92 protein-coding genes and 1 pseudogene are annotated in these 86,088 nt (G+C 65.5%); 53 read left to right on the forward strand and 40 right to left on the reverse strand.

Annotation, left to right across the window (positions count from 1 at the left end; all coding sequences use genetic code 11):
- From M4578_RS21955 to M4578_RS21970, 4 genes are all read left to right on the forward strand, one after another.
- The coding region (locus tag M4578_RS21955) for a hypothetical protein (RefSeq protein ID WP_258095276.1) at window positions 1-217 on the forward strand (217 nt) is incomplete at its 5' end.
- Between the two features lie 30 nt (window positions 218-247).
- Window positions 248-1,549 carry a flagellar hook protein FlgE gene (locus M4578_RS21960; protein ID WP_258095277.1) on the forward strand — a complete coding sequence of 434 codons (1,302 nt, stop codon included), beginning with the start codon at window positions 248-250 and terminating at the stop codon, window positions 1,547-1,549.
- A gap of 21 nt (window positions 1,550-1,570) precedes the next feature.
- Complete coding sequence (flgK, locus tag M4578_RS21965) at window positions 1,571-2,986, forward strand: flagellar hook-associated protein FlgK (protein WP_258095278.1); 1,416 nt, start codon at window positions 1,571-1,573, stop codon at window positions 2,984-2,986.
- A 14-nt stretch (window positions 2,987-3,000) separates the two neighbouring features.
- On the forward strand, window positions 3,001-4,065 hold the full coding sequence (locus M4578_RS21970) for a flagellin (RefSeq protein ID WP_258095279.1): 1,065 nt from the start codon (window positions 3,001-3,003) through the stop codon (window positions 4,063-4,065).
- On the opposite strand, the gene M4578_RS21975 is transcribed toward M4578_RS21970, so the two are convergent.
- Complete coding sequence (locus tag M4578_RS21975; protein ID WP_258095280.1) at window positions 4,030-4,785, reverse strand: response regulator transcription factor; 756 nt, start codon at window positions 4,783-4,785, stop codon at window positions 4,030-4,032. The two genes, M4578_RS21970 and M4578_RS21975, sit on opposite strands and share 36 nt — an antisense overlap.
- 189 nt (window positions 4,786-4,974) lie before the next feature.
- Here M4578_RS21975 and M4578_RS21980 point away from each other — a divergent pair, with 189 nt between their 5' ends.
- The 7 genes from M4578_RS21980 to M4578_RS22010 all read left to right on the forward strand — a co-directional run bounded on the left by M4578_RS21980 (window position 4,975) and on the right by M4578_RS22010 (window position 9,589).
- Window positions 4,975-6,087 (forward strand): flagellar basal body P-ring protein FlgI, encoded by a 1,113-nt coding sequence (locus M4578_RS21980; RefSeq protein WP_258095281.1) that lies wholly within the window; start codon window positions 4,975-4,977, stop codon window positions 6,085-6,087.
- 12 nt (window positions 6,088-6,099) lie between these two features.
- Window positions 6,100-6,420 (forward strand): rod-binding protein, encoded by a 321-nt coding sequence (locus M4578_RS21985; RefSeq protein WP_258095282.1) that lies wholly within the window; start codon window positions 6,100-6,102, stop codon window positions 6,418-6,420.
- Complete coding sequence (locus M4578_RS21990; protein ID WP_258095283.1) at window positions 6,417-6,827, forward strand: hypothetical protein; 411 nt, start codon at window positions 6,417-6,419, stop codon at window positions 6,825-6,827. The genes M4578_RS21985 and M4578_RS21990 overlap by 4 nt, the downstream gene beginning before the upstream one ends.
- A 114-nt stretch (window positions 6,828-6,941) precedes the next feature.
- Window positions 6,942-7,778: a flagellin N-terminal helical domain-containing protein gene (locus M4578_RS21995; RefSeq protein ID WP_258095284.1), complete on the forward strand. Its 837-nt coding sequence runs from the start codon at window positions 6,942-6,944 to the stop codon at window positions 7,776-7,778.
- 143 nt (window positions 7,779-7,921) lie between these two features.
- The gene (flaF, locus tag M4578_RS22000; protein ID WP_258095285.1) at window positions 7,922-8,356 is read left to right on the forward strand and encodes a flagellar biosynthesis regulator FlaF; all 435 of its coding nucleotides are present in this window, start codon (window positions 7,922-7,924) and stop codon (window positions 8,354-8,356) included.
- On the forward strand, window positions 8,325-8,771 hold the full coding sequence (locus M4578_RS22005) for a flagellar biosynthesis repressor FlbT (protein ID WP_258095286.1): 447 nt from the start codon (window positions 8,325-8,327) through the stop codon (window positions 8,769-8,771). Before flaF ends, M4578_RS22005 begins: the two co-directional genes overlap by 32 nt.
- Entirely contained in the window at window positions 8,768-9,589 is an 822-nt protein-coding gene (locus M4578_RS22010; RefSeq protein ID WP_258095287.1) for a DUF1217 domain-containing protein, read from the forward strand. Before M4578_RS22005 ends, M4578_RS22010 begins: the two co-directional genes overlap by 4 nt.
- 143 nt (window positions 9,590-9,732) lie before the next feature.
- Here M4578_RS22010 and M4578_RS22015 read toward each other — a convergent pair whose 3' ends face one another.
- Genes M4578_RS22015 through fliF form a run of 5 tightly spaced genes read right to left on the reverse strand, consistent with a single transcriptional unit; the run spans window position 9,733 to window position 14,367 of the window.
- On the reverse strand, window positions 9,733-10,791 hold the full coding sequence (locus M4578_RS22015) for a flagellar motor switch protein FliG (RefSeq protein WP_258095288.1): 1,059 nt from the start codon (window positions 10,789-10,791) through the stop codon (window positions 9,733-9,735).
- 21 nt (window positions 10,792-10,812) lie between these two features.
- Window positions 10,813-11,661, reverse strand: a complete 849-nt coding sequence (fliP, locus tag M4578_RS22020) for a flagellar type III secretion system pore protein FliP (protein WP_258095289.1) — start codon at window positions 11,659-11,661, stop codon at window positions 10,813-10,815.
- Window positions 11,658-11,999 (reverse strand): FliM/FliN family flagellar motor switch protein, encoded by a 342-nt coding sequence (locus M4578_RS22025; RefSeq protein ID WP_258095290.1) that lies wholly within the window; start codon window positions 11,997-11,999, stop codon window positions 11,658-11,660. Before M4578_RS22025 ends, fliP begins: the two co-directional genes overlap by 4 nt.
- On the reverse strand, window positions 11,996-12,670 hold the full coding sequence (locus M4578_RS22030) for a FliH/SctL family protein (RefSeq protein ID WP_258095291.1): 675 nt from the start codon (window positions 12,668-12,670) through the stop codon (window positions 11,996-11,998). Before M4578_RS22030 ends, M4578_RS22025 begins: the two co-directional genes overlap by 4 nt.
- Window positions 12,667-14,367, reverse strand: coding sequence for a flagellar basal-body MS-ring/collar protein FliF (gene fliF / locus M4578_RS22035; RefSeq protein ID WP_258095292.1), 1,701 nt, complete (start codon window positions 14,365-14,367; stop codon window positions 12,667-12,669). The genes M4578_RS22030 and fliF overlap by 4 nt, the downstream gene beginning before the upstream one ends.
- Before the next feature lie 148 nt (window positions 14,368-14,515).
- Between fliF and M4578_RS22040 the strand changes: the two genes are divergently transcribed.
- Genes M4578_RS22040 through M4578_RS22055 form a run of 4 tightly spaced genes read left to right on the forward strand, consistent with a single transcriptional unit; the run spans window position 14,516 to window position 17,002 of the window.
- Complete coding sequence (locus M4578_RS22040; RefSeq protein WP_258095293.1) at window positions 14,516-15,085, forward strand: flagellar basal body-associated FliL family protein; 570 nt, start codon at window positions 14,516-14,518, stop codon at window positions 15,083-15,085.
- Complete coding sequence (locus M4578_RS22045; RefSeq protein ID WP_258095294.1) at window positions 15,082-16,023, forward strand: flagellar motor switch protein FliM; 942 nt, start codon at window positions 15,082-15,084, stop codon at window positions 16,021-16,023. The genes M4578_RS22040 and M4578_RS22045 overlap by 4 nt, the downstream gene beginning before the upstream one ends.
- Window positions 16,007-16,363 (forward strand): flagellar motor switch protein, encoded by a 357-nt coding sequence (locus M4578_RS22050; RefSeq protein WP_258095295.1) that lies wholly within the window; start codon window positions 16,007-16,009, stop codon window positions 16,361-16,363. The genes M4578_RS22045 and M4578_RS22050 overlap by 17 nt, the downstream gene beginning before the upstream one ends.
- Before the next feature lie 6 nt (window positions 16,364-16,369).
- The gene (locus M4578_RS22055; protein WP_258095296.1) at window positions 16,370-17,002 is read left to right on the forward strand and encodes a MotE family protein; all 633 of its coding nucleotides are present in this window, start codon (window positions 16,370-16,372) and stop codon (window positions 17,000-17,002) included.
- Between the two features lie 170 nt (window positions 17,003-17,172).
- On the opposite strand, the gene M4578_RS22060 is transcribed toward M4578_RS22055, so the two are convergent.
- Window positions 17,173-17,916 (reverse strand): amino acid ABC transporter ATP-binding protein, encoded by a 744-nt coding sequence (locus tag M4578_RS22060; protein WP_258095297.1) that lies wholly within the window; start codon window positions 17,914-17,916, stop codon window positions 17,173-17,175.
- 13 nt (window positions 17,917-17,929) lie between these two features.
- The gene (locus M4578_RS22065; RefSeq protein WP_258095298.1) at window positions 17,930-18,577 is read right to left on the reverse strand and encodes an amino acid ABC transporter permease; all 648 of its coding nucleotides are present in this window, start codon (window positions 18,575-18,577) and stop codon (window positions 17,930-17,932) included.
- 299 nt (window positions 18,578-18,876) lie between these two features.
- Here M4578_RS22065 and M4578_RS22070 point away from each other — a divergent pair, with 299 nt between their 5' ends.
- Window positions 18,877-19,713, forward strand: coding sequence for a transporter substrate-binding domain-containing protein (locus M4578_RS22070; RefSeq protein WP_258095299.1), 837 nt, complete (start codon window positions 18,877-18,879; stop codon window positions 19,711-19,713).
- 124 nt (window positions 19,714-19,837) lie between these two features.
- Here the strand turns inward: M4578_RS22070 and M4578_RS22075 are convergent, their stop codons facing one another.
- On the reverse strand, window positions 19,838-20,608 hold the full coding sequence (locus tag M4578_RS22075) for an enoyl-CoA hydratase/isomerase family protein (protein ID WP_258095300.1): 771 nt from the start codon (window positions 20,606-20,608) through the stop codon (window positions 19,838-19,840).
- A 17-nt stretch (window positions 20,609-20,625) separates the two neighbouring features.
- Entirely contained in the window at window positions 20,626-22,146 is a 1,521-nt protein-coding gene (locus M4578_RS22080) for an AMP-binding protein (RefSeq protein ID WP_258095301.1), read from the reverse strand.
- A gap of 129 nt (window positions 22,147-22,275) precedes the next feature.
- On the opposite strand from M4578_RS22080, the gene M4578_RS22085 reads away from it, so the two are divergent.
- Window positions 22,276-23,058 (forward strand): IclR family transcriptional regulator, encoded by a 783-nt coding sequence (locus tag M4578_RS22085; RefSeq protein WP_258095302.1) that lies wholly within the window; start codon window positions 22,276-22,278, stop codon window positions 23,056-23,058.
- 6 nt (window positions 23,059-23,064) lie between these two features.
- On the opposite strand, the gene M4578_RS22090 is transcribed toward M4578_RS22085, so the two are convergent.
- Window positions 23,065-23,415: a hypothetical protein gene (locus tag M4578_RS22090; protein ID WP_258095303.1), complete on the reverse strand. Its 351-nt coding sequence runs from the start codon at window positions 23,413-23,415 to the stop codon at window positions 23,065-23,067.
- A gap of 1,057 nt (window positions 23,416-24,472) precedes the next feature.
- Here M4578_RS22090 and M4578_RS22095 point away from each other — a divergent pair.
- The 8 genes from M4578_RS22095 to M4578_RS22130 all read left to right on the forward strand — a co-directional run bounded on the left by M4578_RS22095 (window position 24,473) and on the right by M4578_RS22130 (window position 31,581).
- On the forward strand, window positions 24,473-24,904 hold the full coding sequence (locus M4578_RS22095) for a cupin domain-containing protein (protein WP_258095304.1): 432 nt from the start codon (window positions 24,473-24,475) through the stop codon (window positions 24,902-24,904).
- Window positions 24,905-25,004: 100 nt separating this feature from the next.
- Window positions 25,005-26,327, forward strand: coding sequence for an ABC transporter substrate-binding protein (locus M4578_RS22100; protein WP_258095305.1), 1,323 nt, complete (start codon window positions 25,005-25,007; stop codon window positions 26,325-26,327).
- A gap of 2 nt (window positions 26,328-26,329) precedes the next feature.
- Window positions 26,330-27,169, forward strand: a complete 840-nt coding sequence (locus tag M4578_RS22105) for an ABC transporter permease (RefSeq protein ID WP_258095306.1) — start codon at window positions 26,330-26,332, stop codon at window positions 27,167-27,169.
- A gap of 107 nt (window positions 27,170-27,276) precedes the next feature.
- Window positions 27,277-28,083, forward strand: coding sequence for an ABC transporter permease (locus M4578_RS22110; RefSeq protein ID WP_258095307.1), 807 nt, complete (start codon window positions 27,277-27,279; stop codon window positions 28,081-28,083).
- A gap of 47 nt (window positions 28,084-28,130) precedes the next feature.
- On the forward strand, window positions 28,131-28,961 hold the full coding sequence (locus M4578_RS22115; RefSeq protein ID WP_258095308.1) for an ABC transporter ATP-binding protein: 831 nt from the start codon (window positions 28,131-28,133) through the stop codon (window positions 28,959-28,961).
- Between the two features lie 99 nt (window positions 28,962-29,060).
- Window positions 29,061-29,483 (forward strand): cupin domain-containing protein, encoded by a 423-nt coding sequence (locus M4578_RS22120; RefSeq protein ID WP_258095309.1) that lies wholly within the window; start codon window positions 29,061-29,063, stop codon window positions 29,481-29,483.
- A 256-nt stretch (window positions 29,484-29,739) separates the two neighbouring features.
- Window positions 29,740-30,735 carry a TIGR03571 family LLM class oxidoreductase gene (locus M4578_RS22125; protein ID WP_258095310.1) on the forward strand — a complete coding sequence of 332 codons (996 nt, stop codon included), beginning with the start codon at window positions 29,740-29,742 and terminating at the stop codon, window positions 30,733-30,735.
- 132 nt (window positions 30,736-30,867) lie between these two features.
- Window positions 30,868-31,581, forward strand: coding sequence for a helix-turn-helix domain-containing protein (locus M4578_RS22130; protein WP_258095311.1), 714 nt, complete (start codon window positions 30,868-30,870; stop codon window positions 31,579-31,581).
- A gap of 10 nt (window positions 31,582-31,591) precedes the next feature.
- On the opposite strand, the gene M4578_RS22135 is transcribed toward M4578_RS22130, so the two are convergent.
- The 4 genes from M4578_RS22135 to M4578_RS22150 all read right to left on the reverse strand — a co-directional run bounded on the left by M4578_RS22135 (window position 31,592) and on the right by M4578_RS22150 (window position 37,166).
- Complete coding sequence (locus M4578_RS22135; protein ID WP_258095312.1) at window positions 31,592-32,818, reverse strand: amidohydrolase family protein; 1,227 nt, start codon at window positions 32,816-32,818, stop codon at window positions 31,592-31,594.
- Window positions 32,819-32,842: 24 nt separating this feature from the next.
- On the reverse strand, window positions 32,843-33,856 hold the full coding sequence (locus tag M4578_RS22140; RefSeq protein WP_258095313.1) for an ABC transporter permease: 1,014 nt from the start codon (window positions 33,854-33,856) through the stop codon (window positions 32,843-32,845).
- Window positions 33,857-33,883: 27 nt separating this feature from the next.
- A complete protein-coding gene (locus M4578_RS22145) occupies window positions 33,884-35,179 on the reverse strand; it encodes an NtaA/DmoA family FMN-dependent monooxygenase (RefSeq protein WP_258095314.1) in 1,296 nt (431 codons plus the stop codon).
- Between the two features lie 340 nt (window positions 35,180-35,519).
- A complete protein-coding gene (locus M4578_RS22150; RefSeq protein ID WP_258095315.1) occupies window positions 35,520-37,166 on the reverse strand; it encodes an ABC transporter substrate-binding protein in 1,647 nt (548 codons plus the stop codon).
- Window positions 37,167-37,614: 448 nt separating this feature from the next.
- On the opposite strand from M4578_RS22150, the gene M4578_RS22155 reads away from it, so the two are divergent.
- Genes M4578_RS22155 through M4578_RS22175 form a run of 5 tightly spaced genes read left to right on the forward strand, consistent with a single transcriptional unit; the run spans window position 37,615 to window position 42,379 of the window.
- On the forward strand, window positions 37,615-38,523 hold the full coding sequence (locus tag M4578_RS22155; RefSeq protein ID WP_258095316.1) for an ABC transporter permease: 909 nt from the start codon (window positions 37,615-37,617) through the stop codon (window positions 38,521-38,523).
- Window positions 38,520-39,326 (forward strand): ABC transporter ATP-binding protein, encoded by an 807-nt coding sequence (locus M4578_RS22160; RefSeq protein ID WP_258095317.1) that lies wholly within the window; start codon window positions 38,520-38,522, stop codon window positions 39,324-39,326. Before M4578_RS22155 ends, M4578_RS22160 begins: the two co-directional genes overlap by 4 nt.
- Complete coding sequence (locus M4578_RS22165) at window positions 39,323-40,315, forward strand: ABC transporter ATP-binding protein (RefSeq protein ID WP_258095318.1); 993 nt, start codon at window positions 39,323-39,325, stop codon at window positions 40,313-40,315. The genes M4578_RS22160 and M4578_RS22165 overlap by 4 nt, the downstream gene beginning before the upstream one ends.
- A gap of 46 nt (window positions 40,316-40,361) precedes the next feature.
- Window positions 40,362-40,913 (forward strand): flavin reductase family protein, encoded by a 552-nt coding sequence (locus M4578_RS22170; protein ID WP_258095319.1) that lies wholly within the window; start codon window positions 40,362-40,364, stop codon window positions 40,911-40,913.
- Window positions 40,910-42,379: an amidase gene (locus tag M4578_RS22175; RefSeq protein ID WP_258095320.1), complete on the forward strand. Its 1,470-nt coding sequence runs from the start codon at window positions 40,910-40,912 to the stop codon at window positions 42,377-42,379. Before M4578_RS22170 ends, M4578_RS22175 begins: the two co-directional genes overlap by 4 nt.
- Here M4578_RS22175 and M4578_RS22180 read toward each other — a convergent pair.
- Window positions 42,376-43,599, reverse strand: a complete 1,224-nt coding sequence (locus tag M4578_RS22180; protein WP_258095321.1) for an MFS transporter — start codon at window positions 43,597-43,599, stop codon at window positions 42,376-42,378. The two genes, M4578_RS22175 and M4578_RS22180, sit on opposite strands and share 4 nt — an antisense overlap.
- Before the next feature lie 737 nt (window positions 43,600-44,336).
- Between M4578_RS22180 and M4578_RS22185 the strand changes: the two genes are divergently transcribed.
- A complete protein-coding gene (locus M4578_RS22185; protein ID WP_258095322.1) occupies window positions 44,337-44,828 on the forward strand; it encodes a flavin reductase family protein in 492 nt (163 codons plus the stop codon).
- Window positions 44,829-45,051: 223 nt separating this feature from the next.
- Here the strand turns inward: M4578_RS22185 and M4578_RS22190 are convergent, their stop codons facing one another.
- The 4 genes and pseudogenes from M4578_RS22190 to M4578_RS25825 form a co-directional block, all read right to left on the reverse strand.
- Window positions 45,052-45,948: an amino acid ABC transporter permease gene (locus M4578_RS22190; RefSeq protein ID WP_258095323.1), complete on the reverse strand. Its 897-nt coding sequence runs from the start codon at window positions 45,946-45,948 to the stop codon at window positions 45,052-45,054.
- Between the two features lie 54 nt (window positions 45,949-46,002).
- Window positions 46,003-46,836, reverse strand: coding sequence for a transporter substrate-binding domain-containing protein (locus M4578_RS22195; protein ID WP_258095324.1), 834 nt, complete (start codon window positions 46,834-46,836; stop codon window positions 46,003-46,005).
- A gap of 52 nt (window positions 46,837-46,888) precedes the next feature.
- The gene (locus M4578_RS22200; RefSeq protein WP_258095325.1) at window positions 46,889-47,734 is read right to left on the reverse strand and encodes an amino acid ABC transporter permease; all 846 of its coding nucleotides are present in this window, start codon (window positions 47,732-47,734) and stop codon (window positions 46,889-46,891) included.
- A 23-nt stretch (window positions 47,735-47,757) separates the two neighbouring features.
- Window positions 47,758-47,826, reverse strand: a pseudogene (locus tag M4578_RS25825) (hypothetical protein); the annotation flags it as partial.
- 178 nt (window positions 47,827-48,004) lie between these two features.
- Between M4578_RS25825 and M4578_RS22205 the strand changes: the two are divergent.
- The 10 genes from M4578_RS22205 to M4578_RS22250 all read left to right on the forward strand — a co-directional run bounded on the left by M4578_RS22205 (window position 48,005) and on the right by M4578_RS22250 (window position 55,905).
- Window positions 48,005-48,613 carry a helix-turn-helix domain-containing protein gene (locus M4578_RS22205; protein WP_258095326.1) on the forward strand — a complete coding sequence of 203 codons (609 nt, stop codon included), beginning with the start codon at window positions 48,005-48,007 and terminating at the stop codon, window positions 48,611-48,613.
- Window positions 48,614-48,668: 55 nt separating this feature from the next.
- Entirely contained in the window at window positions 48,669-49,640 is a 972-nt protein-coding gene (locus tag M4578_RS22210; RefSeq protein ID WP_258095327.1) for a fatty acid desaturase family protein, read from the forward strand.
- A complete protein-coding gene (locus tag M4578_RS22215; RefSeq protein ID WP_258095328.1) occupies window positions 49,637-49,963 on the forward strand; it encodes a non-heme iron oxygenase ferredoxin subunit in 327 nt (108 codons plus the stop codon). The genes M4578_RS22210 and M4578_RS22215 overlap by 4 nt, the downstream gene beginning before the upstream one ends.
- 12 nt (window positions 49,964-49,975) lie before the next feature.
- Window positions 49,976-50,563, forward strand: coding sequence for a carboxymuconolactone decarboxylase family protein (locus tag M4578_RS22220; protein WP_258095329.1), 588 nt, complete (start codon window positions 49,976-49,978; stop codon window positions 50,561-50,563).
- Entirely contained in the window at window positions 50,560-51,612 is a 1,053-nt protein-coding gene (locus tag M4578_RS22225) for a M14 family metallopeptidase (protein WP_258095330.1), read from the forward strand. Before M4578_RS22220 ends, M4578_RS22225 begins: the two co-directional genes overlap by 4 nt.
- On the forward strand, window positions 51,609-52,574 hold the full coding sequence (locus tag M4578_RS22230) for an isopenicillin N synthase family dioxygenase (RefSeq protein WP_258095331.1): 966 nt from the start codon (window positions 51,609-51,611) through the stop codon (window positions 52,572-52,574). The genes M4578_RS22225 and M4578_RS22230 overlap by 4 nt, the downstream gene beginning before the upstream one ends.
- Before the next feature lie 2 nt (window positions 52,575-52,576).
- A complete protein-coding gene (locus tag M4578_RS22235) occupies window positions 52,577-53,641 on the forward strand; it encodes a hypothetical protein (protein WP_258095332.1) in 1,065 nt (354 codons plus the stop codon).
- A gap of 75 nt (window positions 53,642-53,716) precedes the next feature.
- Window positions 53,717-54,913, forward strand: a complete 1,197-nt coding sequence (locus M4578_RS22240) for a winged helix-turn-helix domain-containing protein (RefSeq protein ID WP_258095333.1) — start codon at window positions 53,717-53,719, stop codon at window positions 54,911-54,913.
- Window positions 54,914-55,287: 374 nt separating this feature from the next.
- Entirely contained in the window at window positions 55,288-55,515 is a 228-nt protein-coding gene (locus tag M4578_RS22245) for a type II toxin-antitoxin system Phd/YefM family antitoxin (RefSeq protein ID WP_258095334.1), read from the forward strand.
- Complete coding sequence (locus M4578_RS22250) at window positions 55,516-55,905, forward strand: type II toxin-antitoxin system VapC family toxin (protein WP_258095335.1); 390 nt, start codon at window positions 55,516-55,518, stop codon at window positions 55,903-55,905. It abuts the gene before it with no gap.
- A 6-nt stretch (window positions 55,906-55,911) separates the two neighbouring features.
- Here the strand turns inward: M4578_RS22250 and M4578_RS22255 are convergent, their stop codons facing one another.
- Genes M4578_RS22255 through flgB form a run of 8 tightly spaced genes read right to left on the reverse strand, consistent with a single transcriptional unit; the run spans window position 55,912 to window position 62,162 of the window.
- A complete protein-coding gene (locus M4578_RS22255; protein WP_258095336.1) occupies window positions 55,912-57,039 on the reverse strand; it encodes an EscU/YscU/HrcU family type III secretion system export apparatus switch protein in 1,128 nt (375 codons plus the stop codon).
- 3 nt (window positions 57,040-57,042) lie between these two features.
- On the reverse strand, window positions 57,043-57,798 hold the full coding sequence (locus tag M4578_RS22260) for a flagellar biosynthetic protein FliR (protein WP_258095337.1): 756 nt from the start codon (window positions 57,796-57,798) through the stop codon (window positions 57,043-57,045).
- Window position 57,799: 1 nt separating this feature from the next.
- Window positions 57,800-59,896 carry a flagellar biosynthesis protein FlhA gene (gene flhA, locus M4578_RS22265; RefSeq protein WP_258095338.1) on the reverse strand — a complete coding sequence of 699 codons (2,097 nt, stop codon included), beginning with the start codon at window positions 59,894-59,896 and terminating at the stop codon, window positions 57,800-57,802.
- A complete protein-coding gene (locus M4578_RS22270; RefSeq protein WP_258095339.1) occupies window positions 59,896-60,702 on the reverse strand; it encodes a transglycosylase SLT domain-containing protein in 807 nt (268 codons plus the stop codon). The genes flhA and M4578_RS22270 overlap by 1 nt, the downstream gene beginning before the upstream one ends.
- Window positions 60,702-60,971: a flagellar biosynthetic protein FliQ gene (locus M4578_RS22275; RefSeq protein WP_258095340.1), complete on the reverse strand. Its 270-nt coding sequence runs from the start codon at window positions 60,969-60,971 to the stop codon at window positions 60,702-60,704. Before M4578_RS22275 ends, M4578_RS22270 begins: the two co-directional genes overlap by 1 nt.
- Before the next feature lie 28 nt (window positions 60,972-60,999).
- The gene (gene fliE, locus M4578_RS22280) at window positions 61,000-61,329 is read right to left on the reverse strand and encodes a flagellar hook-basal body complex protein FliE (RefSeq protein WP_258095341.1); all 330 of its coding nucleotides are present in this window, start codon (window positions 61,327-61,329) and stop codon (window positions 61,000-61,002) included.
- A gap of 11 nt (window positions 61,330-61,340) precedes the next feature.
- Window positions 61,341-61,751 (reverse strand): flagellar basal body rod protein FlgC, encoded by a 411-nt coding sequence (gene flgC, locus M4578_RS22285; protein ID WP_258095342.1) that lies wholly within the window; start codon window positions 61,749-61,751, stop codon window positions 61,341-61,343.
- Window positions 61,752-61,760: 9 nt separating this feature from the next.
- A complete protein-coding gene (gene flgB, locus M4578_RS22290) occupies window positions 61,761-62,162 on the reverse strand; it encodes a flagellar basal body rod protein FlgB (protein ID WP_258095343.1) in 402 nt (133 codons plus the stop codon).
- Window positions 62,163-62,229: 67 nt separating this feature from the next.
- On the opposite strand from flgB, the gene fliI reads away from it, so the two are divergent.
- A complete protein-coding gene (gene fliI / locus M4578_RS22295) occupies window positions 62,230-63,576 on the forward strand; it encodes a flagellar protein export ATPase FliI (protein ID WP_258095344.1) in 1,347 nt (448 codons plus the stop codon).
- A 48-nt stretch (window positions 63,577-63,624) separates the two neighbouring features.
- Here the strand turns inward: fliI and repC are convergent, their stop codons facing one another.
- The 6 genes from repC to motA form a co-directional block, all read right to left on the reverse strand.
- On the reverse strand, window positions 63,625-64,746 hold the full coding sequence (gene repC / locus M4578_RS22300) for a plasmid replication protein RepC (protein WP_258095345.1): 1,122 nt from the start codon (window positions 64,744-64,746) through the stop codon (window positions 63,625-63,627).
- A gap of 193 nt (window positions 64,747-64,939) precedes the next feature.
- Window positions 64,940-65,881 carry a plasmid partitioning protein RepB gene (repB, locus tag M4578_RS22305; RefSeq protein WP_258095346.1) on the reverse strand — a complete coding sequence of 314 codons (942 nt, stop codon included), beginning with the start codon at window positions 65,879-65,881 and terminating at the stop codon, window positions 64,940-64,942.
- 1 nt (window position 65,882) lies between these two features.
- Entirely contained in the window at window positions 65,883-67,058 is a 1,176-nt protein-coding gene (repA, locus tag M4578_RS22310; protein WP_258095347.1) for a plasmid partitioning protein RepA, read from the reverse strand.
- 157 nt (window positions 67,059-67,215) lie between these two features.
- On the reverse strand, window positions 67,216-67,644 hold the full coding sequence (locus M4578_RS22315; protein ID WP_258095348.1) for a flagellar export protein FliJ: 429 nt from the start codon (window positions 67,642-67,644) through the stop codon (window positions 67,216-67,218).
- A complete protein-coding gene (locus M4578_RS22320; protein ID WP_258095349.1) occupies window positions 67,634-67,894 on the reverse strand; it encodes a hypothetical protein in 261 nt (86 codons plus the stop codon). The genes M4578_RS22315 and M4578_RS22320 overlap by 11 nt, the downstream gene beginning before the upstream one ends.
- The gene (motA, locus tag M4578_RS22325) at window positions 67,891-68,757 is read right to left on the reverse strand and encodes a flagellar motor stator protein MotA (protein WP_258095350.1); all 867 of its coding nucleotides are present in this window, start codon (window positions 68,755-68,757) and stop codon (window positions 67,891-67,893) included. The genes M4578_RS22320 and motA overlap by 4 nt, the downstream gene beginning before the upstream one ends.
- A gap of 135 nt (window positions 68,758-68,892) precedes the next feature.
- Between motA and M4578_RS22330 the strand changes: the two genes are divergently transcribed.
- Genes M4578_RS22330 through M4578_RS22340 form a run of 3 tightly spaced genes read left to right on the forward strand, consistent with a single transcriptional unit; the run spans window position 68,893 to window position 73,111 of the window.
- The gene (locus M4578_RS22330) at window positions 68,893-69,918 is read left to right on the forward strand and encodes a hypothetical protein (protein ID WP_258095351.1); all 1,026 of its coding nucleotides are present in this window, start codon (window positions 68,893-68,895) and stop codon (window positions 69,916-69,918) included.
- Window positions 69,915-71,264 (forward strand): FkbM family methyltransferase, encoded by a 1,350-nt coding sequence (locus M4578_RS25755; protein WP_258095352.1) that lies wholly within the window; start codon window positions 69,915-69,917, stop codon window positions 71,262-71,264. The genes M4578_RS22330 and M4578_RS25755 overlap by 4 nt, the downstream gene beginning before the upstream one ends.
- Window positions 71,261-73,111 carry a tetratricopeptide repeat protein gene (locus M4578_RS22340; RefSeq protein WP_258095353.1) on the forward strand — a complete coding sequence of 617 codons (1,851 nt, stop codon included), beginning with the start codon at window positions 71,261-71,263 and terminating at the stop codon, window positions 73,109-73,111. The genes M4578_RS25755 and M4578_RS22340 overlap by 4 nt, the downstream gene beginning before the upstream one ends.
- 2 nt (window positions 73,112-73,113) lie before the next feature.
- Here the strand turns inward: M4578_RS22340 and M4578_RS22345 are convergent, their stop codons facing one another.
- The gene (locus M4578_RS22345; protein ID WP_258095354.1) at window positions 73,114-73,785 is read right to left on the reverse strand and encodes a response regulator transcription factor; all 672 of its coding nucleotides are present in this window, start codon (window positions 73,783-73,785) and stop codon (window positions 73,114-73,116) included.
- Window positions 73,786-73,920: 135 nt separating this feature from the next.
- Here M4578_RS22345 and M4578_RS22350 point away from each other — a divergent pair, with 135 nt between their 5' ends.
- The 7 genes from M4578_RS22350 to M4578_RS22380 all read left to right on the forward strand — a co-directional run bounded on the left by M4578_RS22350 (window position 73,921) and on the right by M4578_RS22380 (window position 80,237).
- Window positions 73,921-74,184 carry a MucR family transcriptional regulator gene (locus tag M4578_RS22350; RefSeq protein ID WP_258095355.1) on the forward strand — a complete coding sequence of 88 codons (264 nt, stop codon included), beginning with the start codon at window positions 73,921-73,923 and terminating at the stop codon, window positions 74,182-74,184.
- 145 nt (window positions 74,185-74,329) lie between these two features.
- Window positions 74,330-74,752, forward strand: a complete 423-nt coding sequence (locus M4578_RS22355; protein WP_258095356.1) for a Ros/MucR family transcriptional regulator — start codon at window positions 74,330-74,332, stop codon at window positions 74,750-74,752.
- An 8-nt stretch (window positions 74,753-74,760) separates the two neighbouring features.
- Window positions 74,761-75,744, forward strand: a complete 984-nt coding sequence (locus M4578_RS22360; RefSeq protein WP_258095357.1) for a flagellar motor protein MotB — start codon at window positions 74,761-74,763, stop codon at window positions 75,742-75,744.
- 418 nt (window positions 75,745-76,162) lie between these two features.
- The gene (locus M4578_RS22365) at window positions 76,163-76,930 is read left to right on the forward strand and encodes a hypothetical protein (RefSeq protein WP_258095358.1); all 768 of its coding nucleotides are present in this window, start codon (window positions 76,163-76,165) and stop codon (window positions 76,928-76,930) included.
- Between the two features lie 76 nt (window positions 76,931-77,006).
- The gene (locus M4578_RS22370; protein WP_258095359.1) at window positions 77,007-77,756 is read left to right on the forward strand and encodes a sigma-70 family RNA polymerase sigma factor; all 750 of its coding nucleotides are present in this window, start codon (window positions 77,007-77,009) and stop codon (window positions 77,754-77,756) included.
- Complete coding sequence (locus M4578_RS22375; protein WP_258095360.1) at window positions 77,753-79,552, forward strand: flagellar hook-length control protein FliK; 1,800 nt, start codon at window positions 77,753-77,755, stop codon at window positions 79,550-79,552. The genes M4578_RS22370 and M4578_RS22375 overlap by 4 nt, the downstream gene beginning before the upstream one ends.
- Before the next feature lie 16 nt (window positions 79,553-79,568).
- Window positions 79,569-80,237, forward strand: a complete 669-nt coding sequence (locus M4578_RS22380) for a flagellar hook assembly protein FlgD (protein ID WP_258095361.1) — start codon at window positions 79,569-79,571, stop codon at window positions 80,235-80,237.
- A 144-nt stretch (window positions 80,238-80,381) separates the two neighbouring features.
- On the opposite strand, the gene M4578_RS22385 is transcribed toward M4578_RS22380, so the two are convergent.
- From M4578_RS22385 to M4578_RS22405, 5 genes are all read right to left on the reverse strand, one after another.
- Window positions 80,382-81,005 carry a hypothetical protein gene (locus tag M4578_RS22385; RefSeq protein WP_258095362.1) on the reverse strand — a complete coding sequence of 208 codons (624 nt, stop codon included), beginning with the start codon at window positions 81,003-81,005 and terminating at the stop codon, window positions 80,382-80,384.
- A gap of 86 nt (window positions 81,006-81,091) precedes the next feature.
- On the reverse strand, window positions 81,092-81,853 hold the full coding sequence (locus M4578_RS22390; RefSeq protein ID WP_258095363.1) for a flagellar basal body L-ring protein FlgH: 762 nt from the start codon (window positions 81,851-81,853) through the stop codon (window positions 81,092-81,094).
- Window positions 81,850-82,512 (reverse strand): flagellar basal body P-ring formation chaperone FlgA, encoded by a 663-nt coding sequence (flgA, locus tag M4578_RS22395; protein WP_258095364.1) that lies wholly within the window; start codon window positions 82,510-82,512, stop codon window positions 81,850-81,852. Before flgA ends, M4578_RS22390 begins: the two co-directional genes overlap by 4 nt.
- Window positions 82,513-82,515: 3 nt before the next feature.
- A complete protein-coding gene (gene flgG, locus M4578_RS22400; RefSeq protein WP_258095365.1) occupies window positions 82,516-83,301 on the reverse strand; it encodes a flagellar basal-body rod protein FlgG in 786 nt (261 codons plus the stop codon).
- Window positions 83,302-83,316: 15 nt separating this feature from the next.
- Window positions 83,317-84,066, reverse strand: coding sequence for a flagellar hook basal-body protein (locus M4578_RS22405; protein WP_258095366.1), 750 nt, complete (start codon window positions 84,064-84,066; stop codon window positions 83,317-83,319).
- Window positions 84,067-84,168: 102 nt separating this feature from the next.
- Between M4578_RS22405 and M4578_RS22410 the strand changes: the two genes are divergently transcribed.
- Complete coding sequence (locus M4578_RS22410; protein WP_258095367.1) at window positions 84,169-86,013, forward strand: hypothetical protein; 1,845 nt, start codon at window positions 84,169-84,171, stop codon at window positions 86,011-86,013.
- The last annotated feature ends 75 nt before the right edge of the window (window positions 86,014-86,088 follow it).

Below are 86,088 nucleotides of genomic sequence, written 5' to 3' on the forward strand. Positions count from 1 at the left end.
TGGGCAGATTGCCCACCCTACGGGATCAAGCGGCGAAACCTGCAAGGGTAGGGTGGGCAATCTGCCCACCGCACCTTTGATCCAAAGGCCATGCCGCCGGTACATCCTTTGCACAACGCTTTATCAAAAACAGGCAAGACTTGCAGAAAGACCAACAAGTAAAGAAACCTTTAACCATGGTGTAACCGCAATCTGCTATCTCGTTTACGAACGGTGAACCCATCATCGACCAAACGGCGAGGCGGTTATGAGCATTTCCAACGCGATGGCATCCGGAGTCAGCGGCCTTCTGGCGAACTCCACGGCAGTCGAGCGCATCTCCTACAATATCGCAAACGCGGATACGGTGGGCTACCGCCGCAGCTTTGCGCAGATGGTCACCTCCGGGTCGACCGCGGCGGGCAGCAGCCAGGCCACCGGGGTGCGCACCAGCATCACCCATTCCAATACGGTGGACGGCAGCTATTCCGAGACCTCGGTCGCCTCGAACCTCACCATCAGCGGCAGCGGCTTCTTCGTGGTGAACTCGAACATCGACGCCTCTTATACCTCGGGCAATATGTTCACCCGCGTCGGCAGCTTCGAGCCCGACGAGGACGGCAACCTGGTCAATGCCGCCGGGCTTTACCTGATGGGCTACGCCTATGGCGCGGATGGCACGCTTGGCGCGGTGGACCGCAGCAGCTTTACCGATCTGGTTCCGGTGAACATCGCCAACCAGACCATCAGCGGCGCGATGACCCAGAACGTCTCGGTCAGCGGCAACCTGCCCTCGCAGGAAACCGGGCTCGAAACCCCCGGCGACGCCTTTGTCTCCTCGGTGGAATATTACAACGCCCTCGGCGAAGCCCAGCGGGTCACGCTTTCCTTCCAGCCGACCGACACCGATGACCAATGGGTCGTGACGATCTCGGACGACACCACCGATTACGGCACCGTCACCGTCACCTTCAATGACAGCGGCGCCAATGTCGGCTCGCCGGCGAGCTACACCGACATCGTCTCGACCGCCACCGCACCGGCCGCCTTTGCCTTCGACGCCGCCACCGGCGAGATGACGCTGACCATCGACAATGCGACCATTCCGCAGGAAATCACCCTGTCGCTCGGCGCGCCGGACAGCTTCGACGGGCTGACCCAGTTCTCCGGCGATTACACCCCGATGATCGTCGAGGCGGATGGCAGCGAAAGCGGCACGCTCTCGCGCGTCGAGTTCGACGAATTCGGCGATGTCTGGGGCGTGTTCGACAACGGCGCGCGCAAGGCGCTCTACTCGATCCCGCTGGCCACCTTCGCCAACCCCAACGGGCTGGAGACGACCAACAACTCGACCTTCACCATGTCGATGGATTCCGGCGCCTTCTATCTTGGCCAGGCCGGCAGCGGCGACACCGGATCGCTGACTTCGGGCGGGGTGGAATCGGCCAATGTGGACATTGCGCAAGAGCTGACCGACCTGATCCAGCGCCAGCGCGCCTATTCGTCGAACGCCAAGATCATCACCACGGCCGACGAGATGCTGACCGAAACGGTGAACCTCAAGCGCTGAGGCGCTGGATAGGACAATGTTATGGGTCTGACATCCGCCTTCAACGCGGCGCGCAGCGGGATGAGTGTCACCTCCCGCTGGGCCGAAAGCGTTTCGTCGAATATCGCCAACGCGAACAATGCCAGCTTTGCCCGCCGCGAGACGCAGATCGTCACGGACGGGCAGGGCGCCGCCAAGGTGAGCGAGATCACCCGCGCGGTCGATGCCTCGCTCGATGCGATGTACCGCACCGAGGTGGGCCGCACCGCCCGGCAGGACGCGATTGCCACCGGGCTCGCGGCCTATACCACCCTGCTGGGCGACAGCGAGAGCAGCGACACGATCCTCACCCGGCTTACCGATTTCCGGAACGCGATGGGGTTGCTGACGGTCTCGCCCTCGGACACCGCCTTGCAGCGCAGCACCGTGTCGGACGCGCAGCAACTGGCAGGCGCGCTGAATCGCGCCGGATCGGAGCTGGCCGAGGCCGTGGAGAGTGCCGAAGGCGGCATTGCCTCGGACATCGCCGAGATCAACGCGGCGCTGGCCCGTCTGGAGGGCTATAACGAACAGATCGCCTCGGGCGGGCTCGGGACCAGCGAGGCGCAGCTTGCGCTTCAGGACCGGATCGGCGCGGAACTCGATGCGCTGGCGGAATATATGGATTTCACCCTGCGCACCGACAGCCAGGGCCGGATGGAACTCTTCGCCGCAGGCGGCGCGCCGCTGCTGACCGGCGGCGAGGCAGAGCTTCTGCGCTTTGACGCCGCCACCGGCACGCTGATGGCAGGGGATGCCGAAATCACCCCCGGCGTGGCCGGGGTGCGGGGCATCTCGGAAGGCGCGCTCGCCGGGCAGATCGAGCTTTACAACACGGTCCTGCCGGAAATGCAGGCACAGCTCGACGAGGTGGCGCGCGCGCTGATCGAGGGCTTGCAGAGCGCCGATGCCAGCCTCGCGGACGGCGAGCCGGGGCTGTTCACCGACGCGGGCGCGGCGCTGAGCGATCCTTTTGCGCCGGGGCTGGCCATGCGCATCGCGGTGAACGGTGCGGTTCTGCCCGAAAGCGGTGGCGAATACTGGCGCATCCGCGATGGCGTCGGCGCCGAGATGCCGGGCGCTGCGGGCGACAACACCCAGATCGAGGCGTTCATCGGGGCTCTGGACGGCGATATGCCGTTCGACTCCGGCGTCGGGCTGGGCGACAGCGGGACGCTGTCGAGCTATGTGTCCACGCTGATCGCCAGCCAGAACAGCACCCGCGCCGAAGCCGAAGGCGCCGCGGAAACGCTGGCGGCCGGGGCGGTCACGGTGCAAAGCACACGTCTGTCGTTCATGGGGGTGAACGTGGATGACGAGTTGCAGCAGCTCACCGCCATCCAGCAATCCTACAACGCGAATGCGCAGGTCCTGACGGTTGTCGCCCAGATGATCGACACCCTGATCGACGCCTTCTGAGCCCGGAGACGCATATGATCTACCTGATGAACCGGGGCCCTTCGACGCTTTATAGCAACCTGCTGCGCCGCAACACCAATGCCGAGCTGCAAACCCAGCTTGTCACCGCCGAAAAGGAACTGTCGGACGGGGTGAAGAGCGACATCTACCGGTCGCTCGGCGCCAGCGCCGCCGAGGCGCTGAACCTCAACGCCGCGCTGGAGCGCGACGAGGCGCAGATCGCCGCCAATTCGCTGCTCGGCAGCCGGCTCGACACCATGAGCCAGGCCCTGGGCACGATGCGCGAGGCGGTGCAGTCGACGCTGGAACTGGCGCTGGCCAACGCCGCCTCGGACGGCGGCACGGCCGACGGGTTGCAGACCTCGGCGCGCGCCGCGCTGGATACGGTGATCGCGCAGGCCAATCTGAACTATGGCGGCCTGCCCATGTTCGCGGGGATCGCCGATGGCACCACCGCGCTTCAGGTCTGGGATCGCGCGCGCAGCGACACCGGCCTGTCGCCGCAGGGCGTGATCGAGGATGTGATTGCCCAGGGGCTCGGCAGCGCGGCAGAGGCCGCCGACCGAATCGCCGAGCTGGACGCGATCTTTGGCAACAGCGCCGCCGATCCCGACGAGAATTTCGACAATCTGTTCTTCACCGGCAGCACCGGAAGCGCGCGCATGTCCGCGAGCATCGGCGATGGCGAAACGCTGAGCTATGGTGTGCAGGCCAATGACGCTGCGTTCCGCGAGGTGCTTCAGGGTCTCGCGATGCTGGCCGCCACCGACCCGACCGAGATCGCCGACGCAGAGGCTTATGCCGATTGGGTCGGCACCGCCGCCGAGCGGCTGAACGCCGGGCTGACCGGTCTGCTCGACAGCCAGACCCAGCTCGACACCGCCTCGGGGCGGATCGAGACCGCCAATATGCGGATGGAAGACCGCGCAAAGCTCTATAACAGCCGGATCTTCGATCTGGTGGGGGTCGACAGCTACGAGGCCGCGACCCGGATCACCGCGCTGGAAACCCAGCTTCAGGCCAGCTATGCCGCGACCGCGAGCCTATCCCAGCTGAGCTTTCTGAACTTCATGTTCTGACGCGGCCAGGGCGAGCGGCACGGGCTGCTCGTCGGGGCTTTCGGGTGCGAGCTTGTAGCCCCGGCCGCGGATCGTGCGGATATGCGGATCGCCCAGCGGCGACATTTCCTCGATCTTCTTGCGGATCCGGCAGATATAGACGTCGATCACCTTGTCGAACGGCTGCTCCTCGGCCATGCCGTAGACCGCATCGTAGATCCGCGATTTCGACACCACGCGCGGCGCCGCCAGCGCGATCTGCTGGAAGATCGCCAGTTCGCGCTGCGACAGTTTCATCGGCTGGCCCGCCACATCCGGGTCGCGCCCGTCGAAATAGGCGGTGACGTCGCCGATATGGACCGAGGCCGCCGCGTGACCGTGAAAACGCCGGGTGATGGCGTTGACGCGGCTGCGCAGCTCGAACCCGGTCACCGGTCCCACGATGTCGTCATCGGCGCCCGCATCCAGCGTTTCCATCGCCGCTTCGGGATCGCGCTGGTCGCGCAGCACCAGAATGGGGTTGCGGCAGCCGGATTTCCGCAGCCGCGCGATATGTTCGACGATGCGCGGATGCCCCGACAGCAGCACCGGCCGGTCGGCATAGCCATCGGCGGTCAGCAGATCGAGCTGCCGTTCGAAAAAGTCGTCGTTCACCGCCACGGGCTCCCATTGCGCCTCGTCCAGCTTGGACAGCAAGCCGTGCAGGGCGTTGGATCGCGGCTCGTAAAGGTAGATGTGCACCACGCTCTCCCGATGGGGGCTTTAATTCTTGTTATCCATGAACGGATAGACCGATCATGCGCAGTATTTTGCTTCTGGTCAAGCATTAGACAAGGATAGCATGATTATCTATGATTTAATCATTGCGATTTTTGTGTCCACGATGTTTAATCTTTGCCAAGAGAGCCCCTTCTTTGCCTTCGGAGTCTCATGCGCATCGCAGCTTGCATTGGCGCCCTGATCGCCGCGCTTTGCCTGGCCCTGCCGGCTGTGGCCGATGTCCGCATCAAGGACATCGCCACCTTCGAGGGCGTGCGGGAAAACCAGCTTGTGGGTTACGGGCTTGTGGTTGGCCTGAACGGCACCGGCGACAGCCTGCGCAACAGCCCCTTCACCGAAAAGAGCATCGAGGCGATGCTCGAACGTCTGGGCGTGGGCAATCTTTCGGACGACCGGATCAAAACCGAGAACACCGCCGCAGTGATGGTGACGGCAATGCTGCCGCCCTTCGCGCGGCGCGGCTCGCCGATCGACGTGGTGGTGTCCTCGATGGGGGATGCCAGCTCGCTGCGGGGCGGCACGCTGATCGTCACCCCGCTGACCGGCGCCAATGGCGAGGTCTATGCGGTGGCGCAGGGGCCGATTGCGGTGGCGGGATATGCGGCGCAGGGCATCGCCGCCTCGGTGGTCGAGGGCGTGCCCACGGTCGCCCGGATCGAGAACGGCGCCACGGTGGAGAACGAGATCGACTTCCAGCTTTCCTCGCTGAACTCGATCCGGCTGAACCTGCGCAACCCGGATTTCACCACCGCCACCCGCATGGCCGACGCGATCAACGACCGGCTGGGCTCGAACACCGCGACGGCGCTCGATCCGGCGACGGTCGAGGTGGCGCTTTTCGGCGCGGGGAAGGGCGACGTGGCCGGTGTGCTTTCGGATGTCGAGAACATCCGTGTCGAACCGGACAGCATCGCCAAGGTGGTGATCGACGCGCGGTCCGGCACCATCGTGATCGGCGCGGATGTGCGCATCGACCGGGTGGCGGTGAGCCAGGGCGGGCTGACGGTGATGGTCCGCGAGGACCCGCTGGTCAGCCAGCCCAACCCGGTCACCATCGGCGGCACCACCGTTGTGGTGCCCCGCACCAGCGTCGGCGTGAACGACAAAGAGGCGTATTTCACCATTCTGGAAGGCGCCGATGTCAGCCTGCAACGGCTGGTCGATGCGCTCAACGCCATCGGCCTGACGGCGACGCAGACCATCTCCATTCTCCAGGCGATCAAGGCGGCGGGCGCGCTGCACGCCGATCTCGAAATCATCTGACGGAGGGCCCCTGTGGATATCAAGACGAGTATGGCCGCGCTTCAGGTTACCAGCGCACAGATTGCCGAGCCCGGCGCGGCGGCGCCCGATGCCCCGAACAGCGCGGCGCGGGAGTTCGAGGCGATGTTTCTCACGCAGATGGTCGATGAGATGATGAAGCAGGTCGATATCGGCGATTTCGGCGGCGGCCAGGCGGAAGAGACCTGGCGCTACTTTCTCGCCGAAGCCTTCGGTCGCGAGATCGCCGAACAGGGCGGCGCCGGCATCGCCGCCAGCCTGCGCGGCGCCCTCGAAGCCTATACCGAAAGCCGGACCATGGAGCAGCGCTCATGAGCGAAACGACCCACGCCCGCGCCACGCAATTGATCGACCGGCTTGCGCGCCTGCTGCGCGACGAGATCGCCGCCATCGGTCAGGGCCAGCTTGCCCGCGTCGAAGAGCTGTTTCCCCGCAAGCAAGAGCTTCTGGCCGAGATCGAGACCGCCTTTGCAGATGCCGAACATCTGTTCACCGAAGAGAGCGCCGCGGCGGAAAAACTGCGCCGCAAGCTGAGCGATCTGCGCGATCTGATCCAGACCGACCTGTCGATGCTGCGCCGGATGACCGATGCCACCAGCGCCGTGGCTCGCGAAATCGACCGGATTCGCGACCGTCAGAGCCTGAGCGGGCTTTACGAACGCGACGGCAGTCAGCCGCAGAAATCTGTGTCCTCTCCGCAACGATTTGACCAGTCCGTTTAGGTTTAACCCTGTTTTAACCTTCTGCCCGAAATTGCCGTGTTACGGATCGTCTCACGGCAGGACCGTTTTCGTCAGAAAGACGAAGACCAATAACGATAGAAATCGGAGCAGAAAATGTCTTCTATCCACACCAACGCGAGCGCAATGTCCGCGCTCTCGACGCTGCGCAATATCAACAACAGCCTCGCATCGACCCAGGACCGCATCAGCTCGGGCCTGAAAATCGCGTCGGGCAAAGACAACGCAGCGTATTTCTCGATTTCCGAGACGATGTCGAGCGACTCGCGTATCTACAAGGCCATCGACGAAAGCCTGACCCTGACCCAGAACTCGATTTCGGCCGCTCGTCTGGGCGCTGAAACCGTCAAGGATCTGGCCTCGGAATTCGTCGAGCGCGTCGCCTTCGCACAGGGCGGCACGGCGGAAACCCGCGCCGAAGTGCAGGCCGAACTGGACGAGCTCGCCGCCCGTATCCAGACCACCATCGACCAGTCGACCTTCAACGGCTCCGACCTCGTCAATGGCACCTCGGCCGTGACCGTGGTCACCGGCATCAGCCGTGACGCCTCGGGCTCGATCACCACCACCACGGTGAGCTTCGACCAGCAGGATCTGGGCGCGATCCAGTCCACCCTGGCGAATATCGACCTGACTGCGGCCTCGACCACCGCGCTGATGGAAACCGCCCTGCAAGACGCCGAAGGCGCCCTGTCGGACGCCATCGACTCGGCCACCGCTTTCGGCATCGCCGAAAAATCGGTCGAGATGCAGAAAGAGTTCCTTTCGGAACTGACCGACAAGATCGACGCCGGTGTCGGCGGCATGGTCGATGCCAACATGGAAGAAGAAGCCGCCCGCCTTCAGGCGCTTCAGGTGCAACAGCAGCTGGCCACGCAATCGCTCTCGATCGCCAACCAGTCGCCGCAGAATATTTTGTCGCTGTTCCGGTAATTTCTCTGGAAAATGCACAACTTATGATGGCATAGTGAAAGGGCGCCGAAAGGCGCCCTTTCTTCGTCGCAACCCCGGATCAACCGGGGTCGGCTATCAAATCGCCTCCGGGATCAGCCGGGGGGAGCAGAGGCAGGAACGGAATGAGCATCAACGCATACAAGCGGACGATTCGCGAAAGCGAGTCTCCCCGCCAGATCGAGGCGCGCGTATTCGCCCGCGTCACCGGCGCGCTGCAAACGCATCGCGAGGCTTACGAGGCCGCCGAGAGCAACGAGGCGCGCAACACGGTTCTGGCGGATGGGCTGCGCGACGCGCTGGCCGACAACCGCCGTCTCTGGATCACCCTGCGCGACGATCTCGCCGACAGCGGCAATACCTTTCCGCCCGCGCTGCGCGCCCAGCTGATCTCCATCGCGCTTTGGGTCGACCGCCAAAGCCAGCAGGTGCTGGGCGGCGGGGCCGGCCTGCGCGCGCTGATCGACGTGAATTCCAGCATTCTCGCCGGGCTGTCCTCGCGCCCGGCACTGGCAGCGGTATCGGATCATGGCACTCAATCTCACGCTGAAACCCTTTGAACGGCTGGTCGTCAACGGCTGCATGATGCGCAACGGCGGCCGCAAAAGCACGATCACCGTCGAAAACCGCGCAGACATCATCCGGGAATCCGACCTGCTGAAACCCGAGGCGGCGGCGACGCCGGTCAAGGCGGTCTATTTCCTGATCCAGAGCGCGCTGATCTATCCCGAAAAGCGCGAGGATCTGGCCAAGGCCGCGCAAAAGCGGCTGGCCGAGCTGGCCACCGTGTTTTCCGCCGATCTGCGGTTTCACGTCTTCAGCGCGGCGAACAACGTCAGCCGGATGGAATATTACACCGCGCTGCGCGATCTGCGCCCGCTGATCGCCCGCGAGGCCGAGGTGCTGGGGGCGGTCGGGCTCGATCCGACGCAACTGGCCGCCGAGGCCGCCGATCCCGAAAGGAAACGCGCATGATCTCGATTTCGGGCCTGTCGACCCTGGTCGCCCTGAAACTGGTGGATGCCACCGAGGACAAGGAACAGGCGCTTCTGCGGGAAGAGCCCGAACATGCGCGCGCCATCGACTATTTCCTCGAAAACATCTCGGATGTCGAAAGCGTCGACGATCTGATGGGGGATTACCAGCTCTACAGCTTCGTGATGAAAGCCTACGATCTCGAGGATCAGATCTTCGGCAAGGCGATGATGGAGAAGATCCTCAAGAGCAATATCGAAGAGCCCGATGCGCTGATCAACCGGCTGACCGATCCGCGTTTCAAGGAGCTCTACAACGCCATGGGATTCGGCACCGATGGCGAGGGCAATATCAACACCGCGCTGAATTCCTGGCGTAATCGGGTCGTCGCGAAATATGTCGACACGCAATATGTGAACGACAAGACCGACGAGAACGAGGCGCTTGGCACGGTGCTCGAATTCCGCCGCAAGGCGGCGGAGATCGAGAGCCCCTTCGACATTCTCAAGGACACCGAGATGTCGGAGTTTTTCCGCACCATCCTCGGGCTGCCCGCCGAGATGGCCGCGCTCGACATCGACCGTCAGGCGGCGATGCTGACCGACCGCATCGACCTCGCGACGCTGAAGGACCCCGAAGAGGTCGAGAAGCTGGTGCGGAAATACGTGGCGATTTCCGATGCGAACACGGATTTCTCGAGCACCAACGGCGCGGTTCAGCTTCTTTCCGGCGCGCTGAGCGCCGGATCGGGCAGCTTCGTGCCGGTGACCATCGACATCGAGGCGATCGCAGGCTTCAGCGGCTACAAGCTGCGCTGAGCTGTTTTCCGGGAGCGGTGGGCAGATTGCCCACCCTACGGATCTGATCGCGGGGTCTCGCGGCGGCACCTCAAGATACGGACATCTTGCTGCGGTTTCCGGTGCGCGGCCCTGTAGGGTGGGCAATCTGCCCACCGCACGCCTCAGAACATCTCGTCGTCTTCGTCGTTGATCGGCAGGCGGACCTGGTCTTCCTCGGCCAGCGTGCGAGCGTAATCGAGCATCATCGACTGTGCCGCGCTCACCTCGCGGCGGCGCACCGGGCCCATGCTGTCCATCTCTTCCTGGAGCATGTCGCGCGACCGCGCGGGCAGGGCGTTGAGGAAGGCGTCGCGCGCACCCTGGCTGGCGCCGCGCAGCGCCGTGGGCAGCGTGTTGCCCGGCATGCCGCGCATGATCTTGGCCAGATCCATCGCGTCCATCTTCACCAGATCCTCGAAAGTGAACATCTTGGCCTTGATGGCGTCGAACGTGTCGGGGATCGACTCTTCCAGCGCCGGGGCCATGGCGTCGAACGCATTGCGGTCGAGCTTGTTGAAGAGATCCGCCATGCGCTGGTGCTGTTCCGTGGTGGTCGGCTGCGCACCGGCGTTGATGATGTCGCTTTGCAGCGATTCCTCGATCTGCTTCATCATGTGATGCGGCACCGCCTCCATGCGGATCATCCGCTCGACCACGTTCTGCATCTTCTCGGGCCCGAGGATCGGCAGCACCTTGGCGGCCACGTCGGTTTTCACATTCGACAGGATCGCCGCGATGGTCTGCTCATGCTCGCCCTTGAGGTAATTGGCGATGACATTCTCCGACAGCGCCCCGAACCGCGCCCAGAGATCGCGCTCCTTCAGCGGGCCGCGAATATCCTTGAGGATGCCCTCCACCTGATCGCCCGGCAGCAGCGATCGCAGCAGGTTTTCGGCCACGGCGAAAGAGCCGACCACGCCGCCGCCATTGGTGATGTCCTCGACGAAATCGCTCAGCACCTGCTCGACCGTCTCGGAGGAAATCGAGCCCAGCCCCGACATCGCCCGCGTGACCTGCTGGATCTCCACATCGTCGAGCTGCTGGAGCAGCGCCGAGCCGCGCTTTTCACCGAGGCACAGGAACAGGATCGCGGCCTTTTGCGGGCCGGTCAGCTTGCGCCGCCGGGCGGCGGCCGCGTTCGCCCCGGTTGAGGTGGCGCGTTTGAGATTTGCAACTGCCATGGTCCTGCTCTCCTGCCTGTCTTACCCACCCCCGGAGAGGGGGATGTAACTTTCCATGAGACTGCCCGCCAGCATGTACCAGCCGTCGATCAGAACGAAAAAGATCACCTTGAACGGCAAGGAGATCAGCACCGGCGGCAGCATCATCATGCCCGCGCTCATCAGCACCGATGCGACGATCAGGTCGATGACCAGAAACGGCAGGTAGATGAGAAAGCCAATGGAAAAGGCACGCCGCAGCTCGGAAATCATGAAGGCCGGCACCAGCTCGCGCCAGCCCGCCTCCTGCGCCGTGGCGGGCAGGGGGCCGGGCTCGATCTCGGCCCCGCCCGCGTCGCTGCGCTGAGAGATGTCGTGGAAGAGGGCCAGATCCTTCTCGCGCGTGTTGGCGAACATGAAGCTCTTGAACGGATCGCCGATCCGCCCCAGCGCCTGTTCCTCGGTGATCGCGTTGTCCATGAGCGGCTGCACGCCGCCCTCCCAGGCATCCTCGAAGACCGGCTGCATGACGAAGAAGGTCATGAAGAGCGCCATGGAGGTCAGCACCATATTGGGCGGGGTCTGGTTCAGCCCCAGCGCCGAGCGCAGCATGGAAAACACGATCACGAAGCGGGTGAAGCTGGTCATGATCACCAGCAGGCCGGGCGCCAGAGACAGCACCGTCATCGCGGCGATAAGCTGGATGATCCGGCCCGAGAGCGTGGCCCGCTCGTCCGAGCCCGCCGGCGCGCTGCTCAGCGCGTCGCCGATGGCGCCCAGCAGGTCCGAACCCGCCGATTGCGCCTGTGCCTGAGAGGCGGCCAGCACGCAAAGCCCCGTTGCCAGCAGGCAGAGGGGCAGGGCACGCGAAAGACCGCCGCATCGGGTCATTCTTCGGACACGTAATCCTTGACGATCTCGATCAGCGAGACGCCAAGGCGGTCGTCGGGCAGCTTGACCAGATCGCCGCGCGCGACGAGCCGGTCGTTGATCACCACCTCGACGGGCTGGCCGATGCTCTTGTCGAGCTCGATGATCGAGCCGCGGCTGAGCTTGAGCAGATGCGCGATGGGCATGCGCGTGCGGCCCAGAACGATCTGCACGTTCAGCCCCACGTTCAGCATCGCGTCGATGGTCTTGCCCGCCTCGCCCGGCTTGGCCCCGGCGGCGGCCTCTTCGGCGATTGCCTCTGCGACGGTGCCCTCGGGGGTTTCCACCTCGTCGGTCATGCGTTTTCTCCTGCCTGTGTCTGCCCGAGCTTCAGCGCGATGTCCTGCCGCGCCACTCCGAGCGCGCCCAGAATGCGGGCGCAGATTTCCCGGAAGCTGTATTCCATGACGCCCTGATCCCAGTCGGCGCGCACGTCACCGGGCCCTAGCGCCGGATCGGATTTGACCGTCAGCCGCCCGCCAAAACCTGCCTGACGCGCCGCCAGTTCTAGCTCGGTACTGGCGGTCTGAAGCGCCTCGGGCGCCACCCAGAGGATGAGCTGCGCCGATCCCAGCGCCATGCGCACGGCACCCTTCGCCTCGCGCAGCGCCTGGTCCCCGGCCAGGGCCGCGCTCACATCGGGCGCCACCTGACGAAAGACCGACAACACGAAATCCACCATCTGCGCCTCAAGCGCCGCATGATGCCGGTCGGCATCGGCGAACAACGCCTGCATCGCCGGAAGCACCGCTTCGGCAACGGCCAGACGGCGCGCGCTCTCGGAACTCTGCGCGGTCTCCGATGCCTCGGCCCGCCCCTGCTGAAGCCCGGCCTGAAAGCCCTCGGCACGGGCCAGCGCAACCGCGTCTTCATATTCGGCACGGGTAAAGACCGCGCCGATCACCGGCGCTTCGCCGCGGCGGAGGGCATCCTCCTCGGCGTCGAAATTGCGGTCGAAAACAAAGCTCATGCGCTCGGCCCTTCTGCCAGCCAGGCCCGGACGACCTTGATCGCGTCATCGGGCTCGCGCTCGATCAGCCCGCCTACGGTGTTGATCCAGCCACGCTGCACCCCGCCCTGAACCGAGGCGACCGAGACGGTGTCGTCTTCGCTCCCCGGCGGCAGCGGGTCGAGCACGGTGCCGCTGTGATAGACGGTCTGATCCGTCGCCCCCTGCCGCGCGGTGTGGATATGGGTGACATTCGAGGTGGTGCCGCCCTCGGCGGTCGCGCCGGGAAGGGCCGCGGGCGTCTCGGGGGCGGGCAGATCGCCGCCCGTGCCGGCCGCCTCTGCCTGGCCGAAGGCGCGGTTGAGCATCGGGCGCACGCCCAGCACCAGCACCGCCACCACCAGCGCAAGGGCAAAGAGCCCGCGCAGCACCGTACCGATGTTTTCCGAAAGAATCTGCCCAAAGCTGCGCGACACCGGCTCGCCCACATCCATGGAATAATCCATGAACCGCAGGCTCACCACCTCGACGCTGTCGCCGCGCGCCTCGTCGAACCCGACCGCGCTGCGCACCAGCGCCTCGAGGCTTTGCAGTTCTTCGGCGCTGCGCTCCTGATAATCGACCGCGCCGCCATCCTGCACGTTGTAGATACCGTTCACCAGCACCGCGACCGAGACCTTCTGCACCTCGCCCGGCTCGCGCACGGTTTCCGAGGTGGTGCCGCCGATCTCGTAATTGACGATCTCGTTTGTGCTGTTCGAACTGTTGCGATTGGTGCCCGGGGCGCCGTCGGCCAGCGCAGCGGGAATGTCGTCGGCCACGCCGACCTCGCCGCCGGCGGCCTTCTGATCCTCACGGGTTTCCTCGCGGGTCTCGGTCGAGCGCACGACGCGCTGATCGGGGTCGAAGGTCCGCTCCTGCAACACCTGCCGTTCGGTCGAGAGATCGACACTCACCTGCACCCGCGCGTTGCCCGCGCCCACGCGCGCGGTCAGAATCTGCGTGATCCGCTGGCCCAGCCGGTCCTCGATCTGCGCCCGCGCCGATTGCAGCGAGGCCTCGCTGCCCGCCTCGCCATCGTCGGCCAGGATGGTTTCGCCAGACGCCGACAGTACCGTCACCTGCGCCGGCGCCAGATCGGGCACCGCCGCCGCCACCAGCGAGCGGATCGCATGGGCCTGCTTGAGACTGACCTGCCGCGCGCCGCGCACGATGACCGAGGCGGAGGGGCGGGCACGCTCGCGGCTGAAGGGCTCGCGCTCGGGCAGCACAAGGTGCACCCGCGCCGCCTCGACCCCGTCGATGGTCTGGATCGAGCGGGCCAGCTCCCCCTCCATGGCGCGCAGCCGGTTCACCCGCTGCATGAAGCTGTTCATGCCTAGCCCGCTGGCCTCGTCGAAGATCTCCCAGCCGGGGGTGCCGTCGCTGGGGAGCCCGGCGCCGGCCAGCTCCATCCGCGCCCGCGCCAGATCCTCGGCGGGGACGCTCACCGCGGTGCCCGCCATCTCGGCCCGCGCGGGAATGCCCGCCTGCTCCAGAGATTCGGTGATGCGCCCAGCCTCGGCCGGCGACAAATCACGGTAAAGCGACACGTAGTCCGGGGTGGAAACCACTGAAAGTCCGATGAACATCGCAAGAACCAGCGCGACCCCCGTCCCGCCAAGAACCGAGAGTCGCCGCCATCCGAGCGACTTCAGATTGTCGAGAATCGCCTGCACGTCTGTTTCTGCCTATGTCCAAATGTCCCCCAAGAATAAACACAACTGTTCTTGTCTATCAAGAAGTTCATGGGGATTTATACTTGCTTAAACCCAGTTTTTCCCGCATGGTGATGCAAGATTAGAACGACTGCAAAAGTGACGGTTCATGGCCGATTCGTCTCAGACCTCCCAGAGCGACGCCGCGCCCCGCAAAAAGGGACGGCTGCTGCGTGTCGTCGCGCTGCTGGCGATCTGCCTTCTGGCGCTGGCCGGCGGGCTGGTGGCCGCTGTCGGCCCGCAGCGGGCGCTGGCGCTTTTCGGCGGCGGCGAGGCGGACCCCGCCGCCACGCATGAAACCGAAGCCGCGGCTCATGCGGCGCCGGAAGCGGTCGGTCATGGTGCGACCACTCAGAAGAACATCGTGGTGACGCCCTTCAAGGAGATCATCGTCAACATCACCTCGACCACCGCCACCGGGCGGCAGACGACGCGGTTTCTCAAGCTGAACCTCGCGCTGGCCTATGACACGCGCCTGCCCGGCGCCGAGAACATCGAAGAGCGCAAGCTGTTCCTGCGCGACAGCTTTCAGGATTATCTACGGCAGCTCAACGAAAGCGATCTTCAGGGGACCATCGGGCTGGTGCGGCTGAAAAGCGAGCTGCTCCGCCGCGCCCGCGCCATTTCGGACAGCGACGCGCCTCAGGAATTCCTCATCGCGGATCTGATCGTGCAATGACCATCGAAACCCCCATCCAGCCCGACACCCGCGCCGTTCAGGAGCTGATCGTCGAACGCGCGAAATACTCGTATGCGCGGCTGCCGATGCTGGAAGTGGCCTTTGACCGGTTCTCGCTGTCCATGGCGCAGGTGCTGAAAAGCTATCTCGGCGCCATGGCCGACATCAGCGTCAAGCAGATCGACTATCTGACCTGTCAGGATGCGCTGGACGATTTGCCCGATCCGGCGCTGATCGCGGTCACCGACGCCGAGAACTGGGGCGGCACCATCGCCGCGATCCTGCGGCCCGAACTGCTGTTCAGCATTCTCGAGATCACCTTTGGCGGCCGTGCGGTTCCCGGCAGCGCGCGCAATCCGCGCAGCTTTACCGGGATCGAAAAGCGGGTGGGGCAGGGGTTCTGCGAGGAAGTGCTCAAGGAACTGTCGAACGCTTTCGCCAATGTCTCTCCGGTGACCTTCAAGATCGACCATCTTGAGACCAATCCCAAGGGTCTGCTGCTGGCGCCGCCGGCCAGCGCCTGCGTGCGCGCCGTGCTCAGCATCGACATCGAGGACCGCGTGGGCGAGATGGTCTTTGTCCTGCCCAACACCGCCTTTGAAAAGGTCAGCGACGTGCTGTCCCAGCACTTCACCGGCGGCCAGCTTGGCGGCGATACCGGCTGGCGGATGAAGATGACCGATATGCTGGGCCATACCAGCGTGGCGATGGCGGCGGTGATGGGCCAGGCCGAGCTGCCCATGCGCGACGTGCTGGCCTGGGTGCCGGGCCAGGTGCTCGATCTCGGGATTCAGGTGGACGATCCGGTCACGATCTGCTGCGCCGGCAAGGAAATCGCGCGGGCCGAGGTCGGCCGCCGCAAAAACGGCCGGATCGCGCTGAAACTCTCGGAAAAGCTCTACGAAGAAGAGGAACTCCCCAATGTCCTTCGCGATTGACGTAGCTATTCTTGTGCTGCTTGCCGGAACCATGGCCTATGCTTGGATCGTGGATCGCCGCGTGCGCCTGCTCATGCAGGTGCTGAAGGATATGGAGCCGATGATCGGCACGTTCTCGGCCGCAGTGGACCGCAGCGAAAGCACCGTTTCGGCGCTGCGCTCGATTGGCCAGCCGCCGCTGGGCAGCCCGCGTCAGCCGGCGCCAGAGGCCCCGCGCGAAGAGCCGGCCTTCCGCACCACGCGCGAGCGTCCGTCGCGCCCCATCGGCGCCACCCCGGTGCCGGGGAAATCCGAGCTGGTCCGCGGCTTTTTCGAAACCGTCCGTCAGCGCGAGGCATAAGATCCGATGCGGCCGCTTACGCTTATTCTTGCCGGTCTCGCTGTGGCCGGTGCCGCCAAGATCGGCCTAGCGCTGATGGAAGAGCCCCGGAGCGCCTCGGTGATTCCCGCCGAAACCGAGCAGACGGCCTTTGTCTCGGCCGCTTCCGCTGCCACCAGCACCGAGCCAGCCCCGGCGCCCAAGCCGGTGGCGGCAGAGCCGCTGCAATGCGATGCGCCCGAGGATCTTCTGGCCTCGATCCAGCAGGAGCGCGCGCTTCTGGAGGCGCAGAAGGACCGCAATGCGCAGCACGAGGCCGAGCTGGACCTGGCGAGCGAGACGCTGGCGCTCGAACAGCAGCGGCTGGCGGATCTCAAGACCGAGCTGGAAGGGCTGCTGGCCAAGGTCGAGGCGGCGCATACCTCGGATGTCGACCGTCTGGTGGCGCTTTATCAGAACATGAAGCCCAAGGATGCCGCCGCGATCATGAACGATCTCGACATCGAGGTGTCCGTCATGGTGCTGGGCACGATGAACGAGCGTGACGCGGCCCCGATCCTCGCGGCGCTGAATCCGGTGCGCGCGCGGGCAATTTCGCAGATCATCCTCGAGCGCTCCAAGCTGCCCGGCGATCAGCGTCTGGACGATATTCGGCTCTAACCCGGCCCAAGCTCGGGTTTTGCCCTGGTCCCGCATTGTCGGCGGGGCCAAGGCGATCTGCATTTTACATAAGATGGATTATCGGGGAAACAGGGACCGATCCCGACGCCGTTGCAGCGTGGCCTGCCCCCAGGAAAGCACCGTCGTATTCGGGCCGTGGCGGCGCAAACCTAGTGAACCACTTTCGACAGGAAGGACTGGAGCCGCGGCGACTGCGGCGCGTCCAGCACCTGCGCGGGCGGGCCCATCTCGCCGACCTTGCCGCCATCCATGAAGACGACATTGGTCGCCACGTCGCGGGCAAAGGACATCTCATGCGTGACGACGACCATGGTCGTGCCGTCCTCGGCAAGCCCTTGCATCACTTCCAGCACCTCGCCCACCAGCTCCGGGTCCAGCGCCGAGGTCGGTTCGTCGAACAGCATCACCTCGGGGTCCAGCGCCAGGGCGCGGGCAATCGCCACCCGCTGCGCCTGTCCGCCGGAAATCTGGTTCGGCATGAGATGGGCGCGTTCCGACAGGCCGACGCGGGCCAGCAGCTCATCCGCCTTTTCGCCCGCCGCCTTGCGGCTGAGAATGCGGTTCAGGAACGGCCCCGACATCACGTTCTCGCGCACCGTCATATGCGGGAACAGGTTGAAGCCCTGAAACACCATGCCCGTCGAGGCGCGGAACTTGGCCTTGCGCGGCTCGGAGACCTTGCCGCCCGGCTCGAATTCCAGCCGCTGGGTGGCGATCTCCAGCCGTCCGGCGGTGGGCTCTTCCAGCAGGTTCAGGCAGCGCAGAAAGGTCGACTTGCCGCAGCCCGACGGGCCGATCACCACCGCGACATCGCCGCGTTCGATCTTCAGATCCACCCCTTTCAGCACATGGATGTCGCCAAAGCTCTTCTTCAGGCCCTTTACATGGATCATGTCGCGTCCTCCTTCAGTGCTTCAGTTCGTAACGGCTGGCGATGAGCGTCACCGGCGTCAGGATCGCCAGATACAGCAGCGCCGCAAAGGTGTAGACCTCGAGCGGCCGGTAGGTGGACATGGTCAGGCTGCTGGCGGCGTACATGATGTCGGGGACGGCGACGACCGAGAGCAGCGAAGTGTTCTTGAGCTGCAGGATCGACTGGCTGACGATGGGCGGCACCATCCGGCGGGTGGCCTGAGGCAGAATGATGTGGCGCATCTTGGTGGCGTAGGAAAAGCCCAGGACCGTCGAGGCCTCCCACTGGCCCTTTTCGATGGAGATCACACCGGCGCGGAAAATCTCGGCCGAGAAGGCGCCCATATAAAGCGTGAGCCCGAGCCCGGCGGCGAACCAGTCGGGCAGCGCATAGCCTGTCACCATCGGCAGCGCATAGAAGAACCACACGATCTGCACCAGCAGCGGCGTGCTGCGGAACAGCAGCACATAGGCCGAGGCGACCCAGCGCAGCACCGGCACGCGGGCGACGAGGATCAGGCCGAAGACCACTCCGATCAGAAGCCCGGCGATCGAGGTGACGACGGCATAGGCCAGCGTGATCTTGATGGCGTTCAGCCAGAGTGCCCCGTCGAGGACCACCGACCAGTCGAATTCATACATCAGGTTTCCTTCCATCTCGCGCCGCGCCGACGGACAGGCAGGGTGCTGCGGCAGGACAGTCCTACATCCGCGAGCGGCGGCTGCGCCAGAGCACATTCTGAGACACTAGCAAAATACACCAAAATTTCGATAAAAATATTGCATTGCAATAAAAGTCTATCATTTTTACATCACTCCCCTGGAAAGGGCGTTTTTCCCCTCCCGGCCCCGGCGGTTTGCCTTGCCATCCGCTGATTCGCGTCGCTTGAGTAGCCTCAGAGCCGCGCCAGGTGCCGGCCGACAGAGACAGGGAAACCATAATGAACACCTTCAAACTGACTGTGGCCGCCGCCGCGCTGTGCTTCTCCGCCGTCCCGGCGCTGGCCGATTCCATCTGGGAGAACATCGAAGCCTCGGGCGAAGTCGTCTGCGGCGGCATCCAGAACTACCCGCCGACCTCGTTCCATGTGGGCGGCGACCTGGAATACGCGGGCTACGGCCCGAACATCTGCCGCCAGATCGTTGCCGATCTGGGCGCGGAAATGGGCAAGGAGCTGAAAGTCGTCTGGAAGGAAACCACCTGGCAGAGCGTGGTTCTGGACCTTCAGGCCGGGCGGATCGACCTCTTCCCCGGCATGACCGCCACCGAAGAGCGCAAGAAGGCGCTGGATATGGCCGGTCCGCTCTACCGCATGACCGACTGCGTGATCGCCCGCAAGGGCACCGAGCCGATGGCGACCTGGGAAGAGTACAATACCGCCGACAGCACCTTTGCGATGGTGACGGGCACGGCGCAGGTGGCCTTCCTCGAATCCGACGTGCCGGAAGCGAAGATCATGTCGCTCAAGGAAATGAGCGAGTCGATCATGGCGGTTCAGGCAGGCCGGGCGGAGTATCTTGTGCAGGAACTGCCGATCTGCCTCCAGACCTTCACCACGACGCCGAATATCTTCGAAGCCTACACCGTGCCCAAGCCGGAGCATGGCAGCCCGTCCTCGGCGGGCATCCGCAAGGATGACGATGGCCGTTTCAGCGATTTCGTGCAGGCCTGGGCCGATGGACACCGCGCCGAAGGCACCGTGGCGCCGCTGATCATCGACGGCTTTGCCGCCGCGGGCATGGATGTGTCCAACATCCCCGCCGGCATCGAGTTCTGATCCCTCGCATCCCTTGTGAGACCCGGAAAGGGCGGCCTTCGGGCCGCCCTTTTTCATTGGAATCCTCAGGGCAAAAAAGAAAGGCGGCCCGAAGGCCGCCTGTCCTGACGTTCCGGCGCGGGGCTCAGGCCCGCTTGCGGTCCAGAAACTTCTTCATGTGTTTCTGGGTGTCGCCCTCTTCAAAGGCCCGGTGGTGGATCTGGCGGGCCAGCTCGAAGGTTTCGTCAAAGCTGTGCTGGGTCGCGGCGCAGATGCGCTGCTTGTTCAGCGCATAGGCCCGTTTCGGCAGGGCCGCGAGCTCGCGTGCCAGCTCCAGAGCACGGGGCAGCACCTGCTCGGGGGCGACCAGCTCGTTGATCAGGCCGACGCGATGGCATTCCTCCGGCGAGACGATGCGGCCGGTCTGCACCAGGTCGATGGCGCGCGACAGGCCGAGCATTTCCTTGATGATCCAGAAGCCGGTGACAGAGGCGATGCCCTGCTTGATTTCCGGCTGCCCCATCGGCGAGTTGGCGCTGCCGATCCGCATATCCGCCAGCAGCGTGACCTGAAAGGCCGACCCGGCGGCGATGCCGTTCAGCGCCACGATGAAGGGTTTCTCGAAGCGGCGGATCGCGTTGTAGAGGATGCGCCATTCCTCGATCCAGAGCTCGGCGCGGTCGGCGTCGAAATCCTTGCCTTCGTTCAGGTCCTGGCCCGCACAGAAGGCCCGCGCCCCGGCGCCGGTCAGCACGACCGCCTCGACCTCGGGGTCGCGCCCGGCGCGCTGGATCGCCAGCACCAGATCGTCGCGCATGGGCTTGTCCCAGGCGTTGAGGATCCTGGGCTTGTTCAGAGTGATGACGCGGATGTTGCCATCCATCGTCAGCAGGATCGGATCGGTTTCTTCGGTCATGGTCTTTCCTTTCGGTATCAGTGTCTTGTCCAGTCCCCGCCGCGCATCGGATCAAGCTTGTGCTTCATGATCCGCTGGCTTGGGGTGCGTTCGAAATCGGTGACGAAGCTGATGAACTGCGGCAGCTGGTGCGGGGCCAGACGCCCCTTGAGCCAGTCGAACAGGCTTTCGCCCGTGAGCTGCTGGCCGGCCACCGGCTGCACATAGATCTTGATGTCGGCCTCGCCGATCTCGGCCTTGACCGGGATCGCGGCGCAGGCGGCAACCCCGTCATGCTGCTCGACCACGTTCTCGACCTCCCAGGCCGAGACGTTCTCGCCCCGCACCCGGATCGTGTCCTTCATCCGCCCGTGAAAGCGCAGCCGCCCCTCGGCATCCAGCGAACCCATGTCGCCGGTAAAGAGGCGCCCGCCGCGCAGCGCCTCGCGCGTGGCCTCGTCGGAATTGGTGTAGCCTGCGAAGAGCGCGCTCTCCCGGCCGGGGCGTGGCGTGACGACAATCTCGCCCTTCTCGCCCTGCGCGACGGGGGCGCCGTCGCGGTCGAGGATCGCCACGTCGAACCAGGGCAGCGGACGGCCCACAAGGCCCGGCAGCCCCTCTGTGTTGACCGTTGTCAGGCTCGACGCCTCGGTCATGCCGTAGCCCTCGTGCACCTTCACGCCAAAGCGCGCCTCGACCGCCCGCCAGGTGTCGGCGTCGCAGCCGCCGCCCCAGGCCACGCTCACCTTGTGGTAGCGGTCGTCGGGGCGGGGCGGCTGCTTCAGCAGCATTTGCAGGATACCGCCCAGATGGTGGATGCGGGTCGCGCCGGTGGTCCGCACCTCGTTCCAGAAGCCCGAGGCGGTAAAGCGCGGCGCCAGTGCCAGCGAGACCTTGCGGATCAGCGGCAGGATGATCACCTGCGCGCCGCCGATGTGGTGGAACGGCTCCCAGGTGTAATAGACCGCGCCGTCTTCGGCGGCCGAGGAAATCGCGGCGCTTTCGGCGGAATAACGCAGCATGGCATGGGTCACCGGCACGCCTTTCGGCTTGCCCGTGGTGCCGGAGGTGAAGCTGATCATCATCAGGTCGGAGGGATCGGGCGCGGCAAAGGCGATCTCGGGCGCGCCGCCCAGAACCCCGTCGAGCCCGGTTTCGGGGCGCAGCAGCACGGGGCATCCGGCCTCCTGCACCACGTCGGCGACCGCGTCCTCGGCGATCAGCAGCGAGACCTGTGCCTCGCTCACCGCGAAGCTGACCGCGCTGCCTATCTGCCGCAGCCCGACCGGCACCCAGACGGCGCGCAGCATCGCCAGCCCCAGCACGGCGGCGCAATAGTCGAAATGGGTGCCCAGCATCAGCGCGACGCGGTCCCCGGCACCGATCCCGCGCGCCGACAGGCCGCAGGCGATCAGCCGGGCGCGCGCGGTCAGGTCGCCGACGGTCCGGCTTGTCCAGACGCCGTTCTCCGGTTCGCTGGCATAGGGTTGCTCGGGGGCCGCCCGCTCCAGCAGGTGCAGAAACCCGTCACCTTCCCAATTTTTGGATGTCAATGCCATCTTGCCTTCTTTTCTCGCCGATACAGCGAAAATTCCCGTTGAACTTGTTATTGCAATGCAATACAAAGTATTGACAGTTAATCGCGCCGCATTGGCGGTGTCAATGCGACTCCGTCAGGAAGGGCGAGCATGGCGAACACCGGCGAAAAAAATGATCCTTTGATGGTCAGGGCGGTGGAAAAGGCGTTCCGCGTTCTTTCCACCTTTGACGAAAGCAGGCCCCGGCAGACGCTGACGCAGCTTGCGGAAAGCGCCGGGCTCGACCGCTCCGCCGCGCAGCGCTTTTCGCATACGCTGTGGAAGCTCGGCTATCTGCACAAGGATCAGCGCAACAAGACCTTCGAACTGACGCCCAAGGCGCTGAGCCTCGCCTATCAGTACACGCGCTCCAGCCCCATCGTGCTGCGTGCCCACCCCTACCTGTCGCATCTGAACAAGGCGACCGAGGAGACAATCTCGCTGACCGTCCTCGACGGGACCGAGGTCATTTACCTCTCGCGCTACCTGTCGCCCAACGTGCTGGACACGGATGTGATGATCGGCTCGCGCCTGCCGGCCTATTGTTCGGCGGGCGGGCTCGCGATCCTGTCGACGATGCCGGATGCCGAGGTCGATGCCCTGCTCGACGCCTCCGACCTGCGCGCCTTCACCCGGCGCACGATCTTTGACCGCGAGGGGATCAAGGCGGCGGTGGAGACCGCGCGCACGCGCGGCTTTGCCATGGTGGAAGAGCAGATCTATGCGGGCGACATCACCATTGCCGTGGCGCTGCGGCTGCCCGGCAGCGACCGGGTGGCCGCCGTCAGCCTCGGCGCGTCGCTCTTCCGCTACGATGCGCAGCAGATCGTCAGCCGCTTCGCCCCGATGCTGATGGGCGCGACACGTTCCATGTCGCAGGGCGTTCCGGTCTGAGGGCGCTCAGCTCATCGGGCGCCGGTGCTGGTTCGCCTTATTGTGGTAATTCCAGATGTCCTCGTGGTGATGGATCATCGGGGTCATGGGGAAGTTGATGTTGCGCAGCGGCAGAGGGCGCAAAAGCCGCATGATGGATTTGGTGGTCCGGATGAACTTGGCCTTCGGGTTGATGGTCGTGAGCAGCAGCAAAGCGCGACCGTCCGGGCGACGCACCATCATGTACCAGCCCTCGACATCCCAGGAGCCGGGCTCGCCGACCGAGATCAGTTCAACGGTGGCACCGGCCTCGACTTCGTCTTTCACGCCGCGCTCGAATACCACAAAATTGTCGTCTTGAAGCGCCTGGCTGTCCATTACCCTACGTGTGCCTCGCCTACAGGTTGCTCTCGCGCCGTCTCAGTCGTTCGGGTTATTTCAGATCAGCACCCTGATCTCAAGTTTTCCCGCACACCACCATCCTCGGAAAAATCGCGCGCACGCTGTGATTTTCGCCCAGCCTCTTGGCAAAGAGAGAATATTTTTCAGGATCTTTGCTCTGGCCGCCAGGGATACCCCACACCGACCAAGGCAAACTGGCCCCAACTTTAGAATTAGCACTCTTATCAAAAATAAGATACCTATTTTCAGGTTTCGATCGCCTTTTCTGATGCCAATGCGCATCACCTCCCCCCAGAGACCCGCCCGATACGGAGCGCCCGGCGGCCTTTTGGCGCAGAGCGAGCGCCCGCATGGGGCGCGGCGGGTCGGCGCGATGCCGGTCGCAAGCGACTCGACGCGCCAGATCGGGTCGCCGCGAACAATCGGCCAGGCGACGCGCCCTCTGCGGCACATGGCCCAACGCCAGCTTCGAGACGCGAAATCCGGAGAACGCCTCATGCGCCCGGCGCGCAGATTCTTCGCGAACCGGCGGCAAGAAAACCGCAATATACTGAAAATAAATACGTTACCTGGAACCCTATGCCCCCGGGCGCAGACCATGCATGCCGCACGGAAGGCCCGCCGCACCAGACAGGCAGAGCGCCAATGCCCCGCCCCTCCCGCTCTCAACCCCAGCGCAACCGAGCCCGCTCCCAGACCGGCACGCGGGACACCCCGCGTGAGTCGGGAGGCTCGCGACCGCAGGGCACGGGTTGCGGCGCGCCCAGGAAGATCAACTTCCGGACACAGCCCTGCGACGCAAATTTCGCCCAAAATACAGACGGATTGCCGAAAAATAGAGCAAGTATTGAGCAATCTTAGGATTCTGTTTCAAATATTAGGATACTAATTTTATAAAAGAGGTCTCCTTCTCATAATCAAGGTGGTGCCAGCGCCCAGCTGCTCTTTGGTCCCGACGTTCCGTCGTGCCCCGCAGGCAAGCGCCCGTGCAAACAACAACCCGCACCTATCCGAAGGAGCCCCCATGCCTGGCATGCGCAAAACATCGCTCGAAGAGCTCACGCTGCACAGCTACACCGACAAGACCGGCGTTAAGACCAACCATCTGACCTTTTACACGAGCGGCCCCGAAGCGCCCGAACCGCTGCAGGTCGGCTATTTCGAGATGACGCGCTCGGAAAACGCCATGATCTTCCAGCACCAGTTCGAGGAAGGCAAATACGTCATCGAGGGCGAGATCGTGATTGTCGATGTCGAAACCCGCGAGGTGATCATCGCCAAGAAGGGCGACATGCTGCACCTGCCCACCCTCTCGCGCGCCATCTACTGGACCCCGTCCTATGCCAAGGTCTTCTTCTGCAGCGGCTCCGACGTTGTGGTCGAAAGCGCCTTCGACTCCGAAATCGCGGTGATCGACGTGCCCGAGCTGTGCGACGCGTTCGGGCTCGTCCCGGCGGAAGGCTGACGCCACCTGCCCGGCCGGACACGCGGCACAGCCCCTGCGGCGACAGAACCGCCCCGGCCGGGTATCCCCTTGCCACCCAACTTCCGACAGGAGACCGCCCATGCAGATCACCATGCAGTTCCATCACGCGAGGTCCGCGCTCAAGCGGGCCACGGCCGGCGTCGCCGCGCTCGTCCTCGGCGGGCTTGTGCTGGCCCAACCCGCCGCCGCGCAGGAGTTCGAGCCCTCGTCCGGCACCGAGATCCCCGAGGTCGACGTGAACCTGGCCATGTGGCCCTATGCCAACAACATGCTCGGGATCATCGGTCTCAAGCAGGGCTGGTTCGAAGAGGTCGGCATCGCGCTTCCCGAGGGCGATGCCATCGTCTCCATCGAACAGTCGAACGCGCGCCTGACCAATGGCGAGCTCGACGCCTCGGAAGATTACGTGCCCGCGCTGATCGAGGTCTATGCCAGCATGCCGCATGTGCAGCATGTGCTGACCATGACCACTTTCGTCGGCCAGCACGTACTGGCGAACCCGGAACTCGGCGTGCGGTCCTGGAGCGATTTCATCGCCGAGGGGCAAACGAAGGACGAGGCGTTCCGCTCTGTCATCGGCCAGATGCGCGGCAAGCGCGTGGTCTTCTCGACCAATGCGGGCACCCGGCCCTTCGTCAACACCATCCTCGAACTGGGCGGGCTGACGACGGCGGATGTCGAGGTGGATGTGCTGGCGGATTCGCGGATCGTACAGCTTGCCCAATCCGGCCAGATCGACTTTGCGATCCCCGGCGGCGCGGCGCAGAACGTGCAGGTGCAGGACATCGGCTATCAGCGCATGGTCGGCGTGCCCGACCTTATCGCGGGCCTGCCGGCGGGCGACTCGCGGGTGATCAACGCTTTCGGCTTCGGCGGGCTGACCCTGCAAAGCGAGATGATCGCGCAGGACCGCGAGACCGTGCTGCGCCTCGTCTCGGTCTATTACCGCATTCTCGACCAGATCGAGAACGACCCGAACACCGCGCTGTCCTATCTGATCCCCTATCTCTCCGCCGCCACCGGCGAGGATGTCGATCTGGGCGATCTCGAACGGCTGTGGACCGGCGGCGATTTCTACGTGCCGTGGAGCTTCGGGCGGCAGGCCGAGCTGGAAGCGGACGAGAGTTCCGAGCTTTACTACGAGGCCATCATCGGCGCGCAGATCGCCGCCGCCCAGGCCGGAGGCGTGGTGCCCGCGGCGCTGGAGCTGACGGCGGACAAGATCACCGCCGCACCGGGCATCTACAAGGATATGGTCGCGCTGAAGGAAGGGTACGAAACGCTTCTCGCCGATCACCCCGATCTGAGCGGCGCGCTGGTCGAACAGGCGGCAGCGTTCTACGATGGTCGCAACTATCTCGACGCCTACCGCTTCCTGCGCAGCGCCGCAGAGGGAGAGTGACCTTGAGTACGACCGCAGCATCCGCAGGCGGCACCGCACCGGGGAGGCGTGCACTCCGTCGCGCCTCCGTCACCGGCGCCTATGCCATCGCGGGGGCGCTGACCGTGATCGTGGCCTGGGCCCTGCTGGCCCGCGCCGTCGGCAACCCCACCCAGTTGCCCGCCCCCGGCGCGGTGATCGCCGCCATCCAGGCCAATTGGCACACCATTCCCGCCGTGCAATACGTGCTTTTCCGGCCGCTCGGCGTGGCCGCCGCCGTCAGCTATACCGCCGTCAACGTGATGGTGGGCGTGGCGCTCGGCACGGTTCTGGGCATCGTGCTCGGCCTCATCCTTGCGCGCAACCGGCTGGTGCGCGAGCTGTTCGAAGGGCCGCTTCTGCTGCTGACCACCACGCCGCTGCTGATCCTCTTGCCCTTCATCACCCTGTGGTTCGGCACCGACCGGATCGCGCAATCCATGCTGGTGATCGTCTTCACCATGACCACCGTGACCTTCGCGACCAAGAATGCCGCCATCGCCGTGGCCGGTCATTACGCCAACTACGCCGCCTGTCTGGGCGCAAGCGCCGCGCAGACGCTGCGCGACGTGGTGTTCCCCGCCGCCCTGCCCGCGACCATCGCCAATGTGCGCGTCGCGCTGGCGCTGGGATGGGGGCTTCAGGCGGTGGCCGAGCTGCTTGGCGGACGTTCGGGCATCGGCCGGGTGATCGAGATCACCGCCCGGCAGCAGGCGACGACCGACCTCTTTGCCGTGGTCCTCGCCATGCTTGTCGTCGCGCTGGCGGTCGATACCGCCGTGGCCGGTCTCGGGGCCGTCCTGACCCGCTGGAAGGAAGACTGATGTCCTCGCAGGCTATGACAAACACCCGCTCCATGGCGACATCCGCACCCGCAAGGCCCCGCGCCGCAAAGCGCAAACCGCGCCGCAAGACGAAAGACCGTCCCCTGATGGTCGCGCTCTCGGTGCTGGCCACGCTGCTGATCTGGAACGCCGCCTCGCTGCTGGCGGGCGTCAGCCCGATCACCGGCGACAGGCTGGTGCCGGGCACGCTCGACGTGATCCGGTCTTTCCCCAACCTTGCCTATTACGCGCCGGGCAGCCCCGACGCGCTGCTCGCCTCCTCGGGCGCGGGCACCTCTGTGGGTGCCGCCCTGAAGTCGCTGCTCTATCACACCGGGGTTTCCGCGCTGCGCCTTGCGATCGGCCTCGTGGCCGGGATCGCGATCGCCTGTCTGGCCGCCGTTCTGATCTCGTGGAACCGGACGATCCGGCGCGCCTTCATGCTTCCGGCGCAGGCCTTCCGCATGCTGCCGCTGCTCGCGCTGGCGCCGCTCTTCGGGATCTGGTTCGGCTCCGGCCAGACCGGCACCTATGCCTATCTCGCCTTCGCCACCTTCGCGGTGATGTTCCCGGTCGCGGTCAGTGCCATCGACCATGTGCCGGGCTATTACACGAATTACGCGCGCAGCCTCGGCGCGGGCTCGGCGCGGATCTATCTCTCGGTCGTGGTGCCCGCAGCGCTGCCCGGCCTGCGCCCCGGCGTGCTGCTCTCGGTGGCCTTCGGCTGGAGCATGGTGCTCGCCGTCGAATACATCTCGCAGGGCAACGGGCTTGGCTTCATCGTCAGCCGCGCGCAGGAGTTCAGCCAGATCAACACGCTGGCGGTGATGGGCTGCATTCTGGTGATCTACGGGCGGTTTTCCTATGTCGCCGCCGCGCGTGGCTTCGACCGGCTGGTGAGGTGGCAGGAATGACCCAGACCGCCACCGCAAGACACGACACAGAACAAAGGACCGCGTCCATGAAGGATCTGCCGCACGCGCGCGAAAGCGCCGCCTCCACCCCGCCGGCCATCGCGCTCCGGGACGTCTCCAAGGTCTTCGAGCTGGAAACCGGCGAAACGCTCACCGCCGTCTCCGACCTGTCGCTGACCATCGAGCCCGGCGAGTTCGTCTGCGTCCTCGGCCCCTCCGGGCACGGCAAATCGACCCTGCTCAACCTCGTTGCGGGGTTTCTCGAACCCGACGCGGGCAGCGTCGAAGCCCATGGCGATCCGGTAAAGGGCCCCGGCCCCGACCGTGGCGTGATTTTTCAGCGCGACACGCTGTTTCTGTGGAAACGGGTCCGCGACAACATCGAATACGGCATGAAGGTGCGCGGCGTCCCGAAGGCAGAGCGCACGGCCAAGGCCGATGAGCTGATGGAGGCGGTTGGGCTGACCAAATTTGCCTCGTCCTGGCCGCGCCAGCTGTCGGGCGGGATGCGGCGGCGCGCGGCGATTGCGGCGGTCTTTGCCAATGAGCCGCCGGTTCTGCTGATGGACGAACCCTTTGTCGGGCTCGACTACGCCCGCCGGGCGGTGCTGCACGATGTGGTCACCAGCCTCTGGAGCCGCGAGAACAACACGATCTTTTTCGTAACCCATGACATCGACGAGGCGCTTGCTCTGGCCACCCGCGTGCTTGTGGTCGCGAACGGCTCGGTTGTCTACGACGTCTCCGTCGACCTCCCCCGTCCGCGCGGCACCGACACGCTGAACGGCCCCGAGGCGCTGGAGATCCGCAAGAGCATCCTGCGGCATCTCGACGAGGCCATGGCGGTCGAGGAGGAGCGGTTCACACCGGCCGGCTGACCCGCAGACATCCCGAGAGAAATTCACCAGCGCCGCGCGAGGCTCTCGCGTGGCGAGGGCCCCCTTTTACCCGAACGCTGACTTACAGGAGACATCAGCATGAGCGAAACCAACCCCGGCCCGGTCGCGGTCCACCGCTTCGACGCCGACAGGCTCAAACGCATTCACGTCCGCCCCGGCCCGAACGAGATCGTGACCTGGAACGACATCGCGATTGCGCAAAAGGAATGCTACGCGGGCTTTCAGGAAGTGCGCAAAGGCGATCCCGTCGGCAGCTGGACCATGTGGTTCGACGAGGTCCAGTATGTGCTGGGCGGCAAGGCGACCATGGTCTACCGCATGCCGCCGCTCTACGCCGAGGAATACCGGCGCGAGCTGGGCGAAGGCGATCTTTTCATGCTGCCGCTCGGCTGCGAATTCCGCTGGGAAGTGACCGAGGAAACGCCCTTCCGCACCATCATTCTTGCATTGCCCTTCCCGCCCAGCATGACGCTTTACGACGAGATGAGCGTCGAGGCCTGACCCTTCGGAGGCCCGGCGCCGTGCCGGGCCTCTCTCCGCTTGCAACGAAAGGATCGAACGATGCGCGCGCTTGTCCCGGACCGGCCTGGCAGGACAGGGAGGCCGGATACGGCCCCGTCCTGCCGCCCGGAGGCGCGCCCGAAAACCATGCAGCGGGCCGCGCCGGTTTCTCCGCGCATTACAGAAAGAATGGAATTCAGGTCGTGTTATTCTACTAGTGCATATGGAGAGACTGTCCTCCGAAGGGGAGTGTGGAATGACCGCGAGAACCAAGTACCAGCCGGACATCAGGCAAGCGATGGCCGCGCATCCCGGCTACCGCCGCCTGTTTGCGCCGGGCGAGATCACGCTGGGCCTCATCATGCCGCTGGAAACCTATGCCGAGGGCTGCATGCCGACCATGCGGAACCACCTCGCCACCGCGCGCCACGCGGAGGAGATCGGCATTCCCGGTCTCTGGCTTCTCGACATTCCGTTCTTCGATCCGAGCTATGGCGCCGCCGGGCAGCTTTTCGAACCGCTCACCTATATGGCCGCGCTGGCGATGCAGACCGAGAAAATCGCGCTTGGCACGACGGGGATCGTGCTGCCCTTCCGCGACCCGCATCTCTTCGCCAAGCAGATGGCCAGCGTCGACCAGCTTTCGGGCGGGCGCTGTCTCGCCGGCCTGTCGCTGGGCGACCGCCGAGACGAATACCCGCTCTTTGGCATAGATTTCGACACCCGCGCAGAGCGTTTCCGCGAGATCTTCCGCCTCTATCGCACGGTGTCGGAACACGACCGTCCCGCCTTTGCCTCCGAGCTCTTCGGCTCTTCTCCCGGCGGGTTCGACATGCTGCCCAAGCCGCCCTTCGCCCGCACCCCGACGATTGCCATCAACGGCGCGGGGCAAAGCCTCGACTGGGTCGCCCGCGAGATGGAAGGCATCATGGTGCCGATCAGCGAGCCGGAGCGGCTGGCCGAGATGACCGCGGAATGGCGCGCGGCCCAGCCCGAGGGCACCTTCAAACCCTTCTGCATCGTGGGCTTCCTGCATCTGGAGGAAGATCCCGATCAGCCCTTCGAACGGGACCGGGAAGGGTTTCACGTCGGCAGCCGGGCACTGGCCCGCTTCATGGAGCAGGCCCGCGCCGCCGGGGTCAATCACTTCGCCATGAACCCGCGCTACACGCGGCGCCCGATGGAAGAGGTGCTCTTCGAACTGGAACGCGATGTGCTGCCGCATTTCCCGGCACTGGAGGCGGCCGACTGAGCCTGAGCGTTCCGTGTCGGCGGCCTCTCTCGCGGGAGGTTTTCCGCATCCCATGCCCGCGGCAAGATCCTTCCGGTCGCCCCCGCATCCGACATGTGAACGCTCAATCATCTGAACACGAGGAAAGCTATGATGACACAGGCTCCCCGGCCGGATCTCTCCGGCGGTCTCGATGGCGTGCTGACTCTGCTCAGCCAGTCGCTTCGGGCTTCGGCGACGGTGGTCTACTGGATCGACGCCACCAAAGGTTCTCCCATCGCCCATCATGGCTATGAAAACGCCTATTTCGAACGTTACGAGCAGGGCGCGGGCCGGGACGATCCGATCTCGTTCCAGACGGTCGTGCGGCAGGGATCGCGGCTCGCGTTCCTGAGCCAGACGCTCAAGACGCTCGACCGCAGCCGCCTTGGCGGGTTCATGCATTTCATGTCCGATTGCGGCTTTGCCGATGCAATGACATTCATCCTGCGCGACGGGGACCGGCCGATGATCGGCGTCGGCGTGATGAAGACGCATGACGATCCGCCGATGACCGAGGAAACCGCCGCCGTCGCCCAGGCGATCCAGAGCTATCTCGAAACCAATCTCATCCACCATCCGGGCATCCGGCGGCATTATGTGGACCGGCAGCTCGATGTGAAATTCGGCCTGTCCCGGCGCGAGCGCGAGGTGGTGGGGCTCATCGCGGACGGCGCGTCGAACCACGATATTTCCGTCGTTCTGGGGATCAGCGAGGCGACGGTAAAGACCCATATCCAGCGCTCCTTCGACAAGCTCGGGGTCAGCAGCCGGACCGCCACCATGCGCATGCTGCTGCAACCGGAGCACTGGCTGCGCTCCGCATGAACGCGCCCGTTTATCGCCCGATCAACCGCGCGCGCGGGCGTTCGAAGGTCTGCTTCCCGGCTTTCCACCCGGCCAGCACCGGCGCCACCCCGCGCACCGCCGAGGCCGCGTCGGGGGCGTCGATCAGCACCACATCCGCCGCGCCGCCGACCGCGATGGCGTAATCGGGCACGCGCATCAGCCGCGCGGCCTCCTCCGTCACCATCGCGAAGGCGGCGGCGAGATCGCTGTCGCACGAGAGCTGCGCCACATTGGCGAAAAGATTGGCCATCCGCGCCAGCGAGGCGTCGCCATAAGGCGTGAACGGGTTCAGCACATTGTTGGTGGCGATGCTGGTCACCACCCCTTCTTCGCGCAGAACCTGTGCCGGCGCCATGCCGCGCGGCACCAGCCTGTCCCGCCCGCGCCCCATCAGGAAGAGATCCGTCGCGGGCAACACGGTCAGCGCGACCCCCGCATCGGCAAGGCGGCGGGCGATCCGCGACACCTCCTCCGGTGCCATCGCCGAGAGCTTGCTGACATGGCCGATGGAGACCCGTCCGCCATAGCCGCGCGCCTCGGTCTCGCGCAGCACCGCCGGAATGGTGGAGCCCGTCGGGTCGAGATCGAAATCCAGGTGAAAATCCACATCGGTGCCGTGTTTTTCGGCCAGATCGAAGATCAGCGCGATATGGCGCTCGGGGTCCGGGTCGGCATAGGGGCAGCCGCCCACCATCTGCGCCCCCTGCCCGAGACAGGCATCGAGCATGTCATAGGTCGCCATCTCCTGCGTCAGCCCCTCCTGCGCAAAGGCGCAGATGTCGAGATCCACCGCATAGGCGTAGTCCTTCCGCAGCGCGGTCAGCGCCTCGAAGGAGCGGGTGCCCGCGCGCGGATCGACCTCGACAAAGCTGCGCATCCGGTTGGTGCCGTGCAGGATGGCCTTTTCCAGCACAGTTTTCGCCCGCGCATAGACATCCTCTGCCGTGAACCCGGCCTTGGCCGCCGCCGTCTGCGCAATCGCCTCGCTCAGCGTGCCCTCGCAGATCGCGCAGCGGTCCAGAATGCAGGCCTTGTCGAGATGCACATGGCTGTCGGCAAAGCCGGGAAAGGCCAGCGCACCACCCGCCTCCCAGCGCGGCGCCCCGCCCGGCAGATCCGGCGCGATGGCGGCGATCTTTCCGGCCCGGAACCCGAGATCCACCAGCCCCTCGTGGCCGGGCAGGCGGACATGCGCGAGGATCGTGTCGAAAGCCATGGCAAGGCGCCTTTCCGCGTCGGGTCACGCCCGCATGCGCGGGTCGATCAGCATATAAAGGATGTCCACCACCAGAAAGGCGAGGACATAGAGCAGCGAGGCGTAGATCACGAACCCCTGCAAGGCCACGAAATCCGATTGCTGGATCGCCTGCAACGCGTATTGCCCCACCCCCGGCCAGCCGAAAATCGCCTCGATCAGCACGGCGCCACCGAAGATGAAACCGATCACGCCGCCGATCAGGGTGATGATCGGCAGCAGCGCGTTGCGCAGGCAATAGCGGAACAGCACCACCCGCGTGCGGTGCCCCATGGCATAGGCGGTGCGGATGTAATCGCTTTGCAGCGCCTCCACCATCGCCGAGCGGGTCACCCGCGCGATGGGCGCCAGCGTGCAGAGCCCGAGCGTCACCGTCGGCAGGACCAGCGCCCGCAGCGCCTGCACCCATTTCGCCGGATCGCCGTCGAGCAGCGTGTCGACCAGCAGGAAGCCCGTCACCCTCGGCGGCATCTCGACCCAGAGCGGCAGCCGCCCCACCGGGCCGGGCAGCCAGTTGAGCTGCACGAAGAACACCAGAAGCAGAATGAGCCCGATCCAGAATTGCGGGATCGCCATGCCGATCAGGGTAACGATCCGCACGAGGAAATCCGGCCAGCGCTCGCGGCTCACCGCCGCCATGACGCCAAGCGGCACGCCGCAGACCACCGCCATGATCAGCCCCAGCACGCCCAGCTCCATGGTTGCCGGAAGACGGTTGCTCAGATCCGCCAGCACCGGGTTACCTGTGGAAAAGGACGTGCCCAGGTCGCCCCGCACGACCTCGCCAAGATAGCTCAGAAACTGCACCGACAAGGGCCGGTCGAGCCCGAGATCGGCGCGGATCATCTCCAGCATCTCGGTGCTGGCCTCGGTCGGCGCATAAAGCTCGGTCGGGTCGCCGTTGAACAGGCGCGCGGTGAAAAAGGTGATGGTGACCACCCCGAATGCAACCGGGATGATCCAGAGGATACGCTTGAAAAGAACGCGTAACAAAGCCATGGGCATGTCCTTCCGTCGGGACGGAGTTCAGAATTCCAGAAGGTTCTCGCGGAACTGCGTCTTGCTGAACCCGGTGCGCACCAGGCCGCGCTTTTGCAGCGCCGGGACCAGACCGTCGGTGATCTCGGCCACGTAGCGCCGGTTCAGATCGCCCGCGATGAGGAAGCCGTCGCCGCCCGCCTCTTCCATCATCTCCTGCATCTGCGCCGCCACCGTGTCGGGCGACCCCGCCACCTCGTCGAGCGCGAAATGGAAACTGTCGGCGATCTCGCGCAGCGTATTGCCCATGGCCATGAAGCGCTGGAACGTGCCCTGCTGGCCGTTGGTCGTCAGCTCGGCAAGCGGTGCGTCCAGATCGTAGATGGAAAAGTCGATGTCGAAGATGCTGCCCATGGCGGCGAGAATATCGGCGGGATCCTTGGCCGCCTGCCGCGCCGCGAGGATCTCCTGCGCCTGCGAATCCGTCTCGGCGACGATGGGCAGAAACTGATAGACCACCTTGCAGCTGTCCGGGTCGCGCCCGTTGGCAGCGGCGCGCGCGCGAATATCCTCGCGGAATTTCTTCATCTCCTCGACGGTGGAGACCGCGGCCATCACCACATCCATATGCTTGGAGGCAAAGGCACGGCCCTGCGGCGAGCCGCCCGCCTGCACCAGCACCGGATGCCCCTGCGCCGGACGCGCGGTGTTGAGCGGCCCGCGCGAGGAGAAGAACTTGCCCTCGAAATTGATCGGCTGCACCTTGCCGGGATCGGCGAACATCTGCCCCGCCTCATCGGCGACCACCGCGTCGGCCTCCCACGAGTCCCAGAGCTGCTTGACCACCTCGACGAATTCGTCGGCCATCTCATAGCGGGTGTGGTGCTCGATATGTTCGGTCAGACCGAAATTCTGCGCCGCGCGCTCGGCGGTCGAGGTGACGAAGTTGCAGCCGACGCGGCCCTCCGACATCAGATCGAGCGTCGCCATCAGCCGGGCCAGCAGGAAGGGCGGGTAGAAGGAGGTGGAAATCGTCGGCACGATACCCACATGTTTCGTCGCCTGAAGCATCAGCGGCACCAGCGGCAGCGGATCGTTCTTGGGCGCACGGCTGGCGCGCTTGAGGTAGAAATCCATCGAACTGCCGTAGTTGTCGGGCACGAAGGAGGAATCCTCGAGCAGCACGAAATCGAAACAGGCGCGGTCGATGGCGCGGGCGAGGTCGATCTGAAGGCTGGGGTCGGACCAGTTCCGCGCGGTTCCGCCGCCCCACTGGTCGAGCCAGCCGTGAACGCCATAGCTGTTGCCAAGGAACCAGCCGAGGTGAAACTGAGATTGAGCCATGTCTTTCTATTACTCCTGGTCGTTGCCGGTCGGCCATTGGCGTTCCGGGCGGTCTTATTCCACTTTATCGGCACCTCGGGGCTTCCAGGTCCGTCAAATGGAATTGGGTTTCGTTTTCAAAAGAGATCGAAAAGCCACAGGGGTTTTCCCGGTAGCCATGCGCGCTTCCTGAAATGACGCAGGTGTTCTTTATATCCTGTGGCATTTCACGAGGCGCGGCGCTCGATATATGTCCGAAGCCGAAGTTGGAACGCGGCGGAGAGCGAAAGGGAGCAATGAAAACCCTCCGCGCGCGTTCCGGGTGGCGACCGCCGTTTACCCGGCGGTCGCGCTGTTCAGGTCACTCCCGCAGCTTCATATAGGTGTAGCGGGCGTAGGGCTCCTGGGTGAAGGTGACCCCTTCGACGCGCTTGCTGGTGGCAATGGTGCGCCCCATCACGACCAGCGGCACCTGGTTCGCCGCGGCATCGGCCAGACGGTCCTGGATCTTGTGATAGGCCTCGGTCCGAGCCTCGGTGTCGCCGGAGTTGCGGAAGGTGTAATGCCAGTCGTCGATCTGGGCATCGTCGAAGCGCGACCAGTTCCAGCTTCCGCCACGGTCCGACCAGCTGGTCAGGCAACAGTTGGTCTGGGTCACCGGGTCGGGCAGCCAGAACACGCCGTCCTCGAAATACATCCCGCTCATGGTCTCGTTTTCGCGATAGATCCGGTCGCGCACGGCGGATTTGATCTGCACTTCGGGCGTGCTCTTGAGGTTCGCGGTCACGCCGATCTGCGCCAGGGCGCTTTTGATCAGGATCGCCACATCGTCGTTGTAGGGCAGCGCGTTGGAATACCACAGATCGAATTGCAGATCCTCGACACCGGCCTCTTTCAGCAGCGCCGCCGCCTTGTCGAGATCGTAGTCATAGCGGGCAAAGCTGTCGTTGCAGGTTGCGTCGCTGGGGTTGTACTGGCAGGTGGCAACCGTGCCGCGCCCGCCGAGCGCCACGTCGATGATCTGCTGCTTGGGGATCGCATACAGCATCGCCTGTCGCACGGTCTGGTTGGTGAACGGCTCTTTGTCCACCGCCATCGACAGCCGCAGAAGGTCGGGTGTGTCGCCGTAAATCACCGGAAAACCGGCATTTTCCAGAGCGGAATACTGCCGCCCGGTCATGCCTTCGCCGGCATAGTCGACCACGCCGCCACGCACCAGAGACACGATGTCGGCGTCGCCCGTCACCCGCAGGATGATCTTGTCGAAATGCGACTGCGGCCCCCAGCTCCGGTCCGGCACCGCGCTCAGGACGATCTCCTGGTTCGGCGTGCGGCTGGAGATGTAGTACGGGCCGGTTGAGGCCACGTTCTTTTGCAGCCACTCACGCGACCACGGGTCGTCCTCGGTGGCGTGGCTCTTGGCTTCAACGGAATCGATGATCCCGAACTGCAGGAATTTCATCGAGGTCAGGCGCACCGCCACCTCGGCGGGGTTGCCCTCGGGCCCATCCATATAGGTGATGCGGACGGTGTGATCGTCGAGTTTCTCGAACTGATCGGCGGTATAGAGCCCGGCGACGGATGCCTGGTTCTTGCCGTTGGTCGGCAGCGACACCAGCCGGGTGAAGCTGTAGATCACGTCATCCGCCGTCATCGGGTTGCCGGTCGGATAGAAGCTGACGTCGTCGCGCAGATGGAAGGTGACGACCGGGCCATCGACCTCCCAGGAAGCCGCGAGGTTGGGGATGACCTCCATCGGATCGCCGATCATGGCGCCGTCCTCGCGCTCGGTGAATTTCACCTCGACCAGCTTGTCGTAGAGGTTGAGCACCAGATCCTGATCCTGCGAAGACCGGGTATCCGCCGGGTCGATGCTGTTGAAATCGGCGGCGACGGCGCGCACCAGCGGCCGGTCCTCCTGTGCCTGGACACTCGCCAGCGACAGCAGGACCGCAGCCGCCGAAAGCGCGCCGAGGACCGCGGGTTTTATCCTGAATATTGATTTCATGCTTGGAACCTATTTCGGTTTCTCTGACAGACGGGCAATTACCGGGAACACGATTTTTCGGGACATATCGGAATCCGACATATGCCATCCGGAAAATCGCAATGCTCACGAATTTATTCGACGGAGGCGGTGGCCTCGCTGTCAAAAAAGGTATCCGAGCGCCCGCGGACCACAATCATACTTTCGGTGGACGGGTTTCGGAACGAAACGAACACGGCAAAACGGAATCCTGTAAACGGCAAATGTTTATTTTTCGCATAAGTTTTGTTCAGAATTGCGGACACTGCCTTTTTGGCAGCACTGCATGTCAACCTTTCGAATTACAGGCACGCATACCGCATTCCCCGCGTTTGCAACCGCGCCGGAGCATCGCGCTCCGTGCCCATACCGCCACTGCGCTTTCAAAACGCGCGGCAGGCGGACAGACCGACGCCAACGGAAAGATGCGATGCCAACCACACCGACCGACATACACAGCCCAGACCCCGTCCCGCCGCGCCGGCGGGTGCTGGCGTTTCTTTCGTCCCGCCGGACACGGAGCCGGGCACCGCTGTCGCTATCCATGCGGCTGGGCGCGGCGCTTTTGCTGTTCTATCTGGGGATCGCGCTCCTGTCGCTGGTCTGGACACCGCACGACCCGAACCTGCCCGGCGCCGGGCCCAGCTATGCCCCGCCCAGCCTGGCCTTTCCGCTCGGCACCGACCGGCTGGGCACCGATCTTCTGTCGCGGCTCATGGCGGGCACGCGCTACGATCTGGGGATCTGCATCGCCGCCGTGGTCCTGTCCTTCAGCATCGGCACGGTGCTGGGCACCATCGCGGGCTATTTCGGCGGTGCCACCGATGCGGCGATCATGCGCATGGTCGAGATCTTTCAGGCCTTTCCCGCGCTGCTTTTCGCCATGCTTATCGTGCAGGCGGTGGGCGCGGGCGTGGTCAATGTGATTGCCGTGCTCGCCTTTGTCGGCATGCCCGACTACCTGCGCCTCGCGCGCGGCGAGGTACGGGCGCGGCGCGACTGGCAATATGCCGAGGCCGCGCGGCTGGTCGGCAACAGCTCCTGGGGCATCGCCTTCAAGCACCTGCTGCCGAACAGCCTCGGGCCGCTGCTGGCCTTCACCTCGATCAACGCCGCCTTTGCGGTGCTGGTGATCGCAAGCCTCGGGTTCCTTGGCATCGGACTCAGCCCGGACGCGCCGGAATGGGGCAATATGATCGCTCGCGGACAGGATGGCATCATGACCGGCCAGTGGTGGGTATCGCTTTTTCCCGGCATCGCCATCCTCGGCATGACCGGCGCGTTCTACATGCTGGGCGACGCGCTGTCCGATCTCTTTGACCCAAGGAGGCGCGGATGAGCGACCCCATTCTTCAGGTCGAGAACTTCAGCGGCGGGTTTCTGAGCAAGACCGGCGAGATGACCCGGATCCTGCACGATGTCAGCTATACGCTGGAGCGCGGCAGGATCACCGCCGTGGTCGGCGAGACCGGCAGCGGCAAATCCGTCACCGCACTGTCGGTGCTGGGCCTTCAGGCGCCGACCTTCCGGCGCCTCTCGGGCCGTATCCTTTTCGACGGCACCGACCTGACCGCAATTGGCCCGAAAGAACTGCGGGCCCTGCGCGGCAGCCGCATCAGCATGGTGTTCCAGGACGCACGCGCCGCGCTGAACCCGGTGTTCTCCATCGGTCAGCAGCTGGCCGACACATACCGGCTGCATCATGGCGGCTCACGCCGGGCGGCGATGGCGCAGGCGGTGGACGCGCTGCGCCGCGTGCATATCCCCGAGCCCGAACGCCGCGCCCGGCAATATCCGCACGAGTTTTCCGGCGGCATGGCGCAGCGCGCCATGATCGCCATGGCGGCACTGATCTGCACCCCCGAACTCCTGATCCTCGACGAGCCCACCACCGGGCTCGACGTGACAACACAGGCCGAGATCATGGATCTGGTGCTCGATCTCGCCCGCGCGCGCAATCTCACCGTCTGCCTGATCACCCACGACCTCGGGGTGGTGGCGGAAACCTGCGATCATGTGGTGGTGATGAACCGGGGCGTGGTGGCCGAAACCGGCCCCACCGAGCGCATCTTCACCGCGCCGCGCGATGCCTACACAAAGCGCCTTCTGGGCGCGAGCCAGCTTGCGGAGGCCGCCGAATGAGGACCTATCCCAAAGATTACCCCATCGTTCAGATCCGCAACCTGCACAAGCTCTTCCCCGTGGGGCGCGGTCAGAACCTGCACGCCATCGACGGCGTGGATTTCGATCTGCGTCCGGGGAAGACGCTGGCGCTGGTGGGCGAGAGCGGCTCGGGCAAATCCACCGTCGCGCGCTGCATCGTGCGGCTGATCGAGCCCAGTTCCGGCGATGTGGTGCTGCACGGCAATTCGATCCTGCCGCTGACCTCGCTGCAAATGGCGCGGCAGTACCGTCAGTTGCAGATGGTCTTTCAGGATCCCAACGCCTCGCTCAACCCGCGAATGACCGTGCGCAAGGTGCTTGAAGAGCCGCTGAAACTGCATCTCGACATGAGCGCCGGCACCCGCGCCTCCCGGCTGCGCGAGCTGATCGAAATGGTGGGGCTGACCGCCGCGCATCTCGACCGTTACCCGCACGAGCTGAGCGGCGGCCAGCGCCAGAGGGTGGGGATCGCGCGGGCGCTGGCGATCAACCCGGAGGTGGTGCTGCTGGACGAGCCCACCGCCTCGCTGGATGTCTCGGTGCGCGGGCAGATCCTCGATCTGCTGAAGCGGTTGCAGAGCGAGCTGAACCTCGCCTTCCTCTTCATCAGCCACGACTTGCAGGTCGTCCGCCACGTCGCCGACGAGGTGGCGGTGATGTATCTGGGCCGGATCGTCGAACAGGGCCCGACGGAGGAGATTTTCCGCCATCCGCGCCACCCCTACACGCAGGCGCTGATCTCGGCGGCCCCCGTGGCGCAATGGGGGGTGGAGCGCCACCGCGTGCGGCTGGCGGGCGAGATCTCGACCCCGGTCGATCCGCCCGCGGCCTGCCGCCTTGCCGGGCGCTGCCCCATCGAACAGCCGGTCTGTTCCAGGCGCGACATGCCCTTGCAGGAGATCGGGCCGGACCACCGCGTCGCCTGCCCCTTTGCGGTGCAGGCGCTGCTGGACCGCAAAACCGGGTGAGCCACCGACTGGCGACATCCCATAAGACCAAGCGAAAGCGAACGACATGACCTCAATCCAAACGGCGGCGCAACCCGCCGCCCAGATGCTTCCCGACGGCACAGCCGATCTCTTCCGCCAGCTCTGGCGCGGCGTCGGCGCGACCGTTGCGCTGATCGCCACCGAACACGAAGGTGCCCGTCACGCCATGCTGGCCACCGCCGTCACCTCGGTGTCGATGGCGCCGCCGTCGCTGCTGGTCTGCGTGAACCGCGATGCCTCGGCCTTTGCCGCGCTCGAGGCGCGGGGGGCGTTTTCGCTGGGCATCCTGCCTGCGGCGCAGCACGGAACCGGGGCGGCCATCGCGCGGGCACCGGGCGCGGAGCGGTTCGACCACGGCACATGGCAGACACTCGACGCACCCGAGCGGCGCAGCCATGGCCTGCCCTGGCTGGCAGAGACCGAGGCGACGCTGTTCTGCACCGTCGACACCCATTTCGACCACGGCACGCATTGCCTGTTCATCGCCACGATCGAAACCGCAATCGGCGCCGCGCCACAGGACCCCCTGCTCTATCAGAGCGGCCGCTTCGGACGGTTCGCGGAAATCGCGTCATGACCGGGACAAAGAGCGGCGACGACATCTGCCGCATGAGCGGCACCGAACAGGCGCGGCTGATCCGCGAGAAACAGCTTTCTCCGGTCGAGGTCACAAACGCGGTTCTCGACCGCATTCACGCGCTCGACCCGGTATTGCACGCCTTCTGCACGCTGACCGAAGAGCGCGCCTTGCAGGAGGCCCGCGCCGCCGAGGCTGCGGTCATGGCGGGCGCTCCGCTGGGGCCGCTGCATGGCGTGCCGGTCTCGGTCAAGGATCTGATCTGCACCAAAGGCGTGCGCACGATGCTGGGCTCGGAGGCCTACAAGGAGTTCATCCCCGACGAGGACGACATCGTCGTCGAGCGGCTGAGCGCGGCCGGTGCGGTGCTGCTGGGCAAGACCAACACCGCCGAGCTGGGCTATGGCGCGGTGGGGCACAACAATATCTCGCCCACCACCCGCAACCCGTGGGACCTGAGCAAGACGCCCGGCGGGTCGAGCGCGGGCAGTGCTGCGGCGGTGGCCGCCGGTATGGGCGCGCTGACGCTCGGCAGCGACGGCGGCGGCTCGATACGCAGCCCGGCGTCGTTTTCCGGGCTCTTCGGGATGAAACCCTCCTTCGGGCGCGTGCCCGCCTATCCCGGCTGCCGCGACCCGCGCTATCCCGGTCTGTCCTCCTGGGAAAGCACCGAACATATCGGCCCGCTCACCCGGACCGTCGCGGATGCCGCGCTGATGCTCTCGGTCGTCTCCGGCCCCGACATGCGCGACCGCCATTCCCTGCCCGGCCCCGAATTCGACTGGGCCGACACGCCCCGCCGCAACATCCGGGGCAAGAAAATCGCCTATACGCCGGATCTCGGCGGCTGCCGCGTCGATCCCGAAGTGCGCGCGCTCACCGCCGCCGCCGCACAGGTCTTTGCCGGGGAATATGGCTGCGAGGTGGTCGAGGACGCGCCGGACCTGATGGATGTGCTGGACCTTCACTGGATGATCATCCTGCGCGACAGCGACCTTGTCGGCATGCGCGATCTGCACCGGCAGGGCCTCATCTACATGCCGCATCTGCGCGCTGCCATGGAGCAGAGCCATAGCGCCGAGGATCTCACCGAGGCCGCCAAGCTGCGGCAGGAGGTGGTCAACCGGATGTGGCGCTTCATGGCGCGATACGACCTCTTCCTTTGCCCGACCGTGGCCTATCCCGCCTTCGACATCGACACCTATGGCCCGAGCCATATCGGCGGCGCGCCGGTGGAAAGCCTGTCGGGCGGGCTGCCCTCGCTCTGGCCCTTCAACCACACCGGCCAGCCCGCCGCCTCGGTGCCCTGCGGCTGGACCTCGGAAGGGCTGCCGGTGGGGCTTCAGATCGCCGGGCGCCATCTCGACGATCCGCTGGTCATGGCGGCCTCTGCCGCCTTCGAGGCCGCGCGGCCCTGGGCGCATCTCTGGCCCGGCATCGTGACGGCAGAGGAGGCGCGGGTCTAACCCCGCGCCTCAGCACCTCCCGGCCTTGCCCGGCGCGCGAAAACCGCGAAAAGCGCCGCCCCCAGCGTCACCGCCAGCACGCTGGCCCCGAAGAGATAAACCGCCGGTTCCAGACCGATCCTGTCGACCAGCACCCCGATCCCCATCGTCGGGGTCACACCGCCGATATGCCCGGCGATATAGAACCGCGCGATATAATCCGTGCGCCGCTCCGGCGGAGAGGCCTGGTTCGCCAGCCCCAGCGCGCCGACAAAGGCCGCCCCGTAGAAAAAGCCCAGCACCGGCATGATGCCCAGCAGCAGCGGCCCGTACCCGCCGGGCAGACCGAGGATCAGCAGCAGCAGAAACGCCGCCATCCCGATCACCCCGGTCATCAGCGCCCGCACCGTCCCGACCCGCCCGAGCGCGATCTGCCCGGCGCCGCTGGCCAGCTGGAACAAGGCCGGGAGCATGCCCGCCAGCCCCGCCGAGCCAAGCCCGTAGAGCGTGACGCCGATATGCGGCCCCAGCCCCATCAGCACCGAGGCGACATACCAGCCGATCCCCAGCCCGGCGCAGGCCAGCACGAAAAACCGCAGCGGCAGCCCATCGGGGAGGGGCTGCGCGTCCTGCCCCGCCTCCCCGATCTCGACCGCGCCCACCGGCTGCACATGGCGCGGCCAGCGGGCCAGCATCACCCCCAGAAGCGCCAGGGCGCAAAGCAGCGTGATGAGCAGGAAGGGCAGCCGCGTCGGCGCGAGATCGAGCGCAAGCGCGGCAGAGGTCAGCATCGGCCCGATGGCGGCGCCCAGGCTGAAGGCCAGGGTCGAGACCGTCGCCGCCCGCGCCCGGCGGTGTTCCGGCGCCAGCTCGTAAAGCCGTACCGAGGCGATGCCGGTGATCATCCCCGCCCCCGCCCCGTTCAGGATCCGGCCCGCGAACAGCATCGCCACATTCTCGGCCAGCGCAAAGACCAGCAGCCCGGCCGCCGTGACGATAAGCCCCGGCACCAGCACATAGCGCTGGTTGCGGATATGACGGTCGAGCAAAGGCGAGAGCGTCAGCGAGGCCAGAATACCCACCGCATAGAGCGTGAAGATTGCCATGACGGTCACGTCATTCATCTGGAAACGGGTGATATAGGCCCCGTAAAGCGGGCTTGGCGCCGTGCTGCCCATCAGCGAGGCGATGATCGCCAGCATGCAGGACAGGCGCGCAAAGAAATAGCGATCGGGGATCATCTCCGACCCGCCCCGGTGCTGCGCCCCAATGGGCTCTGTCTGCGTGTCATGCGGTCTTTCCGTTCTGATGGCCAAACCCGCCCGGTCCACGGTCGCGGATCCTGCGGCCGGGTTTCGAACAAGGTGGGGTGTCTGAATAGGCTCCGATTTTCGAACGCATCAAATGAAGCGTGAAAATTGGCGGACTATTTATCAATTTACAGACATGACCTAGCGGAAAAAACTTTCGTTATTCAATAGGAAATTATGTCAGCCGAAAGTATGATTGAAGAGAAAGGTTCATTGCGGGTATTTATAGAAATACCTGCGGTGCGCTTCAGGAAACGGAATTGCAGAATCCGGTTGCAGAAAAGAGCTTTCCGGAACGAAAGACTGTACGTCTCATCTCGCGGCAAAGCCGCGCATGAGAGAGACAACGCTCTGCAAAATAAAAACTCTCATCCTAATAATGACGTCTCCGGAGACCCCCGCAGGATTGTCCGCCGCCTCATCCTTCACATATGGCGAGGCGGTTATAATATCAAATCTGAAATTCTCCCTCTCGATAGTTCCATCTCGGCAATAAAACGAGACCGTGGATTCCGGTCTATTTCAATAGACCGGACATGACGGGCTTGCGATTACCGCCCCACTGTCATCCAATAGGATGATTTCAGAATATCGAAAGCCATGAAACCCTGCGGAAAATCCCGAAACCCGCCGGGCGCGGGAATATATGAGATCGGAAAGGACTCCGCATGGGGGAGAGCTTGACGCAGGGCATGGGGATCGGCGCGTTCTGGCAAGTGCTGGGCGAACGCGCCATCGGGGCGACGGTTGTCACCACGCGCAGCCGCGACGGGCGGCCAAACGGGTTTCTCGGCCTCTCCACCGCCCATGTCTCGGCAAGCCCTCCCACGCTTCTGGTCTCGATCGACCGCAAGACCTCGGCGCTGGCCGATATTCTGGAAAGCGGTCGCTTCGCGGTGAATTTCCTGGCCGCCGAGGCCATGGACCTGGCCGCCCAGTTCGGCAAGAGCGGTCCCAAACCCTTCGATGACGCGCTGTGGGAGAGCTTTGCAACCGGCGCGCCCGTTCTCAGAACCGCGCTTGGCCTCTTCGATTGCGAGGTCTCCCGCGTCATCGAAGAGGGCGATGTCGCCATCGTGATCGGCAAGGTGGCAGGCGCCCGCTCGACCGGAGAAGGCGCCCCGCTGATCTTTTTCCGAGGCGCGTTTCAGGGCGCCTGACCCCGTTCCGCACCTTCTGGCCCCTTGCCGGGTCACACGCGACAGCCGGCCACCCCCTGCGGCCCCTGCCCCACCGTTCCAGAGAACGGATGTCTGCGGCAGGTCGAGCGAGCCTTGCAGCAGAACCGATCCGGCCCGCCTCGCCAGCACCCAGCATGCAGGAAAACGCAGGGCAATCCGGCAGCTCCCCCCGAAGGACGCCCGCCGCCCGGCTTCTATCGCGCTACGCCGCCGAGCGCGCGCGCTGCCTTTTCTCGAGCCGCGCAAAGAGGCGGGAGAGCGCGAAACAGAGCAGGAAATAGAACAGCGCGACCACGATATAGGTCTCGAAACGGCGCTGCGAGGAGACCGCGATTTCGGTGCCCACGAAGGTCAGCTCCTGCACCGAGATCAGCGAGACGATGGAGCTGTCCTTGACCAGCATGATGAACTGGTTGGCGAGCGGCGGGGTGACCGCCCGGAATGCCTGCGGAAAGACCACCAGACGGAAGGTCTGCCAGGGCCCGAGCCCGAGGCTCTTCGCGGCTTCGGTCTGCGCCAGCGGCACGGACTCGATGCCCGCCCGCACGATCACCGCGATATAGGCGGCCTCGAACATGGCGAGGCTCAGAACCCCTGCGATGAAATTCTCGAACCGTTCCGGCGGTCCGGCGAGCAGGCCGAGAACACGTTCGCCGGTGGGTCCGAGACCCCGCGCCCAGCTGTCGACCCCGAGTGCGGGGATGATCTGGGACGACACGAAGAAATAGAAGACGAAGACGAAGACCAGCGGCGGCACATTGCGGATGAGCCCCACATAGGCGCTGCTGCCGAGCCGGGGCAGCAGCCGCTTGCGGCTGGCGAAGACGCCCAGAAGAATGCCGAGGACGCTGGCCAGAACCATGGCCCAGATCGACATGCGGATCGTGGTCAGCAGCCCTTCGACCAGAAGGTTCGGTTCCCACCAGCCGGTTTCGGGATTGGGGCGCACCAGCGCGCGCGGCAGGAAGGACCAGTCCCAGCGATAGACCAGCACCTCCGACACCCGGTACCAGAGAAAGAAGAGAAAGCCCGCCACCGCGCCGACGATGACGAGATCGACAAGGCCGAAGCGGCTTTTCCGGTCGGGATCGGGATACATGTCCTGCGCGTGTCCTTGTCAGGCGGGGGCGGGTGGGCCGCCCCCGTCCGGGGATTATTCCGCGACGAGATCCGCCCAGGGGCGGCCGCCGAACCAGTAATCGTGACGCTCTTCAAGCCAGCCGTCCTGCGTGCGCACGAGGATCCAGTTGTTGAAGAAGTTCAGCGCGTCCGGGTCGCCCTTGCGCACGGCAAAGGATTCCGAGGACGGGTCGATCATCACGTCGGTGGGGGCGAAGACCACATCGGGGTTTTCATAGATCGTGAAGGCGGGCAGCGGCTGCGAGGACAGCATGACCGTGGCGTTGCCGTTCAGCACTTCCTGCACCACCTGCGCCTGATCGTCGAACAGCCGCAGCGTGGCCTTGGGGAAATGCGCCTTGATATATTCGCAGGGCGTCGCGCCCCGGCGGCAGGAGAAGGTCACGTCGCTCGCGTTGAAATCGTCGGGCCAGGTCTTGCCCTCGGATTCGGCGATATGCGCCATGACACCGACCGAGCTGTGCGCGTAAGGCGCGGTGAAGTTGACCGTCAGGTTGCGCGCGGGCGTCACCGACATGCCGCCGATGATCACGTCGAACTTGCCCGCGATCAGCGCCGGAATGATGCCGTCCCAGGCGGTGGGCACGAATTCCACCTCGACGCCCATGTCCTCGGCGAGCTTGGTGGCCACGTCGATCTCAAAGCCGATCAGGTCGCCGTTCTTGTCGCGCATCGCCCAGGGCACGAAGGTGGACATGCCGACCTTGAGCACGCCCGAACGCTTGATGGATTCGATGACGCTGTCCTGCGACAGCGCCGACTGGGTGTCCTGCGCGACGGCGCCCTGCGGGGCCGCAAGGCTGACCGCGGCCAGCGCGGCGAGCAATATCTTCCGGATCGGTTTCATTGGGAACTCCTGTTGGTGTTGGGTCTGGTTTTTGTTTGGTCTTGGTGGCTGGTTATCGGTCTTGCCGGCTGCGCCGGGTGCGGCGTTCCAGCCATGTGGCCACCGCGGACAGGCTGACGGTGAGCAGGAGATACATGCCCGCCACCGTCAGCCAGATTTCGAAGGTCATGAAGGTATCGGCAATGGCGTTGCGCCCCTCGTTCGTCAGGTCGAAGACGGCGATGGTCGAGACGATGGCCGAGCTTTTCGTCAGGTTCACGAGCGACGAGGTGAGCGGCGGCAGCATCAGCGGCACCGCCTGCGGCAGCACCACCTTGGCATAGGCCGGGCCGGGCCGCAGACCGAGGGAGGAGGCCGCCTCCCATTGCGAGCGGGGCACCGACAGGATGCCGCCCCGGATGATCTCGGAGATAAAGGAGGCCTCGAAAACCGCGAGGCAAAGCACGCCGGTCCAGAACCGCTCGATCCCGAGGATCGGCGAGAGCACGAAATAGAAGAGATACATCTGCACCAGCAGCGGCGTGTTGCGGATGGCCTCGAGATAGATGGTCGAGAGCCAGCGCCCGGCAAAGGAGCGCGACAGCCGCATCAGCGCCACCGCGAGGCCGATGGCAAAGGCCAGCAGCGCCGCCCAAAGCGTGATTTGCAGTGTCACGCCAAGCCCGCGCATCAGCGGCCCCCAGATCAGCTCGCCGTCGATGACGCGGTAGAAATAGCGCGGCACCCGATACCATTGCCAGTTGTAGCGCATCGACTGGGCGCCCGCGACGACGCCCCAGAGGATCAGCCCGCTGCCCAGGGCGAAGATCAGCCAGTCCGAAAGGTTGCGTTTGCGCAGTTCCAGCCGCGTGCGGCGCTGGTGCTCGAGAAACGCTCCCTCGTGATCTGTATCGGTCATCGTCATGTCTTGCCCGGGCTACCTCAGAAAATGCATATTGCGTGTGGGTAATTTTTCCCAGCCGCATGGTGAAATTTTCTTCTGATGAAACAGTTTTCTTCTCAAGGTGTGTTACTTTTTGGGCGCCGAGTCCTGGCGGTGGCTTTGCGGGCAGACGATCACGGCGTTCATGGCGCTCTCCCGGGCCGGACCGCCAGCGGGGCCAGAGCTTGCAAAAGCCTCTCCGATACGGTCTGAACGACGGATACTCGCGAAAAGGATGGTAGCGCCATGGGTGACGAGGGCGACCGGGAAGCGCAGAAAAAGAGCCTCGATGTGCTGGTCGGGCTTGCGGTGCGCAGCCATCGCAATCAGGCCGGGCTGACGCTGTCCGAGCTTTCGGAGCGCTCCGGCGTCTCCACTCCGATGATCTCGAAGATCGAGCGCGGCCAGGTCTCGGCCTCGCTGAGCACGCTCAACGCGCTGGCCAGTGCCGTGGGCGTGCCGATCATCAATTTCTTCGCGGCGACGGTCGAGATCGGAGAGGTCTCTCTGGTGCGCGCGGGCGAGGGGATCTCGGTGCGCCGGGCGGGCTCGACCTATGGGCACAATTACAAGCAGATCGGCCGGATCGAGATCGAGGGGCAGTCCTTTGAATCCTATCTCATCACGCTTGAGAACGAGGTGACGGGCACGCCGATCTTTCTGCATCCGGGCGTCGAGCTCATGCATTTCATCGAAGGCGCGCTGTCTTATCGGGTCGGCGCCGAGATCTACGACCTCAAGGCAGGGGATACGCTGACCTTTCAGGCGACGGTGCCGCATGGCCCTGTGCGTATGGAATCAGCGCGGGTGCAATTTTTGACGGTTATCTCGCGTACCGGCAAAAATTTCACTTGAAGAAAAAATTATCCCCTGAGTATACCTCCGATATGCGTATCGGAGGATCTTTCCCATGGCCCAAGAGGTCCTGACCCCCATCACCCAGGCGCTGAACGACGGTGCCCTGACCCGGCGCGAGCTGAAGGCGCTGATGCGGCGCTCCGACGGGCCGACCTTTGCGCGGCTGGCGATCTGGATCGCGGCGCTTGGCGTCACCGGTTCGCTGGTCTGGCTCGCCATGGGCACATGGCTGGTCTGGCCCGCGATGTTCCTGCACGGCATTCTCATGGTGCATCACTTCGCGTTGCAACACGAATGCGTGCATTACACCCCGTTCCGCACCCGCTGGCTGAACGATGTGGTGGGCAATATCTGCGGCTTCCTGATCGGGCTGCCGCATCAGTATTTCCGCTACGAGCATTGCGACCACCACACCCACACCCAGCTCAAGGGCTACGACCCCGAGCTGATCGAACTGCCGATCTCGGTGTGGAAATATCTCTGGTATATCTCCTCGGTCCCCTACTGGACCGCGAAGGTGAAAGAATTCTCGCGCCATATCGCGGGCAGGATGTCGGAGGGCGACAAGGTCTTCGTGCCGAAAGAGGCCTATGCCACGGTGTTCTGGGAAGCGCGGATCATGGCGGGGCTTTATGCCGCGATCCTCGTGCTGATGATCGCCACCGGCTGGTGGGCGCCGCTCTGGTACTGGTGGCTGCCGGTGCTGCTGGGCGAGCCGGTGATGCGCTGGATCCGGCTGACCGAACATGTGGGCCGGCCCAATGTGCGCGACATGCGCGAGAACACCCGCACCAACCTGATCTCGGCCCCGCTCGCCTTTCTGAGCTGGAACATGAACTATCACGCCGAGCATCACTACGCCGCCTCGGTGCCCTATTACGCGCTGCCGAAACTGCACAAGAAGCTCGACGGCTATGTCTATGTGGAGCCGCGCGGCTATCTCGGCGCGCATCTCGACATCCTGGCGCAGCTGCGCGGGCGCAAGCCGCGCAGTGACACGCCCGCAGAGGGCGGCGCCGCATGACCACGGCCCGGCGCGAGAAAACCTGGCAGGATCTGATCGCCGTGGCCGATCTCGAACCCGGCGACGCGACACCGGCCCTGCTTGGGCGGCGCGAGCTGGCGGTTTACGACACGGTGGACGGCATCTTCGTCAGCCTCGCGCGCTGCACCCATGGGGCGGCCAATCTCTGCGACGGCTATTTCGACGGGCGCCATATCGAATGCCCGCTGCATCAGGGTCTGTTCGACGCCCGCACCGGCCAGCCCAGGGCGGCGCCCGCGCGTGTGCCGCTGCGGATGATCGAGGCGCGGGTGGTGGACGGCACGGTGCAGGTCTTTCTCTAGGAGGCAACGCGAATGACAGCCTGGATCAAGATGATCCCCGATGACGAGGCGGACGACACGCTGCGCGAGGTGCTGGATCTGGCGCGCACCCCGCATGGCACGGTGGACAATGTGATGCGCGTGCATTCGCTGCGCCCCAACACGATGCGCGGCCATGTGATCCTTTATCGCGCCGCGCTGCACGACCCGGCCAACACGCTGCCCGAATGGCTGCAGGAGACGATCAGCTCCTACGTCTCGATCCTGAACGACTGCCCCTATTCGCTGGCCAACCACTGGAAGAACGCCAGCCACCTGATCGGCGATCCCGAACGGGCGGAGGCCATCAAGGCCGCGCTCGACCGGCGGAGCCCGGACGCGGCGTTCGACGGGCGCGAGCTGGCGCTGCTGCGCTATGCCGAAAAGCTGACGCTGCATCCCGGCCAGATGGCCGAGCCCGATGTGGCGGCGCTGCGCGAGGCGGGATGCGACGACGGGCAGATCCTCGAAGCGAACCAGATCGTCGGCTATTTCAACTATGTGAACCGGCTGCTGAACGGGCTTGGCGTCAGCACCGCCGGGGATGTGGTGGGCTACTACGCCCCGGACGAGGCATCATGACCGAAGGCTTCGCCACGCCAGATTTCAGCGCCACGCGCCTCTCGCCCGAGATCGAGCTGTCCCGGCGCGGCAAGCACAGCGGCTGGTTCGGTCTGGTGCATTCGGACAACGCCAACCCGCTGGGACTTTACCCGATCCCCGCGCTTTGCATCGCCGGGCGGCCCGGCCCGACGGTGCTGCTGACCGCCGGGGTTCATGGCGACGAATACGAAGGCCCCGCCGCGCTGATGCGGCTTTTCGAGGCGCTCTCGGACGCGGACATAACGGGCCGGCTGATCATCTTGCCGCAACTCAACGCCCCCGCCTGCCGCGCGGGCACGCGGGTGTCGCCGCTCGACGGCGGCAACCTCAACCGGCTCTGCCCCGGCTCCGCCGAGGGCACACCCACGGAACAGATCGCAGACCTGCTTTGCCATGTGCTGTTCCCGGTGGCCGATGCGGTGATCGACTTGCATTCCGGCGGCGCGGCCTCGTGGTTCGTGCCCTGCGCGCTGGCGGCGCGGCGCCCCGATGGCGGGCTCGACGCGGCGAATATGGCGATGGCGGCGGCTTTCGGCACCAAAACCGTCTGGGTGCTGGGCGCCGCCAATGACAGCCGGTCCGTCAATGGCGCGGCCACGGCGGCGGGGCTGCCCTGCATCGCTGCCGAGCTTGGCGGCGGCGGCTCGGTCGGGCTGGCGGCGCTCGGCGCGGCAGAGGCCGGGCTGCGCGGCACGCTCGCCCATCTGGGTGTGCTGGCCGAGGGTCCGGCGCCGTGCCGCGAGCAGAAATGCGTGGAGCTTGCCGGTCCCGGTTACCGGGTCGTGGCACCCGAGCGCGGGCTTTTTGTGCCCTTCGTCGAGGCGGGGGAGAGCGTGACAGCAGGCACCCCATTGGGCGAGCTGCGCTTTCCCGACACCCCCGCCCGCCCCGCTTTGCCGGTCCTTGCCACGGTCTCCGGCCTCATCCTCGCCGAGACCCGCCGTGCCGCCGTGTTGCAAGGCGATTTCCTGATGTTCGTCGCCCCGGAGATCCCCGAGAGCGGCCCCGGAGAAGGAGCAACCCCATGACCTACGCCACCGCACGCAAGACCCTTGCGGACGAAATCCCCGTCATCGACATCACGCCGCTGCGCGATGGCAGCGATCCCGACGGGGTGGCCCATGCGCTGCACGCCGCAAGCACCGGGCTGGGCTTTATCTATGTGCGCGGGCACGGCATCCCCGAGGCGGCGATCGACGCCGCGCGCGCCGCCGCCTATGCGTTCTTCCATGCCGACCCCGCGCAGAAGGAAGAGGTGCGCGCCGGCAGCAACCATCGCGGCTGGCTCGCTCAGGGTGGGGCCAAGATGCAGGACGGCGCCAAGGCCGATCTCAAGGAAAGCTTTATCTGGGGGTTTCAGGATGCCGATGGCGTCACCCCCGACGATCACCCGCTGCGCGGCAACAACCGCTGGCCCGGTTTCCAGCCGGAGCTGGAAGAGGCCGCGATGACCTATTTCAGCGCCGCCCATGAGGTGGCCCATCACCTGATGCGGGGTTTTGCGTGCGGGCTCGGGCTGGAGGAGGGGTTCTTCCTCAAGACCGCCGACAAGCCGCTGTCGCGCGGGTCGTTCGTCTATTACCCGCCGCAGGATGCCAGCCATGGCGCCGATCAGTTCGGCGTTGGGCCGCATACGGATTTCGGCGTGCTGACCGTGCTTTGCCAGGACGATGTGGGCGGGCTTCAGGTACAGGACGTGACCGGCGAGTGGATCGAGGCGCCGCCCATCCCCGGCACGCTGCTGGTCAATGTCGCCGATCTGCTCGCCCGCTGGACGGACGGCGCCTATAAATCGACGCCCCACCGGGTGGTCAACGCCTCGGGCCGGGAACGCATGTCGCTGGTGGTGGCCTACGATCCCAACCCCGAAACCCGCATCGACCCGCGCGAGGTCTTTGGCCCGGAGCATGGCGCGGCGGAAGAGCCGATCACCTGCGGCGACTATCTGGTCTGGCGCTTCGGCAAGGCCTTTACCTACGGGAAGAGCTGAGCATGGACGGCGTCGTTCCCGGACCGGAGGCGCAGGCCCTGACCGAAGCCGCGCGCAATCTGCTGCTGGATTGCGCCGGGCTTGTGCCGGGCGACCGGGCGGTGATCTGCGTCGAGGATGCGGCGGATCGCTGGTACGATGCCGCCACGCCCTTTGCCGTCGCCGAAGAGGCCGCGCGGCTTGGCATCGCGGTGACCTTCTGCGCGGTGCGCCCGCCGCAGGAGGCGCAGGCCGCCGAGGTGGACGCGCTGCTGGCCGGTCCCGAAACGGTGATCTTCTTCGCACGGCTTGGCGATCAGGGGCGGTTTGCCGCCGCCGAGGCCGGGCGGCGCGTCATGGTCTATGCCCGCAACGCCGCCGATTTCGCCTCGCCCTTCGGGCAGGTGCCCTACCGCGTGACCCATGCGGTGAAACAGGCCGTCGACCGCATCCTGCTGAGCGCCGGGCAGATCGAGATCCTGTGCCCGAACGGCACCCGTCTTACCGGCAGGGCCGCGGGCGACAGCCCGGCCAGCCCGCCCGATGTGACCACGCTGCGCTTTCCCCTCGGCGTGCCAGCGCCGGTGCCCGCGGCGGGCTTTTCCGGCGAGATCGTGCTGACCGACAGCCTCACGCCCACCGGGAACCGCGCCTATGCTACTCCGGTGCTGCTGCTGGAAACCCCCGTCGTCGCGCAGATCGAAAACGGCCGGATCGCTGGGTTCGAGGGCGCCGCGCGGGATGTCGGCGCGATCCGCGCCCATCACGAGCGGGTCGGCGAGCTTTTCGGGATCGACCCCTATGTCGTGCACAGCTGGCACGCGGGGCTGCATCCCGGCTGCCGTTTCTTTCCGCCGGTGGGGCGGGATCGTGATTACTGGTCGAACACCGTGTTCTCCAGCCCGCGCCTGCTGCATTTCCACACCTGCGGCACCGCACCGCCGGGCGAGATCAGCTGGAACATCATGGATGCGACGGTGCGTGTCGATGGCGTGCCGCTCTGGTCGGCGGGCCGTCTGCATGTGGCGCATTTCCCCGAGCTTGCCGGGGCGGCGGCCAGCGACGCCCGGCTGGCAGCGCTCTACTAAGGCGGCGGGCTTGCAAAGCCGCCGCCCGAGCGCGTACCACTTGCCGGGTGCCTGCCTCTGAAAGAGCGTGACCGCTTGCCCCTGCCCGTCATCGACAACCGCGCCGCCCGCCGCCTGTTTCTCGACCGGCATCTTCTGCTGCGTCCGGCAGGCGGGCCGGGCAGGGGCGCGGATCTCGACGGGGTGCTGCACGGGCTGGGTTTTGTGCAGGTCGACAGCGTCAACACGCTGGCGCGGGCGCATGACCTGATCCTCTGGTCCCGGCGCGGGCAGTACCGGCCTCGGGCGCTCGACCAGCTGGTCGCGCGCAGCCGGACCGCGTTCGAGCACTGGACCCATGATGCCGCCGTCATCCCGATGTCGTTCTACCCGATGTGGCGGCTGAAATTCACCCGCGACGAGGCGCATATGCGGGCGCGCTGGCCGCAATGGCGGCGGGACGGCTGGGCGGACGAGGTCGACACCGTGCTCCGGCATGTGGCCGACAACGGCCCCACCTCCTCGCGCGATGTGGGCGAGGGCGAACCCAAGGGCTCGTCGGGGTGGTGGGATTGGCACCCGTCGAAGACCGCGCTCGAATTTCTCTGGCGCTCGGGCCGTCTGGCGATCTGCCACCGCGAGGGCTTCCGCAAGGTCTACGATCTCAGCGAGCGGGTGATCCCCGAGGATCCCTTCGCCGCCCGCTCGCAGACGGCAGAGATCGTGGACTGGGCCATGTGGGAGGCGCTTTCCCGGCTCGGGTTCGGCACCAGCGGCGAGTTGGCGGCGTTTTTCGAGATCGTCACGCGCGACGAAGCCAAAGCCTGGTGCGCCGGGGCGCTGGCCTCGGGCCGGATCGTCGAGGCCGAGGTCGCGATGGCCGATGATACGCGGCGGCGCTGCGTCACGACCCAAGCGACGCTCGACGGGCTGGCGGCGCTGCCCGAGCCTTCGGCACGGGTGCGGCTGCTCTCGCCCTTCGATCCGCTGCTGCGCGACCGGGCGCGGGCGGAACGGCTGTTCGGGTTCCACTACCGGATCGAGATCTTCGTGCCCGAAGCCAAGCGGCGTTACGGCTATTACGTGTTTCCGGTGTTGCAGGGCGACCGGCTGATCGGGCGGATGGACGTCAAGCGCGAGGGGCCGGTACTGAAAGTGCAGGCCTTCTGGCCCGAGACCGGCATTCGCATGGGCAAGGCCCGCAGCGCCGGGCTGCTGGCCGAGCTGGAGCGGATCCTGCCGCTTGCGGGCTGTGACGATCTGGCCTTTGCGGAAGGCTGGATGCGGGGATAACCCCCCGCGCAGCTCCCGGCTAGATGTATGGCGCGCTTTGGATGCCCCCCGGCGCAAAGCTCCGGCGCGACCCGCATCGCCCTGGCCGAAAAGCCACAATTTCAAAGCTTTCCACAAACCCCCATGACCGGCAGACAGATCCGGCATATCGTGCCGGAACGCGATCCGACGACCGCACGCGCAGGCCGCATCCCAGGCAAGCCTTCCCCAGCGGCGCTTTTTCCGTAAAAATCCAACTCAAACCGCCCCACCTGTCTGCCCTCCCTTACGTCCAATAACAGGGCATCCGGGCTGCGCCTGTACGGACAGTCCCATCTTGAAATCCGCCCCGGAATTAGCTAAGTTAGCTACATCGCTTTCCCGGAGCCCTCGCCATGCAATTCACCGTCCACACCGCCAAAAGCCAGCTCTCGCGCCTGATCGAAGCCGCGCTTGCCGGCGAAGAGGTGGTCATCGCCAAGGGTGCGCGGCCGGTGGTTCGACTGGTGCCCATTGCGCAATCGGGGTTCCGGCTCGGCACGCAACAGGGCAAGCTGGGCCCCCTGCCCGACTTCCTCGAACCGCAGGATGCGGAAGATCTGGATCTCTGGGAAGGCCGCTGAATGCCCGCCGTCCTGCTGGACACCCATGCCTGGGTCTGGTCCTTCGCCGACGACAGCCTTCTCTCCCCCGCCGCCCGTGCCGCGATCCTAAGTGCCGAGGCGGTGCTGGTGAGCCCGATCTCCTTTTTCGAGATCGGCCAGAAGGTGCGCATCGGGAAATGGCCCGAAATGGCTGGAATGGTCTCTGATCTGCCGCAGATCCTGCGCGATCAAGGCGGACTGCTGGCACCCTTCACGCCCGAAATCAGCCTGCACGCCGCGCTCTGGGACTGGGTGCATCGCGACCCGTTCGACCGGATCATCGGAGCCACCGCCGCCGAGGCGGGGCTGCCGCTGATCACCCGTGACGCGGCCTTTGCCGGACGCTCCGAACTGCAAATCGTCTGGTGAGCCGCGCTAGGCTTCGTCCTCGTCGCGCAGGCGCGAGCCGGCGGGCGGCGCGCGGCGGATATTGCGCTCCAGATCCAGCACATAACCGATGATCGCCGCCACCGCCTCCCAATGCGCGACGGGGATCTCGCGGTCGATCTCGGCCACGTCGTAAAGCGCCCGCGCCAGCGGGCGGTTCTCGACGATGGGGATCTCGGACTCGCGCGCCAGCCGGCGGATCTGCGCCGCCATCAGATCGGTGCCCTTGGCCAGACAGACCGGCGCCAGATCGACCCCGTTTTCGTATTTCAGCGCCACCGCGTAATGCGTCGGGTTGGTCAGGATCACCGTGGCGCGCGGCACCGCCGCCGTCAGACGCTGCCGGGCGCGCTCGCGCCGCAGGGTCATCCGCTTGGCGCGGATCATCGGGTCGCCCTCGGTCTCCTTCATCTCGTCCTTGATTTCCTGCATCGACATGCGCTGCTTGCGGCGGTGGTCAAAGCGCTTCCACAGAATGTCGGCGATGGTGATCACCGCCACCAGCGCGAGGGTGATCAGCAGCATCTGCCCCGCCGCCTGACGCGCGTAATCGGCCAAAAGCTCGGGAAAGAGCCCCTGCCCCTGCCAGATCTCGCGCACCGCGCGATAGGTGACCCAGGCCGCGATCGCCCCCACCGCCAGCACCTTGCTCACGCTTTTCAGGAACTCGACGAAGGCCGCCAGCGAGAACATCCGCTTGAGCCCCGCCGCGGGCGAAATCTTTGACCATTTCGGCCGCAGACGCTCGGCGGCGACCACCACCTCGCCCTGCAAGGCGACCCCGGCCAGCGCGCCCAGCACCATCAGCAGGATAAGCGGCGCCAGCATCAGCATCACCCCGCGCAAGAGCCCCCGCGTCACACCGCCCAGATCGCGCAGCCCGGTCAGATCGCCGCCGATCTCCACCTGCCCCGCCGTCTCGAACACGCCGCGCAAAAGCCCGGTGAGCGGTGCCGAGACCGAGGGCAGCACAAAGGCGGTGATCGCGAAGAGCGACAGCACGGCCATCAGCGTGCCCGCCTCCTTGGAAGAGGCAACGTCGCCTTTCTCGCGCGCTTTTCGCAGCCGGCGCTCTGTCGGCTCTTCTGTCTTGTTGTCCTTGTCCTCGTCGGCCATGGCTCAGAACACCAGCAGGCCGAGCCAGTCGGCGAAACGCTCGGCGAATTCGCGCATCATCATCGGCGCGGCAATGCCCAGCACCAGCAGCCCCGCGAGGATCAGCACCGGCGCGGCGACAAAGAACACCGGCAGCGAGGGCATCATCCGTGCCGCAAGCCCCATCCCGAGGTTCATCAAAAGCCCCATCACGTAGAAAGGCGCGGCCACCGAGAGCCCGAGGTAAAAGCTCTGTCCCACCGCCTTGACGATCTGCTGCGCCAGATCGCCGGTCAGGATCTGGCCCGGCGGGAACATGTCATAGCTCATCACCATCGCGCCGATGATCAGGTGATGCAGATCAGTGGCAAAGATCACCGCCACCGCCCCCAGCATCAGCCCGGTCGAGATCAGCGTCGAGCCCTGAAAAGAGCCCAGATCGGGGGAAAACGCGTTCGACAGGCCCGCAATCAGCCCGATCTGATAGCCCGCGAATTGCAGCCCCGACATCAGGATGCGCGCCGTCATGCCGATCCAGAGCCCCAGCGTCAGCTCGATGCCGAACGCGGCGATCATCGGCCCCGGCGCATCCAGCGCCAACGGCCCCACGGGCAGCGCCGGATAAAGCGCCAGCGACAGCAGCACGGCGAATGCCAGCCGGTGGCGCATGGGGATAAAGCTCTCGCCAAGCGCCGGCATATACATCAGCACGCCGCCGATCCGGGCAAAGACCATCGCCACCCCCAGGAACTCGACGGTGAGCAGCGCCGAGAGGTTCATGCTACTGCCCGATCGTCGCCACGGTGCGCAGCGCTGCCTTGCGGTGGATCTCGTTATGCGACAGCACCACGGTCATCGGGCTCACCCGCTCCAGCATCGAGCGCACAAAGCTGCGCACCTCGGGGCTGACCAGCAGCGCGGGCCACATGTCCTGCTCGGCGAATTTCTGGATCTCGCGGCGGGCCTGCAACACGAATTCCTGCACCCGCTGTGGCGACATCACGAAATTCCGGTCGTCGCCATTGACGCGCAACGCCTCGAGGAACTCCTTCTCCCAGGCGGGCGACATCGACAGCACGGAAATGAACCCGGTGTCGTCGATCAGCGATTTGCAGATCTGGTTCGACAGACGCCGCCGTACCAGCTCGGTGATCTGCACCACATTCGAGGTGCTGCGCTTGGCCTCGGCGATGGATTCCACGACCAGCGGCAGGTTGCGGATCGAGACACGCTCGGCCAGCAGGTTCTGCAACACATGCTGGATCAGCACCACCGGCGCGTTGCCGGGGATCTCGTTGGCGAGCTTCTGATATTCCCGGTCCAGCCCGTCGATCAGATCCTGCGTCGCGCCATAGGTCATCAGCTCGGGCAGATGTTCCTTCACCACCTCGGTCAGATGGGTGATGATCACGCTTTCCGGATCGACCACGGTCAGCCCCATCGCCTCGGCCTGCGGCGCGGTGGCGGCGTCGACCCAAAGCGCATCGAGCCCGAAGGTCGGGTCCTTGCCGCGCTCGCCGGGCAGCCCGCAATCGCCGGGGTTCACCACCATGAGCCCGGCGGGCCGCACCTCGCCGCGCGCCACCTCGACCCCCTGCACCACCAACGCATAGCTTTGCGCGGGCAGCATCGGCTCGTCCTTGATCCGCACCGAGGGCAGCACAAAGCCGAATTCACGCGCAAAGAGGTTGCGCAGGCTCTTGATCTTGCCCGCCAGCGCCGCATCGCTGCTGGAGATCAGCGGCACCAGCGCCTGGCCCAGCTCCAGCCGCAGGCTGTCGAGTTTCAGCGTGTCCTTGATGTTGTCCTCGGGCGCCGCGGCTTCGGCTTTTTGCTTGGCCGCCTCGACCCGCGCGGCAGAGACCTTTTCAGACCGCGCCTGCTGCGCAACCACCACCCCCAGCGACACCATCAGCCCCGCGAGAAGCGTGAAGACGACGCTGGGAAAGCCCGGCAGCAGGCCGATGCCAAACAGCAGCACCGAGGCCATGAACAGCGCCTTCGGGAAGCGCGAGAGCTGGCCCAGAACCGCCTCGTTGGTGGCACCCACGGTGCCGCCCTTGGTGACGATGAGGCCGGCGGCCAGCGACACGATCAGAGCCGGAACCTGCGTCACAAGCCCGTCGCCGATGGTCAGCGAGGTGTAGAAATTCGTCGCTTCCGACAGGCTCAGATCGTGCTGCGCCACACCGATCAGGATGCCGCCCACCACGTTGATCAGGGTGATGATAAGCCCCGCCATCGCGTCGCCGCGCACGAATTTCGAGGCACCGTCCATGGCGCCGTAGAAGCTGCTTTCATCCTCCAGCATCTTGCGCCGGGTGCGGGCCTGTTCCTCGTCGATGAGCCCTGCCCCCAGATCGGCGTCGATGGCCATCTGCTTGCCCGGCATCGCATCCAGCGAGAAGCGGGCCGACACTTCGGCGATCCGGGTCGAGCCCTTGGTGATCACCACGAAGTTGATCACCACGAGGATGGCGAAAACCACGATCCCGATGACGAAATTGCCCGAGACGATGAAGCGCGAGAACCCCTCGATCACCCCGCCGGCGGCCCCTGCCCCGGTATGGCCTTCGGACAGGATCAGCCGGGTCGAGGCCACGTTGAGCGACAGGCGCATCATCGTGACGACCAGCAGCAGCGTGGGGAAGCTGTTGAATTCCAGCGGCTTGGGGATCCACAGCGCCACCATGAGGATCAGCACGGAAACCGCCAGCGACACCGCCAGCCCGAAATCGAGCACAACGGCGGGCAGCGGCACAAAAAGCACCGCCAGGATGAGGATGACGCCCACCGCGAAGCCCACGTCGCGGTTGCTGCGGCCGCGCGTCAGCCAGCCTGCGGCGCCGGTGGAGGGGAAGGAATCGGAAAGCGCCATCAGAACATCTTTCGGAAGGCAGGCAGAACAGGTTCCATCACCTGACGGCCAAAGAGGCTGCGCGCGCCCTCCTCCGCGGCGCCGGAGCGGCGCGTGAGCTCGGAGGTCCAGAAATGGCCCGCAGGCAGCGGTTCGGCCGCCAGCGTCACCGTCTGCCCCGAGCCCGCCCCTGCCCCGCGCGACGCCAGCGCGCGAAAGATGTCGAGCCGGTCATTCGCGATGTCCACATTCTGCTTGAGCCGGGTCAGATAGGCGTCCTTGTACTGATCGGTGGCCGAGTGATAACGCCCCGCCGCCTCGATCCAGTCGTCCGTCTGCTCATAAAGCCGCACCAGAAGCTGCGCCGCGTAATCCACGTTGCGGGCCGGGTCGAACCCGTCGGACAGCACCGGAAATGCGTCGGGGTGCCAGCGCAGATTGACCTGCATGCACCCCACGTCGATCGACTCCACCCCCTGCGCCTGCCGCGCGCGGACCCAGCTTTCCGCCGTGCCGGGGCTGTTGAAGAAGCGCCCGTCGCCATCGGCATTGGCGACCCAGGGCCAGACGGTCAACTCGCCCTCATGCATCATCCCCGCCTCTTGCAGCCCGATGCCGAGCAGCAGATTGCCGGGGATCTTGTGACGAAGCTGCGCGCGCAGGATCTCCTGAATGCAGACCCCGCCCGGATCGACCGGCCCACGCCGTGGCGAGGCGGCTTCGGCCCCTGCCGAGGGGCGGTAGAAATTGCTCCAGTCCGCCTTGGCGCCCTGCCCTGCCAGAAGCACCCCGATCAACGCCAGCATCACCCCGCGAAGCCAGGTCATCACGAGCCCCCGCTGACGATGAGATCGAAGGCGCGGTCCGACAGCGCCTTGACCATGGCATACATGAAGGGCGTAAAGACCAGCAGCCCGAGAAAGATCGCGACGATCTTCGGCACGAAGGTGAGAGTCATTTCCTGGATCTGCGTCAGAGCCTGGAAAAACGCGATGAGCAGACCCACAACCAGCGCAATCGCCATGATCGGGCCCGCCGCGTAAAGCACGGTGAGAAAGGCGTCCGACAGGATTGTGTGGGTGTCGCTCTCGGTCACAGTGCCCCCTGCCCGATCAGACCGCTGCTCAGACCGGCATGCGGATGATTTCCTGATAGGCCTCGACCAGCTTGTCGCGCACCGACACGGCGACTTTCACGGTCGAATCCAGCTCCAGCGTCGCCTCGACCACCGCCTGGGTGTCGGCATTGCCCTGCAACCCGGTCTGCGCCACGGCCTCGGCCTGACGCACGGTCTGCACCGCATCGCGCCCGGCATCCGCAAGCATGTCGGAGAAGCTGGGCTTGTCGGCCTCCGCCGGCGCGGCCACGGCCGGGGCGCTCTCCATGTCCCGCGAGGCGCGATAGGCCCCCGAGGCTGCGTTTACCGACAAAAGCGAGGAGGAAGGCTCTGCCATAGATCTTTACCTTACTTGAGCAAATCGAGAAGTTGCGAGCGCATGTTGCGCCCGGTTTCGAACATGTTGAGATTGGCCTGATAGCTGCGCGAGGCTTCGCGCATATTGCTCATCTCGAGGATCGTCTTGACGTTCGACACCTTGACGAAGCCGTCCTGATCCGCCGCCGGATGGGCCGGATCGTAGCGCAGCTCGAAATTCGTATCGTCACGCCGGATGCCCGAGACATCGACCATCGAGGCGCCGCTTTCGCGATCGACCATCTCCTCGAAGGAGATGACCTTGCGGCGATAGGGTTCCTCGCCCGGCGTGGTGCCGGTGGAATTGGCGTTGGCGACATTTTCCGAAACGACCTTGAGCCGCTCGCCCTGCGCCCGCATCCCGCTTGCCGCAACCGAAAGAATGGATTTCAGCGTGTCCATGTGGCCCCCTTACCGAATGCCCGTCACCGCAATGGTCAGCAGCGTGTGACCCTTGCGGTAAAGCTCGGCCGCAAGGCGGTAATTCCCCGCCACCTCGGCCGCCTTGATGGTCTGCTGTTCCAGCGCCACGGTGTTGCCGTCGAGGCTCGCCTCCCAGGCGTCCTCGTCAAGCTCGACCCGCACGCCGTTCGGGGCGCCGCCCACGCTCTGGATATGCCGGGCATTGGTCACGTTCAGCCCGCGCATCGCGTTCGACCCTTCGAGCATCGCATCGAAGGAGCTGATCTCCTTGGATTTGTAATCCGGCGTATCGGCATTCGCGATGTTCTCGGAAATCACCGATTGCCGCGCGCCAAGCCACTTCATGCGCTGGGACGCGAGCTGGAAAAACGACATACCGGTGAGCTTCATGAACAGTTCCCTTTTCGTCAAAACAAGGATAGCATGAATAAATCCGGGATAGCAATGGATAGAGACCATGCATACAGCCTTTTCAGAGCTTTCTAGCCTTACAAGGACCATTGAAAGGGCAAGTATAACCGGTCAGGTCACCTCGGCGCTGGGTCTGGTGCTCACGGTCTCGGGTCTTGAGCGGGCCATGGGCATCGGGGCGCATTGTGTGGTGCAGGGCAGCGGCGGGCCGGTGCTGGCCGAAGTGGTGGGGATCGACGCGCAGGGCACCCGGCTCCTGCCCTTCGGAAGCTGGGACGGCGTGCGCGCCGGAGACCCGGTTGCAGTCACCCACACCGCCGCCGACATCCGCCCGGACGAGGCCTGGATCGGCCGGGTGCTGGATGCGCTGGGGCGTCCGCTCGACGGCAAGGGACGGCTGCCCGAAGGCGGCACGCCGCGCGCCATCCGCGCGGCCCCTCCCCCGGCCTTCCAGCGCCGCCGCGTCGGCCCGCGTCTGGCCACGCGCCTCAAGGTGATGGATGTGTTCGCGCCGCTCTGCCGTGGTCAGCGCATGGGGGTCTTTGCGGGCTCGGGCGTGGGCAAATCGACCATGATGGCGATGCTGGCGCGCAATGCCCAGGCCGATGTGATCGTGGTGGGCCTCGTCGGCGAACGGGGACGTGAGGTGCAGGATTTCCTCCAGGACGATCTGGGCGAAGACGGTCTGGCTCGTGCCGTTGTCGTGGTCTCGACCGGGGACGAGCCGCCGCTGATGCGCCGTCAGGCCGCCTGGACTGCCACCGCCGTGGCCGAGCATTTCCGCGATCAGGGCAAACAGGTGCTGCTGCTTATCGACAGCGTGACCCGCTTTGCCATGGCGCAGCGCGAAATCGGCCTGGCCGGGGGCGAGCCGCCGACCGCCAAGGGCTACCCGCCGACCACCTTCGCCGAGCTGCCGCGCATGATGGAACGCGCGGGTCCGGGCTCTGACACGGCGGGCGACATCACCGCGCTTTACACCGTGCTGATGGATGGCGACGACATGGACGATCCCATCGCCGATGCGGTGCGCGGTATCCTCGACGGGCATGTGCTGCTCGATCGAAAGATCGCCGAGCAAGGACGTTTCCCGGCGGTGAACCTGCTGCGCTCGATCTCCCGAATGCTGCCCGACTGTCACAGCGAAGAGGAATACGCGCTCTACCGTGCCGCCCGCCGCGCCGTCGCTCGCTACGCGGATATGGAAGAGCTGATCCGCATCGGCGCCTACCGTCTGGGCAGCGATGCCGAGGTCGATGCCGCCATCCGTCTGGCCGAGCCGCTCGACGCGCTGTTGTCCCAGGCCAAGCGTGACGCGATGGAGCCGGAAGAGACCTTTGCCGCGCTCGCGCAATGTCTGGCGGATGCCGGTATACAGGTCAAACCCGTCTGACCGTGACAGGGGAATGTTGACAGCTGTCAACTCGGGCAGCCGCATGGTCTAGGCTGCCCGCCGGGAAAGAGCGGCAATCATATCATCAGGGTCGAACCCGCCGTCTCGCGCCTTTTTCGACAGACTTCTGAGATAGGCTCCGGGCGAACGAATGCTGCCGATCCGCTGGATGATGCCTGCCAGTGTCGTGGCCGCATCCACCGAGCCCATACTGCGGCACGCTTCCTGCCATGTGGCTCTATCTATGCCTGTCATGGGCGCCATACGGGCCATAAGCTGTACGAATTCCTCCCAGCTATGTAGCCCTTTCTCTGCATAAGGCAGAACATCGGGGCAGGCCCGGAGGATGGGGGACAGAGATTTCCTCTGCGGCGCTTTCAAATCAATAAGACTCTTATCTGAGTCCTGTATGTGCCGCTCATTCTGGTTGCCGAGGGCGCTCATTTCGGGCGTCACAGGGTCGATTTCCGGGGTCTCTGGCGTGAGTTTTTCCACAAGCGCCTCGACCATCGGCTTCAGGGTGTCGCGCATCCGGGTGAGTTCGTCGAGCGTGAGCTTGCGGCGCAGAAGCCGTTTGCCGAGGGTGAGGAAATCTTGCAGCGTGTTGTCGTCATCGGCGAGGTCGGTGAGCTTGGCGGCGTCGCGCATCAGCAGCACGAACTCTTCCCGTAGCAAGGCGATCTCGTTGCGGCGCTGATCGGCGGCCCGGGCCTCGGCGGCGAATTCTCCGCAGCGGTGGAGCAGGGGGCGCAGATCGAAGCCAAAGGCCCGCAGCGCGCCGCCATCGGTATCCCGCCGCAGGTAGCGCTTGCCATTGGGGCTGTCGTGGCGGATCAGCAACCCGGCCTCGACCAGCGTCGCGAGATGCCGGCGCAGGGTGCTCTCGGGCATGCCATGGGCGCGCTCGCTCAGCCGCGCATTGGAGGCGTAGACGATCAGCCCGTCGGTTTCGTTCAGCTCGCGCGGGCCGTGGAAGCTCAGCAGCACGGACAGGACGCGCAGGGTGCGGTCCGACAGGCCAAAGCTCTCGCGCGCGGCGGATAGCCAGGACAGAACCTCCCATTTATCTATGGAGGTGACGGGGGCAGGGCGGTCCATGCGCGCGCATGTCGCCATTTGGCAAGCCGATACCGGCCGCCGCCCGAAGGGCGTCGTGGTGACTCTCTGCATTGTGATTTCACGAGGCAAAACTTTTCTACCCGCCGGACTCAGTCGGCGTTGACAGCTGTCAACAAGAGGGGCTAGATTCGAAGTGCGAGAACGAACAGGCCTCTCGGGATGTCATGTCCTGGGGGGCTTTTCTTTTGGGTCTTGCCGGGATGTGCCTCCTGTCGTTGCTGCTCTGAAAAGTGGGGCAGGGCCCCTATTCGCCGCTCTGGTCGCGCCAGTTGCGGTGAAGCTCGGAAATATTCTCGATCAGCCAGTCCTCGAAGCCCTGCGCCTCTGTGGCGTCGAAGGTCAGCGTGGTCTTGCGGCCGGATTTCTTGGCCTGGCCGATGCGCCCGGCGCTGCCGCGCAGTTCCTGCGCCACGGGGGCGGGGGATTTGGCGGGTTTGCGGGTGATCAGTTGAAGCGCCTCTTCAAAGCGCGCGTCGGAATTCTCGCCGCTCAGCAACGCAGCCACCCGAGCCGGCGACTTGCCGCTCGGTCCCAGCCCGTCGGCGAGCTTGCGCCAGCGATCGCGCCCGGCGGCGGGCGCGGGCCCGATGGCCTCGATCAGCACCAGGGGCACCGTGTCGGCGACGCTCAGCATCCGGCTGATGACGGTCTTGTCTATGTGCAGCGCGTCGCAGATCACCTTGCGCTCAAAGCCCTCGTCGCGCATCTGGCGGGCGAAATTGGCCTTTTCGATAAAGGTCAGATCGCGCCGCGCGCTGTTTTCCTGGCCCTGCGCCACCACAAGATCGTGGTCCGACAGGTCGCGCACAATGGCTTTGACCGGCAGGCCGAGATCGCGCAGCGCCGCCACACGGCGGCGGCCATAGACGATCTGGAACCGGTCCTCCGTGCCTTCGATATGGCGCAGAAGCACCGGCACCTGCTGGCCGTATTCCTGTAGAGACGCCTTGAGCCGCTCATGCTCGGCGGCGTCTTCGCCCAGCCGGTCCTGAAGCCCGCCCATCTCGATCTGATCGGCGGGAATATCCACCATGGCGCGGCTCTTGAGCTGCGCGATCGACTGGCTCACCGCCCCGATGGCTCCCTTGGTATAGCGCGGCTGGCGCGGGGCAGGGGCCTCGGGGCTGTCCGGCGGCGGGGCTGTCGCGTCGCCCATCAGGTTTTTCAACAGATCCTTGCGTGCCATCTCAACGCCCCCAGCTTTTCTGAACGAGATCGAGGATCTCGCCATTGACTGAATCAAGGCTTTCCATGGCGCGCTCATAGGTGGAGCGGGTGAATTGGCTCTTTTCCACCTCGTAAAGCGTCTGCTTGGTGATCCCTGCATCCGAGATCGCGGTGGATTTCAGCACCGGGTGATTCAGCACATATTCGCCGAACATCGAGCGCATGAAGCTCACCATCTGGTTCTGCGGCCCGTCGCCCGGCTCGTAGCGGGTGACCACATAGCGCAGCCAGTCATAGCTCATGTCGCCGCCCGCCTCGCTGACCACGCCCAGCAGGTTCGAGGTCATCAGCAGGAACTGGCACATGGACATCACGTCGAGCATCTGCGGATGCACGGTCACCAGCACGGCGGTGGCCGCCGAGAGCGCCGACATGGTCAGAAAGCCCAGCTGCGGCGGGCAGTCGATCACCACCACGTCGTAATCCGCCTCGACCTCGGCCAGCTTGTCGCCGACCCGCGTAAAGAACAAAGACCCCGAACGCTCGGCCAGCGCGCGGGGGGTTTCATGTTCGAATTCCATCAGGTCGAGATTGCCGGGCACGATGTCGAGCCCGTGGAAATAGGTCCGCTGGATCACGTCCCGCATCGGCACGGGATCCTCGTAGCGGATCGCGTCGTAAAGCGTGCCGCCGTCGAGCAGGTCGAACTCGGGCTGGAACCCGTGCAGGGCCGAAAGCGAGGCCTGCGGGTCGAGGTCGATGGCCAGCACGCGATAGCCGTCCAGCGCAGCCTTCTGCGCCAGATGCGCGGCGGTGGTGGTCTTGCCCGAGCCGCCCTTGAAGTTGATGACGGTGATCACCTGAAGATGATCGCCCTCGCGGCGGCCCGGAAGGTAGGTTCCGGGCGACTTCGTGCCTTTTTCCAGGAACTCACGCAGCATGGCCATGTCGGCGGAGGTGTAATAGCGCCGCCCGTTGCCGCGGATCTCGGGCTCCGGCCCCTTGCCGTCGAGATGCAGCTTGCGCAGATAGGCGTCCTTGACCCCCAGCATGGCGGCAACCTCGCCGCTGGTGAATTTGCGCAGCTCCTTGCGCGCATGCGGCGGGAAGAGTTGTGACCGGTGCGCCTGCAGGCGCTCGGATAAACGTGCCGCGTGATCGCCCACAAGACGGTCGATCCGGTTCTGTCGGGTCATCAGGTCTGCCCTCGTGCCCAAAGCGTTTGTTACGCTTATTGTCGTCTTATTTGCTTTTCTCCGTAATTGAATGCCTGCGTTTCCAGATTCGGGCAAGATATTTCTGCCACATCTAGTGTGCAGGGCAGAGAGCAGACACTAAAGCAATCAGAAGGGCTTAGCGCTTCCAGCGCAGCAGCGACAGCTCGTCCTGGGCGGCGGCCTCGCGCTTGGCATCTTGCTTGCGGGCTTCGGTAAGCCTTGTAAACCTCAGAATTTCATAGGTTTTTTGTTCAGACAGCGCAATGCGCAGACGGTCTTCGGCGCGGGCCAGCTCGGGCGCGAGCTTTGCCGCCTCGTGCGAAATCCGGTCCAGTTCCGAGCGGATCGAGTGAATGAAGCGGCCCAGATAGGGCGCGCCTTCCAGCCCCTCGATATGCGATTCACCGGAAAGACGCTGCAATAGAGCCTGTTTTTCCGAATCGAGCCGATCCATGCGGGCGCGAATCTCGCCGGTGGCGCGGGCCTGGCGTTCGGTATCCAGCCGCTTGACCCGCTCCATGATCTCGAGCGCCTTGATCCGCCGGCGGTCGGTGTCAGTGGCCATTCGTGCGGGCCTCCGGCTCGTCCGCCGGCGCCGCCGCAGCGGGATCTTCGCCGCCGAGCTTGATGCGGATCCGGGCGAGCAGATCCAGCGGATAACCCCGGTCGCTGGGGGGCAGCGCGTCGAACTCACCGCCGACGGCCGCCGAGGCAAAGCCCGGATCGTCTTCTGCTTCGGGCGTTGGGTCCGGCGCACCGGCGGCCCAGGCCACCCCCGCCAGAAACAGCAGCGGAAGGGCGCGCCAGAGAGTCATGCGGCGGGCAGCTCTTTCTGGGCGGCCTCGACGGCGTAGAAGTCGGGCTGCATCCGGGTGGGAATATTGCCCCGCCCGATCTCGACGCAGATGCTGGGCGGATGATCGGAGACCATCGCGACAAAGACATCGCGGATGATGAGATAAAAGGCGCTGTCCTCTTCCTCGATCTGCTTCAGACGGCCCGAGATCGGCTGCACCATGCAATAGGCGAGAAACACGCCGAGGAAGGTGCCGACCAGCGCGCCGCCGATCATGCTGCCGAGGATCTCGGGGGGCTGGTCGATCGAGGACATGGTCTTGATCACGCCCAGAACCGCCGCGACGATGCCGATGGCGGGCAGCCCGTCGGCCACCTGCTGGATCGCGTGGACCGAGGCTTGCGATTCATGATGGTGCTTCTTGATCTTGCGGTTGATCACGTCCTCGGTGGCGTATTTGTCGTCGAACTGCATGGAGAGCATGCGAAAGCTGTCGCGGATCAGGTCGATGGCAAAATGATCGCCCGCCACCTTGGGATAGCGGGAAAAGATCTCGCTGTCCTTGGGAGATTCAATATGGCTGTCCAGCGCCAGGATGCCCTTGGCCTTGTAGATCCGCGTCAGCTCGAACATCAGGTTCAGAAGATCGGTGTAATCCTTGGCCTTCCATTTTGGGCCCTTCAGAACCTTGATCACCCCCAGGAAAGAGTTCTTGATCACGTCGATACTGTTGGCGATGACAAAGGCCCCAAGGGCCGCGCCGCCGATCATCATGCCCTCGAAGGGCAGGGCGTGCAGCACGATGTCCATCTTGCCGCCCGACAGGATGAAGCCCCCGAAAACAAGGCCAAACACAAGGACAAGTCCGAGAATCAGCGTCATTGGATGTGGTCTCTGCTTGAAGGTCCCGCGCCGGGATCCCCCGGCAATACATGTTAAATCATAGGTAAATTTGACTTCCTTTCAAGTATAAACAAGGATAGATTGTAGAAATAGAAGGACAGTCCGGGGCTGACGATGATGATCGCCGAAAAACTCGCTTATTTCTTCGAGGCCACCGACCTCATGAGCGTCTTTGTCGACTGGCCCGAGGAGATCGGGCTGGTTCTGTGTCTGGACGATGCGGGCACTTGCGAGATGCTTCTGCACCATCGTGACGAGGGGCGGGCGGTGATCCGCAAGGCGGGCGCAGTGCTGAACTGTCCGGTGGGGCAATTCGCCGTGGTGCCCGAGATCGAGGGCTATCCGACACGCCGGGTGATGTTCAGTGACGAGCAGAAGCTACTGGCGCTGGTCGAGGATGAAAGCGATCTGGCCGAGATGGCGGCGGATTACCTGATCAATTACCGCTTCCAGAAGGCGCGCAAGGAAAAGGCCGTGACCGCGCCGTCGATCGCTGCCGCCGTGCCGAAGCCGGTCGAACCTTTCCGCTGGCGTCCGCGGCTGCATTTCTCCGAGGTGCGCAAGGCCGTGCAGCCCAAATCCAAGCCGGTCAAAGGCCCCGAGATGCCGCAGGGCTATGCCGCTGCCGAGGCCGTGAAGGACAGCGAATGCCGTATCGCCGAGGGTGAAATCAGCCTCGGTCATCGCGGCGTGCGGCTGATGCTGGCGGCAGATCAGGTGACCATCAAGACGCGCACCCAGCTTGTGCAGGAGATCGGCTTTCGCGACGATTTCTCGCGCTTCGTGCTGCCGCGCAAGGCGGTCGATGGCTGGCAGGCGGGCGACCCGCTGGTGATCGACATCCCCGAGACGCGCTTTCCCGAAGGTCTGCGGCAGCGCTTTGCCAAGGGGCCGCGCGTGGCCGAGGTGACGGTGACCGCGCAGGGCGTCTTTGTGGCGCCTGGTGCGGCGATCCCGCAGCCTGAGGTCGCCGAAGAAGCGCCGATCAAGAAACGCCGCCGCTTCTTCACGCCGGGGCGGGCGGCCATGGTGGCGCTTGTGGGGCTTGGTGTGGCAACCGGCACGATGATGAATGCCGTCGAGCTGCCCAAGGAATTTGACGCGCTGTTCCAGCAGGTGGTGGCAGAGACGGACCGGTGATCTGCGCCATCATCACCCCCATCGGCCCCGGCCATGAGGCTCTGTTTCAGCAGGTTTGCGCCCCGTCGGTGGCGCAGGCCGAGGCTTGGAACAAGGGCCCGTTCGCCGAGATCCGCCATTATGCGATGGATGACACGCAGGGCCGCCACGGACGCTCGGCGCGGCGCAACGAGGCGTTGCAACGGGCATTGGCCGAGGGGGTGGACTGGGTCTTTTTCCTCGATGCCGACGATCTTCTGACCCCCAACGCTTTTGAGGCGTTCGGGCGGGTGATCGCTGAAGAACCCGATCTTGAGGCGGTCTGGGGTCTGATCTGCACGCTTGACGCGGGCGGAGAGCCGCAGCTCCGCGAGGGCCAGCCGGAGCGGATCGACACGCGCGCGGCGTTTCTTGCAGTGCAGCCCTATAACGCGGTGCAGATCGGCGGGTTCTTCCGCACGGAGCTGGCGGCGCGGATCGGCTTCGATGCCGCCATGGATACCGGCGAGGATTACAAGTTCTACTGCCAGCTCTGGGCCGGGGCGCGCTGCGCCAAGCGGCCCGAGATCTTTTTCGTCAACCAGCGCGGCCAGCATTCCACCGGCCCGCGGTCTGCCACCGGCGCCGACTGGGCGCGCAGCGTCGCCGAGCAGTGGAAGGCGCAGCTCGCGCAGCTGCCGGTCTGGGCCGAGTTCGACGATGGCGGCGAGACGCCGGTGCGCATGCGGCTTACCAACCCCGGCGATCTCATTCAGGCGTCTTACCTTCAGGGGCGGTATTTCGAGACGGACTCGCTGGAAAAGCTGAAAAGGCTGATCGACCGCCCGGCGCCGCGCATTGTCGAGGTGGGGGCGAATATCGGCAACCACGTCGTCTGGTATGCCCGGCATCTCGGCGCGTCGAAAATTTACCCGGTGGAGCCGAACCCCGAGGCGCTGGCGCTGCTCGACGACAATATCGCCGCCAACGGGCTGGACGCGGTCATCGACCGGCGCGGCATGGGCCTCGGCGCCGGGGCAGGGGAGGGGCGCTTCGTGACCGAGACCGCCGACGCCGACAACCTGGGCGCCACGCGGCTGGTCGCGGCCGAGGATGGCGGCATCGAGACCCGCTCTCTGGATGCGCTTTTGGGCGAAGACAGGGTCGATTTCATCAAGATCGACGCCGAGGGGATGGAGCTTGAGGTGCTGGAGGGCGCCGCAGAGCTGATCGCCCGCGACCGCCCGGTGATCTGGGTCGAGGTGCTGCGCCCCAATGTGATGGGCTTTGTCCAGAGCTGGTGCCGCAAGGCCGGGTATCGGGTGGCCGACAGCACGCCCTACCGCAACACCATGGATTATTTCGCCGTACCGAAGGACAGGCCATGACCACGCAAACGCTTTCCCGCAAGGAAAAACGCGCCGCCATCGCCAGGGCTTCGAAACTCTACGGGCTGAAAGGCGACGACGCGCTGGCGATCCACAACGCCTATCTGACCATGCAAAAGGGCGATCTGGGCGGCGCGCTGCGGCTTGCCCACCCGGTCACGCAGCGCCATCCGGGCAACCCCCATGGCTGGATCCTGCTGGGCAGCGCGGCGCTGAGCCAGCGCGAGGGCGAGACCGCCAAGGCGTTCTTTGCCAAGGCGGTCGAATGCGCCCCCAAAGGCGCGCGTGCTCTGGCCGGGCTTGGCAAGGCGCATGTGCTGTGTGCCGAGGTCGAGCCGGCTTGCGCGATCATGGAGCAGGCCATCGACGCGGGCAGCAAGGACGTGCCCATGATGCTGCTCTATCTCGATCTGACCGGACGGCTGGGCCGCCGCCTGCACGCGGCCAAGCGGCTGGAGCCGCTGGCGCAGAAGCTCGACAGCGCCGATCTGGCCTACAAGCTGGGCCTGTCGCTGCAGGAGGTGGACGAGACCAAACGCGCGGCGATTTGTTTCGAACGCGCCTATGCGCTCGATCCCGCGCCCGAGGCGCATCAGATCGCGCAGGCGCAGGCACTGCTTTATACGGGCCGGGTGGAAGAGGCGGAGGCACGGGCGCGGGAACTGCTTGAGACGCTCAAGGACCGCGACCAGCTGGCGCTTGTGCTGCTCACCGCGCTGCGGCTTCAGCGCAAGGGTGACGAGGCGCTGGGTTTTGCCGAGGCGTTCGAATTCGCCACGCCCGAAGGCTTTGCCCAGGCGCGTGGCATGGTGGCGAACGTGTTGCAGGACCAGGACGATATGGCGGGAGCGGAGGCCGCCTATCAGGAGGCGATGCACATCGCCGGAGAGCAACCGCGTATCCGCAAGGCCTATGGCGTCTTCTGCTATCGCGACGGGCGCTATGCCGAAGGCGCCGCGCATTACGAAAAGCGCCTGCCCGCGTTGCAGCGCCGTCAGGTGGCGGTGGAGAACGCGGCGCCGGAAAATCTCGCCATGCAGGACCGGGTGTTCCTGATGGCGGAGCAGGGCATCGGCGACCAGATCGCGCTGATGTCGCTTTTGCGTCTTGCGCCGCTGAAGGACGGGGCCGAGGTGACTTTTGTCGGCGATCCGCGTCACGGGCCGCTGCTGGACGGAAACGCGCTGGGGCTGGGCCATATGGCGCAGAGCGATCTCAACGGCGTGACGCCGCCGGTGGCGCCGGGCGAGATGGTGTTTCTCGGCGATCTGACCCGATACCTGCCCGATGCCGCCCCCGCAGCGCGGCAGGGGGCCTATCTCACTCCCGATGCGGGGGCGGTCGATACGATCCGCACGCGCTATGAGGCGCTGGCCGAGGGGCGCCCGATCTTCGGGCTCGCCTGGGCCAGCCGGTCGCTGATCGGCGCGCTGCGCTCGCTGCCGCTGTCCGAGCTGGTCGCGGTTCTGCCCGAGGGCGCCTTTGTGGTCGACCTGCAATATGGCGACACGCGCGACGAGATCGCCGCCGCGAAAGCCGCACGCCCGGATCTGCTGTTCCACAGCGATCCGCAGATCGACCAGATGACGGATCTCGCCGGGTTCGCCGCGCAGCTGACGGCGCTGGATCGGGTGATCACCATCGACAACACGACGGCGCATCTGGCGGGTGCCCTCGGCCTTGCCGATGCGCATCTGCTGCTGCCGGCGGGATCGGAATGCATGTGGTATTGGGGCGGGGAGGGCTCTGAAGACCCATGGTACGCAACGCTGACCCTGCACCGGCAGCGCCGGGCGGGCGACTGGTCGGGGCCGCTGGCAGAGCTGGCGGCGCGATGGGCCCGGTAAAGTCAGAACGGCGCGTCGCCCTCGAGCACATAGCCCTGCGCGCGGATCGTCCGCACGCGCAGGGTGTCACCGAACTGTGCTTCCAGCTTTTGCCGGATGCGCGCGATATGCACGTCGAAGCGCCGGTCGCCATAGCTCCAATCCGCCTCGCCCAGCACGCGGGCGAGCGTCGGGCGGTCGACGATCTCGCCGCGATGGGCGTTGAGATGGCTGAAGATACGCTCCTCCAAAGGCGTGAGCCCCAGCTGCACCAGCCGGGCCGCGGGCTGGCTGACCTGGGCCGCGGCGCGCAGCCGGACGGCGAGCCGCGCCTGCAGCTCGCTCGGGTCGTGATCGGCGCGCAGCGCGTCGTCGGCGCCGGCGGCAAAGGCTTCGGCGGGGCCGCGCGGCCGGTTGCCATGATCGACCGCAAGGATGACCGCCCCCGGCGCGTGGCGGCGGGCGCTGGCGATCAGCGCCAGCATGTCGTCGTCGCGCGGCAGATGCGCCGACAGCCCCGCGATCATCGCCGTGAGCGGCGTGCCGGGGCGGATCAGCTCGGCCATCTCTCCGGGCCGCGCGCGCCGCAGCACCCGCCGCATCCCGGCATTGCGCAAAAGCGCCGCCCAGGCGTTGCGCCGCGCCGTGTCGCGCTCGACCACCACCGCGAAAGAGGCCCTCTCAGCCGTCGCCATCCCGCTCCCTCGTGGGCCTGTTCAGAACGTCAAGGTTTGTGCGAAGTTTTTCTGATGTTTTCAACAAGGATTAACCTTGGGATCCTATTTCCCGGTAGATGATATGAAAAAGACGAACAAGAAGAGGTCTGCCAAATGAAGACCCTCCTGCACCGCCTTCTGGGGCGCCTGACCCGTCAGGCCCCGGCAGAGGCGGCGCCCGAGCCGGGTGAACGCTATCTGACCTGCCTTGAAACGGGGCAGCGCAAGCCGTTGTTGCGGCGCCATATTCGCGAGGCGTTTGGCATGAGCCCGGAAGAGTACAGGCAAAAATGGGGGCTGCCCGAGGACTATCCCATGGTCTCGCGCGCCTATGCGGAACGGCGAAAAGCCGCCCGGTCCATGAAGTTTCAAGGATAGTGTTCCGAAATAGCCCGGCTTCCGCTAGGATAGCTGGAACAACACCCGCTGCGGCAGGACCCGACAAAGACAATCTCGATGATGCGCAAGAGCAAACCGACCAAGATCGGCAGGCGCTTTCGAAGAAGAAACGGCAGGGATGCAGATGAGCGAACAGGATGTGAAGCAGGACATGGTAAGCCGCATTGTCGCGGCTTATGCCTCGCGCCCGGATGTCACCCCCGATGAAATCGTGGCGCTGTACCGGCGCCTGACCGGCGAGATGGGCGGCACCCCCGCCGTCGCCCCCGCGCCGCAGGCCAATCCCGGCATGCGCCCGGCGCTGCCCATCGAACAGGCTGTGACCGAGGACAAGGTGTATTGCCTGTGCTGCGGGCGCGGCTTCAAGATGCTCAAGCGGCATCTGGGCGCCGAGCATGGCATGACCGAGGCGGAATACCGCGCGGCCTTTGGTCTGCCCGAGGATATGCCGCTGGTCGCCCCCAGCTATTCGCGCAAGAAGGCGAGCCACGCCAAGGAGGCGGGCTTGGGCAAATACGACCGCTCCGTCATCGCCGGAGAGGCATGAGCTGATCCATGGCGGGCAAGAACGAACAGGCGATCGTTATCAAGCGGATCGAGGAAGACGACGGGCACGGCCATCACGGCGGTGCCTGGAAGGTGGCCTATGCGGATTTCATGACCGCGATGATGGCGTTTTTCCTGCTGCTGTGGATTCTCGCCGCCTCGGATGAGGAAAAGCTGCGCGGCCTGGCGGATTATTTCACCCCCAGCCTGTCGGAAAGCGGCGGGCGTGGCGAAGGCTTTCTCGACGGCACCGTGCTGGCGCAGGACGGGGTGATGAGCGGCACCGACGGCCCCGCGACCCCGGTGCAACTGCCGAGCTTCGGGCAGGAAAACCCGCTGGCGGTCTTCGACAGCCGGCTGCGCGACGAAAGCCCGAAAGCGGTGGTGGAATACGACACCCGCCCCGAGGGCGAACGCGATACGACCACCGTCAACGAAGAGGGCCAGGACGGCATCGAAGCGGCGCAGGCCGCCGCCGAGGCGGAGCGCGCGCAGCAGCAGTGGGAAGAGGCGCAGACCCGGCTCGAGGATCAGATTCTCGAACAGGTGATCTCCAACCCCGAGCTTCAGGCGCTGTCCGAGAACCTGCGCTTCGACCGGACGGAGAACGGGCTGGAAATCCAGATCGTCGACAAGACCGGCAGCTCGATGTTCGCCACCGGCAGCGCGCGCATCGCCGACAAGACCCGCGAGCTCTTGCGCATCATCGGCGAGGCGGTGGCCGAGCTGCCCAACGATCTGACGATCTCGGGCCACACGGATTCGGTGCCCTATTCCGGGTCCGGCACCTATTCCAACTGGGAGCTGTCCGCCGACCGTGCCAATGCCACCCGTCGGGTGCTGGTGGAAAACGGGGTGAGTGCCGCGCGCATCACCGGCATCTCCGGCCTTGCGGATACCGCGCCGCTCGATCCCGCGACACCCGATGCACCGGAAAACCGCCGCATCAGCGTGACGGTGCTTTACCCGGACAGCGCCCGCCCGCATCCGTAACACGCCGCCTACCAGATCTTGTGGTTCACGCCCGGGGGCCGGATTCGGGCCCGGGCGGCGCCGTGGCACACGCTGACCCGGCGTAATGCTGACGGAATCTAGGGGTTGAGGCACGAGTTTGGCCATATTTTGTGTTCGGCTTCCTCATGCCCGCCATATATCCACAAGTTTTTTCAGAAATGTTAAGAAAACTCAGGGGATGTGGCTAAGGGTTTCGAGCTGCATTTCTTCTTTGGGCAGCCCACAAAATACGGCAAAGACAAAGGCTTAGCCGGACGTTCTCAGAAACCCCATATTGGGTTTGAATGCGCAGGCTCCGCTATATTTAGTGCAGTGCTTTACATTTGGTGGGTTTCACGAGGTTTAACCGGGAAATACGGTGGTTTCAGGGACAAAAAATCGTGGGACAGGGTCGAACATGCGCAGGGGGAATGTGCTCAATCTGATCTGGCAGGGTGAGGTATCGCTGCCGGCGGAAGACCGTTACACCGGCTTCGAGGCGCTGTTTTCGCAGATCCTCCCGGTGCGCTGCACGGCGCTTCTGGCGGGGGGCGAATGCAGCCGGCCGCTGGCCATGGCGGACGGGCTGGAACTGGCGCCGTCGCTGCCGTTGGGCGACGTGCTGGTCGAGGAACTGCCGCTGGATCTGCCCTATGACACGCTTGTCCTGTTCTTGCCGCGCAGCCAGACCGACCTGTCGCGGCTGATGGGCGGTGCCGTCGGCGAAACGCTTCAGCTCATGCTCAGCCTCGGCAACCTGCCGATGGAGCGCGAGACCGATGCGCTTTATCTTATGGCCCATGCCGCCGCCCGCCGTGCCGCCGCGTTGCGCGCCGGCGGGGCCGCGCTGGACATACGCGCCTTCTGCGAGGGGCTCGGGCGCAGCCTGGGGCAATACTGGCTTGCCGATCAGCGCTCGTTGCTGCCCGATCCCAACCTGTTCGCCCGCCCGGATTTCCTCTGGCAGCCGCAGCTTCGTGCCTATCTGACGGAGCTCGATCCGGGCTTCTCCGCCCCCGATCCGCATATGATCGACGACGATCTGCTCTGTGTGTCGGACGATCCGCTGGGGCTCGACGACTGGGCCGAGCGCATGGAAATCGTGCTGCGGGCGGTACTGGGCGCGCCGGAGCGCGAAAACCTGCCGCTGCAAAGCGGGTTTCCTTCCCGCTTTAACCTTCAGTAAATCATTAAATTCTTCCGACACATGAAGAATTATGATTACCTGTCCTTGCAGGCAAGGATGGGGCGGGCCTTTCTTCATGATGTCCATGTCGTATCAGGCCGCGATGCGCGAGCCCCTGCTCAGTTTCGAGCAGGAGCGCGAGGCCATCGGCGGCTGGCAGGATCGTGGCGACCGCAAGGCGCTCGAACTGCTGCTGCGTGCGCATGCCCGTCAGGCCTGGTCGCAGGCGTCGCGCTTTACCGACAACCCCACCCATCTCGAAGACCTCGCTGCCGAGGGCATGCTGGGGCTGCTGCGCGCGGCGGATAGTTTCGACCGCGCGCAAGAGGTGCGCTTTGCCACCTATGCGGCCTGGTGGGTCAGGAACGGCATCTCCAGTGCGCTGTCGCGGATCAAGGCGGTGATCGACATCCCGGCGCGCACCTATCTCGACGCCCAGCTCGGACGTTTGCCGGAGGACGAGGGCATGCTCGTGCGGCTGGCCGCGCAGGCGACGGTGACCATCGACAGCGGCAGCATCGACGACGCGCCCGAGACGCGCGACACGCTGGTCTCAGGCGATATGAGCCCCGAGGAATGGGTCAGCCAGCAAAGCCGCCACAAGCAGTTGCACCGGATTCTGGCCGATGCGCTGGCGCCGCTGCACCCCGAAGAGGCAGAGGTGATCCGCCGCCGCCGGCTTTCGCCCGAACCCGAACCGTTCTGCGCCATCGCCTCGGATCTGGGCATGTCGCAGGACCGTCTCCGCCAACTCGAAAAGCGCGCCATGCTGCGGCTGCGGCGCAACCTGATCGACAGCGGCTTTTCACGAAACGTATTGTCATGATGAAATTGCTTTCCCTGCTCACCGCCGCCGTTCCGGAACCGGCCAAGGCCGTTCCGGCGCGCGAGCTGCCGCAGAACGGGCTTTTTGCCTCGCTGCTGTCGCTGCTGCGCCCGGAAGAGAGCGAGGCGGGGCAGGAGGGCGCTTCCGACGACAGCGGGGCCGGGATCGAGGCGCGTCTGGCCGAGGCCGAGACGGCGCTGTCCGATCCCGAGCTGGACGATGCGGAGCTCGCTGAAATCGTTGCGCCGCTGATCGCGGATCTGGCCGGGATGCTGGCCGAGGCACCGACGGAACTGTCGCGGCTGCGCGCTGCGCTGCCCGAGGATGCGTCCCCGGATCTTCTCGCCTCCGACGCGGCCGAGCCGGACTGGCGGGCGCTGGCCGACGCCGTGCCCGGGCTGGCGCAGCTCTTTGCCGGAGAAGAGGGCGACATGCCGGTGCCGCCCGTCGACGCCGAACGCGCCGATCCGGGTGCGGCATTGCAGGCGCTTGTGACGCGGGTGGTGAGCGAGGCGGTGGCGCTGTCGCGGCCCGAAGCGCCGGTGCCGGGCATGCTGAGCGCCGTGCTGGCGCAGGGCGCGGCCGGGTCGCTGCGCCAGTCGCGCGGTGCGGATCGGGGCGTGCCGGTGGAGGCGATGCCTGAAACCACTGCTGACGTGGCGCCGGTTCCGGACCGCGCGCCGCAGCCTGTTCCGGTCGAGGGCGAGGCGGAACTTGCCCTGGTCGCGGCTGCCGACGATCCCTCGGAAAATACGACGCCCGAGCCGCGCCGGGCCGCTGCGGGGCAGGGGCTGCCGACGCTTCCGGCGCGGCCCCAGACGCCGGAAGTGCCGTTTGTGGCGCCCTCGAACCTGGGTCTGACGGCGGTCCGCACGGTTGCGGAAACCGGCATGGCGCAGGGTGGCGGCCCGGCGGAGGCGGTTTCGGTCAGTGCGGGCGAACCGCTCCGGGCCTACCGTATCACCGTGGCCGCGCAGCAGAGCGCGTTTGACGCGCTGCCGCCGGACCCCGATCCGAAGACCGGTCTCTTGCAGGCGGTGCGGTCCGAAGGCGCCGAGATGGGGGCCGATGCCGATGGCACGCCGCAGCTCATTCCGCGCCGGGCCGAGCTGGGACTCGGAACGCCGGCTTTTGCCGCGGCTTCGCAGGCCGCCGGCGTCCCGGCCGAGCCCCAGAACACCGCGCCGGTGCCGGCCCAGGCCGCCGCCGAGGCGGTTGTGGTGGCCGCACCGGTTGTCGCAGGCGCGCTGACCGAGGCTTCGGGATCCTCCGTTCCGCCGGTGGCGGTCGCGATGACGACCCCGCTTGGCGGTGTTGTCGCTCCGCGACCCGCCGAGGCGCTTCGCCCGGCGGCTCCCGCCCCGGCGCCCGGCGGGGCAGAGCCGATTTTCGGGCAGATCCGGGCCCGGCTCGGGGATGAGGGGCAGATCCGAGTGGCGCTGAAACCCGAGGGCCTTGGCCAGCTCGAGATCGAAATCGGCCCGGATGACAGCGGTCACCTTCGGGTGGCGGTGCGGGCCGAACAATCCTCGGTCCTGTCCCTGCTGCGCGCCGACCGCGAGGGTCTGCTGACCGTCCTGCGCGACGCCGGTCATCAGGTGGAGGCGCGCGGGCTCAGCTTTTCCGATCTGGGCGCCCGGGATTCCGGACAGGGCCAGACCCCGGGGCAGGGGGGCAGCCGCGCCGGCGCCGGGCCTTTGCCGGGCAGCGAGCGCGCCAGCGAGGCGGCCGAGCCCGATCCCGAGCCCAGGCTGGTGAGGCGCCCCCCGGCGGGCGGCGTCGATATTCAGGTTTAACCGAGAGGAGGCCCGTATGGCGATCGACCCGTTCGGCCTTGGCACCGCGAGTGGTGCCAGCAGCACATCTTCCACCGCGATGAGTCAGCTCAGCGAGGATTATCAGAGCTTCATCACCCTGCTGACGGCGCAGATCCAGAACCAGGATCCGCTGGAGCCGATGGACAGCACGACCTTCGTGTCGCAGCTCGCGCAGCTTAGCCAGGTGGAACAGGCCGTGGCGTCCAACGCCAATCTCGAAGGCATCGCTTCGCAGCTCACCAGCCTTTCGGCGATCACCGGGCTGTCGCTGATCGGCAAGACCGTTGTGGCGCCCACCAATCAGGTGGGGCTGAGCGGCGGTATCGCCGAGCTGGGGTATCGGCTGGGGCAGGAGGCCGACAGCGTGACGCTGACGATCAAGACCGCAGACGGCACCGTCCTGCGCAGCTATGGCGGGCTGCCGGTGACCCCGGGCGAGCTGCACGAGCTGACCTGGGACGGGCTGGACTACGAAGGGCTGCCGCTGCCGGACGGGCAATATGTGATGGTGCTGGAGGCGGTCGACGGCAAGGGCGACGCGGTGGCCTCGCAGACCTATGCGGCGTCGGAAGTCATGAGCATGACCTATGAGAGCGGGCTTGCCACGCTGCATCTGGCCAATAGCGCCACGGTGCTGGCCGGGATGATCGAAGAGGTGCGCTGAGGCAGCGCATACCCGTTGCCTTTGGCGCGGGACAGGCGAAGCCGCCTTATTTCTTATCGAACAGCGATGTGGTGCCGAACGGCACAGGGCCGCCGGGCTGGGAATGGCGCGGCGACCCTTTTGCGTTCGGTTGAAGGCCGCGGATCAGCTCCGCGGCACGTCTGCTTTCACGAGCGACAGGAACAGCACGTTGGACACGTCCTCGCCGAACCCGGCGCGCAGGTCCGAGGCCAGGGTTTCCGACAGCTTGTGCGTGTCGATGTTCACGCCCTGCATCGAGGAGGTGCTGGCCGCGCGATGCATCGAAGTCAGCACCGCGTCGCGCAGGCGCGAAGCGTTCTCGGCCTCGTTGAACACTTCGGCGACCTTGGTGTCGCGCATCGCCACGCCCACTTCCGAGACCACATAGGTCACACTGTTGGCACGGTAGACCGGCACGCTGACGCGGCCCAGCCGGACCACGCTGCTGTCGGAATAGGCGCTTGCGCGGATCAGGCTCGCCTCGGTCTCGTGCGCCGGGCGGCTTTCGCCATGCGACGACGAGGGGTTCGCGATATGGGGATCGTGTTCCTCGGTCACCACGGGCTCGGATGCCTTGGTGGCCATCTCATCGAGCACCTTTTCGGCCTCGCTGCGCCCGCCATCATCGGTCACCGCCGCGTGTTGCGGGCCATGTTCCTCCGCCGGGGGCAGAAAATGTCCTGCCCCGTATCCTGCGGCGCCGCAAAGCACCGGCAGGGCGGCAAAGGCAACGTATGCTTTCTTCATATCCGAATCCCGCGCTTCCTGAGTCAGCGTCCGGTATGAAGGGCAATTCTGGCGATAGTTTATTTAAATGGTGACCAAATTCCGGATCAATAAGGCAGGATAATGTCCATGACATCCTCGCCATAACCGCGCGTCTGCTGTCGGCTGATGGAACCGCGCCCGCCATAGCTGATCCGTGCTTCGGCCATCTTGTCGTAGGGGATGGTATTGCCCATGTCGATGTCCTGCGGCCGGATGATCCCCGAGACGCGCAGCTCGCGCAGTTCCTCGTTGACCTTGACCTCCTGACGGCCGACCACCACGAAATTGCCGTTTGGCAGCTCGTGCACAACAAGCGCCGCCATGCGCAGCGAAATCGATTCGTTGCGGTTGATCGTGCCATCGCCCGAGGCGCCGGTGGTCGAGGTGATGTCGACGATATTGTCCGAGGGCAGATCCTCGGGTTCGACCCCGGGCAGGATCTTGTCAATCTGGGTGCCGTAGCCGAAGAATTTCGGATAGGCCATCGTACTGGAACCGGTGCGGGTCCGGTCCGAGGCGTTGCGCAGGCTGGCCTCGTCCTCGATCTCGATGACGATGGTCAGCAGATCGCCCACCTGGGTGGCGCGCTGATCACCGAAGAACCCGGTCGAGCCGTGTTCCCAAAGCGACGCCGCCTCGGCGCGGTAGGGGATACGCGCGGGTTCGGGCGGCGGCATCGGCACGTTGACGCTGCGCGCGGCGGCAAGATCGTCGCTATCGACGCCGATCCGGCTGAGCTCGGGGTCGCGGTCGAAAACCGGGGTGCTGCAACCGGCCACGATGGCCAGCGCGGACACGCTGAAAAGAGCGACGCGGGGGCGGGTCATCGGATCACCTCGACAAGTCCTTCTCCGCGGGCGACAGCCACCAGCGGGGCATTGCTGACCAGATTGACGATGCGCAGCTCCTGCCCGCGATGGGCATCGTCCAGCGCGCGGCCCGGGGCGGTCACAACCAGCCGGCCGTCGTCGTAAAGAATGTTCACCTTGTCGCCGCGGTCGATGACCAGCGGCTCCATGACCGATTGGGTCATCACCGGGCGACCCGCTGCCAGCATCCGCCGCACCTGCATGCCTTCGAGCTTGCCCGGATCGGTGATGGTGTAGGCGCCGACGCGCTTCACCGGCAACTCCACCGTCTTGACGTCGCCGGCGCCGACCAGCTCGCCCGGCATCAGGCGGCGGGTGGGCACCGGCAGCTCGAGCATGGCGAGCAGCCGGCCTTGCAGCCGGTGGGTTATCCCTTCGGGCGTCACCGCATTGGCGAGAAACTGGCCGGTGTCGCGGTCCATCCAGAAGGCCGAGATCATCTCGGCCTCCTCGATCGTGCCGCCGGTAAAGCGCACATGAACCCGCGCGTCGGGCGGCAGATCGTTGCCCCAGCTCTGCCGCGCCTGTTCCTCGATCAGCACTTCGGGCGCCTCGGCGAACACGGCGAGGGGCGTCAGGGCAAGTGCACAGATCAGGGGAAAGAGGCGGCGCAGCATGGCTTACTTGATCTGGTTGGCCGCAGACATCATCTGATCGGCGGTTTCGATGGCCTTGGAGTTCATCTCATAGGCGCGCTGCGCCTGAATGAGATCGGTGATCTGGCGCACGATGTCGACATTCGAGCTTTCCAGATAGCCTTGGCGCAGAATGCCGATGCCCGCATCGCCCGGCAGCGCCGGGATCGGATCGCCCGAGGCGACGGTCGCTTCCAGCATGTTGTCGCCCAGCGGATGCATGCCCGCGTCGTTGACGAAGGTGGTCAGGGTGAACTGGCCGACCTCGACGGGGATCGGGTCGTTTTCCACATAGGCGCTGACGATTCCGGTCTCGCTGATCTCGACGGCGGTGGTGTTGTCGGGCAGCACGATGCCCGGATCGACCTCGAACCCCTGATGGTTGACGATCTGGCCCTCGGCCGACAGGCGGAAGCTGCCGTCGCGGGTATAGGCCTGGCCGCCATCCGGCAGGTTGATGGTGAAATAGCCGCGCCCGTCGATCGCCAGGTCGAGCTGGTTTTCGGTCTGTGCCAGCCCGCCCTGGGTGTTGAGCCGCACCGTGCCCACCGTCTGTACGCCGAGACCCACATCGAGCCCCACGGGCCGGGTGTTGCCCTCTTCGGCGGTCACCGCGCCCTCGCGCGACATGTTCTCGTAGATGAGATCGGTGAACGAGGCGCGGGCGCTCTTGAACCCGGTGGTGTTGGCGTTGGCGATATTGTTCGAGATGACATCGACATTGGTCTGCTGCGCCATCATGCCGGTTGCCGCGATGCTCAGGGCTTTCATATTGCGTTCCTTCGCTTAGCTGGTCTGGCCGATACGGCTCAGCATTTGCTTTTTCAGCTCATCGTCCGAGGCGATGAGGTTGAGCGCGTGCTGATAGGCCTGCTGGATGTCGATCAGCCGGGTGACCTCGCTCACCGCCTGCACGTTGCTGCTTTCCACCGCGCCCTGGATGATCTGGGTGCCGGTCTCGTCGGGGTCGAGCTGGGCGGTGCCCTCCTCGGGGATGAACATCCCGCCGCCGGCGCGGCCCAGGCTTTGCCGGTCGGGCAGGGCGAAGATGCCGACCTGCCCCAGAACGCCGCCCTCGGTCGAGGAGATCACCCCGTCTTCGGAAATGCTCACCGTGCTGGCGAATTCCGGCGGAATCGCCAGCGGGGCGCCACCCAGGTCGAGGATCTGCGCGCCGCTGGCGGTGACCACGCGGCCCTGCGCGTCGAGCACGAGGCTGCCGTCGCGGCCATAGCCGGTGCGCCCGTCGGCCAGCGCATAGGCGAACCAGCCCTGACCGCTCAGCGCCATGTCCAGCGCGTTGCCCGTGCGCACCACCGCGCCCGGCGTGTCGTCGAGATAAGAGCCCCGGTCGATGAGGTAATTGGTGCCGTCCCCGGCCAGCGCGGCATCGTCCTGCTGGAGATAGCTTTCGAACAGCACCCGTTCGGATTTGAAGCCGGTGGAATTGGCGTTGGCGATATTGTTCGCCGTCACGTCAAGCTGGCGCTCCAGCGCCGTGAGCTGCGACAGCGCGACATAGGTCGAATTATCCATGCACCAAACTCGCCAATATTTGCCCGAACATTCTTTTCTTGCCGAGAATGCGATTTCAGATAAGATAAAGCAAGCATAATCATGGTGAGGCAAACAAATAAAGTGGCCTATTCTTGTGCGTTCCGGGGGCGTCACGCGGCGGTCATGGCGGTGTTGCTTTGCGCCTGTCCGGTGCTGGCGCAGCGCAGCCCGGTGGACGCGGCCGACCAGCTCACCCCCGCGCTGCTGAGCCCGATGCGGGTCATCGACCCGCCGGCGCTGTATCTTGCACAGCGCCAGGCACAGCCGTTTCTGGAGGAGCGCAAGGCACTGATGGAGGCGGTGATCGCGGCGGGCGACCGCCAGCCCGATCTGGCGCGGGCGCTCACCGATCTGGCCGAGTTCTTCTTTGCCCATGCCATGGCGCCCGAGGGGCTTTCGGTGCTGGGCCATGTCGGCGGCACCGAAGTGCCGCCTGCGCATGAGCTGCGCGCGGGCGCCTTCGAGCTGGCGCTGGGGCTCATCGACCCGCGCGACCGCCCGCTGACCGAACGCGCCAGGGCGCTGCTGGAGCCGGTCCATGCGGGCTGGGCGGATCAGCCGCTGTTTCTGGCGCTTTCGCATCTGCGCGACGCCGACTGCGCCGGGGCGGGGCCGCTGCTGACCGATGCGGTGATGCGGCTCGCCCGGTTTCCCAAGCCGGTGCAGGAACGGGTGCTGCCGGGGTTCCTGGAATGCGCCATCGAAACCGAGCAGTGGCGGCTGGCGCGCGATCTTGCCGGCGCCTTCGACAGCTATCCCGCCCTCAAGGACAGCCCGGCCTATCACTTCCTGCTCGGCCGGGTGGCCGAGATGGGCGACGAGCCGCTGGCGGCCTTCGACAGCTATGTGCAGGCGCAGGACGGCAGCGATCTCTGGGCGCATCGGGCGCGGCGGGCGCTGGTGGATCTGAGCCTGCGGCACGAGGCGGTGAGCACCGAAGAGGCGGTGACGATGCTGTCCCTGGAGACCGAGCTGTGGCGCGGCGACCGCTATGGCGGCGAGACGCTGGATGATCTGGCCTCGCTTCAGGCGATCTCGGGCGATCCGGTGTCGGCCATCGAAAGCTATGGCCGCCTGATCCAGCGCCAGGCGGACTCGCCGCTGGCCGATGTCGCGCAGCAGAAGGCGCGGGCGCTGATCGACGATCTCTATCAAAGCGGCGCCAGCGCCGAGGTGCCGCTGGGCCGATTCATGGGCTGGCACGAGCGCATTGCGCCCTATTTCCGCTTCACGGTCGGTTTTGCGCTGTCATCGGAGCGCTTTGCCGACCGTTTTCTCGCCGCCGGGGCGACCACGGTTGCGGCGCGGGAATATGCCACGATCCACGATTATCTGACCGCCGCGCAGGATCTGGGCATTGCCGAGGCCGAGCCGGGTCAGCTCGACCGGCTGTCGGTCAAGGAGGCCGAGGCGCTGCTGGCCGGCGGGCAGATCGAGACGCTGGGCGCGCTGCTGGCGCAGCCGGTGACGCCGGCGGATCCGGATCTGGCGCGGCGCTATGCTCTGGTTTCGGCGCGCTATCTCGAAGAGACCGGGCAGACGGGCGAGCTGCTGAAGGACGAGGGCGGCGAAGTGCCGGTGCAGATCCTGCGGCTGCGGGCGCAGGCACAGTTCGAGCGCGCGGACTGGCCGGCGGCGCTGGCCGCCTATGGCGCGCTGCGCGATCGGCTGGGCGATGCGCTGCCGCTGCCCGACGCGATCCGCTATCTGCTGGCCGCGCATCGCAACGGCGACAGCGCGAAGACCGCCGAGCTGGCGCAGGAGTTTCCCAGCCTCACCGAACTGCCGGGCTGGGGCGACATTGCCCGCGGCCTGACCATCGCCGCGCCCGAGCTGCTGCCGCTGCGCGAAGACACGGCGCGGGCGCGGATCGAGAACGCCCAGGAGATGCTCGACAGCCTGCCGGACGTGGACAAGCTGAACTGAACGGGGCGGTGGGCAGATTGCCCACCCTACGGGATCAAGCGGCGAAACCTGCAAGGGTAGGGTGGGCAATCTGCC

Source organism: Salipiger pentaromativorans, assembly GCF_024721115.1.
Lineage (GTDB): Bacteria > Pseudomonadota > Alphaproteobacteria > Rhodobacterales > Rhodobacteraceae > Salipiger > Salipiger pentaromativorans.

Bases quoted from the DNA above. Each gene is read 5' to 3' on its own strand.
- M4578_RS22055 (WP_258095296.1), top strand. From the start codon at position 16,370: ATGCGGCCGCTTACGCTTATTCTTGCCGGTCTCGCTGTGGCCGGTGCC.
- M4578_RS22070 (WP_258095299.1), top strand. From the start codon at position 18,877: ATGAACACCTTCAAACTGACTGTGGCCGCCGCCGCGCTGTGCTTCTCC.
- M4578_RS22090 (WP_258095303.1), bottom strand. From the start codon at position 23,415: ATGGACAGCCAGGCGCTTCAAGACGACAATTTTGTGGTATTCGAGCGC.
- M4578_RS22235 (WP_258095332.1), top strand. From the start codon at position 52,577: ATGGACGGCGTCGTTCCCGGACCGGAGGCGCAGGCCCTGACCGAAGCC.
- M4578_RS22215 (WP_258095328.1), top strand. From the start codon at position 49,637: ATGACCACGGCCCGGCGCGAGAAAACCTGGCAGGATCTGATCGCCGTG.
- M4578_RS22075 (WP_258095300.1), bottom strand. From the start codon at position 20,608: ATGACCGAAGAAACCGATCCGATCCTGCTGACGATGGATGGCAACATC.
- M4578_RS22115 (WP_258095308.1), top strand. From the start codon at position 28,131: ATGAAGGATCTGCCGCACGCGCGCGAAAGCGCCGCCTCCACCCCGCCG.
- M4578_RS22060 (WP_258095297.1), bottom strand. From the start codon at position 17,916: ATGATCCATGTAAAGGGCCTGAAGAAGAGCTTTGGCGACATCCATGTG.
- M4578_RS21995 (WP_258095284.1), top strand. From the start codon at position 6,942: ATGTCTTCTATCCACACCAACGCGAGCGCAATGTCCGCGCTCTCGACG.
- M4578_RS22225 (WP_258095330.1), top strand. From the start codon at position 50,560: ATGACCGAAGGCTTCGCCACGCCAGATTTCAGCGCCACGCGCCTCTCG.
- flgG (WP_258095365.1), bottom strand. From the start codon at position 83,301: ATGAAAGCCCTGAGCATCGCGGCAACCGGCATGATGGCGCAGCAGACC.
- M4578_RS22110 (WP_258095307.1), top strand. From the start codon at position 27,277: ATGGTCGCGCTCTCGGTGCTGGCCACGCTGCTGATCTGGAACGCCGCC.
- fliE (WP_258095341.1), bottom strand. From the start codon at position 61,329: ATGGCAGAGCCTTCCTCCTCGCTTTTGTCGGTAAACGCAGCCTCGGGG.
- M4578_RS22380 (WP_258095361.1), top strand. From the start codon at position 79,569: ATGGCGATCGACCCGTTCGGCCTTGGCACCGCGAGTGGTGCCAGCAGC.
- M4578_RS22210 (WP_258095327.1), top strand. From the start codon at position 48,669: ATGGCCCAAGAGGTCCTGACCCCCATCACCCAGGCGCTGAACGACGGT.
- flgC (WP_258095342.1), bottom strand. From the start codon at position 61,751: ATGGACACGCTGAAATCCATTCTTTCGGTTGCGGCAAGCGGGATGCGG.
- M4578_RS22345 (WP_258095354.1), bottom strand. From the start codon at position 73,785: ATGGCGACGGCTGAGAGGGCCTCTTTCGCGGTGGTGGTCGAGCGCGAC.
- M4578_RS22015 (WP_258095288.1), bottom strand. From the start codon at position 10,791: ATGGCAGTTGCAAATCTCAAACGCGCCACCTCAACCGGGGCGAACGCG.
- M4578_RS22145 (WP_258095314.1), bottom strand. From the start codon at position 35,179: ATGGCTCAATCTCAGTTTCACCTCGGCTGGTTCCTTGGCAACAGCTAT.
- M4578_RS22005 (WP_258095286.1), top strand. From the start codon at position 8,325: ATGGCACTCAATCTCACGCTGAAACCCTTTGAACGGCTGGTCGTCAAC.
- M4578_RS22195 (WP_258095324.1), bottom strand. From the start codon at position 46,836: ATGAAACCGATCCGGAAGATATTGCTCGCCGCGCTGGCCGCGGTCAGC.
- M4578_RS22165 (WP_258095318.1), top strand. From the start codon at position 39,323: ATGAGGACCTATCCCAAAGATTACCCCATCGTTCAGATCCGCAACCTG.
- fliP (WP_258095289.1), bottom strand. From the start codon at position 11,661: ATGACCCGATGCGGCGGTCTTTCGCGTGCCCTGCCCCTCTGCCTGCTG.
- M4578_RS22255 (WP_258095336.1), bottom strand. From the start codon at position 57,039: ATGGCCGACGAGGACAAGGACAACAAGACAGAAGAGCCGACAGAGCGC.
- M4578_RS22130 (WP_258095311.1), top strand. From the start codon at position 30,868: ATGACACAGGCTCCCCGGCCGGATCTCTCCGGCGGTCTCGATGGCGTG.
- repB (WP_258095346.1), bottom strand. From the start codon at position 65,881: ATGGCACGCAAGGATCTGTTGAAAAACCTGATGGGCGACGCGACAGCC.
- M4578_RS22350 (WP_258095355.1), top strand. From the start codon at position 73,921: ATGAAGACCCTCCTGCACCGCCTTCTGGGGCGCCTGACCCGTCAGGCC.
- M4578_RS21990 (WP_258095283.1), top strand. From the start codon at position 6,417: ATGAGCGAAACGACCCACGCCCGCGCCACGCAATTGATCGACCGGCTT.
- M4578_RS22180 (WP_258095321.1), bottom strand. From the start codon at position 43,599: ATGATCCCCGATCGCTATTTCTTTGCGCGCCTGTCCTGCATGCTGGCG.
- M4578_RS22390 (WP_258095363.1), bottom strand. From the start codon at position 81,853: ATGACCCGCCCCCGCGTCGCTCTTTTCAGCGTGTCCGCGCTGGCCATC.
- M4578_RS22330 (WP_258095351.1), top strand. From the start codon at position 68,893: ATGATGATCGCCGAAAAACTCGCTTATTTCTTCGAGGCCACCGACCTC.
- M4578_RS22220 (WP_258095329.1), top strand. From the start codon at position 49,976: ATGACAGCCTGGATCAAGATGATCCCCGATGACGAGGCGGACGACACG.
- motA (WP_258095350.1), bottom strand. From the start codon at position 68,757: ATGACGCTGATTCTCGGACTTGTCCTTGTGTTTGGCCTTGTTTTCGGG.
- M4578_RS22025 (WP_258095290.1), bottom strand. From the start codon at position 11,999: ATGACCGACGAGGTGGAAACCCCCGAGGGCACCGTCGCAGAGGCAATC.
- M4578_RS22080 (WP_258095301.1), bottom strand. From the start codon at position 22,146: ATGGCATTGACATCCAAAAATTGGGAAGGTGACGGGTTTCTGCACCTG.
- M4578_RS22385 (WP_258095362.1), bottom strand. From the start codon at position 81,005: ATGAAGAAAGCATACGTTGCCTTTGCCGCCCTGCCGGTGCTTTGCGGC.
- M4578_RS22085 (WP_258095302.1), top strand. From the start codon at position 22,276: ATGGCGAACACCGGCGAAAAAAATGATCCTTTGATGGTCAGGGCGGTG.
- M4578_RS22365 (WP_258095358.1), top strand. From the start codon at position 76,163: ATGCGCAGGGGGAATGTGCTCAATCTGATCTGGCAGGGTGAGGTATCG.
- M4578_RS22370 (WP_258095359.1), top strand. From the start codon at position 77,007: ATGATGTCCATGTCGTATCAGGCCGCGATGCGCGAGCCCCTGCTCAGT.
- M4578_RS22340 (WP_258095353.1), top strand. From the start codon at position 71,261: ATGACCACGCAAACGCTTTCCCGCAAGGAAAAACGCGCCGCCATCGCC.
- M4578_RS22140 (WP_258095313.1), bottom strand. From the start codon at position 33,856: ATGGCTTTGTTACGCGTTCTTTTCAAGCGTATCCTCTGGATCATCCCG.
- M4578_RS22270 (WP_258095339.1), bottom strand. From the start codon at position 60,702: ATGACCTGGCTTCGCGGGGTGATGCTGGCGTTGATCGGGGTGCTTCTG.
- repC (WP_258095345.1), bottom strand. From the start codon at position 64,746: ATGCAGAGAGTCACCACGACGCCCTTCGGGCGGCGGCCGGTATCGGCT.
- M4578_RS22030 (WP_258095291.1), bottom strand. From the start codon at position 12,670: ATGAGCTTTGTTTTCGACCGCAATTTCGACGCCGAGGAGGATGCCCTC.
- flaF (WP_258095285.1), top strand. From the start codon at position 7,922: ATGAGCATCAACGCATACAAGCGGACGATTCGCGAAAGCGAGTCTCCC.
- M4578_RS22170 (WP_258095319.1), top strand. From the start codon at position 40,362: ATGACCTCAATCCAAACGGCGGCGCAACCCGCCGCCCAGATGCTTCCC.
- M4578_RS22405 (WP_258095366.1), bottom strand. From the start codon at position 84,066: ATGGATAATTCGACCTATGTCGCGCTGTCGCAGCTCACGGCGCTGGAG.
- M4578_RS22040 (WP_258095293.1), top strand. From the start codon at position 14,516: ATGGCCGATTCGTCTCAGACCTCCCAGAGCGACGCCGCGCCCCGCAAA.
- fliI (WP_258095344.1), top strand. From the start codon at position 62,230: ATGCATACAGCCTTTTCAGAGCTTTCTAGCCTTACAAGGACCATTGAA.
- M4578_RS22155 (WP_258095316.1), top strand. From the start codon at position 37,615: ATGCCAACCACACCGACCGACATACACAGCCCAGACCCCGTCCCGCCG.
- flgA (WP_258095364.1), bottom strand. From the start codon at position 82,512: ATGCTGCGCCGCCTCTTTCCCCTGATCTGTGCACTTGCCCTGACGCCC.
- M4578_RS22230 (WP_258095331.1), top strand. From the start codon at position 51,609: ATGACCTACGCCACCGCACGCAAGACCCTTGCGGACGAAATCCCCGTC.
- flgK (WP_258095278.1), top strand. From the start codon at position 1,571: ATGGGTCTGACATCCGCCTTCAACGCGGCGCGCAGCGGGATGAGTGTC.
- flgB (WP_258095343.1), bottom strand. From the start codon at position 62,162: ATGAAGCTCACCGGTATGTCGTTTTTCCAGCTCGCGTCCCAGCGCATG.
- M4578_RS22050 (WP_258095295.1), top strand. From the start codon at position 16,007: ATGTCCTTCGCGATTGACGTAGCTATTCTTGTGCTGCTTGCCGGAACC.
- M4578_RS22205 (WP_258095326.1), top strand. From the start codon at position 48,005: ATGGGTGACGAGGGCGACCGGGAAGCGCAGAAAAAGAGCCTCGATGTG.
- M4578_RS22190 (WP_258095323.1), bottom strand. From the start codon at position 45,948: ATGTATCCCGATCCCGACCGGAAAAGCCGCTTCGGCCTTGTCGATCTC.
- M4578_RS22095 (WP_258095304.1), top strand. From the start codon at position 24,473: ATGCGCAAAACATCGCTCGAAGAGCTCACGCTGCACAGCTACACCGAC.
- M4578_RS22360 (WP_258095357.1), top strand. From the start codon at position 74,761: ATGGCGGGCAAGAACGAACAGGCGATCGTTATCAAGCGGATCGAGGAA.
- M4578_RS22065 (WP_258095298.1), bottom strand. From the start codon at position 18,577: ATGTATGAATTCGACTGGTCGGTGGTCCTCGACGGGGCACTCTGGCTG.
- M4578_RS22100 (WP_258095305.1), top strand. From the start codon at position 25,005: ATGCAGATCACCATGCAGTTCCATCACGCGAGGTCCGCGCTCAAGCGG.
- M4578_RS21960 (WP_258095277.1), top strand. From the start codon at position 248: ATGAGCATTTCCAACGCGATGGCATCCGGAGTCAGCGGCCTTCTGGCG.
- M4578_RS22125 (WP_258095310.1), top strand. From the start codon at position 29,740: ATGACCGCGAGAACCAAGTACCAGCCGGACATCAGGCAAGCGATGGCC.
- M4578_RS22320 (WP_258095349.1), bottom strand. From the start codon at position 67,894: ATGACTCTCTGGCGCGCCCTTCCGCTGCTGTTTCTGGCGGGGGTGGCC.
- M4578_RS22120 (WP_258095309.1), top strand. From the start codon at position 29,061: ATGAGCGAAACCAACCCCGGCCCGGTCGCGGTCCACCGCTTCGACGCC.
- flhA (WP_258095338.1), bottom strand. From the start codon at position 59,896: ATGGCGCTTTCCGATTCCTTCCCCTCCACCGGCGCCGCAGGCTGGCTG.
- M4578_RS21970 (WP_258095279.1), top strand. From the start codon at position 3,001: ATGATCTACCTGATGAACCGGGGCCCTTCGACGCTTTATAGCAACCTG.
- M4578_RS22010 (WP_258095287.1), top strand. From the start codon at position 8,768: ATGATCTCGATTTCGGGCCTGTCGACCCTGGTCGCCCTGAAACTGGTG.
- M4578_RS22260 (WP_258095337.1), bottom strand. From the start codon at position 57,798: ATGAACCTCTCGGCGCTGCTCACCGTCGAGTTCCTGGGGGTGGCGATG.
- M4578_RS22250 (WP_258095335.1), top strand. From the start codon at position 55,516: ATGCCCGCCGTCCTGCTGGACACCCATGCCTGGGTCTGGTCCTTCGCC.
- M4578_RS22045 (WP_258095294.1), top strand. From the start codon at position 15,082: ATGACCATCGAAACCCCCATCCAGCCCGACACCCGCGCCGTTCAGGAG.
- M4578_RS22185 (WP_258095322.1), top strand. From the start codon at position 44,337: ATGGGGGAGAGCTTGACGCAGGGCATGGGGATCGGCGCGTTCTGGCAA.
- M4578_RS22315 (WP_258095348.1), bottom strand. From the start codon at position 67,644: ATGGCCACTGACACCGACCGCCGGCGGATCAAGGCGCTCGAGATCATG.
- M4578_RS22160 (WP_258095317.1), top strand. From the start codon at position 38,520: ATGAGCGACCCCATTCTTCAGGTCGAGAACTTCAGCGGCGGGTTTCTG.
- repA (WP_258095347.1), bottom strand. From the start codon at position 67,058: ATGACCCGACAGAACCGGATCGACCGTCTTGTGGGCGATCACGCGGCA.
- M4578_RS22355 (WP_258095356.1), top strand. From the start codon at position 74,330: ATGAGCGAACAGGATGTGAAGCAGGACATGGTAAGCCGCATTGTCGCG.
- M4578_RS22375 (WP_258095360.1), top strand. From the start codon at position 77,753: ATGATGAAATTGCTTTCCCTGCTCACCGCCGCCGTTCCGGAACCGGCC.
- M4578_RS22135 (WP_258095312.1), bottom strand. From the start codon at position 32,818: ATGGCTTTCGACACGATCCTCGCGCATGTCCGCCTGCCCGGCCACGAG.
- M4578_RS22150 (WP_258095315.1), bottom strand. From the start codon at position 37,166: ATGAAATCAATATTCAGGATAAAACCCGCGGTCCTCGGCGCGCTTTCG.
- M4578_RS22175 (WP_258095320.1), top strand. From the start codon at position 40,910: ATGACCGGGACAAAGAGCGGCGACGACATCTGCCGCATGAGCGGCACC.
- M4578_RS22245 (WP_258095334.1), top strand. From the start codon at position 55,288: ATGCAATTCACCGTCCACACCGCCAAAAGCCAGCTCTCGCGCCTGATC.
- M4578_RS21980 (WP_258095281.1), top strand. From the start codon at position 4,975: ATGCGCATCGCAGCTTGCATTGGCGCCCTGATCGCCGCGCTTTGCCTG.
- M4578_RS22200 (WP_258095325.1), bottom strand. From the start codon at position 47,734: ATGACCGATACAGATCACGAGGGAGCGTTTCTCGAGCACCAGCGCCGC.